The sequence below is a fragment of the Streptomyces sp. NPDC046859 genome (assembly GCF_040645135.1).
Lineage (GTDB): Bacteria > Actinomycetota > Actinomycetes > Streptomycetales > Streptomycetaceae > Streptomyces.
In genome coordinates this window covers 336,482-451,824 of record NZ_JBEYXR010000002.1, presented here as the reverse complement: position 1 = coordinate 451,824, position 115,343 = coordinate 336,482, and the positions used below count along the sequence as shown (strand labels likewise).

Here is a 115,343-nt window from a genome sequence, read left to right as displayed (position 1 = left end):
CCCAGTGCGAGCGTGCGGCGGTGGCGGCGCGTGCGGCGGACAGCGCCGAGGAGGCGCGGAACGCCGCTCAGGCTGTGCTGTCGGGCGAGTAGCCGGCCGCGGTCGGCAGTGTGGCGGGGCGCTCCACCTGCGGGTGGGGCGCCCCTTTCGCGTCAGTGCCGGTGTGCCGGTGGTGCCCCGCCGTCGCCGAGGTCGGGGGGCGCGCAGTAGTCGACGTCGGATTCCGGCGAGATGAGGTCTCCGGATTCCACGTCGGTGCAGTAGGCGTCGAAGACTTCGCTGGCGGTGAGAGGGACGAGGCCGTCGCCCTGGTCGGCGCGCAGGCGCCAGCCGTAGATGCGGTCGGTGGTGCCTGGGGCGCTGGTGCGCATGACGAGCCCGCCGGGGCTGCGGGTGGCGAGACCGAGGGCGAGGACGGTGGTGAACTCCAGCAGTTCGCCCTCGTCCAGGTGATGGGTGCCGTCGGGCTGCCGGTCGGCGTGGAGGACGGCGAGAAGGGTCTCCGGGGTGCCCGTCACGCTGCACACGAGGTGGCCGTCGCCGGGTGGCGCGGTGTCGAGGATGCGGGTGACGAGGTGGGAGGCGCGGGTGAAGGTCGCGCGGCCGATGTCCTCGCCGCAGGTGACGCACGGGCCGAGGCGCGCCAGGAGGGTCGCAGCGTACTCCCAGGTGGCCTGTCGGACGGCCTCGTCGACGAGGACCGGGACCAGCTCCGTGAGGGGGCGGCCGTCGTAGGGGACGGTGGGGCCCGTCGTCGCGAGTTCGGCGGTGAAGCGGGTGCGGCTGGCCGGGGTGTCGGGTTCGAGGCCGGTGCCGGCGCAGAAGGTGGCGTAGTCCTCCGGGTCGAAGAGGGCGATCGTGGTGTGGCTGCCCTGGGCCGCGCGGATCCGGAGGAGGGCCTCGACCTGTTCGAGGTAGGTCGTGTGGTCGTGGAAGGTGAAGCTGCGGTACCGGCGCATGGCCCGGAAGTCGTGTTCGTCGGTGAGCAGGCCGATCGTGCCGGCGATCTCGCGGCGCAGGACGTGGCGCATGGTGCGGCGGTCGGTGTCCGTCATCGTTCCCCCTGTGAGCAGTCGGCGCGGTCGAGCGGCTGGGCCGTCGGTGCGCCGAAGCCGTCGATCAATGCTCACTCACAGTAACCGGCGCCACTGACAACGGGCCCGGGCCGGGCCCCGGACTCCCCCGGTGTGCGGCGAGTCCGGGGTCCCGGGGCTGGTCAGGCGCGCTTGCGGGCCAGGTCCTCGTAGAAGTGGAGGAGGTCGAGGTTGTCGATGGAGCCCGGGTTGACCGCCTTGTCGAGCGGGGTGCCCTGCAGGAGGCGTTTGACCGGGACCTCGATGCGCTTGCCGGTGAGGGTGTGGGGGACGCCGGGGACCTCGATGATCTCGTCCGGGATGTGGCGCGGCGAGAGCTGTTCGCGGATGGTCTGCTTGATGCGGCCGAGCAGGGTGTCGTCGAGGACGGCGCCGGGCGCCAGGTGGACGAACAGGGGCATCCAGTAGCCGCCGTCGGGCTGCTCGATACCGATGACCAGGGATTCCTTGATCTCGGGCAGGCGCTCCACCGCCTCGTAGATGTCGGCGGATCCCATGCGGACGCCTTGGCGGTTGAGGGTCGAGTCGGAGCGGCCGTGGATGACGACGGAGCCGCGTGAGGTGACGGTGATCCAGTCGCCGTGGCGCCATACGCCGGGGTAGGTGTCGAAGTAGCTGTCGTGGTACCGGGTGCCGTCCGGGTCGTTCCAGAAGTGGACCGGCATGGACGGCATGGGGTTGGTGACGACGAGCTCGCCGACCTCGTCGACGAGGGGGTTGCCGCTGGGGTCCCAGGACTGCAGGTCGGTGCCGAGGCCGGGCGCCTGGAGCTCGCCGATGTGGACGGGCAGGGTGGGGACGGCCCCGGCGAAGCAGGAGCACACGTCCGTGCCGCCGCTGACGGAGGCGATCCACAGGTCGTCGCGGACCTCGTCGTGGAGCCAGCGGAAGCCGTCGGGCGGGAGGGGTGAGCCGGTGGTGGCGACGCACTTGACCTTCGAGAGGTCGAAGTCCCGGGCCGGGTGGACGCCGGCCTTGCGGCAGGCCATGACGTAGGCGGCCGAGGTGCCGTAGAGGGTGGCTCCGGTGTGTTCGGCGATCCGCCACTGGGCGCCCGTGTCCGGGTAGCCGGGGCTGCCGTCGTAGAGGACGACCGTGGTGCCGGTGAGGAGGCCGGAGACGAGGAAGTTCCACATCATCCAGCCCGTCGAGGTGTACCAGAAGAACCGGTCGTCGGGGCCGAGGTCGCAGTGCAGGCCGAGTTGCTTGAGGTGCTCGACGAGGATGCCGCCCTGGGACTGGACGATCGCCTTGGGCAGGCCGGTGGTGCCGGAGGAGTAGAGCACCCACAGGGGGTGGTCGAAGGGCACCTGCTCGAAGACGGGTTCCTGGTCGGCGGCGGTGAGGGCCGACCAGTCGAGGGCGCCCTCGGGTGCGTCCGTGCCGAGGAGCGGGATGTGCACCACCGCGCGCAGGGTGGGCAGTTCGCGGCGCAGTTCGGCGACGACGGCGCGGCGGTCGTGCTCCTTGCCGCCGTAGCGGTAGCCGTCGACGGTGAACAGGACGACCGGTTCGATCTGCTGGAAGCGGTCGAGGACGCTGCGGGCGCCGAAGTCGGGGGCGCACGAGGTCCAGACCCCGCCGACGGCGGCCGTGGCCAGGAGGGCGACGACGGCCTGCGGGATGTTCGGGAGGTAGCCGCTGACGCGGTCGCCGGGGCGTACGCCGAGGGCGCGCAGTTCGGCGGCGAGGGAGCCGACCTGGCGGCGGAGCTCGGACCAGGTGACGGGCTGAGGTTCGTGGGTCTCGTCGACGTGCAGGAGGGCGGGTTCGTCGGCCCGGGTCGCGGCGGCGCGCAGGGCGTGTTCCGCGTAGTTCAGGGTCGCGCCGGGGAACCACTGGGCGCCGGGCATCGAGCGATCGCCCAGTACGCGCGTGCCGGGGCTCGTGAAGCGGACGTCGAACCACTCCGTCACGGCTTTCCAGAAGGTCTCCAGCTCCTCGACCGACCAGCGGTGCAGTGCTGCGTAGCCCCCCTCGGCCGGGGCGCCGTGGTGCTCGGCGGCCCAGGTCTGGAACCTGGTGATCTGGGCGTCGGCGATGCGCTGCGGATCTGGCTGCCAGAGCGGCTGGAGGTTCTCGATCGTCATGGGGTGGCTCCCGGACTCTGCGCGTCGTGTGCGTCGGCCGCGCACGGCGGGGGTGTGCGCGTGACGCGGATGACACGGACGATGCCATGTGATCGACTTCGGCACCAGGGTGCGCCCCACATAGTCCGTGTCGTGAAGATGTGGTCCAGGCACGAGTGAACGGCAGTTGAACGACCCCCCGCGCGTGGGGCCCTCAATGGCAGGCTGAGCAGTATGAACGGTCGTGACCTGGTGCGTTCGGTGAAGGCGGTAGGCGCTGCGGGGACCGCCCATGCCGTGCGCACCATGAGGGCCGCGTGGCGTACGCGGCGTGCCGATGCCGCCGGGTTGCCGCCGAGAGGTCCCGAGCGCGCCCGGGTGCCGGGCACCGTGCAGGAGGTGCGGCCCGGCCCGGGGGGCGGGATCATCCGGTTCAGCCGCTCCGAGCTGCGTGTGATCGTCGCGGTGAACGGGGCTGTCTTCTGGGGGTGGGACGGGGCTTCCCCGGAGCCGTCGTACGCGCTCGGGGCGTCTCCTGAGCCGGACGCCCGGGCGGTGCTGGAGCCGGACACGGAGGGCGGCTGGCGGGTGGTGGCCGAGCGCGTGACGGTGGTGATCTCGCGGCACGGTGCCGTGGAGGTGCAGACGCCCGGCGGGGTGCTGGTGCGCCGGGATCAGCCGCCGCGGTGGTGGGAGCCGGTCGGGGGTGGGGTGGCGCGGTGGATGCAGCGGTCGGAGGTCGCCGCGGACGCCCGGTTCTTCGGGCTGGGTGGGCGGGCGTCGGGCCCTCGGTTGAGGGGTGGCACGTACCGGTTGTGGAACACGGACCCGGGCCGTGCGTTCGGGCCCGCCGACGATCCGCTGTACATCACGATGCCGGTGCAGGTGGTGGTGGCGGACGCCGCGACGCATCTGGTGTTCCACGACACGTCGTGGGACGGCACGGTGACGCTGCGCGAGGGCGAGGAGGGCGCCGGCTCCGGGCACGACCGGCCGGGCGCGAGTGAGCTGCGGATGCAGGGCGGGCCGGTGCGGTGCTGGGTGATGGTGGGCACTCCCGCGCGCGTGCTGCTCGTCTGGGCCTCGCTCACCGGTGCGCCCACGGCGCCCCCTTCGTGGGCTCTGGGGCACCATCACGCGCGGTGGGGCTTCGGCGGCGCGCAGGGGGTACGCCGGATCGTGTCGGGCTACGTGGAGCGGGGCCTGCCGCTGGACGCGGTCCATCTGGACATCGACCACTACGACGCGCACCGGGTGTTCTCGGTCGACGGGGAGGCGTTCGGGAAGCTGCCGGAGCTCGCCGAGGAACTGCGCGGGGACGGTGTGCACCTGGTGTCGGTCGTGGACCCGGCGGTCGGTGCGGAGCCCGGCCACGCCGTGTACGACGGCGGGAGCGACGAGGACGTGTTCGTGCGGGACGCCGCGGGCCGTGTGGTGCGCGGGGTCGCCTGGCCGGGCGAGGTGGTGTTCCCGGACTTCACGCACGCGCGTGTGCGTCGGTGGTGGGGCGCGCTGTACGAGGAGCGGCTCGGGCAGGGCTTCGCCGGGTTCTGGCACGACATGAACGAGCCGACCTCGTTCGCGGCGTTCGGGGAGTCGACGCTGCCCCGGTCGGCCCGGCACGCGCTGGAGGGCCGGGGCGGGGACCACCGGGAGGCGCACAACGTGTACGGCCTGAACATGGCCAGGGCCGGCTTCGAGGGGCTGCGGGATCTGTCTCCCGGGCAGCGGCCCTTCGTGTTCTCGCGGTCGGGCTGGGCGGGGATGCAGCGCTACGGAGGAGCGTGGTCCGGGGATGTGGCCACGGGGTGGCCCGGGTTGCGCGCGTCGCTGTCGCTGGTCATGGGGCTCGGTCTGTGCGGGGTGCCCTTCTCGGGGCCGGATGTGGGCGGCTTCGACGGTTCCCCGTCTCCGGAGTTGTATCTGCGCTGGTTCCAGATGGCCGCCTATCTGCCGCTGTTCCGCACCCACGCGAGTCTGCGGGCGGGACGCAGGGAGCCGTGGGAGTTCGGCCCCTTGGTGCTGGAGCACGCGCGCGTGGCGCTCGTCGAGCGTCGCCGGCTGCTGCCGTACTTCGTGACGCTTGCGCATCTGGCCGGGCGCACGGGCGCGCCCTATGTCCGTCCGCTGTGGTGGTCGGCGCCCGACGACCGGCGGCTGCGTGACTGTGAGGACGCATTCCTGCTCGGTGACTGTCTGCTGGTCGCGCCGGTGCTGGAGCGGGGCGTCGAGCGGCGTGCGGTGCGGCTGCCGAGGGGACGCTGGTACGACACGGCGACGGAGCGGGCGTACGAGGGGCCCGGAGAGGTGTTCGTCGACGCGCCGCTGTCACGGATCCCGGTGCTGGCGCGTTCGGGCGCCGTCGTCCCCGTGCGGGGGGACGACGGCGGGCTGGAGCTGGAGGTCTGGGCTCCCGCCCCCGGGCGCACCGGGGGCGGGCTGGTGGTGCCGGATCCGGGCGACGGCTGGGAGGAGCCGGTGTTCGAGCGCTACGTCACCCGCTGGGAGGGCGAGAAGCTGGTCGTCGAGCTGGAGCACGAGGACGGCACGATCGCGTCGCCCCGTCCGGTGCGGGTGCGGGGGCTCGGCACACGCCGGGCTCAGATGTAGCGGCCCTCGAAGAACGCCTGGACGGCCAGCGTGTGCAGGGGGAAGGCGAGCTCCTCCGGCCTGCGCAGGAGCTGCCATCCCTCGGTCTCGTCGGTCGCGGCGGAGGCCGGCAGGCGGTCGGCGGGGCGCTCGGGGAGCAGGCCGAAGAGCAGCAGATGCCCGTCGGGCGAGCTCATCGCGTCGACGAGGCGCACGTCGCGTGCGGCGGCGTCGAGGCCGGTCTCCTCCTTGAGTTCGCGGACGACGGCCTGGCGCCAGTCCTCCCGGTCGTCGATGTAGCCGCCGGGCAGGGCGACGCCTCCGCGCGCGGGGGCGATGCTCCGGGTGATGACGACCAGGGCGGTTCCCTTGGTGTCGTACACGGGCTGGAGCGCGATGGCCACGGGCAGCGGGTTGCGGTAGGCCACGGTGCCGCATGCGGGGCAGGTGCGCGGCCAGCCGGAGACGCCCTCTCCGTAGGGCGCGCCGCAGCTCGAACAGTGGGAGTTCGCTGCGGAGTTGGGGTCGGAGTGCTGAGATTCGGACACGCGCGGACTGTATCCGATCACTTCAAGGGCGTCTTGCGGGGGCTGCTCCGAGACTCCGCGGGCGGGAGATCAGGGGCGCGCGAGGGCCGGAACGGTGCCCTCCGCCGGCGGCCCGGCGCCGAGTCCCCTGCCGTTCGGCGGCTGCCTCTGGCACACTTCTGACGTTCCGTCAGATACGGCTGCCGGGAGGGCTCATGACACGCACGCGCACGCCCGTGGTCGCCGGGTGGTTCACCGGCGACGGGGACGCCTTCCGGCTGCTGGGCACGCGGTGTTCCGCCTGCTCGACGGTCTACTTCCCCCGGGAGGACACGCACTGCCGCAACCCGTACTGCGCCGGCGGCCGGCTGATGGAGGTGCCGCTCTCGTCGCACGGGCGCGTCTGGTCGTACACCGACAGCCGGTACCGACCTCCGTCACCCTATGTGACCGATCCGGAACTTCCCTGGGTGCCGTGCACGTTGATCGCTGTGGAGCTGCCGGCCGAGCGTCTGGTGGTGCTGGGGCAGGCGGCTCCCGGGATCACCGTCGCCGATCTGGCGGTGGGCATGGAGGCCCGGGCCGTCGCCGGTGTGCTGCACGAGGACGCGGAGATGACCTGGACGACCTGGCAGTGGCGGCCGACGGGGGTGGGGGCATGACGCGGGACGTGGCGGTGCTCGGGGCGGGCATGCATCCGTGGGGCAAGTGGGGACGCGGCTTCGTCGAGTACGGCGTGAAGGCGGCTCGCGCGGCGCTCGCGGACGCGGGGCTGGAGTGGCGGGACGTCGGGTCGGTCGTCGGCGCGGACACCGTGCGTGGCGGCTATCCGGGGTACGTGGCCGGGGCGACGTTCGCGAAGGCGCTCGGCTGGCAGGGCGCCCGTGTCACGAGCGTCTACGCCGCCTGTGCCTCGGGGGCGCAGGCCATAGCCACGGCACGGGCGCAGATCCTCGCGGGCCTGGTGGACGTGGTGCTGGTGGTGGGGGCCGACGCGGCTCCCAAGGGGTTCTTCCGGCCGGCCGGCGGGGATCGTCCGGACGACCCGGACTGGCTGCGCTTCCGTGTCCTCGGGGCGACGAATCCGACGTACTTCGGGCTGTACGCACGACGGCGGATGGCGGTGCACGGGGACACGCTCGAGGACTTCGCGCAGGTCAAGGTGAAGAACGCCGCCCTGGGCGCCCGGAACCCCTACGCCCGCTACCGCAAGGCGGTCACCGCCGAGGAGGTCGCCGCGTCGTCCGTGGTCGCCGATCCGCTGCGGCTGCTCGACATCTGCGCGACCTCCGACGGCGCGGCCGCGCTCGTGCTGGCGGGCATGGACTTCGCCCGTCGGCACGGCGCCGGGAACGCCGTGCGGATCCGGGCGGTGTCCACGGTGACGCCGCGCTTTCCGAACACCGTCCTGGACCTGCCCGACATCGCGACGGACTCCGCCGTCGCGGTGCGGCCCGGCCCCGAGACCTTCCGGGAGTCGATCGCGCGGGCGTCGTACGAGGAGGCTGGTGTGGGTCCTGAGGACCTGTCCCTGGCGGAGGTCTACGACTTGTCCACCGCTCTGGAATTGCAGTGGTACGAGGATCTGGGTCTGTGCGGTGCCGGCGAGGCCGTGAAGCTGCTGCGGGAGGGGGCGACCGCACCGGGCGGGCGCATACCGGTGAATACGAGCGGGGGGCTGGCCTCCTTCGGTGAGGCGGTTCCGGCACAAGCGATCGCTCAGGTGTGCGAGCTGACCTGGCAGTTACGCGGAGTGGCCGGCGACCGGCAGGTCCCCGGCGCCCGCGTGGGCATGGCCGCGAACCAGGGGCTGTTCGGGCACGGATCCGCGGTGGTCGCCGTGCGGTGAGGGGCTGAGTCGGCCGGGGCGGCTCCCACCGGCGGCCCGCACAAGAAGTGTGGTGGCGCGAAGGCCAAGGTCAGCGGCGCGGGCGGGCGGTGGCGGAGCCGGGCAGAGGGTGAGACTCTACTGCTACGAGGTCGGCGGAAGCCATCCGTTCGCCCTCATGTGAGCCATGGTCAGTGGCCACTGCCCGGCTCGGCAGAAGCTGGCGTGCCTGTCGGTCCGTGCAGGGCCCCGTCGTCAGTCCCGCATCCGTGCGGGCGTGCCATGGGCCGGGCGGTGACGGTCCGTGAGCCGTCGGCACGTCCCCCCAACCGTCGGCATCCGCGACCTTGACGCCTCTCGGACGCCGGTGAACACTTCCCGGTGTCAGCCGACATCGCCTCATATGCGTCGGCGTATCCACGCAGAGCGCCGCGCGGTTGCGCCCGCATCAAGGCCCCGCTCCTCCGGCGACTCGGTTGCGACCTCACGCTCGTCGGACGCCGGGCGGGGCGCGGGACACGCCCCCTCGGCCGAAGTCGCCAGGGGAACGCACCCCGCACGGAGAGCCGGGGCCGATCGTCCCGGCCAGGCCTAGGAGCCGCCATGAGCAATGGAGACATCTTCGTCGGTGAGGTCATAGGCACCGCGATTCTGATCCTGTTCGGCGCCGGTGTGGTCGCCGCCGTCGTCCTGAACTACTCGAAGGCGAAAGACGGCGGCTGGATCGTCATCGCGTTCGGATGGGGTTTCGCTGTCATGGCGGGCGCCTACACCGCCGCCCCGTTGTCCGGCGGGCATCTCAATCCGGCCGTGACACTGGGGATCGCCATCGACACGGGTGTCTGGGACAAGGTCCCCCTGTACATCGCCGGCCAGATGGTGGGCGCGATGCTGGGGGCGGTCCTGTGCTGGCTGGTCTACTTCGCGCAGTTCCAGGCCAATGCCGACAAGGACATCGCGCAGCCGACGCTGGGAATCTTCTCCACGGTGCCGGCGATCCGGCATCCCGTGGCGAACCTCATGACAGAGATCATCGCGACGATCGGGCTGGTGCTGCCGCTGCTGGCGTTCGGGCTGACGAAGGGACTGATCCTGTCCGGGACCGGGATCCTGATGGTGTCGTTCCTGGTGGTCGGCATCGGTCTGTCCCTCGGCGGTCCCACGGGATACGCGATCAACCCGGCCCGTGACCTGGGCCCTCGCATCGTCCACTCCCTGCTGCCGATCCCCAACAAGGGGACATCGGACTGGGGCTACGCGTGGATCCCGGTGGTCGGACCGCTGATCGGCGGGGCGCTGGCGGGGCTCATCTTCAACGCAGCTTTCTGACGGATACGACGAAGGGGACGTCATGACGGACAAGTTCGTCGCCGCTATCGATCAGGGCACGACCTCCAGCCGCTGCATCGTCTTCAACCAGGACGGCGCCATCGTCGCCGTGGACCAGCGCGAACACCGGCAGATCTTCCCGAAGCCCGGCTGGGTGGAGCATGACGCGACCGAGATCTGGTCCAAGGTGCAGGCGGTCGTCGCCGGTGCGATCGCCAAGGCGGGGCTGAAGGCCGACCAGCTCAGCGCGCTCGGCATCACCAACCAGCGCGAGACGACCGTCCTGTGGGATCGGGCGACGGGCAAGCCGGTGCACAACGCCATCGTGTGGCAGGACACGCGCACGGCCACGCTGTGCGCCCAGCTGGGCGGCACGGAGGGGCAGGACCGCTTCCGTGAGCAGACCGGACTGCCGCTGGCCAGCTACTTCTCCGGGCCCAAGGCGGCCTGGCTGCTGGACAACGTGCCCGGTCTGCGGGACCGGGCCGAGCGCGGGGAGATCGCCTTCGGCACGATCGACTCGTGGTTGATCTGGAACCTCACCGGCGGCACCGACGGCGGGAAGCACGTCACCGACGTGACGAACGCCGGGCGCACCATGCTGATGAACCTGCAGACCCTCGCGTGGGATCCGTCGATCCTGTCGGCCATGAACGTGCCCGAGGCGATGTTGCCGGAGATCAAGTCGTCCGCCGAGGTGTACGGCACCGCTGTCGGGCAGCTCGCCGGGGTGCCGGTCGCCTCGGCGCTCGGCGACCAGCAGGCCGCCGTGTTCGGGCAGGCCTGCTACGACGTGGGCAGCGCGAAGAACACCTACGGCACCGGCAGCTTCCTGCTGCTCAACACCGGCAACCGTCCGGTCCCCTCGAAGAGCGGGCTGCTGACGACGATGGGGTACAAGATCGGCAGCGATGCGCCGGTGTACTGCCTGGAGGGCGCGATCGCCATCACGGGCGCGCTGGTCCAGTGGTTCCGCGACCAGCTCGGCATCATCCGGACCGCCGACGACATCGAGCCGCTGGCGGCGAGCGTCGAGGACAACGGCGGCGCCTACATCGTGCCCGCCTTCTCCGGCCTCTTCGCGCCGTACTGGCGTTCGGACGCGCGCGGTGTCATCACCGGCCTGACCCGGTACGTCACCAAGGCCCATCTCGCCCGTGCCGTCCTGGAGGCGACGAGTTGGCAGACGCGCGAGGTCGTGGACGCCATGCTCCAGGACTCCGGGGTGCACATCACCAGCCTGAAGGTCGACGGCGGCATGACCAAGAACAACCTGCTCATGCAGCACCAGGCCGATGTGCTGGACGTGCCGGTGATCCGGCCGAAGATCTCCGAGACGACCTGCCTGGGTGCCGCGTACGCGGCGGGGCTGGCGACGGGCGTGTGGAACGACCTGGACGAGCTCAAGGCGCACTGGGCGAAGGACACCGAGTGGACGCCGTCCATGCCGGCCGAGGAACGGGACCGCGAGTACCACAACTGGCGCAAGGCGGTGGAGAAGAGCTTCGGCTGGGTGGAGGACGGCGAGAGCTGAGGCAGTCCGCCCCCGGGCCCGGCACCGCCCCGCGGGGGCGCCGGTCCCGGTGTAGGGACTTCGGAACGGGGCACACGCGTGTAGGGGCCACGTGAACCCACAGGCGCGTGAACCCACGGGCCACGGCCCGTACCCCGGTCGGCGGGGGTACGGGCCGTGGCCCGCCGGATCGCGGCGGTGTCAGGTGGTCACGGACGGGCGGCGCTCCGCCTGGAACGCCATGGCGTGCCGGACGACGCCGATCAGGACCTCCTTGACCGACTCGCGCTCTCGGGCGTCGCACAGGAGCAGCGGTACGTCCGGGTCGAGGTCGAGGGCCTGCCGTACGGTGTCCGCCGGGTAACGGGCGGCTCCCTCGAAGCAGTTGACGCCGACGACGAAGGGGAGGCCGCGCCGCTCGAAGTAGTCGACCGCCGCGAAGCAGTCCTGGAGGCGGCGGGTGTCGGCCAGGACGACGGCTCCGAGCGCCCCCTCGGACAACTCGTCCCACATGAACCAGAACCGCTCCTGCCCGGGCGTGCCGAAGAGGTACAGCACCAGGTCCTCGCGCAGCGTGATGCGGCCGAAGTCCATGGCCACGGTGGTGGTGCGCTTGCCCTCGACTCCGCTCGTGTCGTCGACCGGCCGTCCGGCCTCGGTGAGCAGTTCCTCGGTGCGCAGCGGCCGGATCTCGCTGACCGCGCCGACGAGCGTGGTCTTGCCCACGCCGAAGCCGCCGGCCACGAGGATCTTGAGCGTGACGGGCTCGACCGGAGGCTTCCCGCGCTCAGAACGCCCGAAGATCATCGATCTCTTCTCCTGCTCGATGGGGGTCGCGCGGCGGTGGGCCGTAGCCCCCGCCGCCGGGGGTTTCGACGACGAGTACGTCACCGGGGCCGACGTCGGCCGAGTCGCTTCCGGCCAGCGTGGTCACCGTGCCGTCCGCGTGTTCGACGCGGTTGGTGCCCAGGGCGCCGGGTGCGCCGCCCGCCATGCCGTACGGCGGCACCCTTCGGTGCTGGGACAGTGTCGACACGGTCATGGGTTCGAGGAAGCGGATGCGGCGCACCGCGCCGTCACCGCCGCGCCACCGTCCGGAGCCGCCGCTGCCGGGCCGGACCGCGAACTCGTCGAGCCGTACGGGGAGCCGCCACTCCAGCACCTCGGGGTCGGTGAGACGTGAGTTGGTCATGTGGGTCTGGACGACGGGGGCGCCGGGGAAGCCGTCTCCCGCTCCGGAACCGGAGGCGACGGTCTCGTAGTACTGGTGGCGCGCGTTGCCGAAGGTGACGTTGTTCATGGTTCCGGAGCCCTCCGCCTGGACGCCGAGAGCGGCGTAGAGCGCACCGGTGATCGCCTGGGACGTCTCGACGTTGCCCGCGACGACGGCGGCCGGGGGCTCCGGGGCGAGCAGGGAACCGGGGGGCACGATGATGCGCAGGGGGCGCAGGCAGCCGTCGTTGAGAGGGATGTCGTCGGCGACCAGGGTGCGGAAGACGTAGAGGACCGCGGCGTTGACGACCGCGGAGGGGGCGTTGAAGTTGCTGGTCTGCTGGGGGGACGTGCCGGTGAAGTCGACGGTGGCGGTGCGCTGGGCGCGGTCGACGCGCACGCGTACGCGGATGACGGCGCCGGAGTCGGTCTCGTAGGCGTACTCGCCGTCGTCCAGGGCGTCGATGACACGGCGGACGGCTTCCTCGGCGTTGTCCTGGACGTGCCGCATGTATGCCTGGACGACGTCGAGGCCGAAGTCGTCGATCATGCGGGCGACCTCGTCGGCGCCCTTCCGGTTGGCCGCGATCTGGGCCCGGAGGTCGGCGAGGTTGGTCGTGGGGTTGCGGGAGGGGTAAGGCGCCTCGGTGAGCAGGCGGAGGGTCTCCTGTTCGCGGAAGCGGCCGTTCTCGGCGAGGAGCCAGTTGTCGAAGAGGACGCCCTCCTCGTCGATGGTGCGGCTGTTCGCGGGCATGGAGCCCGGCGCGACACCGCCGATCTCCGCGTGGTGGCCTCGTGAGGCGACGTAGAAGAGGATGCTCTGTTCACTCTCCGTGTCCGCCCCGGGGTCGGTGCCGAAGACCGGGGTGATCACGGTGACGTCGGGGAGGTGGGTGCCTCCGTGGTAGGGGTCGTTGACGGCGTAGGTGTCACCCGGGCGCATCCGGGCGCCCCGTCGGCGGATGACCTCTTTGACGCTCGTGCCCATGGATCCCAGGTGGACGGGGATGTGCGGGGCGTTGGCCACCAGGTTCCCGTCCGGGTCGAAGAGCGCGCAGGAGAAGTCGAGGCGCTCCTTGATGTTGACGGACTGGGCCGTGGACTCGAGGCGGGCGCCCATCTGCTCCGCGATGGACATGAAGAGGTTGTTGAAGACCTCCAGCAGAACCGGGTCGGCTTTCGTGTCGAGTTCGGAACTCTCCGTGACCGCCACGCGTTCCATGACCAGATGCCCCTCGTCGGACGTCCCGGCTCGCCAGCCGTCGTCGACGACGGTCGTCGCACCCGACTCGGCGATGATCGCCGGGCCGGTGACGGATACGCCGGGGGCCAGTCGCTCCCGGCGGTGCAGGGGGACGTCGCGCCAGGTGCCGCCCGTGTGGAGGGCGACGGTGCCCGGGGCATCCGGGCTGTCCTCGCGGGCGGTGCCGGGGGACGCGAGAGCGGAGAGATCGGGGGGTTCGGTGATGCCGGTGGCTTCGACGGAGAGGGCTTCGACGACGATCGGGCGGTCGAGCGTGAAGGAGTACGTGGCGCGATGACGTTCTTCGAAGGCTCGCCGCATGGCGTCGGGCTCGGTGAGTTCGACGGTGAGGGTGGTGTCGGTGCCGTCGTAGCGCAGTTGGGCGCGGCGGGTGACCCGGATGCGGTCCGCGGGGACGTCCTCGTCGAGGAGTTCGGTGCGGGCGGCCGCCTCGAGGTCGTCCGCGGTCTTCAGGACACCTCCCATCGACGCGGGCTCCAGAGGTGCCTCGACGGACTGCTCCCGCATCGCCGTGGTGTCGGCGAGGCCGATGCCGAGCGCGGACAGGACGCCGGCCATGGGGGGCACCAGGACGGTACGGATGCCGAGGGAGTCCGCCACCTTGCACGCGTGCTGGCCGCCGGCGCCCCCGAAGGTGGTGAGGGCGTAGCGGGTGACGTCGTGCCCCTTCTGGACGGAGATCCGCTTCACGGCGTTGGCGATGTTGGCGACGGCGATCTGCAGGTACCCCTCCGCGACCTGTTCGGGGGTGCGGTCGTCGCCGGTGCGGTCACGGATCTCGGCCGCGAGCGCGGTGAAGCGTTCGCGGACGAGGCCGGCGTCGAGGGGCTGGTCGCCGCGGGGGCCGAACACCGCGGGGAAGTGGGCGGGCTGGATGCGGCCGAGCATGACGTTGGCGTCGGTGACCGTGAGCGGGCCGCCGCCCCGGTAGCAGGCGGGCCCCGGGTCCGCGCCCGCCGAGTCCGGCCCTACGCGGTAGCGCGACCCGTCGAAGTGCAGCACCGAGCCTCCGCCGGCCGCGACGGTGTGGATGTCCAGCATGGGGGCGCGCAGCCGGACTCCGGCGATCCGCGTGGTGAAGACGCGCTCGTAGTCGCCGGCGAAGTGGGACACGTCGGTGGAGGTGCCGCCCATGTCGAAGCCGATGACCCGGTCGTGGCCGGCGAGCCGCGACATCCGGGCCATGCCGACGATGCCGCCCGCGGGGCCGGAGAGGATGGCGTCCTTGCCGCGGAACTGCCCCGCTTCCGCGAGGCCCCCATTGGACTGCATGAACATCAGCCGCACACCGTCGAGTTCGTCGGCGACGTGCTGGACGTAGCGGCGCAGGACCGGCGACAGGTAGGCGTCGACGACGGCGGTGTCCCCGCGGGGCACGAGCTTCATCAGCGGGCTGACCTCGCTGGACAGCGAGATCTGCGGGAAGCCGATACGGGCGGCGAGCCGGCCGACGGCCTGTTCGTGCCCCGGGTGCAGATGGCTGTGCAGGCAGACCACGGCGACGGCCCGGACGCCGTCGTCGTACGCCTCCTGGAGCGGGCCGGCGAGGGCGCGCAGGTCGGGGGCGCGCAGGACGGTCCCGTCGGCCGCGATGCGTTCGTCGACCTCGACCACCCGTTCGTACAGCAGTTCCGGGAGGTCGATGCGGCGGGCGAAGATGTGCGGGCGGTTCTGGTAGGCGATGCGCAGGGCGTCGCGGAAGCCGCGGGTGATCACCAGGAGCGTCCGCTCGCCCTTGCGTTCGAGGAGGGCGTTCGTGGCGACCGTGGTGCCCATGCGGACGGCTTCGACGCGGTCGGTGGAGTCGCCGAGCAGTTCGCGGACGCCCGCGACGGCCGCGTCCGTGTAGCGGGCGGGGTTCTCCGACAGCAGTTTGTGGGTCAGCAGCCGGCCGTCCGGGCGGCGCGCGACGATGTCCGTGAAGGTGCCACCCCGGTCGACCCAGAACTGCCAGGCTGTCACGTCACTACCCCGCTTCCGCGCCGCTCACAGCGCCCGCAGGCCGTCGATCACGTCGCGCAGAATACTCTCGTCGACCATCTCGGCCGGTGGGACGGGGCGGTTCACATGGACGAATTCCCCGTCCACGAGGTCGCCGACGAGGACCCGAACGACACCGACGGGCAGGTCGAGCTCGGCGGAGAGTTCGGCGACGGACTGCGGGGCCCCACGGCACAGCCCGACGATCTCCACATGTTCCGGGGACAGCGCCGAGTCGGCTTCCGGATCGCCCGCGTGCGGTTCGGTGACGACCACCGCGATCAGGTCGAGGCGGTGCTGGGCCGCACTCGTGGTGCGGCCGCGTGTCATCGCGTAGGGACGGACGACCGGTCCGGCCTCGTCGTCGAACCAGTGGCTTCTTCCCTGACCGTCAGCGCTCATGCTGTCCCACTACCCGCCCGAGGACGGATCGGTGCGCGGTGCGGTCCCCAGATGCACGCCGACCCGCTTCACGAGGAGCGTCATCTCGTAGGCGACCTGGCCGACGTCGGAGTCCGCGTCCGAGAACACCGCGAGACAGCTGCCGTCACCGGCGGCCGTCACGAACAGGAAGGCGTCGTCGAGTTCGACGACGGTCTGGCGGACGCTGCCGGCCTCGAAGTGCCGGCCCACGCCCTTGGCGAGGCTGTGGAACCCGGAGGCGACGGCGGCCAGGTGCTCGCTGTCCTCACGGGTCAGGTCCTTGGACACGCCGGTCGGCAGGCCGTCCCCGGAGAGCACGACGGCCTTGCGGATGCTGGCGACGCGGTCCACCAGATCGTCGAGAAGCCAGTTGAGCTCGCCGTTCTGCGTGGTCGCGGCGTGGTCGGTCGCCTTTGGTGCGGTCATCGACCGTCCCCCTTTGTCGTTCCCTGTGGTGCTGTGCCGCCCGGCGCGGTGTCGTCGCCCGCGGCGTTCTCCTTCCGGCCCCGCTGCCAGCCTCGCTGGAGCGAGGCCATACGGCTGCGTACCTCGTCCGCGTCGCGTTCGCCGGGGTCCGGCCTCGCGGGGCGGGGGGCCGGTGCCTTCTTGAGCTGGGGTGCCAGGCTGGCCTGCCGGACCCGCCGGGGCAGCGGCCCCGTGCCGGGTGCGGGCGGCTGCGGGGCCGTGCTCCGGTCCGGAGCGGTGTCGTCCGGTCCGCCGGCCGCGAGCTCGGAGCGCCGGGCGCGTCCGGTCAGGGCGGCGGGCTCGTGCGGGCCGACGGCGTCGGGGCCGGTGGTGTCCGGTGCTTCGGAGCGGCCGGATCCTGCCGGGTGTCCGGGCCCGGCCGGGTCGCCGGATCCCTGTGGTTCCGCGGCGCCGGCGATGCCGCCTCGGGGGCCCGTGCCGCGGCGCCGGGTGGGCAGCGGGGCCGGACCGTCGGCCGGCGCGCGGCTGGGGCGGTACGAGGGTTCCGCGTCGGTCTTCTCCAGGCGGGGCCGGTGTTCGGTGACGGGGCGCCCGTGGGAGCTGACCAGCTTGGGGGTCCGGCGCCGGGGCAGGGGGACCGGGGCGTTCAGATCGTCGTCCGGGTCGTCGGGGACCTCGGTGACCGGGCCCAGGTCTCCGCGCCGGCTCGCGGGGTCGTCCTCGGCGCGCCCGAAGGCGCGTCGCGGGTGGAAGAGACCGCCGCGTTCGCCGTCCTCCTCGTCGAGGGAGTCCGGGAAGTCGCTCAGGGCGTCGAGGTCGACGGGGGCCTCGAGCTCGACGGGACCGTCGAGGAGCGCGGCCGGCAACCCCGGCGTGCGGGCCGGCACCTTGGAGAGCGCGGCTCGTCGCGACTCCTCCAGTTCGGCCTCCTTCGAGGGGGTGGGGCGGTCCAGGCGGAAGCCGATGCCGTTGGTGTCCGGGACATCGTCGGTGAGGAGGGCGTCCGGGATGAAGACGACGGCGGTGGTGCCCCCGTACGGCGAGGGCTGGAGGGAGACCCTGACGTTCTGCCGCTGGGCGAGCCGGCTGACCACGAAGAGACCGAGCCGGTCGGTGTCGGACAGTTCGAACTCGGGCGTCTCGGCGAGCCGGAGGTTGGCGTCGAGCAGGGCGTCGGCGGCCATGCCCAGTCCGCGGTCGTGGATCTCCAGGGTGAAGCCGTTGGCGACCCGCTCCCCGAGGACCTGGACGGCGGTGTGCGGCGGGGAGAACACCGTGGCGTTCTCGAGGAGTTCGGCGACCAGGTGGGTGAGGTCGGCGACGGCTGGTCCGGTGACGGCCACGCGGGGCAGCCGGCGCACCTCGATGCGCTCGTAGTCCTCGACCTCGGCGACCGCGGCGCGGACGACGTCCATGAGCTGGACGGGTTTGCGCCACTGCCGGGACGGGGCCGCGCCGGAGAGGATCACCAGTCCCTCGGCGTGGCGGCGCATGCGCGTGGTCAGGTGGTCCAGCCGGAACAGGTCGGCGAGTTCGTCGGTGTCGTCGGTCCGGCGTTCCATGGTGTCGAGGAGGGTGAGCTGCTTGTGCAGGAGGACCTGGCTGCGGCGGGCGAGATTGACGAAGACCTCGGAGACGCCGGCGCGCAGTTCGGCCTGTTTGACGGCGGCCTCCACGGCGGCCCGCTGGAGGGTGTTGAGGGCCTGCCCGACCTCGCCGATCTCGCTCTTGTCGTAGGCGAGGCGCGGGACCTCGGTCTCGACGTCGACCTGTTCACCGGCGGAGAGCCGGCGCATCACGCTGGGCAGCCGGACGCCGGAGGCCTCATGGGCGTCGAGGCGGAGCTGGCGCAGGTCACGGACGAGGCCGCGGCCGATCCGTACGGACAGGAAGAGCGAGAACAGCACGGCGAGCAGTCCGAGCACGCCGGCGACGACGGCCTTGACGATGACGCCCATCGCGACGGGGCGGACCCGGTCCTGATAGCGGTCGCCGGCCTCGTCGTTCAGTTTGCCGAGTTCGTCGAGCACACCGCCGGCGGCGGTGTCCCAGTCCTGGGCGTCCACCGTGCTGGGGCGTCCCGGCTGGGAGAAGACGACGGACTGCTCGGCGACCCGGAGGGGGGCCGTGGAGCCGTTCTTCCAGAAGTGCTGGAAGCGTTCGCGTTCGTACGAGGGCAGGTCGGTCAGGCTCAGGTCGTACATCAGGGTGCGCTGGGCGATGAGATCGGAGACGTCGCGGATCTCGTCGCGGGTGAGCCGGCCGACCACGAGGGCGGAGCTGAGCAACGCGTCCTCGCGGGAGAGCAGTTCGCGGGCGCGCGTGATGTTGAGGAGGGCGCGGGCCTCCTTGTCCATGGCGACGTCGTCGATGCCGTCGAGGGAGGCGAGGAGGGCGTAGCAGGGCTCGACGAGGAGGTTGTACTGGTGGAGCGCCTCGGCGCGTTTCACCGTGCCGTCCTCGACGCTGCGGCGCAGGGGCCCGATACCGTCGAAGGCGTCCAGGACGGCGGTGAGGCGTTCGGTGTCGCCCGCGTCCATGCCGTCGCGGACGTCGGGGTCCTTGGCGTTCCCGCGGATCTCGGCGATGGCGGTGTCGGTTGCCTTCCGGCTCTCCCGGAGGGCGGCCAGGGCGTCAGAGGCGCGGCGGTCGGCGAGGTAGACGAGGGCCTGCCGTCGCTCCTGCTGGATCACGCGGACGGCGTCCTCGGTGGAGTAGCCGATCTTCTCGACGAGGGAGGACACCGTGAACAGCTGGGTCACCTCTCGCCCGGTGAGTACCGTGGCGAATCCCCAGATCGCGGTCAGGGACACCAGCGGCACGAGAAGCAGCGCCACCATTTTCCGGCGGATCGACTTCCCGCGAAAGCGCATGGCCTCCCCCAGCTCGGTCCCCCCTGCCGGCCAGGGGCACACCTGTGCGTCAACAATGGGCGCGAGCCTACTACCGACGCACTGGTAACTCGAAGAGACATCCGGAGCCTGAACTTCCGCACTGGTGACGAGACATGGGGAGTTGTCCGGGCATGACGGGAATTACCTCCCGCAAACGTCGTGCACCATGGTGAATCGTTCCGGCCCACCCGCTCGGCCAGTTGGCCGGAAATCTCTGCTCGGCGGGAATCTTCCGGGGGTGCTGATCGTCCTTCTCTACGGGAAACGGGGCGGATGGGACCACGGGAGCCGCGTCCAGCCCCCGGCGGCGTAAAACAGCGCAAGCCGGGCAGTCGCTCAGGGGCTGGGTGTTGGGATGCGGGCGAGCGGTCCGCGGACGGTGGGGAGTGACACGGTGATGGGTACGGCGGAGCAGCGCGAGGGGTCCCGGGGCAGCGCTGCGGTGCGACAGGGACCCGATGTGCTGGATCGCGACATTCCGGTGAGCGGGGGCGAGGGCGCCGGGAGCGACGAGCGGGCGTACTACCGGCCGCTGTGGGTCGAGGACCCGGCGCCGCGGCGGCGTATGCCCGATCCGGTGCGGACGGCGGCCGTTCGGGCGGTGCTCGTCGTCTCGGTGACGCTGATCCAGGCGGTGGTGGCGTTCCTGTGCACACTCGCGGGGTCCTGGCTGGCCTTCCCCATGGTCATCAGCAGTGTGGTCAGCGTCGTCGTGGCGACCTGGGCCGCCCTCGACGTCTGGGTGACCCGCCAGGTCTGGAACCAGCGGCACGGTGTGGTGTCGACCCCCAGCAGCACGGCGCGGTCCCTGCGGCGTGAGCGCCGCACGGCGCGGTCCCTGCGGCGTGAGCGCCGCACGGCGCGACGGCTGGCGCGCTCGGCCGAGCGCGCCCAGGCGCGCGTACGTCGGCGGGCCGGCGCGGGGCAGCTGTCGCACCCCTGACCCCGGCCCGCGCCGCGCGGCAGCTCGTCAGACCGCCTCGGGATCCACGGGCGCGGGGCGCTTGAACATCCGGGTGGCGGTGATCTCGCTGTGCCCGGCCTCGCCCGTCTGCTGCTGCGGCAGTCCGGGACGCAGATGCTCCTCCACGCTGATGTACTTCAGGCCCGCCCTGAGGTCGGCGTCGTTGCGCAGCCGGATGACGAGCGGGAACTCCGCGAGCGCGGTCGTGTCGAACAGGCCGGTGGTGTACAGCAGTTGGACACCGAGCGCGTCGGACACGGCGCGCTGGAGCTCCAGCAGATAGGTGGCGTTGGCCCGCCCGATGGGGTTGTCCAGGAACAGCGTGCCGGCGTGCCGGTGCTTGTCCCTGCCCCGGTCGTTGGACCGCAGCGCGGCCATGGTGCAGTACAGCGCGATGGCCGCCGTGAGCAGCTGCCCCCCGGAGAACACGTCGCCCATCTGGCCGACGGGCACCCGCTCGGCGCGCAGCACGGCGTCCGGCTTGAGGATCTCCACGGCGACGCCCTTCGGCTGGAGCGCCGCGGCGACGCCGCGCAGCAGCAGGGACATGCCGTCCCGCCGGAGGTCGGAGTTCTTCTTCACGGCGGCCCGGGTGGCGTCGTCGATCACCTCGCCCAGCCGTTCGGTGAGGGTGGCCTGGTCGGGCTCCTCGAAGCGGATGCGGAGGAACTCCTGCCCGGACCACTCCCCCAGCCCCTCGGGCAGCCGGGACAGCCGCTGGGCGGACCGCAGGGTCGCCAGAGCCGACTCCACGAGGCCGCGGAGCCTGTCGACGATCGAGTCGCGGTTGCGCTCGAGCTGGGCCAGCTCGTCGGTGAGCACGCGCAGCCGGGGCGCGAAGGCGTCCGCCCACTTCTGGGCGTGCTCGGGCAGCGCGGAGGCGGGCAGCTCGCGGATCTGCTGGCGGGCCGGGGTGCGGACCTGCTCGTAGCGGGTGGAGTTGGCGTGCCGGACGAGGACGTCGGCGGCCTCGCGCACAGCGGCCTCGGCGGCGGAGAGGTCGGCGGCACAGCCGCGCAGGGAGCGGCGGGCCTCGGCCGCGGACCGCCGGGCCTCCTCCATGCTGCCGGGGTAGGGCTCGACGTCCTCCTGCTCCTCGTCCGAGGTGTGCTCGCGCAGCAGGTCGCGCAGCATCGCGGCGACCTCGTCGAACCCGCCGGCCGCGTCCTCGGCGGCACGGTGGGCATCGAGGAGTTCCGTGTGCGCGTCACGGGCCTGTGCCAACGCTTCGGTGAGCGCGGCGAGTTCGCCGGTCGCCATCCGCAGCAGGGACTGGGCGTGCTCGGCGTCGCGCGGCTGCAGCTCCTCCGGCAGGTCGGTGTGCGCCTCGCCCTCCTTCGGAGCGTGGCGCTCGGCCTCGCCGCGCAGCCGGCCCAGCTGCTCGCTGGCGGCGGACATGCGGGTCTCCAGGAGCTGGACCAGTTCCTCGGCGCGCGAGACGGCCGCCTGCCGGGAGGGTCCGTCGGAGCCGTCGGGCGATTCGAGGAGCTGTTCGGCGCGGGTCCGGACCTTGTTGCTCAACCGGTCCAGGTCGGCGCGGGCCGCGCTCTCGTCGCTCTCCGCGCGGGCCTGCTCGGCGCGCAGGTCGGCGCCGACACCGACCTTCTCGTACACCTGGGACGCGGCCCGGTACGCCTCACGGAGCGCCGGCAGGGACGTCTTCGGGGCGTCCGCGTCGGTGTCCGGTACGTCGTCGGGGGCGCCCGCGATCTCCGCACGCTCGGCGCGCAGGGCACGTGCGGTGCGACGCGCGTCGTCGGCGGCGCGCTGGGCGGCACGGCGGTCCTCGTCGGCGGCGCGGGCACGCTCCAGACAGGACTGGGCGCGGGCCTCGGACTCGGCGGCCTCGTCGGCGAGTTCGCGGAGTCTGACCTGCCAGCCGGCCCGCTCGCGCAGCCGGAAGGCGAGTCCGGCGAGGGCGTCGGCGGCGCGCCGCGCCCTCTGCGCGGCCTCCTGGCGTTCGTCGCGGACCGCCGCGGCCTCGGCCGCGGCCTCGTCGGCCTCGGCGCGCACGGTCCGCGCCTCGGCGAGCTCCGCCTCGGACTCCTCGGCGAACACGCGCGCGTCCCGGGCGGCCTGAGCCAGCTCCACCAGTCGTCCGGCCGGGCAGCCGGTGCGCCAGGAGGCCAGGCGTGCCGCCAGCTCCCGGTCCTTGCCGAGGCGGGTGGCGAGGCCACGGATCTCCTCGTCGCGCGCGGCCGCCCGGGCCCGTAGCGCCTGCCGCTCCTCGTCGGCGGCGTGCTCGTCGTGCATCGCCGGGTTCGGCGGTACGAGGAAGACGTCCGTGTCCGACGCGCCGGCGGCCGGGGTGGGGGCGAGCAGGGCGGCCGCCGTGCCGACGGCGACGGTGGAGCGGGGCAGCAGCGCGGCGTCGGCCAGTGCCTCGCGGGCCCGGGCGTGCGTGCCGGGGTCGGTGATGATCACGCCGTCGACGAGTTCGGGACGGGCGGCGAGCACACGCGCGTGGTCGGTCGGGTCGACGGCCTGCGCGAGGTAACGCCAGCCCGGCAGGGCGGGGATGCCCTGCTCGCCGAGGAACTCCACGGTGGCCAGCACGTCGGGGCCGGGCGGGAGCAGCCCGCCGTCACCGAGCGCGCCGAGGATACGGGCGTCGTCGGCGGCGGCCGTCCGCAGGTCGAAGAGCTGGCGCTCGGCGGCGGAGACGGCGTCGTCGAGCAGCTCACGCAGTTCGTCGGCGAACCGGTCGAGGTCCTCCGGGGTGAGCTCGCCCTCCGCGGTCCCGCCCCCCTCGGTCCGCGCCCCCGCACCGCTCTGGTCACCCGTGCGCGGAGCGGGCACCGCGCCGTCCCTGGTGCCCGAGTCACCGGAGAGGCCGAGCAGTTCGACCAGGCGCTCCTCCTGGGCGAGGCTCTCGGCGAGGCGGCGCTCGGCGTCGTGGGCACGCTCCGCCGCCGAGGCGGCGTCGGCGGCGCGGGCCGCCGTCAGCTCGGCACGGGACTCCGCGGAGGCCGCCTCACGCGCGTGCTCCGAGGCCCGCCGGGACGCCTCACGGGCGGTGTCCCAGGCGGCGACGGCGGACTTCTCGGCGTCGCTCGCCGCGAGGGCGGCACGGGCCGGGTCGGCGTCGGGGGCGCTGTCGTCGAGCCAGCCGGCGCGGACGGCCTCGGCGGTCTCCTGCTCGACCTCGGTCAGCCGCTGCCGCAGATGCCCGGCCTCGCTGCGGGCGCGCTGCGCCTCGGTGGCGGCGGCCGTGGAGTCCCGGTAGGCGGACTCGCCGGCCTCCTGGAGCGCGGCGGACCGCTCCTCCCCCTCGTTGGCCTGTGCCTCGGCACGCTCGGCGGCGGCGTGCAGGGCGCGGACGAGATCGACGGCGGCCTTGGCACGGGCGGCCAGCGCGGGGGCCGCGTCGCGCTCGGCCTCCTGGATGGCGGCGGCCACGCGTGCCACCCGGTCGGCGGCGGCACGGTGACGCAGGACGGCTTCGGCGGCCTGCCAGGCGGAGTGCAGGGTGCGGGCGTCGGCGAGCTCGCGCTTCTGCGCGGCGGCGGACTTCTCGGCGGCGGCGAGCGCCAACGAGGCGTGCCGGTAGGCGAGTTCCGCGGCGATCAGCGCACTGCGCCCGCGCGCGCCCTCGGCATGCGTGACGGCGTGGGCGGCCGCGGTGACGCGCTGGGCGAGGTCGGCGGCCCGGACGCGTTCCCGCGTGCCCCGCGCGGTGAGGCGCCGGGCCAGGGCGCGGGTGCGGCGCTCGGCGCCGGCGTGGACGTCCCGCGCGCGTGCGCGGGTCTCCGCGGCCTCGACGATCCGCCCGAGCAGGTCGACGGACCCGGCGGTGAAGTCCCGCTCGGCGATCAGCTCGGCGCGCCGGCCCAGCTTGTTGCCGAACCCGCCGACCAGGTCGGCGAGGCCGTCGGTGTCGCGGGTGTCGGTCACGGCCCGCAGCAGCAGGTCGGTGAAGTCGGAGTCCTTCTTGACCGCGAAGAGGCCGGCCGCCTCACCCTCGTCGGCGTTCATCTCCCGCTGGTAGCGGAACAGTTCGGGGTCGAGGCCCAGGTCGCCGAGGTGTTCGATCCAGCGGTCGTGGATGTCCTCCCAGTGCACCTCCAGATGCGGGTACGCCTTGCCCGCCTCCGTGAGGGCGTCCCGGAAGCCCTTCATGGTGCGCCGGCGGCCCCGCGCGCCGGACTGGCCCTCGACCGGCGGCCGTACGGCGGTGGACTCGGCGACGGGGAGGTTGTCCAGGCTGAGGCCGGGGCCGGGGCGGAAGGAGTACCAGGCCTCCGCGAACTTCCGCGGGTCGTTGGAGACCTGGCGGCCGCGCCACTCGCTGACCTTGCCGACCACCACGCACTCGCCGGTCAGGGTGTGCTGCCACTCCAGGGCGACGTGCCCGCAGTCGTCGGCGAGCAGGAACTTGCGCAGTACACCGGAGCTGGCGCCGCCCAGCGTGTTGCGGTGACCGGGCAGCATCACCGAGAAGATCAGCTTGAGCAGGACCGACTTGCCGCCGCCGTTCTCCAGGAAGAGCACGCCGGCGGGGGCGGGCCGGCGCCGCGGGCCGACCGGCTCCTCCTCGAAGAACTCCGCCTGGGTGGGCGCGGGATCGGGCACGGGCTCGCCGACACCGCGCAGGTCCAGCACGGTGTCGGCGTAGCGCGCACCGGCCGGTCCGATGGAGTAGAGGCGGATCCGGGACAGCTCGTACATGGCGGACTCTCGTAAGTCTTCGGCAGGTGGGGGGAGGTCGGTGGGGCTCAGGCCGAGTGGAACGGCAACCCGGCGTCGGCCACCAGGTCCAGGGCGTCGGTGTCCTCGGCGGGCAGCAGCGTCGGTGTGCCGTCGGTGACCGGGACGACGCCCAGTTCCAGCAGTTCGGTCATGGCGGCGCTGCCCGCCATGTCACGGACCTGGAGCTGGTAGCGGGCCGTGGTGCGGTAGGTGCCTCCGTGGTCGTCGCCGGTCCGCTGGAGGAAGCCGGAGTCGGTGAGGAAGGCGACGGCCTTGCCGACGATGCCGGTGGTGGAACCGGCGAGCCGTCGCGCGTCCTTGGTGGCGCCGGCGGCGCTGCGTCTGCTCCAGATGCGCCAGGCGGCCTCCAGGCCGGGGGCGTCCGTGGCCGGGTCGGTGTTCTCCCCCTGCTCCTCGGCGCGCTCCTCCAGGCGGCGGCAGGCCTGGCGGACGAAGGCGTCGACGCCGTTGACGGTGACGCGCCCGATGTAGCCGTCGTCGGCGAGGTCCTCGGGACGCGGGAACGCCATCGCGGCGACGGCGAGATGGGCCAGCCCGTGCAGGAACCGGTCGCCGCCGTCGGCGGACGTCCGGCGGGCGTAGTCGCTCATGCGCACCGCGAACACCGAGTCCTCGGCGGCGGTGACCGCCATCCCCGCGCGCGGGGACACCTCCAGCACGACCAGCCCGAGTCCCGTGGCCACGGCGTCGGCGAGCCGCGCGAACGCCGGGTCCTCGCGGTAGCGGCGCAGCAGTTCGGTGTACTCCTGGTCGCGGGCGGGCTGGAGCTTGGGCTGCAGCCCGAAGGAGACGAGCCGCGCCGCGTCGGCGGCGTCGGCGGGGGTGACGGCGGACGGCGCCTGCGGTACGGCGGCCTCCGGCTCACTCCGATCGACGTGCTCGGTCACGCTTGTGGCTCCTTGTGGCGGTGGTGCGGGGGCATGCGGTGCGCTTCGCGGTGCTGGCTCCGGGTCGTACGGTGCCCGGCGCGGCTCATGCGGCTTCCGTCCGGTCGGCGGCCATCCCGGCGGCGTCGAGCAGCGCCGTGCCGACGATGAGGTCGGCGCCGCCGAACTCGGGGTCGTCCAGCTCCGTACCGTCGTCCACCGCGAACAGCAGCTTCTCCTCGCCCTGCCGGTAGGCGGTGCCCACCGGAGGGCTGGCGGCGTGCACGGCCAGCAGGGCGACCAGGTAGGGCAGTTCGGGGTCCTGCCGGCGTGCCTCGGCCAGCAGGCCGGACAGCCGGCGGGGGGCGTCGGCGGGCAGGTCGAGCAGCTCCGTCGCGGCGGCGAGCTGCTCCTCGCTGAACCGGCTGTCGTCCGGGGTCGCGATGAGGTCCGGCTCGGGCATCTCGGCGCCCAGGTGCTCCCGCTCCACGGGCGGGGTGAGCAGGATGTCGACGAGGTCGCCGAGCCGCACCGACACCGGTGTGCGCAGGCCGGTGCCGTGCGTGAAGAAGGCGTCCGTGACCCGGACGGCCCGCTCCAGCGGCAGCGGCAGGACGGGTGCGACGAGATGCCCGTACAGGTCCATGCCCGACGTGGTCAGGGGGGTGGCGAAGGCCTGCCGGTCCTGCTCGGCGCGGAACAGCGGTCCGGCCTCCAGCAGCCGGGACTGGAGCTGGGTGTGGCGCCGGATGCAGTCCTTGACGATGTCGACCAGCTCGGCCGCGCGGCGCTTGTGCTCCGGGTCCTCGGTCTCGTCACGGGCCTTGCGGATGTTGGTGAGGATCGCGTTCTCGTGGCGGTACCGGTCGGCGACGTGGTCGAGTGCTTCCGCGATCATGTCCGGGACGGCGTTCAGCCAGTCGACCGCCCGGACGTTGCGACGGGTGGCGTCCAGGGCGCGGCGCAGCGTCTCGGAGTACTGCACGGTGCGGTACCTGGCCTGCTCGGCGGCCAGCTGGGCGTCCGCGAGGCGCCCGCGGCTGATCAGCACCTCCAGCTTGACCTCGGCGGCGATCTGCGCGCTGGTGACGTCCGTGTCCAGGGCGCCGACCAGGACGTTGACGGCCTCGTCGGTCGTGCGGAGGTACACGGTGCCCCCCGGACCCGGGACCTCCTCGATCAGCTTGAAGTCGTAGTCCCGGCGGACATAGCTGCCGTCCGGCGTGAACGTGCCGTACACGGCCCGGAAGCCGCGGTCGACGCTGCCGACGTTGATCAGGTTCTCCAGGACCCAGCGGGCCACCCGCTCGTGCTCGGCGACGGGGCGCCGCGGGGCCTGGGCGGCGATGCGGGGGATGAGGCGGGCGACTATCTGGTCGTGGTCGGCGCCCGTGTCGAAGTCCATGTTGAGCGTGACCAGGTCGATGGCGGCGAGGGCCACCTCGGCCATGCCGTACACCGAGTACTCGCCGGCCAGATTGGCCTTGCGGGCGTCGAGGTCGTGCAGCGGCGCGGTGCAGGCGAGCGCGCGCAGCCGCCGCGCCAGGCCCTCGTCGGCGGCCGGGCCCGGCGCGGGGCGCGGCCCCGCGCTGAGCTGGGGCGGAACGCGGTCCGTCGATGCAGGCGAAGTCACGGTGCACAGACTAGGTCCTAGGTCTGACAACGATCCAAACGGCACGGATCGCCTCGGGCGGGCGCGAGCCCCTCCGCGTGGGCCCCTCGTCCAGCGCCTGCCCGGGAACCCCGCCTCAGGGAACGATCTCCCCCTCCCCGACCCGTCGCCGGTACACCTCGACGACGCGTTCCAGGGAGTCGTCGAGGTAGACGCCGAGGATCCGCTCGGCCCCGGCGGTGTCGCCCGCCTCCAGCGCCCGCAGGAGCTCCTGGTTGCGGGCGAGGTAGGGCTCGTGCAGACGGCGGGGATCGTCCACGACGTGGAAGGCGAGCCGCAGTTCGGCGAAGACGCTGCGCATGAGCTCGTCGGTGCGTTCGCTGCCGGCCAGCGCCACCAGTTCGCGGTGGAAGTGGATGTTGGCGGTCCCCAGCGATTTCCAGTCACCTTCGCGCACGGCACGCTGCCCTTCGGCGACGGCTTCGGCGGGCCCCTCCAAGGGGTACGGCGGCTCGCCGAGCCCGCGGACGACCGCGCACTCGACCAGGCGCCGGGTGCGGTAGATGTCCTCCACGTCCTCCACGGTGAGGACCCGGACGAACACCCCCCGGTTCAACTCGTGCACCAGGAGCCGTTCATGGGTGAGCAGGCGGAACGCCTCGCGGAGTGTGTTGCGGGACACACCGAGCGCCCCGCCGATGCTGTCCTCCGACAGCCGGGTCCCGGGCGGGAAGAAGCCCTCGGAGATACGGCTCCTGAGAATGTCCGAGACCCGCTCCGCCGTGCTCGTCCGCCCCAGAAGGGCCCGGTCGTCGGCCAGTCCGCCCAGCTGCTCTGCCATGCCCGGAATTCAACCGCAGTCAAAGGAACGAAACAACAGGGGTATTGAAGGATCGTTCAACGATCCTCTACCTTGCTGCTCACCGTCCGGTTCAGCACGGCACACCTCCGCTCCCCTCACCGCCGGCTTCCACCACCCCCCACCCCCGGCTCCACCCCCGTCCCCCTCCCTTCACTGCGAGGTGCCCATGAGCACTCCCCCTCCACCGCGGACCTCGAAGACCGCTCCTCCGGACGCTCCCCACCCGGCCACCGCCGCCGAGCCCGCGGGCGATGACGGCACGCTCGGCTGGCTGCGCGCCCTGGGACCGCGTGGGCGCCGCGCGTTCGCGGGTGCTTTCGGCGGGTACGCCCTGGATTCGTACGACTACTTCACCCTGCCGCTCAGCATGGTGGCGCTCGCCGCGTATTTCGGTCTGGACAGCGGCCAGACCGGTCTCTTCACCACTGTCACCCTGGTCGTCTCCGCGATAGGCGGCGCCCTGGCGGGCGTGCTGGCCGACCGGATCGGCCGGGTCAAGGCCCTGATGGTCACGGTCGTCACCTACGCCGTGTTCACCGTGGCCTGCGGTTTCGCCCCCAGCTACGAGTGGCTGCTGGTCTTCCGTGCCCTCCAGGGGCTGGGCTTCGGCGGCGAGTGGGCGGTCGGCGCCATCCTGGTCGCCGAGTACGCGAGCGCGCGGCATCGGGGCCGCACCCTCGGGGCGATCCAGAGCTCCTGGGCCGTCGGCTGGGCCCTCGCGGCGGTCATGTACACCTTGGTGTTCTCGTTCGTCGGCGACGACCTGGCGTGGCGGGTGATGTTCTGGACGGGCGCCCTGCCCGCGCTGCTCGTCATCTGGATGCGCCGCCGGGTGCACGACGCCCCCGAGGCCGTCGCCGTGCGCGAACAGAGCGCGGAGAAGGGCTCGTTCACCGCGATCTTCAAGCCGGGACTGCTGCGCGTCACGCTCTTCGCGGGCCTTCTCTCCACCGGCGTCCAGGGCGGCTACTACACCCTGGCCACCTGGGTGCCGACCTACCTGAAGACCGAGCGGGAGCTGTCGGTCGTCGGCACCGGCGGGTATCTGACCTTCCTCATCTCCGGTGCCTTCGCCGGGTATCTGACCGGCGGCTACCTCACGGACCTGCTGGGCCGCCGCCGCAACATATGGCTGTTCGCGCTCCTGTCCGCCGTCTGCATCCTGGCGTACGCGAACATCCCGGCCGGCGCCAACACCTTGCTGCTGGTGCTCGGTTTCCCGCTCGGCTTCTGCATGTCGGCCATCTTCAGCGGCTTCGGCTCGTATCTGAGCGAGCTGTACCCGACGGCCGTGCGCGGCACGGGACAGGGCTTCACGTACAACACGGGCCGCGCGGTGGGCGCCGTCTTCCCCACCATGGTGGGCTTCCTCGCCGACAGTTGGGGGGTGGGCGGTGCGCTGGTGTTCGGTGCGATCGGCTACGGCATCGCGGCGCTCGCCCTGCTCGGCCTGCCGGAGACGCGCGGGAAGGAGCTGGTGTGAACCGCGGCGCCTCGCCCGTCGCCGGTGTGCCCGACTCGCCGGTCGCCCTCGTCGACGCGCACGCACGCGCGTGGAGCCCCGCGGAGGCCCGCGCCCGCTTCCGCGCCGGGCTGGCGGGCCCCACCGCGGGGGTCGCGGCGGGCCACACCCAGGCCAATCTGATCGCGGTGCCCGCCGACTGGGCCTACGACATGCTGCTGTTCTGCCAGCGCAATCCGAAGCCCTGCCCGGTGCTTGACGCCACGGACACCGGTTCCTGGACGACGGTCCTCGCGGACGGCGCCGATCTGCGCACCGACCTGCCGCGCTACCGGGTCTGGCGGGACGGGGAGCTGGTGGACGAGCCGACGGACGTGCGCGCCCACTGGCGGAGCGATCTCGTGTCGTTCCTGATCGGGTGCAGCTTCACCTTCGAGTCGGCGCTCGGCGAGGCCGGCGTCCCGATCCGCCACGTCGAGCAGGGCCGCAACGTCCCGATGTACGTCACAAGCCGCCCGTGCCGCCCCGCGGGGCGGCTGCGCGGGCCGATGGTGGTGTCGATGCGTCCGGTTCCGCCGCAGCACGTGGCGGCCGCCCTGCGGGAGACCGGACTGCTCCCGGCGGTGCACGGCGGACCCGTGCACTGCGGCGACCCCTCGGCGCTCGGCATCGCGGACCTGGGACGCCCCGACTTCGGCGACCCGGTGGACCTGGAGCCCGACGACATCCCCATGTTCTGGGCCTGCGGGGTGACTCCGCAGGCCGCGGTGATGACCTCGCGCCCGCCGTTCGCCATCACACACGCACCGGGTCAGATGTTCCTGACCGACGCCCGCGACGAGCAGTACCGCATCGTCGCCTGACCACCGGACCGGGGAAACGACGGACTCATGACTTCGATCGATCTCAACGCCGACCTGGGCGAGGGCTTCGGCCGCTGGCAGCTCACCGACGACGAACAGCTGTTGTCGGTCGTCACCAGCGCCAACGTGGCCTGCGGCTTCCACGCCGGGGACGCGGCCACCATGCGGCGCGTGTGCGAGCAGGCGGCCGCGCGCGGGGTGCGGATCGGCGCCCAGGTCTCCTACCGGGACCTCGCGGGGTTCGGGCGGCGGGCGATGGACGTGCCGCCCGCCGAGCTGGCGGCCGAGGTGGCGTACCAGATCGGCGCCCTGGAGGTCTTCGCGCGGGCCGCCGGGGCGCGTGTGGCGTACGTGAAACCGCACGGCGCGCTCTACAACCGCGTCGTGCACGACGAGGAGCAGGCGGGCGCCGTCGTCGACGGCGTGCTCCTCGCCGACGCCACCCTGCCCGTGCTCGGCCTGCCGGGTTCACGGCTGCTGGAGCTGGCGGACAAGGCCGGACTGCCCCCGGTCCCCGAGGCGTTCGCGGACCGGGCGTACACCGAGCAGGGCACGCTCGTCCCGCGCGGCCGGGAGGGTGCCGTGGTCACCGATCCGGAGGCCGTCGTGGAACGGTCGCTGGGGCTGGCCCGCACCGGCGAGGTCACCTCCCACACGGGGACGCGGGTCGCGGTACGCGCGCGGTCGCTGTGCCTGCACGGCGACACCCCCGGGGCCGTCGAACTGGCCCGCCGGGTGCGGCAGCGGCTGGAGGAGTCGGGTGTCCGGGTGGAGGCCTTCGCATGAGGACGCGGCCCGTCGGCGACGACGCGCTGCTGGTGGAGGTGTCCTCGGGCGAGGAGGCCCAGGCCCTGCACGCGGCGTTGCTGCGCCGCCGCGCCGAAGGCTCACTGGCGGTACGCGAGATCGTCCCCGCGGCGCGCACGGTCCTGCTCGACGGCCTCACCGACCCGGACCGCCTCGCCGCCGAACTCGCCCTGTCCGACGTGCCTGCGGCCCCGGCACACGCGCGTGATGTCGTCGAGCTCCCCGTGCGCTACGACGGACCCGACGTGGACGACGTCGCCGCGCACTGGGGGGTGTCGCCGGACGAGGTCGCCCGTATCCACGCGGGCACCGAGTTCAGCGTCGCCTTCTGCGGGTTCGCGCCCGGCTTCGGCTATCTGACCGGGCTGCCGCCGCGGTACCACGTCCCACGCCGGGCGACCCCGCGCACGGCCGTCCCCGCGGGCGCGGTGGCCCTGGCCGGCCCGTACACGGGCGTGTACCCGCGTTCCTCGCCGGGGGGCTGGCAGTTGATCGGCACGACGGACGCGGTGCTGTGGGACCACACGCGGGTGCCGGCGGCACTGCTGGCGCCGGGTACGCGGGTGCGGTTCGTCCCGGTGGACGGCTCATGACCGACCACGCGCTCTCCGTCGTCCGCGCCGGCGCCCTGACCACCGTGCAGGACCTCGGCCGTCCCGGTCACGCGCATCTCGGAGTGCCGCGCTCGGGTGCCCTGGACCCGCCCGCGGCGGCGCTCGCCAACCGGCTGGTCGGCAACCCCGTCGACGCCGCCGTCCTGGAGACGACACTCAGCGGCTGTACGGTGCGGCCCCGTTCGGCGGTCCTGGTGGCCGCGACCGGCGCGCCCTGCCGGGTCACGGTGGACGGCCGTCCGGTCGCGTGGGGCGCTCCGGTGCGGGTGGCGGCGGGCGCGCTGCTGGACGTGGGCCCCGCCACGGCGGGCGTGCGCACCTATGTGGCCGTCTCCGGGGGCGTCGCCGTCGAGCCGGTGCTCGGCAGCCGTTCCACGGACCTGCTGTCGGGCCTGGGCCCGCCGCCCCTCGCGGACGGCGCGGTGCTGCCCCTGGGCCGCCCGGCGCGGCCGCACGCGCGCGTGGACGTCGCTCCCCAGCCGGCGCCTCCGGCGGAACTCGTCCTGCGCGTCACGCTTGGCCCGCGCGCGGACTGGTTCTCCCCGGATGCGGTGCGGGTCCTCACCTCGCGCCCCTACCGCGTCTCCCCCGCGAGCAACCGCATCGGCCTGCGCACCGAGGGCCCGGTCCTGGGCCGGGCGATCACCCGTGAACTGCCCAGTGAGGGCATGGTCCTGGGCGCGGTCCAGGTCCCGCCCGACGGCCGGCCCGTCGTCTTCCTCGCCGACCACCCGACCACGGGCGGCTACCCGGTGATCGCGGTGGTCCGCACCCCCGACCTCCCCGCCGCCGCCCAGGCACCTCCCGGCACCCCGATCCGCTTCGTCGCGGTAGGCCGCCGCTGATCCCTGCCGGGGGCCGCCCAGAACCGCTCCCGGTATGCGTGCGCGCCCCCGGCGGCTTGACACAGGCCCGCCCGGGGTCGGGGTACGGCGCGGGGTCCCCGCCGGCGGCGAGCCCCGGCGGACCGGACCGCCCCCCGGACGCGAATCGCCGCCAAGGCGGGCACCTCGGTACGGGCCGCCCAGAACCGCTCCCGGTATGCGTGCGCGCCCCCGGCGGCTTGACGCAGGCCCGGCCAAGGGTCGGGGTACGGCGCGGGGTCCCGGCGGCGGCGAGCCCCGGCGGACCGGACCGCCCCCGGACGCGTGTCGCCGCCAAGGCGGGCACCTCGGTACGGGCCGCCCAGAACCGCTCCCGGTATCCGCGCGCGCCCCCGGCGCCTTGACACAGGCCCGCCCGGGGTCGGGGTACGGCGCGGGGTCCCCGCCGGCGGCGAGCCCCGGCGGACCGGACCGCCCCGGACGCGAATCGCCGCCAAGGCGGGCACCTCGGTACGGGCCGCCCAGAACCGCTCCCGGTATGCGCGTGCGCCCCCGGCGGCTTGACGCAGGCCCGGCCAGGGGTCGGGGTACGGCGCGGGGTCCCGGCGGCGGCGAGCCTCGGCGGACCCGACCGCCCCGGACGCGAATCGCCGCCAAGGCGGGCACCTCGGTACGGGTCGGCCGGCCGCACCTGCGATCGTGCCGCTCGACCGGTCCTCGACGCCGGGCACGCGCCCCCTGGGCGGGACGGCGTATCCGTAGACACCGTGCCGGCACAGAGCCGACCCCCCTGCCGGCCCCGGCTTCAGCCCGTCGTCGCGTCCGGCCCGATCCGGCTGCGTACAGCCGTCTGCACCTCGTCCTCCTCCGCGGGATCCGCGGCGAGGCGGCGGAGGCGCTCGACGACCCGGGCGTCGCCGGTCTCGGCGTGCCGGGCGGCGATCTCGCGGGTGTTCTCCTCGCAGTCCCAGAGGCATTCGACGGCGAAGCCGGCCGGGAAGGAGGGGTCGGTGGCGGCGAGGGCGCGGGCGGTGCGGCCGCGCAGATGGGAGGAGGCGGTCTCCCGGTAGATATGGCGCAGGACGGGAGCGGCGCAGGCGATGCCGAGGCGTCCGGTGCCGTCGACGAGGGTCCACAGCGTGGGGGCGTCGGGGCCTTCGCCGCGTACGGCCTCCCGCAGCGCCGCGAGGACGAGGTCCTTGTCCTGGGCGCCGCCCCGGCAGGCGAGTACACGTCCGGCTGCGGCGCCCAGCGCGTCGGGCCGCCGGGCCCAGCCGCGCGCACGGTCGACCGCGGCGACGCCGCGCATGCGTTCGAAGGCGTCCACGGCGGCCTCCACGACGGCCGGTGAGCCGGTGACGACGGCGGCCTCCACGAGGTCGAGCACGTCGGGGTCGCCGGCGTCCGCGAGGTAGCGCAGGGCGGTGCAGCGGGCTCCGTCGCCGCCGTCCCGGGCCGCCGCGACGATCTGGGGCCGGTCCTCGGGCCCGGCGACGGCCGACAGGCACCGGGCGGCGGGCACGTGCAGCGCGGCGCCCCGGTCGAGGCCCTCCTGGGCCCAGTCGAAGACCGCCTGCACGCTCCATCCCGGGCGGGGCCCGGCGGGGCGCATCTGCCGCTGCCAGCGGTCGAAGCACCCCGCCTCGTGCGCGGTACGCACCCGCGAGGCGATCGACGGCCGGGGATCGTCGGCCCACAGCCGCCAGGGCCGTGGCTCGAAGGCGTCGCGTACGGCGACGGCCAGCTCGGCGTCGCCCTCCGGGTCGGCCGGGAAGCGCGCCAGGACGGGGGCGGCGAGGGCGCGCAGGCCCGCGTCGTCGTCCCTCAGCGCCAGTTCGTCCAGGGCCCAGGCCCAGTTCGAGCCCGAGGCGGCGTACCTGCGGAGCAGTTCGAGGGCGTCCCGGCGGCCGTAGGACGCGAGATGGCCCAGGACGGCGAGGGCGAGCCCGGTGCGTGACTCGTCGGTGTCGAGGGTGTCCTCGGCGTCGAAGAGGTGGGCCTCGATCGTGTCGAGCTCGCCGTTCAGGTCGAGGTAGAGCCGGGCGTAGTAGAGGGAGCGGTTCTCCACCTGCCAGTCGTGCCGGGGATCGTGCAGCACGCACTGGTCGAGGGCCGCGAGCGCCTCGGAGCGCGGGGCGGTGAGCGCGTGCAGCGTTCCGTCGCCGCGGCCCCGCTGGAGCAGGCCGAGCAGCGTACCGCTGGGCGCTATGACCGGTTCGAACATGGGAAACAGCCTCACATCAAGCGTCGACGCAACCGGGGTTCTTGCTTCACCTGGCCGCGTGACAACACGTCGGGGCGCCCGCCGTTTCCTGCTTGCTGTAGACCATCTTCCTCTGCCTCTCGTCGGTGGCCCATGCGGACCGATCACGGCCCGCGCGGTGCGGCAACACCTGCCCAGCCCCCGCGTCCGTGAATCACGACGTCATGATGACTCGGCACTTCCGTCCGCCGCGACCGAAATTACGGCGGCCCTGTACCGCCTCCCCCGTTTTCCGTGTCCTCGCTGGTCAGAACCGTCGGATCAGTGTGCGCCGAACAGCTCGAGCAGTTCGGTCTTGCCGAACATGCGGGCCGTGTCCACGGCGGACGGCGTGCCCGCGGCCGGGTCGGCGCCTCCGTCGAGGAGGGCCTTGATCACCTCGGTCTCGCCTTTGAAGACCGCCCCGGCGAGTGGTGTCTGGCCTCGGTCGTTGACGCGGTCGCCCTCGGCACCGCGCGCGAGGAGGGCGCGTACCGCGTCGGCGTGCCCGTGGTAGGCGGCGAGCATCACGAGGGAGTCGCCGCGGTCGTTGGTGAGGTTGGCCGGAACGCCCGCGTCGACGTACGCCACGAGCTGCTCGGTCTCCCCCCGCCGGGCCAGATCGAAGATCTTGGTCGCCAGCTCCACGACCTCGGGGTCGGGGGCTTCGCTCATGGCCGGACCGCCTTCCTGCGTGCACGGGGACTGGGTTCTGCGGGGAGCAGGGTACGGGCCGGCGAGCGGAGCGCGGCCGTACGGGTGATTCGCCAGCGTACTGGCTCGCGCGGCACATGACCCGCTGCGTCCGCGGCAAAGATCATCGCAGACACAGTGGGGCTCAGGAGCCCGGCTCATCCGGCCAAGGACACTCCGCCGAGCGGGGGAAATCCTCCGAATTTCACCCACTTGCACCTTTTATCGTATGGATACATCCTGTGAGCCTGGAAGTACTCATGGTGACTGTCCCCACAAACCAGGAGCACTCAGATGATCCTCTCCATCTCAGGCGTCGTACTGCTCGGCATCGTCGTCTTCATCTTCTTCCGCAAGGACGGGCTGAAGGCGTCGCACGCCCTGATCTCGGCCCTGTTCGGCTTCTATCTGGCAAGCACGGCCATCGCCCCGAGCATCAAGGCAGGCGGCGAGAGCCTGGCGAGCCTCCTGGGCGGCATCCAGTTCTGACGCCGCCCCCTCCCGCCCGTACGCACTCGTAGGAGACAGCAGTGGCCCGCCGCCCCCTCCCCCGCATCCTGAGCACCGGCAGCGCACAGTTCGCCCGGAGCCGAGAGCTGGCCCGGACGCAGTTCGCCCGAAGCCGGGAGCTGGCCCGGACGGCGGGCGACAGCGCCTCCGACGTCCTCCACCCGCTGATCACGATCACCCGCGGTCTGCGCCGGCTGGCTGCCGCCGGACGGCGCAGATGGGCCGAGACCCCCAAGGACAGGCGCGGTCCGCTCCTCTTCCTGGTGGCCTCGGTGATCCTGGTCGTCGCGCTGGTTCCGTACGGGCCGCTGCTCGCCGTCATCACCGTGATGGCGGCGGCAGCCTGGCAGGGCAGGGACCGCGAGCCGGCTCCCGAGGGGCCCGACCCGTCCCGGACCGAGCGGCTGAAGGCGCTGTACGAGGCGCTCGTCCCGTACTTCTCCGCTCCCGAGGACCCCGAGCCGCTGTACTTCCACGGCGGCGACTGGGAGAAGGCCCTGCCCGAGTACGAGTTCGACGGCACGGGCCGGGTGGCCCGGCTGCTGATCCGCTATCCGGCCTACTTCACCGACGGGGAGGCGCAGGCCCGCATCCGGATCGAGCATCTGCTGACCTCCAAGGCGGGCCGTGGCCGCGAGTACCACTTCGACTGGGACGAGGAGGGCAACGAGCTGACGGTCTCGGCGCTCGCCCCGCTGCCCACGGACATCGCCGCGCAGCGGTTCGTCACGGCACCCGGCGAGACCGTGCTGGGTTTCACCGACGCCACCCTGGTCCGCCGCACGCTGCCGCTCACCCACGGCGCCCAGCAGCGCGACGTCCCGCCGGTGGTGTGGCGCACCGGTCTGCGGTCCACCGAGCCGCACCTGCTCGCCGTCGGCCAGCCCGGCAGCGGCACCTCCACCCTGCTGCGCTCCATCGCGCTCCAGGCACTCCAGCACGGTGACGTGGTCATCGTGGAGGGCGGCGGCACCGGCGAGTACGCCTGCCTCACCGGCCGGGACGGGGTCCTGGCCGTCGAGTGCGGGCTGGCGGGGGCGGTGGCCAGCATCGAGTGGGTGGCGACCGAGACGGAACGGCGCCTGATCGCCGTCAACCGGGCCCGGCAGGCCGGCAACCCGCCGCCCGAGGACACCAAGCGCCCGCTGTGGGTCCTGCTGGACCGCCCGACCGTCTTCACGCACCTGGCCGCCGCCGACGGCCGCAAGGACCCGCAGTCCCTCCTCCAGGTGCCCCTGCGGCACGGTCGCGCCGCCGGAATCACGGTGGTCGTGGCCGAGCAGTGGGACGCGCTGGACGCCCTCGGCGACGCCGTACGCCAGCACACGCGCGCGCGTGTCGTGCTCGGCCCGGCGACGGCGGAGCAGCTCGAATCCGTCCTCGGCGCTCCCCCGCACACCACGCCGGTCGCCGACACCCCGCCCGGCCGCGGCTACGCCCGCCTGGGCACCGGCCTGGTCCACCGCCTCCAGGTGCCGGCGACCCCGGACCCGTACGACGACGCGACGAGCGAGGCGCACCGGCAGGCCGTACTGGACCTGCTGCCGGAGCGCACCACCCCGATGGAGGCGGAGCCCTCGCCCCGGCTGTCGAAGACCGAACCGGAGCCGGAGCCGGTCCCGGTCGAGGCCGTGGTGGCCGAGACGTCGTGAGGCGGGCCCGGACGGGGCCCGGTCAGGCCACGAACGGCCGCACCGACTCGCCCCCGCCGGTGACCCCGCTCTCCACGAGCCGTGCCGCCGCGGCCAGGCGGCTCGCCGCCTCCTCGGCGACCGCGCCGCCCACGGTGAACGGCAGCCGGACGTAGCCTTCGAAGGCGCCGTCCACCCCGAAACGGGGCCCGGACGGCACCCTGACGCCGACGCGCTCCCCCGCCTCCGCGAGCCGCGACCCCGACAGGCCGCCCGTGCGGACCCACAGGGTGAGGCCGCCGCGCGGCACCTCGAACTCCCAGCCGGGCAGTTCGCGGCGGACGGCGGCCACGAGCGCGTCCCGGTTCTCCCGGGCCTGGCCGCGCCTCGCCTCCACGGCCTGCTCCCAGCCGCCGGTGCCGAACAGCCAGTTCACGGCGAGCTGCTCCAGCACGGGTGTGCCCATGTCGGCGTAGGCGCGTGCCGACACCAGGCTGCGGATCACGTCCGGGGCGGCCCGCACCCAGCCGATCCGCATGCCGGCCCAGAAGGCCTTGCTGGCCGAGCCGACGGTGATGACGGTCGATCCGGCGGGGTCGAACGCGCACACCGGCCGGGGCATCTCCAGCTCCGGGTCGAGCCACAGCTCGCTCATGGTCTCGTCGGCGACCAGGACGGTCCCCGCCGACCGGGCGGCGTCCACCAGCCGACGGCGCTGGTCCTCGTCGGCCAGGGCGCCGGTCGGGTTGTGGAAGTCGGCGACGACGTAGGCGAGCCGTGGCGCCGCGTCCCGCAGGACCTGCCGCCAGCGGTCCATCTCCCAGCCGGACAGCCCCTCCGCCATGGCGACCGGCACGAGCCGGGCGCCGGCCTCCCTCATCAACTGGAGGATGTTGGCGTACGACGGCGACTCCACCGCGATCCGCTCGCCGCGCCCGCCGAACATCTGGCAGATCGCGTCGATCGCGCCCATCGCCCCGGTCGTCACCATGATCTGCTCGGGCATGGTCGGAATGCCGCGCGCCGTGTACCGGTCGGCGATCATCGCCCGCATCGCGGGCAGCCCGGCGGGATAGTCGCCGTGGGTGTGGGCGTACGGCGGCAGTTCCTCCAGGGCCCCCTGGACGGCGCGGGTCAGCCAGGGCTCGGGGGCGGGCAGAGCCGCGCAGCCCAGGTCGATGATGGAGCCCAGCGCCTCGGGCGGCAGCGGCTCCAGCCCGCGCGCGGGCAGCGGGTTGCCGGCGGGCACGGCCGTCCAGCTGCCTGCCCCGCGCCGCGACTCCAGGAAGCCCTCGCCGCGCAGCGCCTCATAGGCGGCGGCCACGGTCGTACGGCTCACGGAGAGCGCGAGGGCGAGTTCCCGCTCGGCGGGCAGACGGGCGGCGACCGGGACACGGCCCTCGAGGACGAGCAGCCGGATGCCGTCGGCCAGCGCCCGGTACGCGGGCGGACGCCGGGTGCCGGGGCCGGCGGGACGGTCCTGCTGCGAGGTGAGGAGTCGGGCGAGCTGCGCGGCACCCACCGCGGAAGTCCACTGCGCCATGATTTCCAGTCCACCTACTTCGAATTGGCCATGGATGGCGATGCATCCCAAGCCACAGGGTGTCATGCGGCAGGCCACTACCACCACCAGGGGGCGCAATTGTCCAGCCAGCGGCATCTCGTGCGACGGCTGTCCCAGCTGTACGCGGGCCTCGCCCTCTACGGGGTGAGCGCGGCACTGCTGGTCGGCGCGGGTCTCGGCCTGGAGCCCTGGGGCGTACTGCACCAGGGTCTCGCCGAGCGCACCGGTCTGACCATCGGGGTCGTCTCGATCATCGTCGGCGCGGCCGTGCTGCTGCTGTGGATCCCGCTGCGCCAGCGTCCCGGTCTCGGCACCGTCTCCAACGTGTTCGCGGTCGGCCTGGCGATGGACGGCACCCTCGCGCTGCTCCCCGAGACGCACGGCCTCGCCGCGCGGATCCCGCTCCTCGTGGCCGGCATCGTGCTGAACGGCATGGCCACCGGCCTCTACATCGCCGCGCGTTTCGGGCCGGGCCCGCGGGACGGCCTGATGACCGGCCTGCACCGGCGGACCGGGCGCTCCATCCGGCTGATGCGCACGGCCGTCGAGGTCGCGGTCGTCACGACCGGCTTCGCGCTGGGCGGGACCGTCGGTGTCGGCACGATCCTGTACGCGCTGTCCATCGGCCCGCTGGCCCAGCTGTTCCTGCGGGTGTTCGCCGTCCCACCGCTGTCCGGCGGAAGCACGGTCGTTGCCGGCGGGCAACCCGAGGGGGCGATACTACGTCCGTGAGCACCACGCGGATACGCCACCCCTACCTCGACCACCCCGGCCCCATCCCCTTCGCACACCGGGGCGGCGCGGCGGACGGCCTGGAGAACACGGCGCTGCAGTTCCGGCGGGCCGTGGAACAGGGCTACCGGTACATCGAGACCGACGTCCACACCACGCGCGACGGCCGGCTCGTCGCCTTCCACGACGCCACGCTGGACCGGGTGACGGACGGCGCGGGCCGGATCGGGGACCTGCCCTGGGCGGAGGTGCGGCAGGCCCGGGTGGCGGGCGAGGAGCCGGTGCCGCTGTTCGAGGAGCTGCTGGAGACGTTCCCGGAGGTGCGCTGGAACGTCGACCTCAAGGCGGAGGCCGCGCTCCACCCCTTCCTGGAGCTGGTCGAGCGCGCGAACGCCTGGGACCGCGTCTGCGTCGGCTCCTTCTCCGAGGCGCGCGTGGTCCGTGCCCGGCGCCTGGCGGGCCCGCGCCTGGCGACGTCGTACGGGAGCCGTGGGGTGCTCAACCTGCGGCTGCGCTCCTGGGGCGTGCCCGCCGCGCTGCGCCGCTCGGCGGTGGCGGCCCAGGTTCCCGAGGCCCAGTCCGGCATCCAGGTGGTCGACCACCGCTTCGTGCGGACGGCCCACGCGCACGGGCTGCAGGTGCACGTGTGGACGATCAACGATCCGGAGCGGATGCACCGGCTCCTGGACCTGGGAGTGGATGGCATCATGACCGATCACATCGACACGTTGCGCAAGGTCATGGAGGACCGGGGCGTCTGGGTCTGACCCCCGTCCTGGCTCCGCCCTCGCGCGGGATCTCCACGGGGAAGCGAGGGCACGGGGTGGGCACCGAGACCGTGCGCACGGAGGTGGCCGACGAAGCCGCCGGACGGCGTAGCGAACAGCGCGGCTGGTACTTCTACGACTGGGCGTGCTCCGTCTACTCGACGAGCGTGCTCACCGTGTTCCTCGGCCCGTATCTGACGTCGGTCGCCGAGGAGGCGGCGGACGCGGACGGCTTCGTCCACCCGCTGGGCATCCCCGTGCGCGCGGGGTCGTTCTTCGCGTACTCGGTCTCCCTGTCGGTCGTCGTGGCCGTGCTGGTGATGCCGCTGGTCGGGGCGGCGGCCGACCGTACGGGGCGCAAGAAGCCGCTTCTGGCGGCCGCCGCCTACACGGGCGCGGCGGCGACCGCGGCGATGTTCCTGCTGGACGGGGACCGCTATCTGCTCGGCGGCCTGCTGCTCGTGGTGGCGAACGCCGCGCAGTCCGTCGCGATGATGCTCTACAACTCCTACCTGCCGCAGATCGCGGCCCCCGAGGAACGCGACGCGGTCTCCTCCCGGGGCTGGGCGTTCGGCTACGCGTCGGGCTCGCTGATGCTGGTCGTGAACCTCGGCCTGTATCTGGGGCACGACTCGTTCGGGGTCTCCGAGGGCATGGCCGTCCGCATCTGCCTCGCCTCGGCCGGTCTGTGGTGGGGCGGGTTCGCACTGGTCCCGCTCCTGCGGCTGCGCGACCGGGGACCGGCCGCCGGGCGGGCCGCCGGGCAGGGCACCACCTCCGGGTTCCGGCAGCTCGCCGCGACCCTGCGCGACATGCGCCGGCACCCGCTCACCCTCGCCTTCCTGCTGGCCTACCTGGTCTACAACGACGGCATCCAGACGGTGATCACCCAGGCGTCGGTCTACGGCTCCGAGGAACTGGGGCTCAGCCAGTCCACCCTCATCGGGGCCGTGCTGCTGGTGCAGGTCCTCGCGGTCGCCGGCGCGCTGACCATGGGACGCCTGGCGCGGATCTACGGCGCGAAACGGACGATCCTGGGGTCGCTGGTCGCCTGGACGGTCACGCTGGCCGCCGGATACTTCCTGCCGGCCGGGGCCCCGGTGTGGTTCTTCGTGCTGGCGGCCGGGATCGGCCTGGTCCTGGGAGGCAGCCAGGCGCTGTCACGGTCCCTGTTCTCCCATCTGGTGCCGCCCGGCAAGGAGGCCGAGTACTTCTCGGCCTACGAGATGAGCGACCGGGGCATGAGCTGGCTGGGCCCGCTGCTGTTCGGCCTGACCTACCAGCTCACCGGGAGCTACCGGGACGCGATCATCTCGCTGGTGGCCTTCTTCGTGATCGGGTTCATCCTGCTCGCGCGGGTACCCGTACGCCGGGCGATCAGCGACGCGGGCAACCGCGTACCGCCCACGATTTAGCGTTCGGAGTGAAAGGGCGGTAGTGTACGCGTTTGGCCTACCAGGCGTACCGTTACTGCGCGTCAAAGATGCCGAAACGCTGGGTCACATCTCCTTGCAGATGTGACAAACCGGGCGCCGGTGGGTACGACATTGGTCAGCAAGGCTGCGGCTACGACGGCGACGCATGACCCGGAACGTGACTCGGAACGGGAATCTTTACCGCCGACCGGACGTTGACCGGATGACGACGACAGCGACACCTGTCCTGTGGGCGACAAGCCCGGGAGGCACGATTCATGAGTGAGCGAGCTCTTCGCGGCACGCGCCTCGTGGTGACCAGCTACGAGACGGACCGCGGCATCGACCTGGCCCCGCGCCAGGCCGTGGAGTACGCATGCGAGAAGGGGCACCGGTTCGAGATGCCCTTCTCGGTCGAGGCGGAGATCCCGCCGGAGTGGGAGTGCAAGGTCTGCGGAGCCCAGGCACTCCTCGTCGACGGCGACGGCCCTGAGGAGAAGAAGGCCAAGCCCGCGCGTACGCATTGGGACATGTTGATGGAGCGGCGTACCCGCGAGGAACTCGAAGAGGTCCTCGAGGAGCGACTCGCCGTTCTCCGGTCAGGGGCGATGAACATCGCGGTTCATCCCCGGGACAGCCGCAAGTCCGCCTAGCGGACACCGGCCGACGAGCGCACACACACCGCAGGTGCCCCACGGCACCTGCGGTTTTGTGCGTTGTCCTGGCAGCGCCGGTGGCCAGGGGATGTCCGCGAAGTCGCCTGCCGTCCGATGTCCGGCACGCTCCTCCGAGCTCTTCGGACAGGGAGACCCCCACTCGCCGCACCGGTCGGCCCGCCCACGGGCGGACGACGCGACTTCACACGGAGACGACCTAGCGCGTCAGCGGCGGGCGGGGCTCCTGGGGCTCGTCACCGGGCCGCTCGCGGATGACCTCGCCCTGCACGATCCTGCCGTCGGGGTGGTGGATGCGCGCCTGCTGGAAGGCGTCGCCGAACGACCCGGCCGCCGCCTCGCGCAGCCTGCGCTCGAAGGTCCGCTCCGCGACACGGCTCACCACCTTCTGCACCGGCGGGACCAGCAGGAGCAGCCCGAGCGCGTCGGAGATCAGACCCGGCAGCATGATCAGCAGGCCGCCCAGCATCATCAGCCCGTTCCCACCGCCGCTCTCCGGGGTGCCGCCGCGCTGAAGTGCCTCGTTGAGCGCCTGGAAGGCACGCCGGCCCGCCCGCTTCACGACCACGGAGCCGAGCAAGAGCCCGGCGACCAGCAGCAGGAAGACCGTGAGCCCGCCGGCCGCGCCGGCCACCACCGTCAGCAGCCAGATCTCCAGCACCAGCCACGCGGCGACGCCCAGCGGCAGGAAGCCGCGCAGACGGGAGCGGCGGGGCCGGGCGGGCGAGGTGGAGGTCGGTGCGCCAGTCGTCATGCGTCCAGTGTGCCTGGGCCCGGTTCAGAGCGGTATAAGCGGACGGCCGGGGCCGCTCGTCCTACGCCCGCTCCCTCTTGGGCGTCGACGGCTTCCCCCGGTTCACGAGCTTGCCCACCCGCTCCTGCGCCCCCCAGGTGGTGACCCGCCACAGCGCCTCGACCAGGATGTCGCGGCTCATCTTGGAGTCGCCGAGCGCGCGCTCCACGAACGTGATCGGGACCTCGACGACGTGGTAGCCGGCCTTGACGGCCCGGCGGGCCAGGTCGACCTGGAAGCAGTAGCCCTGGGACGCGACGTCGTCCAGGCCGAGCCCCTCCAGGGTCTCGCGGCGGAAGGCACGGTAACCGCCGGTGATGTCCCGCAGGGGCAGGTCCAGGGCGAGGCGGGAGTAGAGGCTGCCGCCCCGGGAGATGAACTCGCGGGACTTGGGCCAGTTCACCACCCGGCCGCCCGGCACCCAGCGCGACCCGAGGACCAGATCGGCCCCCTTGAGGGCGGTCAGCAGGCGCGGAAGCTCCTCGGGCTGGTGGGAGCCGTCGGCGTCCATCTCGATCAGCACGCCGTACCCGTGCTCCAGGCCCCAGCGGAAGCCCGCGAGATAGGCCGCGCCGAGGCCCTCCTTGCCCTTGCGGTGCAGAACCTGGACATGATCGTCCTGAACGGCGAGCTCGTCCGCCAGCTTGCCCGTGCCGTCGGGGCTGTTGTCGTCGGCCACGAGCACGTGCGCGTCGGGGACCGCTTCGCGGACCCGGCCGACGATGCTCTTGATGTTCTCCGCCTCGTTGTAGGTCGGGATGATCACCAATGCCGTGCCGAGCGGGCCGAACTGCCTCCCCCGGTCCTGTGCCGCGAGGGTCCCGTCGCCGTCGTTCACTGCTGCCCCTTCATGTCCGTCCGCAGAGGACCACCATAGTGGGCGCGGCCTGCGCCGACGTGACAGCACGGTCGTACGGCGCTGCGGGACGCGCGCGGGGGATCCTCGCGCGGAGGTCGGCGGGGCGCGGCCGTCTGCGGATGGGGGCCCGGCGCCCTTCGGGCCGACCTGGGACCCGCCGGCTGCGGGTCGACCTGAAGCCGTTGTCTACTGAGCGCCCGGGCCCCACCCGGGTCACACCTCCCCGGCAGGCCGGAACGTTCCGTCGTCGCCGCGCCGGCGCTGAGCCTGGCTCCCAGTGGCGGTGCGCCGGTGCGGCACACCGTCCCTGACCCAGCGGCGTTGCGACCGTTTCCCGGAAGTTCCCCGGTGGTCTGCTCGGGCGTCCGGTGGTGGACGCCGCCGAACCTACCGGCCCCGGACCTCCGCCTGTCAACAGGCGTGCGACCTGCGGCTTTTCGGAAGCGTCCCAGGTCAGCGCCCAGGATTCCCAGGTCGTACGACGCACCGGCGCGGGCCGGGCCCGCACACGCCACCCCGGTAGATCACTCGCCCGGCCGTACGAAGACCGTGCGTCCGCCGATCACCGTGCGCAGACAGACCGGCAGGTCACGGCCCGGGGAGAGGTCGGGAAGGCCGGGGGTGCCGGAGCGCGGGTCGGTCGACCAGCGCGCGACCCGGTCGTCGGGCGCCTGGACGACCAGGGCGCCGGTGCGCCACACCGCGTAGTCGGCGGGCGCGCCCGGCACCAGGATTCCCGCGTCGTCCCGGCCGACGGCCCGCCAGCCGCCCCGCGTGTGCGCGGTGAACGCGGCGCGCACCGACACCCGGTGCTCCGGCGTGTGGTGGAAGGCGGCGGCGCGGACCGTGCCCCAGGGGTCCAGCGGCGTGACCGGGCTGTCCGAACCGAACGCGAGGGGCACCCCGGCCCGCAGCAGGGCCGCGAACGGGTTGAGCGCGCGGGCGCGTTCGGCACCCAGACGCTGGGCGTACATACCGTCCTCGCCACCCCACAGGGCGTCGAACGCGGGCTGCACGGACGCGGTCAGACCGAGCTCGGCGAAGGCGGCGACGGTCTCGGGGGTCAGCATCTCGGCATGCTCGACGCGATGGCGGGCGGCGCGGATCCGGGCGAGGCCGACCTGGTCGGCGGCGGCGCGCATCCCGTCGACGACGGCGGTCACGGCGGCGTCCCCGATCGCGTGGAAGCCCGCCTGGAGTCCCGCCTCGGTGCAGGCGACGACGTGGGCGGCGACGGCGGCCGCGTCCAGGTAGGCGGTGCCGGTGTGCCCGGCGTCGCGGTAGGGCTCGTGCAGGAGGGCGGTGTGGGAGCCGAGGGCGCCGTCGACGAACAGGTCGCCGGCCGCGCCGGCGGCGCCGAGTTCACGCGCCTTGTCGACGTCCTGTTCGGCCCAGTAGCCCACGACCCGGGGGCCCGGCTCCCGCGCGGCGAGTCGGAGCAGGCCGGTGAAGTCGTCCTCGGAGGAGATGTCGGGCCCGCCGCACTCGTGGACGGTGCCGATGCCGAGGGACACGGCGTGCGCGAGGGCGGCCCGCTGGGCCTCGGCGCGCTGGGCGTCGGTCAGGGCGGCCAGCGCGGTGGCGCGGACGGCGTGGTGGGCGTCGGCGACGAGCGGGGCGTCCGGCGCGCCGGCGGCGCCCGGCGTCATCTCCAGCAGGGCCGTGGTGACGACCGCCGAGTGGACGTCGATACGGGACAGGTACAGCGGACGGCCGCCGGTGGCCTCGTCGAGCTCCGCACGCGTCGGCGGGCGGCCGCCGGGCCAGCGGGCGGCGTCCCAGCCGTGCCCGAGCAGGACGCGGTCGCCCGGGCGGGCGGCGGCGAAGTGCCGTACCAGGGCGAGCGCGGCCTCCAGGGAGGGGGCGCCGGACAGGTCGAGCCCGGTCAGCGCGAGGCCGGTCGCCGTGGTGTGCACGTGCGCGTCGGTGAACGCGGGGGTGACCAGCGCGCCGTCCAGGTCGACGACCTCGTCCACGCCGTCCGCGAAGGCGTCGGCGGCCCCCTCGGAACCGACCCAGGCGACCTGGCCGCGCTCCACGACCATCGCGGTGGCGAAGGGATCGGCGGGGCTGTGGACCTCCCCACGGCGGAGGAGGACGGTCTGCGGCTGGGCGGTGGACTCACTCATGGGAACAGTCTCGCGCCTCGCCCGGCCGCCTTCGGACCGGGGTCGCCGGGAGGGCGGTCAGATCCTCGGCGGCCGTGCCTCGTACGGCGTGGACAGCACCACGGTCGTCCGGGTCGAGACGCCCGCCAGCGACCGCAGCCGGGCGAGCAGCTCCTCCAGCTCGTGCGGGGTGGCCACCCGGACCTTGAGGATGTAGTTCTCGTCGCCCGCCACGCTGTGGCAGGCCTCGATCTCGGGCACGCCCGCGAGCCGGTCCGCGATGTCGTCGGGGGCGCTGAGATCGAAGGGCTTCACCGAGATGAAGGCGGTCATGGGCAGTCCCACGGCCTCCGGGTCCACGACAGCGGCATAGCCGCGGATGACGCCGCGCTGCTCCAGCCGGCGCACCCGCTGGTGCACGGCCGACGTGGACAGGCCGGTGGCCTTGCCCAGGTCGGTGTAGCTCATCCGCCCGTCCTTGACGAGCAGCTGCACGATCTGTCGGTCCAGCTCCTCCATGGCAAGAACCTACAGGGCTCTTGATCTCCTCGGATACCTCGCCGGCCCAGGTCATGGCCGGTTCGTGATGTCGGCGCCGGCCGCTGTCGGTCCGCCGGGGGACAAACCGGCCGCAGCGGGCACCTGCGAGCGGCATGTGACGAAGGCCACAGTCGTCGAACAGGCTCCGTGATGTCGCCGTGATTAACGCCGTGGACCGGAGGGAAGTGCTTGCTGTGGTCGAGGCCGCAGCGCCTTCACGGCCCAGCCCGAGGGGGAGAATCCCATGCAGAGTCTTAAGCGTCCCGGTCGTACGGCGCCCAAGCGCCGGCAGCTTGTCGTCGAACCCGCTCCGGAGGGCGTCGAACCCGACGCCCTGGAGGACGACGAACTCGACGCGTACGACACCTTCGAGATGTACCGGGTGATCTGCCCGGACTGCGCGCAGCCCATCGCACTGCTGGCGGACGAGGAGGTCCTGCCGGAGCACGCGCTGTGCGCCTCGCCGTGGAACCCGTTCGGTCTCACCGTGTGCGCGGGGACCGGCCGCCTCGCCTCCGAGGCCCGCTCCGCGGACGAGTCGGCGGAGCCCCAGGAGCAGGACACCGCCCTGCTGTTGACGCTCCCTCAGGGGCTCGACTGGCGGACCCAGCCCTTCTCGCACGTCGGCGGCCCTGGCTCGCGGCCGATGCGGGTGCCGGTCATGCGGCGCCACGCCGCCTGAGCGAGCGCACCGCGCCGCATCCGATCCTCGTCGACGCCCGCACCATGGCATCGTGCTGCTCGCCGTGGTGCGGGAGTCGTGCGTGCGGGCCCGTCAACCGCCGTGCCTGCCAGGCGTGTTGAGCTGACGCACCCCGTGCGCGGCGCACGCCCCGGTGTGGGGGTGTCCGCGAACTCACGCCCGAATTGGCGGAGTAGTGACTTGACCGGCGGCCTCCGCGTTGCCCGGGTATGCCCCCCACCTACTCCGCGACCGGGCCCCAGCGACGCGTCTTCGTCCCGCGTCCCGCAGGAACGCTTCAGCCGCCGGCGCCGCCGCAGCAGCAGGACCCGCCGATCTACCGCGACCTGATGCGCATGTGGGCGGACCGCGGCCGGACGCTGCCCGGACATCACGACCCGGAGTGGATCCGGCTCGCGGCGCCGCAGGTCAAGCGCGGTCAGTTCAGCGTGACTCGGGACCCGCTAGGTGACGGGCGATGACCATGCGCTGAATCTGGTTGGTGCCCTCGACGATCTGCAGGACCTTGGCCTCGCGCATGTACCGCTCGGCCGGGAAGTCCGCGGTGTAGCCGTACCCGCCGAGGACCTGGACGGCGTCGGTGGCGACCTTCATCGCGGTGTCGGTGCAGTGCAGTTTCGCCATGGCCGCCTGCTTGGCGAACGGCCGGCCCGCGTCCTTCAGCCGGGCCGCCGCCAGGTACAGCGCGCGGCCGGCCTCGATCTGGGTGGCCATGTCGGCGAGCATGAAGCGCAGGCCCTGGAAGTCGGCGATCGGCTTGCCGAACTGGCGGCGCTCGGTGGCGTAGGTGACGGCCTCGTTCAAGGCCGCCTGGGCCACGCCGATCGCGCAGGCCGCGATGCCGAGCCGTCCCGAGTCGAGCGCGGACAGGGCGATGGCGAAACCCTGGCCCTCCTCGCCGAGGCGGCGCCCATCGGGGACGCGGACGCCGTCGAAGTGCACCTGGGCGGTGGGTGAGCCCTTCATGCCCATCTTCTTCTCCGGCGGGGCCGCGCCGACCCCGTCGGCGTCGCCGGGCACCAGGAACGCGGTGATGCCGCGCGGGCCCTCCTCGCCGGTGCGGGCCATGACGGTGTAGAAGTCGGCGATGCCGCCGTGCGTGATCCACGCCTTGGTGCCGGTGATCACCCACTCGTCGCCGTCCCGGACCGCCCGCGTGCGCAGGGAGGCCGCGTCGGATCCGGAGGCCGGCTCGGACAGGCAGTAGGCGCCGAGCAGCCCGCCGCCGAGCATCGCGGGCAGGTGCTCGACCTGCTGCTCCTTGCTGCCGTAGGTGGCGAGGGCGTAGGAGGCCAGGGTGTGGACGCTGACGCCGAGCCCGACGGTGAGGCGGGCCGCGGCGAGTTCCTCCAGGACCTGGAGGTAGACCTCGTACGGCTGGTCACCGCCGCCGTACTCGCTCTCGTAGGGCAGACCGAGCAGGCCGGACTCGGAGAGCAGCGTGAAGACCTCGCGCGGGAAGCGCCCGGCGTCCTCCTCCTCGGCCGCCTTCGGGGCGATCTCGCGCTGCGCGATGTCGCGGACGAGCGAGATCAGATCCCGGGCCTCGTCCGTGGGCAGTTGACGGTCCACCGTCTGCGGGGCGCGGTCGGGCATGGCGACGATCCTCCCTGTCGGGCACGTCGGCGGACGTGTCGCCTTGGGTTCGGCGGCTCCGCCAGGTCTCTCTGGGCCAGTCCGATGCTCGCGAACCCCGGGTCTCGGAGGCTGCTGACCAGCGGCTGTGCGCTGTGAGTATGCCCGATCGGGCGTATGCCGTCACCAGTTAACGACCGCTCACTCCACAACGTGTCCAGCACGTTACCGCGGTGCGGAATTGGTCCGAACCATTGACGTACTGGTCTAGTCCTCCTACCTTGACGGAGCGGTTCATCAACGCGTTCATGCCAATCGGCCCAGCTCCCCTCTCCCCCACGGAGGACGCACCCCGATGCACAATCCGCACCCCCCACGCCCCCGGCTCCTCGCGTTCGTGTCCGCCGCCTGCGCGGCGGTCCTCGGCGCCGGACTGCTCGCCGGCGCCGCACCGGCCGGCGCCGAGCCCGCCTCCGGCCCGAGACTCTCCGCCGGCTCCAAGGTCGTCGGCTACTTCACCGAATGGGGCACGTACGACCGCAAGTACTACGTCAAGAACATCGAGACGTCCGGTTCGGCGAACAAGCTCACCCACATCAACTACGCCTTCGGCAACGTCACCGGCGGCAAGTGCGCGATGGGCGACTCCTACGCCGCGACCGAGCGCACCTACACCGCGGGCGAGTCGGTGGACGGCGTCGCCGACACCTGGGACCAGCCGCTGCGCGGGACGTTCAACCAGCTGCGCGAGCTCAAGAAGAAGCACCCGGGCCTGAAGGTCCTGTGGTCCTTCGGCGGCTGGACCTGGTCGACCGGCTTCGGCGAGGCCGCCCGCAACCCGGCCGCGTTCGCGCAGTCCTGCTACGACCTGGTCGAGAACTCGAAGTGGGCCGACGTCTTCGACGGCATCGACATCGACTGGGAGTACCCGAACGCCTGCGGTGCCACCTGTGACACCAGCGGCCGCGACGCCTTCAGGAACGTGATGTCGGCCGTGCGGGCGAAGTTCGGCTCCGGCAACCTGGTCACCGCGGCGATCACCGCGGACGCCACCAGCGGCGGCAAGATCGACGCGGCGGACTACGCGGGCGCGGCGCGCTACGTCGACTGGTACAACCCGATGACGTACGACTTCTTCGGCGCCTGGGACGCGACCGGTCCCACGGCTCCGCACTCGGCGCTGACCTCGTACTCCGGCATCCCGAAGGCGCAGTTCCACACCTCGGCGACCATCGCGAAGCTGAAGGGCCTCGGCATCCCGTCGTCCAAGCTGCTGCTCGGCATCGGCTTCTACGGGCGCGGCTGGACCGGCGTCACCCAGTCGCAGCCCGGCGGCACCGCGACGGGCGCGGCGCCCGGCACCTACGAGGCGGGCATCGAGGACTACAAGGTGCTGAGGACGAGGTGCCCGGCGACCGGCACGGTGGGCGGCACGGCGTACGCGAAGTGCGGGGACCAGTGGTGGAGCTACGACACCCCGGCGACCGTCGGGACGAAGATGACCTACAAGGACCAGCAGGGTCTCGGCGGCACCTTCTTCTGGGAGCTGAGCGGCGACACCGCCAACGGTGAGCTGATCAAGGCCATCAGGTAGCCGGTCCCACGGGGGACTCGGGGCGGAGGACCACGAGCCTCCGCCCCTTGCCGTGCGGGTCAGGCCTCACGGCGGGCCGGCTGCGGGGCGCGGTAGGCGGGGGCGAGGTCCTCGATGGCGCGCAGGGCGCCGCCCAGGGTCTTCACCAGCAGTTCGCGCATGGCGTCACGGGGCAGCTCGGGGCGGTCGATCCAGTCGAGGGTGGCGCCCTCCACGCTGCACACCCAGGCCAGCAGGCCCATGCGGGCGAGCGGGGCGATGTCGGTGCGGCCGTACGCGCCCTCCGCGATGGTGGCGATGATCGCCTCGCGCACGCCGTCCCGGACGGAGTGCACCTCGGTGTCGAAGCCGACGCCGCCGCTGACGATGGTGCGGTAGGCGGCCTGGTTGTGCTCGGCGTAGCACAGATAGCTGTCGATGGTGCGGTGCACCCGGTCCACGGGCTCCAGTTCACCCCCGCTCGCCGCGAAGGTCACGAGCTCGGCCACGGATTCCTGGATGATCGCGAGGTAGTAGCCGCGCTTGGACTGGAAGTAGTAGTAGATGAGCCCCTTGGCCACATGGGCCTGCCGGGCGATGTCGTCCATGGAGAGCGCGTCGTACGACGTGTCGGCGAACAGCTTCCGCCCGATGGCGATGAGTTCGGCTCGGCGTGCCATCGAGCGCTCGGTGCCGCGGGCCCTGGGACGGGCCGCGTCGCGCTGCTGACTAATATTCAATTTCGACCCTGTTATCCAACGGGCGGCGGGACATCGGCAGTATGGCAGACGGGCGCCAGCTGCTTGTTCGAGTGTGATCGAGGCTGACGGGTCCGCTCACAGCGGGGTCGGTATATGTCCGGCCCGGGGGCGCGGTGTGGGTCAGCTCACAACAGCCCGAGCTGGGTGACGAGCATCGCGATCACCACGACGAGGGTCCAGCCCATGAGGTGTTCGAGGATCTTGGGGCCGTCTTCCCGGGGTCCGCCGGTGCGGACGCGGCCCGCCGAGGTGGAGTGCGCGGTCATATGCCCCACCTTGCCATCGCCGGCGGCCCGTGCGGCCGAGACGTTGCTCACAGCGGCAGGGCCCCGGTCACCCGGAGCCCTGTCACCGTCGCGCGCCGAGCGGGGTCAGCGCACACCCACCGCGGCGAGCGCGGCGCGCTGGCGGGGCGTCGGCCGCGCCGGGAAGTAGAGGTAGCAGACGCCACCGGTGCCCGAGACGACCTTGCCGCTCGCGTTGTAGCGCTTGGTCCTGAGCCAGATATTTTCCCACTCCCGCCGCTTGTAGACACGGCGTACGGCCTCGTTGGTCGGCGAGTTGGGGTCGTTGGCGATCACGTCGCCGTCGGCGGTGAACCCGACGACGGTCATGAGGTGCCCGGCGGTGCCGTAGCCCGCCCCGGTCAGCTCCTCCTTGAGGAAGGACTGGGACGTGATGGCCGGGATGCCGGCGGCGATCAGCGTCTCCAGGTCGGTCAGTGAGCCGAGCCGGGTGACCACGCCCTGGAGGCCGTCGAAGGTGGCCGCGTAGGCGGCGTTGAACGGCCAGTTCCCGCAGCCCTCGTACTGGTGGTCGTAGGTGAAGCGGGCGGCGTGGCAGACCTGCGGGTCGGTGTACGCCGGATCAACCCAGGACAGTTGCTCCGGGGTGAGCCGGCCGCCCCAGTACTCGATGATCATCTGCGAGGAGGTGGGGCTGCACCAGGCCTCGCCGCCGTTGTCGTATTCCGGGTACTGGCCGACGTGGAGCTCCTGCGAGTAGCGCGGGACGGTCAGCTCGCGGGCGAGGCCGGGCTCCGAGGCGGGGACGGTGAAGCGGTCCGGGACGTCGGAGCCCATCGCACCGGCCCGCCAGACCTTCGGGGTCACCTTGGTGCCGGGCTCGCGGTGGAGGGTCAGCCGCAGCCGGTACGAGGCGAGGCGCAGGCCCGTCGCCGGGTCGTCGATCGCGAAGGTGTCCGTCCAGACGCTGCTGCGGCCGTCGCTCTGGTCGTCGACCGAGGTGCGCCGGATGTCCTGGTCGCCGGCCGCCCAGCGGCCCATCACGTACCAGGGGGTGGCCGTGCCGTCGGAGTAGGTGCCCTCGAGTTCGATCTGCAGCCAGCTCCCGGCCGGCGTGTGCGCGTTCCAGGACGCGATCACCTCGGTCGCCGGGACGGCGAGACGGTGGACGGGGGACGTCCAGGTCGCGTACTCCCAGCGGGCCTTCGTCCCGGTGTGCGGGTCCGTGTACTCGGTCGTGCCCGCCGGCGTGCCGATCACCAGGCCGGGGCGGGAGCCCGCGACGGCGCGGGTGCCCGCGGCGGTGCCGCCGCGCCAGTCCGTGTACGAGGTCCAGGCGCGGTAGTCGACCTGGCGGGCGGCGGCACGGGGGGAGCGGTCGGTGTCGGCCTCGACGGCGGTACCGGCGGCGGCCGCGGGTCCCGCGGTGCCGGTGACGGCTGCGGCCACCGCGGCCGCCAGAACGATTCTGCGGGACGGCTGTTCGGCTGTGCTCATGGGCGGGAGACCCCCAGGTGTCGAGTCGGGTGGGTCCGGTGCACGGGTGTGCGCCAACTATGGCCGCCCCCGGCGGCGTCTGCCAGCACTTCGGCCCCGGGCGTGCCCGCCAATATTGGTCTCGACCACTGGCATGACCTGCGGTTGTCCGCAAAGACACCCTTCACGTCCGCACCCCGGGGCGGGCGCCGACGTCCCGGGGAACACCGGGACGGCGTACCCCGGGACGTGGGACGCGGCCTCAGACGAGGTCCATGGCGGCGATCTGGTCGGGGCGGCCGTAGCCCACCGGGCCGGGGAAGCGGCGCCGCGCCGAGGTGAACCACCACAGCGTGGCCACACCCAGGACGGCGGCGAGGACGACCGGTGCGTAGTTGAACGAGGTCACGGTGACCGGCGCGACGTGCGGCAGCATGAACAGGACGCTGCTGAGCAGGATCCAGGTCACCGCGACCGTCGCGACCGGGCGGCCCCATCGGCCCAGGTGCCAGGGGCCGGGCTCGAAGGCGTCGCCGAGCCGCAGCCGCAGCAGGATCGGGATGCCGTAGGCGAGGAAGAGCCCGACGACGTTCACGCTGACGACGGCGGTGAACGCGGTGGGCGACCACCAGCCGGGCAGGACCAGCACCACCGAGCAGCCGACCGCGAGCCACACCGCGTTGACCGGGGTGCGGGTGCGCGGGGACACCGAGTGCCACCACCGGGACCCCGGCATCGCGCCGTCCCGGGAGAAGGCGAAGATCTGCCGGGCGTTGCTGGTGAGGTTGGCCAGTCCGCAGAACAGCATCGCGCCGATCACGATGACCAGCAGCGCCTTCGCGGCGGCCGGGCCGACCCCGTCGATCAGGACGCGCACGGCGGGCGCGTCGGCGGCGGCCACCTGGTCGTAGTCCCGCACGCTGTAGACGAGGGCGCACATCAGGACGAGACCGGCCGGCGCCGAGAAGGCTATCGAACGAGTGATCCCTTTCGGTGCGTTGACGGTCGCCCGGACCGTCTCCTCCGACATGTGGAAGCTGCCGTCGAAGCCGGTGAAGGTCCAGCTGGTGACCAGCAGTCCGAGCATGCCGCCGTAGAGGCCGCTCGTGAAACCGGTGTTGTTCGCGAAGTGCGCGACGAACGACGCCGGCTGGTGCCGGTCGGGCACGGTGACGAGGGCGGTCACGATGACGGCCAGCCCGCACAGCAGCCACCACACGGAGATCCGGTTCAGCACGGCGACCAGCTGCACGGTGTAGGTGTGGGCGAGCCCCTGCGCCGTGATGATCAGGGCTGTGAGCAGCACCGTCCGGTGGCCGGTCGGCTGGTAGCCGGGCCACTGCAGGGCGATCAGGGCCTGCAGGAAGGTGGCGGCGGCGTACCCGGTGGCGGCCGTACCGCCGACCTGGCCGACGAAGTTGAGCCAGCCCGTGTACCAGGACCAGGCGCCTCTGTGCCGGCGGGCCAGTTTCCCCGCGGAGAAATACAGGGCCCCGCTCGTCGGATAGGCCGAGGCGACTTCCGCCATCGATGCCCCCACGAAGAGCACCATGACGGACACGCCGATCCAGCCGAAGACGAGAATTGCGGGGCCGCCCGCGTCCAGTCCGAATCCGAAACCGGAGAAGATGCCGGCGACCACATTGATGACGGTGAAGGATATGGCGAAATTGTCGAACGCCTGAAAACGACGTGTGAGTTTCCTCGGATAACCCATCGCGCGCAGGGCCGCGTCGTCGTCCAGCGCGATCGGATCCACTGCCCCGCGCGCCCGGGCACGCGAGGCCGGTATCCGTGAGGACACGGTTCTGACCTTCCTCTCGGTGGGGGGTGGAGGCCGTCAGGCACCGGGGACGGGCAGACCGCAGGCGCGGCGCGCCCGGGACAGCTCGTCGGCCGGGTCGCCGAAGACGGCCCAGGGCATGCGCGAGGCGTACGGCCCCATGGCCGTGAACGCCGTACGCGCCTCCTCCGCACGCCGGGCCATGACCAGGGCGTGCGCGAGGTACGCGAGGTCGAGGACCGGAGTGAAGGCGTAGTCGGCCACCGTGGGCAGCCAGTCGCGGTGCAGGGCGACCGCCGTGGCGCGCCACTGCGGCTGCTCCCAGACGCCGTCGGCGAGCAGCCGGGTGGGGTCGTAGCACTCCACGAGGGCGACCAGGGGGAGCAGTCCCAGGGCCGAGCCGGCCGGGGCCCGCTGGCCGAGGAAGGCGGCCACGTCCCAGGCGGCGGTCACGGAGCCGCCGTGGCGGGGGAAGAAGCAGGCGAGGAACCGGTGGTGGGCCTCGCGGTGCCAGGGGTCCAGCGACAGGACGTGGGCGAAGAGACGCCAGGGCCCGGGTGGCGCGGTGAGCAGGCCCCTCGGCGCCGCGTCCCGCAGCCGGTGCAGCCGGGCCATCGCCAGCTTGGCCACCCAGGGCGTGGGGTCGGCGGGATCGGCCCTCGCGGCCCGTTCGCAGGCGGCCAGCGCGATCCGCTCCAGCGCCTCGGCCCGCGGGTCGTGCGCGTCGGCCGCGCGCAGGACCCGCACCACCGCGACCCGCGCCCACAGCAGCATCGCCTCCGGGCCGGGCTCCTCGGCCAGCCAGCGCTCCACGAGGTCGGAGTCGGCGGCCTCCGAGGCGAGCACGAGCGAGCGGTGGGCACGCAGCGCGAAGTCTCCCCGGGTTTGCGCCAAAGCCTCGCGGGCGCCCCGATATCGGCCGGCCCGCACCTCGACGCAAACGCGCGCGAGCACCCGGTCGTCGGCCGCCGGATGCCACACGTACTGCCCTTCGAATAACCCAGCGGCCATCTGTCCCAGCCCATCCCCCGTTGTGGCACCTCACCGTCGCGCACCAGGCACCCTACTCAGCGTCGCCCGCCTCCGGAACATCGATTTCACCGTGGTGGCCGGAGTTTTTCGACGGCAATGGAGAAAGCATGGAGTAGTTCAAAGCGAGACGTTTTCTCATCACGGGCCGGACTCGGTTCCGGCCGCCCACTAGAATGTGCCGACGCGGTGCGCCAGCACTCCCTCCGACTTCGGGAAGAACGATTCACGAGCTCGCCTCCCGGCTCCGCCGGCTGCCCCCGTCCTGCGGTCCGGTCCGCCTGATCGCCGTCGACGGGCACGCCGGTTCCGGAAAGTCCACGTTCGCCCCGGAGTTGGCGCGCTCCCTCGGCGACGCCCCGGTCCTGCATCTCGACGACATCGCCAGCCACGACGAGCTGTTCGACTGGACCGCCCGTCTGACCGCCCAGGTGATCGAGCCCTTCGCCCGTGGCGGGGCCGCCCTCTACACCCCCTACGACTGGCGGGCGCGCCGCTTCGGGCCCTCCGTCGCCCTGCCGCCCGAGCCGGTGGTCGTCCTGGAGGGGGTGGGCGCGGGCCGGCGCGCCCTGCGGCCGTATCTCGCCCGGCTGCTGTGGATGGAGCTGCCGGCCGAGGAGTCCTGGGCCCGCGGGCGGGCCCGCGACGGGGAGGAGCAGCGGGAGTTCTGGGACGGCTGGGTCACGGCGGAACGCGCTCACTTCGCCGCGGACCCGTCCCGGCCCTTCGCCGACCTCCTGGTGCGGCAGAAAAAGCAGGGGACACCGGGATATGAGGTGATGTACGGGCCTGCTGTGACCGCTGGAGCGGACCACTCGGTCACCCACCGTGACGACCCGTCGGCACGGTGCTGAACTGGTGAAGGCTGCTCCCCGGCGACTTCCCGGGGTGCCCCAACTTGGCTTGACCCAAGGGCCGTACAGGTCTTACGTTCTCAATATGCGGTCATGAGAAACCGCTCTCCAGACGCGAAGCCCCCGGTTGTTCCCCCGTGATCGGGGGCTTCGTTCTGCCCGGACGCGGTGTCCCGGGCGCCGAGAGGGGCGATCCGATCACCCTCGGTCACCGCCGCGCGCTCCCCCGATGTGCCCCCACCTCCCCCGACGGCCTGTGCGGCACCCTGGGGCGCGCCACGCCCTCGCAGGTACGATGCCCTCGGTGCGACGTACGGACGGCTGCTCTGCGCACCGTGGCAACTCCGGTCCGCGGTACGGCGGTTCGAATACCGGCGGCCAGGGCGAGCGGTCGGCCAACCGACGGGGGGCACGGTTTGTGGGGGACGTGATGGACTTCGGCACGCAGGGCCCCGAGGCCCCGGCCGACCTCGCCTGGCTGCGAGGTGTGGACGCCTACACGATGGGGGCGTACCCGCAGGCGGAGGAGGAGTTCCGCACCGCGGTGCGGATCGATCCGGGGATGGCCGACGGCTGGCTCGGCCTGCACGCGCTGCGCGTCGACACGACGACCGCGCTGCTGCGGATGTTCCGGCACCGGGACCGCTTCGGGGAACAGCGCGCCCGGCACCGCCGTACGCTCAACTCCTGGTACTGGCTCGGCTGGTGGGTGCAGCCGGTGCTGGAGAGCCCGCGCGATCTTCTGCTGGCCCACGCCTCGCACTGGCTGGACGGACGGCACGTTCCCGAGCTGGACCGCGCGCTCGCCGGGCTGCCGCCCGTGGACAGCGACCACCAGGTCCGCTTCCTGCACGCCTGCCGGGCCTACCTGGTCAAGGACTGGGAGCAGCTCGTGCGGCACACCGACCCCCTGCTCGACGATCCGATGCTCGGCATCGAGGCCGGTCTGTTCGGCGGCATGGCACGGGTGCGCCTGGAGATGTACGGGCAGGCCGAACCCCTGCTGTCGGCCGCGCTGATGCGGTGCCGCAGCGAGCAGCCGCAGCGCAAGGAGCTGCGGTACTGGCTGGCCCGGGCGCACGAGGGCACCGGCCGCTCGGCGGCGGCGCTCCCCCTGTACCGGGCGGTGCACCGCGTCGACCCGGCCTTCATGGACACCTCGGCCCGGCTCGCCGCCATCGCCGAGGGCGACGGGTACGACGACAGCGCCGACCTGGCCGCGATCGCACTGGCCGGGTTCGGGCAGGACGTCGACGGCACCGACGGACTCGACCCGCTGTTCGGCGTCGAGGGACGCGACCTGAAGCTGTCGGACCCCGAGCCGCCGGCCGGCCCCCTGCCGTCGGTGGCGGATCCGGCGGTGCGGGAGAAGGCGGCCGTGCCGTCGCAGCCGCTGCCCGCCGGGCCGACCGACCCCGCGCTGCTCGAGGAGGCGCTCGCCGAACTCGAGCGCATGGTGGGGCTGGAGCCCGTCAAACGCCAGGTCAAGGCGCTGTCCGCACAACTGAACATGGCGCGGCTGCGGGCCGGGCAGGGACTGCCGGTGCAGCCGCCCAAGCGGCACTTCGTCTTCTCCGGCCCTTCCGGCACCGGCAAGACCACGGTCGCCCGGATCCTGGGCCGGGTCTTCTACGCGCTCGGGCTGCTCGGCGGCGACCACCTCGTGGAGGCCCAGCGGGCTGACCTGGTCGGCGAGTACCTGGGCCAGACCGCCGTGAAGGCCAATGAGCTCATCGACTCCGCGCTCGGCGGTGTGCTGTTCGTGGACGAGGCGTACTCGCTGTCCAACACCGGCTACGGCAAGGGCGACGCCTACGGCGACGAGGCCCTCCAGGTGCTGCTGAAGCGGGCCGAGGACAACCGGGACCATCTGGTCGTGATCCTGGCCGGCTATCCCGAGGGCATGGACCGGCTGCTGGCCGCCAACCCCGGGCTGTCCTCCCGGTTCACCACCCGCGTCGACTTCCCCTCGTACCGCCCGCTGGAGCTCACCGCGATCGGCGAGGTGCTCGCCGCCGAGAACGGCGACCTGTGGGACGAGGAGGCGCTGGACGAGCTGCGGTCCATCGCCGGGCACGTGGTCGACCAGGGATGGATCGACGAACTCGGCAACGGGCGGTTCCTGCGGACGCTGTACGAGAAGAGCTGCGCCTACCGGGATCTGCGTCTGTCGGTCTACCCGGGTGCGCTGACCCGGGAGGAGCTGGCGACGCTGCGGCTGCCCGATCTGATGCAGGCGTACGGCGAGGTGCTGTCGGGGCGGGGGCCGCAGGACCCGTCGGCGCGCTGACGGGTCCCGCGGCGTGCGGCCGGCTCAGCCGGCCAGGGCTCCCTCCGGCTCGCCCGTGCTCAGCCTGGGGCCGGTCACCCGTACCTCCGGCAGCTCCCGGTGGGCCGGGTCGCGGACCTCGCCCACCAGCAGCTCCAGCACGTCCTCCAGCGCGACCAGGCCGAGGACCCGGCCGGACGCGTCGGCCACCTGGGCCAGATGGGTGGCGGCCCGCCGCATGACGGTGAGGGCGTCGTCCAGGGGCAGTTCGGAGCGCAGGGTCGTCATCGGGCGCCACACGTGCTGCGGCACCGCCCGTTGGGACTCCTCCAGGTCCAGGACGTCCTTCACGTGCAGGTAGCCCATGAAGGCGCCGTTCTCGGCCGCCACGGGGAACCGGGAGTAGCCGGTACGGGCGGTGAGGGCGACGATCTGGCCGGGGGTGACCGAGGGGCTGACGGTGACCAGCGACTCGCGCCGGAGCAGGACGTCCGTCACCGGACGCGAGCCCAGCTCCAGGGCGTCCTCCAGGCGCTCCTGCTCCTCGGGGTCGAGCAGTCCGGCCTGGCCGGAGTCCTCCACGAGCCGGTTGAGCTGCTCGCTGGTGAACACCGCCTCGACCTCGTCCTTCGGTTCGACGCGGAACAGCCGCAGGACGGCCTGCGCGACCGCGCCGAGGGCGACGGTGATCGGCCGGCAGAAGCGGGCGAAGTACACCAGACCGGGGCTCAGCCACAGCGCGGCCTTCTCCGGTGCCGCCATGGCCAGGTTCTTCGGCACCATCTCGCCGATGACCAGGTGGAAGAAGACGACCGCGGCGAGCGCGATGACATAGGTGAGCGGATGGATCACGCCGTCCGGCATGTGCACCCACTCGAACACCGGCTCCAGCAGATGCGCCACCGTCGGCTCGGCGACCGCGCCGAGCGTCAGGGAGCAGACGGTGATGCCGAACTGGGCGGCGGCCATCATCTGCGGCAGATGCTCCAGCCCGTACAGCACCTGGCGGGCGCGGGCCGTGCCGAGCGGCTCGACCTGGCTGCGGCGGACCGAGACCAGGGCGAACTCGGCGCCCACGAAGAATCCGTTGGCGAGCACGAGCAGCGCGGCGAAGAGAAGCTGGAGCACGCTCATCGGGCTACCTCCACGACGGCCCCGGTGCGCACCAGCCGGACCCGTTCGGCCCGGTAGTGCCCGACCCGGCGCACGGACAGCCGCCAGCCGGGCAGCTCCGCCTTGTCGCCGACGGCCGGGATCCGTCCGAGCAGGTCGGCGACCAGGCCGGCCACGGTCTCGTACGGTCCCTCGGGCACGTCGAGACCTATGCGCTGGAGGATGTCGACCCGGCAGCTGCCGTCGGCGTCCCAGGCCGGCCGGCCGTCCTCGGGCGGGGCCGCGGCGAGTTCGGGCAGGTCCTGCCCGTCGTGCTCGTCCCGCACCTCGCCGACGATCTCCTCGACGATGTCCTCCAGCGTCACCACGCCGGCCGTGCCGCCGTACTCGTCGACGACGACGGCGATGGGCTGCTCGCTGCGCAGCCGGGCGAGGAGCGGCTGGACCGGCAGGGTCTCGGGGACCAGCAGGGCCGGCCGGGCGATCCGGCCGACGGGGGTGCGCAGCCGGTCACTCGAACGGACCGCGAGCGCGTCCTTCAGATGGACCATGCCGACGATCTCGTCGATCCGTTCCCGGTAGACCGGGAAGCGGGACAGGCCGGTGGCGCGGGTGAGGTTCACCACGTCCTCGGCCGTGGCCGACGACTGGAGCGCGCTGACCTTCACCCGCGGGGTCATGACGTGCTGCGCGGTCAGCTCACCGAGGGACAGGGTGCGGACGAAGAGGTCCGCGGTGTCCTGCTCCAGGGCGCCGGCCTGCGCGGAGTGGCGGGCCAGGGAGACCAGTTCGCCGGGGGTGCGGGCGGACGCCAGCCCCTCGGTGGGCTCGACGCCCATGGCCCGGACCAGACGGTTGGCGACGGAGTTCAGCGCTGCGATGACCGGGCGGAACAGCAGGGCGAAGACGTGCTGGGGTCCGGCGACGAAGCGCGCGACCTGCAGGGGCCGCGACACCGCCCAGTTCTTGGGCACGAGCTCGCCGATCACCATCTGCACGGCCGAGGCCAGCAGCATGCCGACGACCACGGCGACACCGGACACCGCCCCCTCGGGGACGCCGATCGCGCTGAACGGACCGCCCAGCAGCTCGGCCAGGGCCGGTTCGGCGAGCATGCCGACGACCAGGGAGGTGATGGTGATGCCGAGCTGGGTGCCGGAGAGCTGGAAGGACAGTTCCCGGAGGGAGGCGACGACCCGGTGGGCCCGTCGATCGCCCTCGGCGGCGGCCTTCTCGGCGTCCGTGGCCTCGACGGTGACCAGGCCGAATTCGGCGGCCACGAAGAAGCCGTTGGCGAGGATGAGGAGGAACGCGGCTGCCAGGAGCAGCAGGGGGGTACTCATGATGCCGCCGCCCCGATATGTCGGGGGCGGGCGGCGCAGGTACTACAGGACGATCCGTCCATCGCTGGAGGGAATCACTCCTCGGGTAGGAGGGGCCTTCGAAGGACCGGTCGGACCCACGAGAGGCGGAGGCGTCGTGGAAACGCCTCCGCCAACAGATTAATCAAGACCGGGGCACTTGCGGCAGGGCGAACGCCCCCGAGTGCGCCCTGACGGGTGGCGGGTCAGCCCTGACGGCCCTCGGGGTCCTGGACGGAACGGGCCTCGGCGAGGGCGCGCAGGGCGCGGGCGTCGGCGATGGCCTTGTCCTTGGCGATACCGGGCTGGATGCCGAGCGCGGGCAGGCTGGTGCCGTCGCTGAGGTCGAGGAAGACCCAGGGGTCGCCGGGCCGCAGGTTCACCCGGACGATCTCGGCCCAGGCCAGCCGGCGCCGGGACGCGATGTTCACCACGGTGACGCCGGCCTCGTCGGCGACCACCCGGACGCGCGCCAGCTGGGCGAGCACGCCGAACATGAGGGCGCCGGTGAGGATGAAGCTGAGCCGCTCCCCCGGGCCGAGCTTGTCCAGCAGCAGCGCGACCGCCGTGATGACAACGAAGATCGCGAGGCCCGCGGCGAGCAGGATGGCGCGGGTGCGGCCCGGCCGGAAGGTGACGGGAAGGGTGGGCAGCTCGGACATGACGGGGCTCTCGGAGGACATCTCGGTGTGTCAGAGGCGGCAGGCGTGGATGGCCGTGGTCAGGATGGCCCGGGCGCCGATGTCGTACAGGTCGTCCATGATCCGCTGGGCCTCGCGGGCCGGGACCATGGCGCGGACGGCGACCCAGCCCTCGTTGTGCAGCGGCGAGACGGTCGGCGACTCCAGGCCGGGCGTGAGGGCGACGGCCTTCTCCAGCTGCTCGACGCGGCAGTCGTAGTCCATCATCACGTACGTCCGGGCGACCAGGACGCCCTGGAGGCGGCGCAGGAACTGCTGCACCTTGGGGTCCTCGGAGTCCGCGCCGGTCCGGCGGATGACGGCGGCCTCGGACTTCATGATCGGGTCGCCGACGACCTCCAGGCCGGCGTTGCGCAGCGAGGTGCCGGTCTCCACGACGTCCGCGATGACCTGGGCGACACCGAGCTGGATGGCGGTCTCGACGGCGCCGTCGAGGTGCACGACGGAGGCGTCGATGCCGTGGTCGGCGAGGTACTTGGCGACGATGCCCTCGTAGGAGGTGGCGATCGTCTTGCCCTTGAGGTCCGCGAGGTCGCCGCCGACGGTGCCCGGCTTGGTGGCGAAGCGGAAGGTGGAGCGGGCGAAGCCGAGCGGCAGGATCTCCTCGGCGCCGGCGCCGGAGTCGATCAGCAGGTCGCGGCCGGTGATGCCGATGTCGAGCTGACCCGAGGCGACGTAGATCGCGATGTCGCGGGGGCGGAGGTAGAAGAACTCGACGTCGTTCTCCGGGTCGACGATCCGCAGTTCCTTGGACTCGCGGCGCTGCTGGTAGCCGGCCTCATGCAGCATGTCCGCCGCAGGGCCGGAGAGTGAACCCTTGTTGGGGACGGCGATGCGCAGCATGAGGTCGGCTTCCTTCGTTCGCTCGGCGGTGTGACGGGGTGGTAGTGCTCAGAGGTGGGCGTAGACGTCGTCCAGGGAGATCCCGCGGGCGACCATCATCACCTGGACGTGGTAGAGCAGCTGCGAGATCTCCTCGGCGGCGGCTTCCTTGCCCTCGTACTCGGCGGCCATCCAGACCTCGGCGGCCTCCTCGACGACCTTCTTGCCGATGGCGTGGACGCCCTTCTCGACGAGTTCGGCGGTGCGGGAGGTGGCGGGATCGCCCTGGGCTGCCTTGTGCTGGAGCTCGGTGAAGAGCTCCTCGAACGTCTTCTTGGACATGGTGACGCTCAGCCTATGCCACATGTGCCGTTCGTCAGCGCCAGGGTTCGGATACCGAGCGCAGGGTCGCCGCCGTCGCCACGGCCGCGGTCACCGCCTCGTGCCCCTTGTCCTCGCTGGAGCCCTCGATGCCGGCCCGGTCCAGGGCCTGCTCCTCGGTGTCGCAGGTCAGCACGCCGAACCCGACGGGGACGCCGCTGTCGACCGAGACCTGGGTGAGGCCCTGGGTCACGCCCTGGCACACGTACTCGAAGTGGGGGGTGCCGCCGCGGATGACGACACCCAGGGCCACGATCGCGTCGTAGCCGCGACCCGCGAGGACCTTGGCGACGACCGGGAGCTCCCAGCTGCCGGGTACCCTGAGCAGGGTCGGCTCGTCGATCCCCAGGTCGTGCAGGGCGCGCAGCGCGCCGTCGACCAGTCCGTCCATCACCTTCTCGTGCCACTGCGCCGCGATGACGGCGACCCGCAGGTCACCCACATTGCGTACGGACAGCTCCGGTGCGCCCTTGCCGCTCACGTTCTCGTGTCTCCTCGGTGTGGTTCTACTGGCTGGTGCAGGTGGACAGGGCGGACGGGGCCGGGACCGCGGGCTCCGGGTCCAGCCAGGGCAGTTCGTGCCCCATCCGGTCGCGCTTGGTGCGCAGGTACCGCAGGTTGTGCTCGCCCGCCTGGACGGGCATCGGCTCGCGCTCACTGACCTGGATGCCGTGGGCGAGCAGCGCGTCGGACTTGTCGGGGTTGTTGGTCAGCAGACGTACGCTGCGCACCCCTAGGTCGGCGAGGATGCGCGCGCCGGCGCCGTAGTCGCGGGCGTCGGCGGGCAGGCCGAGTTCGAGGTTGGCGTCGAGGGTGTCGCGGCCGCGCTCCTGGAGTTCGTAGGCACGCAGCTTGGACATCAGGCCGATGCCCCGACCCTCGTGGCCGCGCAGGTAGACGACGACGCCGCGGCCCTCGTCCTGGATGCGGTGCAGCGCGGCCGCCAACTGGGGGCCGCAGTCGCAGCGCTGGGAGCCGAAGACGTCACCGGTGAGGCATTCGGAGTGGACGCGGACCACGACGTCCTCGCCGTCGCCGATCTCGCCGTGGACGAGGGCGACGTGCTCGACGCCGTCGACGGTGGAGCGGTAGCCGTAGGCCGTGAACGTGCCGTGGGCGGTGGGGAGATGGACCTCGGCCTCGCGCCGGACGGTTGAGTCGGCGGCGAGCCGGTCCTCGTCGGGGGCGGTGGGCTCCACGGGCTTCGGGTGCTCGGCCTCGCGCCGGTAGGCGACGAGGTCGGCGATGGAGACGATCGTCAGGCCGTGCTTGCGGGCGAACGGGATCAGCTCGGGCAGCCGCAGCATCTCGCCGTCCTCCCCGGCGATCTCCACGATGGCGCCGGCCGGGCGCAGTCCGGCGAGCCGGGCGAGGTCGACGGCGGCCTCGGTGTGGCCGTTGCGGACGAGGACGCCGCCGGGCCGGGCGCGCAGCGGGAAGATGTGTCCGGGGCGGACGAGGTCCGTGGGCCGGGCCGTGCCGCTCGCCAGGAGCTGGAGGGTGGTGGACCGGTCGGAGGCCGAGATGCCGGTGGTCACGCCGTGCTCGGCGGAGGCGTCGACGGAGACGGTGAACGCCGTCTTCATCGACTCGGTGTTGTCCGCCACCATCTGCGGCAGTTCGAGCCGGTCGAGCTCCTCGGGCTCCATGGGCGCGCAGATCAGCCCGCGGCACTCGCTCATCATGAAGGCGACGATCTCGGGCGTCGCGTGTTCGGCGGCGACGACGAGGTCGCCCTCGTTCTCCCGGTCCTCGTCGTCGACGACCACGACGGGGCGGCCGGCCGCGATGTCGGCGACGGCCCGCTCGATCGGGTCGAGCCGCAGGTCCTCGGCGCTCTCGGCGCTGTACAGAATCGGTGCCGCGGTCATACCGGCGCTCCTTCCAGGACGGGCCGCGCGCCGTTGCGGGAGCGCAGCCACCAGTCGCGCATGCCCCACAGGACGAGTGCGCCGTAGATGACGTAGACGAAGCCGGAGAAGGCGTAGCCGTTGGCGAAGTTGAGGGGGACGCCGACCAGGTCGACGAGGAGCCAGGCGAACCAGAACTCGACCATGCCGCGCGCCTGGGCGTACATCGCGACGACGGTGCCGACGAAGATGTAGGCGTCGGGCCAGGGGTCCCAGGACAGGGTCGGGTACGCCTTGAACAGCAGCGCGACGCCCACGGTGCCGACGGCGGCCGCGCCCAGCATGGCCGCGCGCTCGCGCCAGGTGGCGAACCGTACGGCGATGTGGCCGTCCTCGCCGCGGCCCTTGCCGCGCTGCCACTGCCACCAGCCGTACAGGGCGACGACCATGACGACGGCCTGCTTGCCGGCACTGCCGGTGAGGTGCCCGAAGAAGGCGCCGAAGAGGATCAGTCCGGCGAGGAACTGCACGGGCCAGGTCCACAGGGAGCGCCGCCAGCCGAGGGCGAGGGCGGCCAGGCCGAAGAGGTTGCCGATCATGTCCGACCAGAGGATGTGCTGGCCGAACAGCGTGAACGCCTCGGAGTTCAGCGAGTTCACCGGGTGGCCGTCCCTTCGGAGGAGAGGCGGCCGCCCAGCATCCGCTCGACGTACTTGGCGATGACGTCGACCTCGAGGTTGACCGGGTCGCCGGGCTGCTTGCGGCCGAGCGTGGTCAGGTCGAGGGTGGTCGGGATGAGGCTGACGGTGAAGAAGTCGGGTCCGGCGTCGACGACGGTGAGGCTGATGCCGTCGACCGTGATGGAGCCCTTCTCCACGACGTAGCGGGAGAGGTCCGCGGGCAGGGAGATCTTCACGATCTCCCAGTGCTCGGAGGGCGTGCGCTCCAGGACCTGGCCGGTGCCGTCGACGTGTCCCTGGACGATGTGCCCGCCGAGGCGGTCGCCCACGGCGGTGGGCCGCTCCAGGTTGACGCGGGAACCGACGGTCAGGGCGCCCAGGCTGGAGCGCTTGAGCGTCTCGGCCATGACGTCGGCGGTGAACTCGTCGCCCTCGTGGTCGACGACCGTGAGGCAGACGCCGTTGACCGCGATGGAGTCGCCGTGCTTGGCGCCGTCGGTGACGACGGGGCCGCGCAGTCGGAAGCGACAGGCGTCGCCGAGGGTCTCGACGGCCGTGACGTGGCCCAGCTCTTCGACGATTCCGGTGAACACTTCCCGGGTCCTCCTGCCTCATAGGGGCACGGACTCCGGGGCTGCCGATGACGACAGAATGTACGAGCGAGGGCACCGGGGCGACGCCGGACGAGGGTTCGCCCCATCGACGAACCGGTACGGCGGCGCGCACACAGGCTCGCCCGCCGCGCACTGCCTCCCATCCGGACTTTAACCGTCGGTCCAGGAATTTCACCTGGTCAACCGGTCGCTGGAAGCGACCGGGTCGCGGACTGTAACCGCCGGTTCGGACTTTCACCGACCCCGGAGTGCGCTGCTTGTGGTACATGCCCAGTGTGCCACGACCGGTGGGTGTCCATACGGGCGAGGGGTGTGGGGTGACTCACAGGACGCGTCGCTGGACTTTCCCGGCGGGCGGCGATGCTCCCAACTCCCCTGTTTCCGTGGAAGTTTCCCGACTGGTCCATACCTATTGACGCTATGGTCTAGTCCTCTCTACTGTCAGCGGTGCGCGGCCGGGACTCGGCGCCCCGCCGCACCCACGAGAGCGCCCGGCGGCGGTGACGACGGCCCTTGCCCGCCGCCGGGTCTCCCCAAGCGCTCCCCTTCCACCCCCCCCGGATGTCACATCTCCCCCCGGGTGCTCCGTCGGAGAAGGCGAGGGATGCTCCGGAACAGGAGCGTCCGCGTCACGAAGGGGTGGAACACGATGACCACGACGCTGGTGACCGGCGGGACAGGGACGCTCGGCCGGCTCGTCACGGAGCGGCTGCGGGCGAGCGGGCACGAGGTGCGGGTGCTCAGCCGGCACGCGCGGCCGTACGCCGTCGACCTCCGCAAGGGCGGGCCCGGACTGGACGCGGCGATGGCCGGCGTGGACACGGTGGTGCACTGCGCGAGCTCGCCCAACGGCGGCGACGAGGAGGCGGCGCGGCACCTGATCGCCGCCGCGCGGAGAGCCGGGGTGCGCCACCTGGTCTACATCTCGATCGTCGGCGTGGACCGGGTGCCGTTCGGCTACTACCGCGGCAAGCTCGCCGTGGAACGCCTGGTCGAGGAGTCGGGGCTGGGCTGGACGGTGCTGCGCGCGACCCAGTTCCACGATCTGCTCGCGCGCGTGTCGGGCGCCCTCGCCAGGCTGCCGGTCGTGCTGCTGCCGGCCCGGGTGGAGGATCAGCCGGTAGAGGTCGCCGAGGTCGCGGACCGGCTGACCGAACTGGCCGAGGGCGAGCCCGCCGGGCGCGTGGCGGACATGGGCGGGCCCGAGGTGCGGACCTTCGACTCGCTGGCCCGCTCCTACCTGAAGGCCACGGGCCGCAGGCGCCTCGTCGTGAGCGTGCCGCTGTGGGGACGGGCCTACCGCGCCTTCCGCTCCGGCGGACACCTCGCACCCGAACAGGCGGTGGGCAAGGGGACGTTCGAGGAGTACCTGGACCGGCGCTTCGGTCCCCGGTCCTAGGGAGCGTCGCCCTCCTCACCGCCCCGGCGGGGCGAACAGGACCTCCTGCGCCCGGTCCCGAGCCGTCAGGAGGGCTCCGCGGAGGACCGCCGTGCCGCCCAGGGTGCTCGGGCGGACCGCGACCGGGAGGGGGGACATGCGCCGTACCCGCTCCTCGACCAGGGCGGCGAGGAGCGGGCCGCCGGCCTGTCCGACCTCGCCGCCGAGGACCACGCAGCCGGGGTCGAGGACGGCGACGACCGAGGCCACGCCCAGCGCGATCCGGTCCGCGAGGGCGTCGAGGAACGGCCGGGCCTCGCCGGCGTGCGCCGCCGCCTCCCCCACCAGGCGTGCGGCGGCCGGTGCGTGGGCGTCCTCGGCGGTCAACCCGTGCTCCGCCGCCAGCCGTGTGATCGCCGCCGAGCCCGCCAGCGAGTGGAAGCCTCCCGCGCAGTCCGTCGCCGACGGCAGTCCCGTGGTGCCCGGCACCGGGAGGAAGCCGATCTCGCCGGTGCCGCCGGACGCCCCGCGGCGCAGTGCCCCGTCGAGGACGACGGCGGCGCCGGTGCCGTGCCCCAGCCACAGCAGGACGAAGGTGGCGCGGTCACGGGCCGCGCCGTCGCGCTGTTCGGCGAGGGCGGCGAGGTTGGTCTCGTTCTCGACGCTGACGCGGGCCTCCGGGAACCGCTCCTGGAGGGTCGCCACGAGGCCGCGGTGCCACTGCGGCAGGCCGGAGGAGTCGCGCAGTTCGCCGCTCGCCGGGTCGATCAGGCCGGGGGCGCCGATGCCCACGGTGTGCAGCCGGTCCGCGCCGGCCTCCTTCACGGCCCGCTCGACCAGGGCGACCGCCCGCTCCACGGCGGGGCCCGTCCCGGTGTCGTCGCCGATGGGCACGGACGCCTCGGCGAGCACCGTGCCGACCAGGTCGGACACCGCCACGGAGACGCCCTCGGTACGGACGTCCAGCGCGGCGAGATGGGCACGGTCGGCGACGATGCCGTACAGCCGGGCGTTCGGGCCGCGCCGCTGCTCGCCCGCCTCGCCGACGACGGTGATCAGCCCGGCGTCCGCCAGGCGCTCGACGAGGTCGGCGACGGTCGGCCGGGACAGCCCGGTCAGCTGCTTCAACTGGCCGGCCGTCAGCGGGCCCTCCTGCTGCAGCAGTCGCAGGGCGAGCCGGTCGTTGATGGCCCGGGCGGTGCTCGGGGATGCGGCGGGCATGCCGGGATCCTTCCAGATCGGCGGGGCCGCGCGCGGCGGCGGGCGGCGTCCCGGCACCCTATCTATCAGGCAGGGTTCCTGATAGTTTACGGCCGGACCGCGCGGAGGCGCGGACCAGGAGGGGGTCACTTCATGGGTGGGACCGGTGGAAGGGTCTACGACCTGCGGGAGGTCAGGCGCGCCCGGTACGCCGTGGCCGCCGTCTTCGCCGCGCACGGCGCCGTCACCGGGTCGTTCGCCACCCGGGTGCCGTGGATCCAGGACCACGCGGGGGTCAGCGCGGGCCAGCTCGGCCTCGCACTGGCGTTCCCCGCGCTCGGCGCCTCCGTCGCCATGCCGGTCGCGGGCCGGGTCACCCACCGCTTCGGCGCCCGCAACGCGCTGCGCGGGCTGATGGCGCTGTGGACGCTCGCCCTGACCCTGCCCTCGCTGGCGCCCAACCTGCCGGCGCTGTGCCTGGCCCTGTTCGCGTTCGGCGCCACGGCGGGCATGGCGGACGTGGCGATGAACGCCCTCGGCGTCGAGGTGGAGAACCGCCTGGGCCGCTCGATCATGTCCGGGCTGCACGGCATGTGGAGCGCCGGCGCCCTGATCGGCTCCGCGGCCGGCACCCTCGCGGCGCACCTGGGCTCGGACGCCCGGCTGCATCACGCGCTCGCGGCGGCGGTGCTGACCGTGCTCGGGGTGGCGGCCTGCCGGTGGGTGCTGGACCTGCAGCCCGATGAGGGCGAGGACCCGCCGCCCCGGTTCGCGTTGCCGCCCCGGTCCGCCCTGCTCATCGGGGCCGTCGGGTTCTGCGCGGTCTTCGCGGAGGGCGCGAGCCTGGACTGGTCGGCGGTGTACCTGCGGGACCAGCTGGACCCCTCGGCGGGGCTGGCCGCCGCGTGCACCACGGGCTTCACGCTCACGATGGCGATCGCCCGGATCGCCGGCGACCGGGTGGTGGACCGCTTCGGCTCGGTGCGCACGGTCCGTGCCAGCGGCGTCCTCGCGACGCTCGGCGGGCTGCTGGTCGTCGTCTCCGACGTCCCGGCCCTGGCGATGACCGGGTTCGCGCTGCTGGGCCTCGGGATCGCGGTGGTCGTGCCGCTGTGCTTCGCGGCGGCGGGCCGCAGCGGCTCGAACCCCTCGCTGGCCATCGCGGGCGTCGCGACCATCACCTACACCTCGGGGCTGGTCGCCCCCGGCGCGATCGGCGGGCTCGCCCAGCTCACCAGCCTGGTGGTGTCGTTCTGCCTGGTCACCCTGCTCGCCTCGGGTCTCGCGGTGTTCGCGGGCGTCCTGCGCACCGCCGACCGCGACCGCCCGAAGGTCAGCCGGCCGGACGCAGCAGTTCCCGGCCCACGGCCCTGAACTCCTCGCTCCACGGCGCCGGGCGCAGCGTCCGGGCGTCGAGCCGGACCAGCACGCGGCTGCCGTGCGCGTAGGTCACCGAGCCGTCGGAGGAGCAGAACCGGAAGCCGTACGTCAGCCCGGTGGTGCCCAGTCGCTCCAGCCACAGGTGGACGGCGTAGGCGCCGGGCCTGGTTACCGGCGCCTCGTAGGTGATGCGCAGTTCCTTGACCGCGTTGCAGGCGTCGCCCGCGGCCACCCAGTCGCCCTCGAAGCGGAAGCCGTGCTCCTGCCACAGTTCGGTCCACGCCCGCTCGACCATCAGCGGGTAGCGGGCGTTGTGCAGCAGCCCGAGCGCGTCGAGGTCGTCGAAGTGCACGGTGACGGGCACGAGCCGGCCGTGGGACGGGGCGGACAGTGGCGGGGCTTCGGCGGTCACGGCGGGACTCCTGGGACGGACGAGAGGACCCCGCCATCCTAAGCGGACGCTCAGAAGTCGAGGTGGCCCCGGGTCGGCGGCCCGGTCGGTGTACCCGACAATGGTCCGGACCCCTCGTTCGCACGACGAAAGCGAAACCGCACCATGGATCTCGGCGTCCGCTGGAAACTGCACGGAGACGGACGCACTCCGGCGCCCGGCGCGGTGGTCCGCCCCGACGAGCGGCTGTCCTGGCCGCGCACGGCCGGGCTCGGCGCCCAGCACGTGGTGGCGATGTTCGGCGCCAGTTTCGTCGCGCCGGTCCTCATGGGGCTCGACCCCAACCTGGCGATCATGATGTCCGGCGTCGCCACGGTGATCTTCCTGCTGGCCACGCGCGGCCGGGTGCCCAGCTACCTCGGCTGTTCGCTGTCCTTCGTGGGCGTCGCGGCCGTCATCCGGGCGGACGGCGGGTCGAGCGCGGTCGTGACCGGCGCGGTCCTCGTGGTCGGTGCGGCGCTGTTCCTGGTCGGGCTCGCGGTGCAGCGGTTCGGGGCCCGCATCATCCACATCGCGATGCCACCGGTCGTGACCGGCGCGGTGGTCATGCTGATCGGCTTCAACCTCGCCCCGGTGACGGCCTCCACCTACTGGCCGCAGGACCAGTGGACGGCCCTGCTGGTGATGCTGTTCACCGGTCTGGCCGTGGTCTGCCTGCGCGGCTTCTGGTCCCGTATCGCGATCTTCCTCGGTCTCGTCCTCGGGTACGGCCTGTCCTGGGTGTTCGACCGCGTCTTCGGCCGTATCCACTCGGTCGACGCGAGTGGCAAGGTCACCGACCACTGGCGGCTCGACCTGTCCGGCGTCGCCCGGGCCGACTGGATCGGCCTGCCCGATCTGCACGGCCCGTCGTTCCAGTGGTCCGCCATCCTCGTCGCGCTGCCGGTGGTCATCGCCCTGGTCGCCGAGAACGCCGGGCACGTCAAAGCCGTCGGCGAGATGACCGGCGACGACCTCGACGACAAGCTGGGCACCGCGATCTCCGCGGACGGCGCCGCCTCGATGCTGTCCACCGCCGTGGGCGGCCCGCCCAACACGACGTACTCCGAGAACATCGGCGTGATGGCCGCGACCCGCGTCTACTCCACCGCCGCCTACTGGGCCGCCGCCGGCTTCGCCCTCCTCTTCGGGCTCTGCCCCAAGTTCGGCGCGGTCGTGGCGGCCGTCCCCGGCGGCGTGCTCGGCGGCATCACCGTGATCCTGTACGGCATGATCGGCCTGCTCGGCGCGCAGATCTGGATCAACGCCGAGGTCGACCTGCGCAATCCGCTGAACCTGGTGCCGGCCGCGGCGGGCATCATCATCGGCGTCGGCAACGTGACGCTGAAGATCACCGACACCTTCGAGCTGAGCGGCATCGCGCTGGGCACACTCGTCGTCATCACCGGCTATCACGCCCTGCGGGCGTTCGCCCCGGCCCACCTCAAGACGCAGCAGCCGCTGCTCGACGAGGGCACGTCGTCGTATGACGAGGGGAACGCCGGCGAGGGCCCTCAGCGCGCCAGCTCGTAGGCGTAGGAGGCGGTGAACGTGCCGGGCTCCCCCTTGCAGCCGTCCGACTCCCCCGGCAGCTTCACCCACAGATAGCCGTCGATCCGGGCCTCGCCGGTGGCGAGGGTGGGGGCCCGGCCCAGCTTGCGGCCCAACGGGTCGCACCACTCGCCGTCCGGCGGTGCACCGGCGCCGTTGCGGCTGGTGTCGATGACGGCGCCCAGGCCCGGGCCGCCGCCGAGGGCGTCGAGGACCCGCCGGTCGTAGGCGATCTCGGCTGCCGTGGTGTGGAAGTTGGAGACGTTGCTGAAGACTCCGTCGGAGGACGCGGCCGAGGCGGCGCCCGCCTGCCGGAGCCATCCCGCCTGCCTGGCCGGGCTGTGCCAGCCGGAGTGCCCGGCGTCGTAGTACACACGCGCCCGGGGGTTGGCGGCCTTGACGACCCGGCCGGCCCGGGCCAGGGACGCGAAACGCGCCGCGCGCTCCCGCTCGGAGAGGCACTCGGACTGGGCGACGGAGTCCGGCTCCAGGACGACGATGACGTCACCGGAGCCCAGCCCGGCCGCGAACCGGTCGATCCACGCGTCGTACGCCGCCAGGTCGGGAGCCCCGCCCTCGGAGTACCCGCCGCAGTCGCGGTCCGGGATCACGTACGGCACCACCACCGGGGTGCGGCCCTGCGCCGCGCCGCCCGAGGTGACCGCGCGGACCCGGGCGGTGATGGTGCCCGGCGTGAAGTCGGCGAACCACACCGCGGCCGGCTGGGCGGCGATCCGGGACTGGATGACGCCGTACCGAGGGTCACCGGGGTGGCCCCGGACCCACTCCTGGACCTGCGAGTCGGGGTGGCGGTAGAGCCGGGTGGAGACCGGGGCCGCGCGCCGCGCCCGCTCCGGCGTCCCCGAGGGTGTCGCGGACGCCGTCCGCCGCGGGCTCGGCGAGGCCGAGGGGGACGGGGACGCGGTGGGCGACGGCGACGCGGACGGCGCGACGGGCAGCGCGTCGAGACGCACGGAACGCGTCTTCTCGGGCGGCCCGGCCTGCTCGGAGTCCGGCCCGCCGTCGAGGGCGGAGATCAGCCCGGTCGTCGTTCCGACGGCCACCACGACCGAGGCCGCCGCGACCAGGGCGCTCCGCCGTGCGGTCCTCCTGCGCTCGGCCCTGCGTGACGCCAGTCGCCGGGCGCGTGAGCCTGGCACCGTCCTGCTCCCCCTCCCCCACGGCGGGCACGTTCCCCCGTTCTGGGGAAGCGCCGGGCCCGCCGTCACCCGGGTCAGCCTAAAGCTGGGAATCTGCCCCCATGGCGCAATGCGAACAATTCACCACACCCGTGGACGCCGTCCTCTCCCGTATGCGCGCCCTCGACGCGAGGCTGCCCGAGCGCGACGGGGTCGCGGTCTTCAACCGCGTCTACCTCACCGTCACCGAGGCGGTCGACCGGCACATCGACGCCGGGCGGTTCCCCGACGCGCGCGCCGCGATCACCCTGGATGTGCGGTTCGCGGAACGCTATCTCACGGCGGTGGAGACGGCGGAGGAGGCCCGGCGTCCGCCCGCCTGCTGGCGGCCCCTGGTCCAGATGCGCCGTCACCCCGGCGTACGGCCGCTGCAGTTCGCTCTCGCGGGCATCAACGCGCACATCGGGCACGATCTGGCGCTCGCCGTGGTGGACGCCTGCCGTAGCCTCGGCTGCGAACCCACCGACCTGGAGGACGAGTTCGAGCGGGTGGGGGATCTGCTCATCTCGCTGGAGGAGCACATCCGCGAGGAGCTGATGCCGGGTCCCGACCTGTTCCAGATCGCGGACCCGCTCACCCATCTGCTGGGCTCGTGGAGCCTGGAGCGGGCACGGGACGCCACCTGGGCGGCGGCGCGTGCCCTGTGGGCGCTGCGCCGGCTCCCCGAGCTGGCAGCGGAGTTCACCGAGCGGCTGGACGCGGCCGTGGGCCTGGCCGGACGCATGCTGCTGACCCCGCTGCGCGACTGAGCGGCGGCCGGATGGCGATTCCCCGGGCCGCCGGTACGTCGGCCGGCGGGGGTCCGCCGATGGGGAAGGAGCTCTGCGCCACGGCCATCGGCCTCGGACTGTCTTCCCCACCTGCGGCAGTACGCGGTCAGTCCTCCGGCAGCTCGACCGGCGCGATCTCGTCGTAGACGTCGCCCGGACCCGGGTTGGTGGCGTCCGTGGTGCCGCCGAGTTGGTGCATGACGCCCCACACCGCGTTCAGCGCGGTCTGGACGGCGCCCTCGGCCCAGCCGGCGGTCCAGGAAATGTCGTCGCCGGCGAGGAAGATGCCCCGCTTGTCCTCGGGCAGCCGGTCCTGCATGAAGTGGGTGAACAGGCGCCGCTGGTAGCGGTAGTGGCCGGGCAGGTTGGCCTTGAACGCGCCCATGAAGTAGGGCTCGTTCTCCCAGGAGACCGTCACCGGGTTGCCGATGATGTGCTTCCTGATGTCGACCTTCGGGTAGATCTCGCCGAGCGACTTCAGCATGACCTCCATCCGCTCCTGCGCGGACAGCGGCAGCCACTTCAGGCTGTCGTCGCACCAGGTGTAGGAGAGGCAGATGACGGCGGGCTTGTCCGGGCCGTCGTCGAGGAGGTAGGTGCCGCGCGTCATCCGGTCGGTGAGCGTCATCGACATGACGTCCCGGCCGGTCGGATTTCCCCTGTCGTCGACGGCCTTGTCCAGCCAGAACGGCCGGTCCACGGGGACGAACAGCTTGGAGGACTCCATGTAGTGGGTGCGCTCGATCGCGGTCCAGTGGTCGATCGGGAAGAGCGAGTCGTCGCAGTCGATCTTGGAGAGCAGCATCCAGGACTGGGCCGTGAAGATCGCCGCACGGTAGGTGCGGATGTCGCCGGTCGCGTCGGTCACGGTGATCCGGTTGCCCGCGGCCCGGTGCAGGCGGGTCACGGCCGGGCGGGGCGCGCCGTCGACGTGCAGGGACTTCAGGGACGTCCCGTAGGGCCAGTGGACGATCTTCTCCGGCTCGCGCTCCCACAGGCGCAGCGGCAGCTGCTGGGAGCCGCCGACGATGCCGCGGTGGTGGTCGTCGGCCTCGGTGTAGACGACGCGCAGGATCTCCAGGATGGAGTTCGGGAAGTCGGTGTCCCAGCCGCCGGTGCCGAAGCCGACCTGACCGAAGATCTCGCGGTGCCGGAAGGACTTGAAGGCCTCGGAGTCGCAGAGGAAGCCGTAGAAGGTCTGGTTGTCGAGCTTCTCGACGAGCTCGGACCAGATCGCGCGGATGCGCGGCACGTCCCGCTCCCGCATGGCCCGGTTCATGTCGGAGAAGTCGGCGCCCTCCTCCAGGCACTTGTTCCAGGCGGCGGCGACGTCGCGGTAGACCTGCGGCAGGTCGTCGATCGTCTCGGCGTAGTGCGACTCGCCCTTGAGGTCGACGACGGTCGACGGGGTCGTCTCCGACAGGGGGTTGGGGAAGGGCCGGGTCTCCAGGCCCACCAGGTCGATGTAGTGCTGCAGGGCCGTGGAGGACGGCGGGAAGCGCATCGCGCCCATCTCGGCGGTCAGGCCTTCGGTGCTGGGGCCGTCGAAGCCGACGGTGCGCAGCCGGCCGCCGATCTGGTCGGCCTCGTAGACGACGGGCTTGAGGCCCATCTTCATCAGCTCGTAGGCGGCGACGATGCCGGACAGACCGCCGCCGATGACGGCGATCTCGGTGCCGTGCTCGGTGGCGGGTATCTGGCCGAGGCCGGCCGGGTGGTTCAGGAAGTCGTCGTACGCGTAGGGGAAGTCCGGACCGAACATGGTGATCGGCGGCTGCTGCTCGTCGGCGTGCTGGACGGCGGTGGGCACCGTGGACGTCATGGGGTACGGACTCCTTGCGACTGCGGGGGAAGAGCGGGGAGGTTCAGACGAGGGACCCGTAGAGGCCGGGGCGGCGGTCCCGCAGATACGGGTTGGCCTCGCGGGAGGCGGCGACGAGGGCGGGGTCGACGTCGGCGAGGACGAGGTCCTCGGCGCGGCCCGCGCGAGTGCGCGCGATGCCGTCGGGGCCGGCGAGCGTGGAGAGGCCGACGAACTCGAACTCCCCTTCGTGGCCGACCCGGTTGACGTACGCGACGTACATCTGGTTCTCGAAGGCCCGCACCGGGATCATCGACTCGGCGACGAACTGGAACGGGTGCATCTGCGCGGTCGGGACGATCAGCAGCTCGGTGCCGGCCAGCGCGTGGGCCCGGACGTTCTCCGGGAACTCGACGTCGTAGCAGATCAGGATGCCGACCCGGACGCCGTCGACCTCGGTCTGGACGACCTGCCGGTCGCCCGGCGTGAAGTGGTCGTGCTCGAAGCCGCCGAAGAGGTGCGTCTTGCGGTAGTCGGCGAGCCGGGTGCCGTCGGCGGAGACCAGTTGCGCGGAGTTGTACACGCTGTCGCCGGCCCGCTCCGGGTAGCCGTAGGCGATCGCGAGCCCGTGCCGTGCGGCGGTCTCGGCGACCGCGTCGGCGTACGCGCCGTCGGCGGGCTCGGCGAGCCGGGCGATGCCGTCGCCGATCGCGTACCCGGTGAGGAACATCTCCGGCGTCACCAGCAGCCCGGCGCCCGCGGCGGCGGCGCGGCCCGCGGCCTCGTCGAGGACCTTGAGGTTCTCGACGGTGGAGCCGGGGCGGCCGGAGCTCTGGAGCAGGGCGGTGCGCATGTGTCCTCACCGGGGCGAAAGGGTGGTTGTGGGAGCCATCTAGAAGGTACGGTCGGCCGGCCGACAGGGACAAGAAGGAGCCGTTGCGCGCCGGTGAGCGGTTCGTTGCGTTCGGGGGCGGGTCGGCGGCGATTCGTTGCGCGGCCCAGGTGCGGGGGCCGCCCCCCGCACCTTCCCCTGTCACGCCGGGGTGGTCCGGGCCCCGGTCAGCGCGGCCGCCGTCACGAGATACGGCACGGCCAGCACCGCGAAGACGGTGCCGTGGGCGAGGTCCGTGCCGAGCAGCGCGTACACGCCGAACGCGGCGATCGTGGCGAGCTCGGTGCCCAGGCTCGCCACCGAGGTGAGCGTGGCCCGGCGGGACTCCTCGATCCGGTGCTGGAGGCGGACGTCGGAGAGCACCTCGGCCAGCTGGAAGCCGGCGAAGGCGAGGCCGACCAGGGCGATCCCGGCCAGGGTGCGGGACGCCGCCCCGACGGCCAGCGCGAGGGCCGCGCCCGCGAGCAGCGCCGCCAGGCCCCTGGTGCCGAGGCGTTCGGCCGGTCCGGCCAGGAGGCTCCCGGCGGTGACGGCCGCCCACACCAGCATGACCAGGTACGGCACGGCCGCTTCGGGGACCCCGATGTCGCGGACCAGCAGTGGGACGTACTCGTCCAGCGCGCCCCACACCGCCGCGACGGCGGGGACCAGCAGCAGCGCGCCGCGTACGGCCCGGTCGCCGCGCACATCGGCGAGCCCGGACCGCAGCGTCCCGGCCCAGCCGCCGTGGCCGGTGGCCGGCCGCTCACGCCGCTCGGGGAACAGGGCGGCCACCGCGGCGGTCACCAGGCACGCCAGGACGCTCGCCCCGCCGACGGCCCGGTAGCCGCCCCAGGCGAGCACGGGTCCCGCGAGGCCGAGGGAGGCCACGGTGCCCAGCAGGCGCGCGGCACGGGCGCGGCCCATGACGCGCGCGTAGCGGCCGGCGGCGTCACGCCGGTCCAGCTCGTCGTAGACGAGGGCCTCCAGCGCGCCGGAGCCGAGCGCGCCGCCCGCGCCCCACAGCACGAAGCCGGTGGCGAAGGCGGCGTACGACGGCACGGTCACCCACAGCGCGAAGCCGGCGGCGGTGAGCAGTGGGCCGATCCACAGCAGCCGGCGGCGGGACACCGTGTCGGCCCAGACGCCCGAGGGCACCTCCAGCAGCACGGCGGTGAGCGACCACAGGGCGAAGAGCGAGGAGATCTGCCAGAGCGGGAGGCCGGTGTCGGCGAAGAGCAGCGCGTACACCGGGTAGAGCAGGACGAAGTCGTCGAGGAACGCGTAGCCGTACAGCGTGGCCGTCAGGCGTCGTACGCCGGTCGTGGGCACACGCGTGGGTGAGAGTGTCATGGGGCCTTCCCGCAGGGACGTCTCGGACACCGGGGGTACGGCGTCCGGGGCGGACCTCGGGAGGCACGGCTGGTGGATCAATGTCGCCAGGTCATGACACCGATGATAGGTGCCGGGGCGGCTCTCAGGTGGGCGAGCCGGAGGAGAACCGGCGCAGGAGCGGGGAGAGCACCAGCACCGACTTGGTGCGCTCCACGAACGGCTCCCCGGCGATCCGCTCCAGGACCCGTTCGAAGTGCCGCATGTCCGAGGCGAAGACCTGCACCACGGCGTCCGCGTCGCCGGTGACGGTGGACGCGGCCACGACCTCCTGGTACGGCTCCAGACCCCGCCGGATCGTCTCCGGCGAGGTGTTGTGCCGGCAGTAGATCTCGACGAACCCCTCGGTCTCCCAGCCGAGGGCCGACGGGTCCACCCGGACCGTGAAGCCGGTGATGGCCCCGGTGGCCCGCAGCCGGTCCACGCGCCGCTTCACGGCGGGCGCGGACAGGCCGACCAGTTGCCCGATGTCGGCGTAGGAGCGGCGGGCGTCCTCGGCGAGGGCGTGCACGATGCGTTCGTCGAGATCGTTCAGCACTGCGGGCGGTTCACTTCACTTCAGGCAGGGCGAGACGGGAACGGCGATACCCGTACAGGAAGTAGAACACGAGTCCGGCGGCCATCCAGCACCCGAAGACGACCCAGGTGACGGTGTCGAGGCTGAGCATGTTGTACACGCAGAACAGGAAGCCGAGCGCCGGCAGCACCGGTCCGAACGGCACCCGGAACGTGCGCTCCAGCTCGGGCCGCTTCCTCCTCAGCACGATCACCGCGATGTTGACCAGCGCGAAGGCGAACAGGGTGCCGATGCTGGTGGCGTCGACCAGCTTGCCCAGCGGGATGAGGGCGGCCAGCGCACCGCAGAACAGCGACACGATCACCGTGTTGAGACGGGGGGCGCCGGTCTTCGGGTGGACCTTGCCGAGGGCCTTGGGGACCAGGCCGTCGCGGGACATGGCGAACAGGACGCGGGTCTGCCCGTAGAGCACGGTGAGGACCACGCTGGCGATGGAGATGACCGCGCCGAGGGCGAGCAGGGTGCCCCAGATGGTCTGGCCGCTGACGTCGTTCGTGATCGCGGAGAGGGACGCCTGGGAGCCCTCGAACTTGGTCCAGTTCCAGGCGCCGACGGCCACCCCGGCGACGAGGACGTAGAGCGCCGTCACGATGATCAGCGAGAGCATGATCGCCCGCGGCAGGTCCTTCTTGGGGTCCTTGGCCTCCTCGCCGGCGGTGGAGGCGGCGTCGAAGCCGATGTAGGAGAAGAACAGCGTGGCGCCGGCGGCGCTCACCCCGGCCATGCCGAGCGGCATGAAGTCGGCGTAGTTGCCGGACTTGAAGCCGGTGAAGCCGACCGCGCAGAACAGCACCAGCGCGGCGATCTTGACCGCGACCATGATCGTGTTGGCGCGGGCGGACTCGCGGACCCCGCCGAGCAGGAAGACCATCGCCAGCAGGACGACGATCAGCGCGGGCAGGTTGATGACCCCGCCCTCGCCGGGGGCGGAGGACAGCACGGACGGGATGGTGACGCCTATGGTCCCGTCGAGCAGCTCGTTGAGGTACTCGCCCCAGCCGACGGCGACGGCGGCCACGGAGACGCCGTACTCCAGGACCAGACACCAGCCGCAGATCCAGGCGACCAGCTCGCCCATCGTTGCGTACGCATACGAGTACGACGAGCCTGCGACGGGGATGCTGCCCGCCAGTTCGGCGTACGACAGGGCCGAGAAGAGGGCCGTGAGACCGGCGATCACGAAGGCCAGGGTGACCGCGGGGCCGGCCTCCGGGACCGCGTCGCCGAGGACGACGAAGATGCCGGTGCCGAGGGTGGCACCGATGCTGATCATGGTGAGTTGCCACAGTCCGAGGGAGCGCCGCAGGGACCCTCCCTCGCCCTGGCCACCCTCCGCGACCAGGTGTTCCACGGGCTTGCGGCGCATCAGGCGCGCGCCGGTCCCACGGGGGGCGGCGGCGGCCGTCCGGTCTCGGTCCTGCGGGGGTGCGCCTTGGTCGAGCACGCGCTGGCTCCTTGTCGCTGCCGGTCAGGGCGGCAGGGACCGGCGGCGTCCCCTGAGGGCGGGGACCCACCGAGCGGGGTCCCTGCCGCGCCACGTACGAGGCGACAGCCTACGAGCATCGACGTTGCGGGTGAAATGCAGCAACCTTGCGCATACCCGCAAGATCATTGCGTTCCGGGGGCCCGGGCGGGTGTTCGTTGCACGAGGGCTTTCGACCGTTGCGCCGGGACGCGGAACGGCCCCTTGCGTCCCGTGCGGCGGGGTGCCGGGGCGAAGGGGCCGTACGCGAAAGGGGTGAGGACCGGTCAGCTCCAGCTGGCGTGCAGCGGCTTGCCCTCGGCGTAGCCGGCGGCGCTCTGGATGCCGACGACGGCCTTCTCGGCGAACTCCTCCAGCGAGGCGGCGCCCGCGTAGGTGCAGGAGGACCGCACGCCCGCGATGATCGAGTCGATCAGGTCCTCCACACCGGGACGGGCCGGGTCGAGGAACATCCGCGAGGTGGAGATGCCCTCCTCGAACAGGGACTTGCGGGCCCGGTCGTACGCCGACTCGTCGGAGGTGCGGTTGGCCACGGCCCGCGCGGACGCCATGCCGAACGACTCCTTGTACAGGCGCCCGCTCGAGTCCTGCTGCAGATCGCCGGGCGACTCGTAGGTGCCGGCGAACCAGGACCCGATCATCACGTTGGACGCGCCGGCGGCGAGCGCCATGGCGACGTCGCGCGGGTGCCGGACACCGCCGTCGGCCCACACGTGCTTGCCGTACTTCCTGGCCTCGGCCGCGCACTCCAGGACGGCGGAGAACTGCGGGCGGCCGACGCCGGTCATCATGCGGGTGGTGCACATGGCGCCGGGGCCGACCCCGACCTTGATGATGTCCGCGCCGGCCTCGATGAGATCGCGCACACCCTCGGCGGCCACGATGTTGCCCGCGACGATCGGCACCTGGGGGTCGAGTGCCCGCACGGTCCCGATGGCGGCGATCATCGACTCCTGGTGGCCGTGGGCGGTGTCGATGACCAGGGTGTCCACACCCGCGTCGAGCAGCTGCTTGGCCTTGCCGCCCACGTCGCCGTTGATACCCACGGCGGCCGCTATGCGCAGCTTGCCGGCGGCGTCGACGGCCGGGGTGTACAGGGTGGCGCGCAGGGCGCCCTTGCGCGTCAGGATGCCCGCGAGACGGCCGTCGGCGTCGACGGCGGGGGCGTAGCGCCGGTTGTGGGCGTCGAGCTTGTTGAAGGCCTCGCGCGGGTCGATGTCCGCGTCCAGGAGCAGCAGGTCGCGGGACATGACGACCTCGAGCTGCGTGAAGCGGTCCACGCCGGACAGGTCGCTGTCGGTGACCACGCCGACCGGCCGCCGGTCCTCGTCGACGACCACACCGGCGTTGTGGGCGCGCTTGGGCAGCAGGGCCAGCGCGTCGGCGACGGTCTGGTGGGGGGCCAGCACGATCGGGGTGTCGAGCACGTGGTGGCGGCTCTTCACCCAGGAGACGACGTCCGTGACGACCTCGATGGGGATGTCCTGCGGGACGACCACCAGGCCGCCGCGCCGGGCCACCGTCTCGGCCATACGGCGCCCGGCGACGGCGGTCATGTTGGCGACGACCAGCGGGATGGTGGTGCCCGTGCCGTCCGGGGCGCCGAGGTCCACGCCCTGCCGCGAGCCGACCGCGCTGTGGCTCGGCACCATGAAGACGTCGTCGTACGTCAGGTCGTACGGGGGCTGGATGTCGTTGAGGAAACGCACGTGCTGCACATCCCAGTCGATCAGAGGTGGCCCCCGGACAGGTCAGCCAGGGGGAAGAGCACGTACTTCATTCTCCCATGCCGGCCGGAACGCCCTGAACGGTCACATCGTCCAAGCAGGTCAGACCCCTACTTGGAGGAACCTCCGAGGTCGAGCAGCACGGTGAGGTCCCGGGTGCCGTCCGCCGCCTCGGCGAACACCTCCCGGGCCAGCCGCCACTCGTCGGGCCGGGCGTCCGCATAGGCCCGCCAGTTGCGTACGACCAGCCACATGCCCCGCTGCCGGCCGGCCTCGGGCCAGACGGTGCGGTCGGACAGGGAGTCCGCCAGCGCGTCCCAGTTGCGCCCGAACCAGTCCGGCAGCCGCAGCGCCCCGGCGCAGCGGTCCATCAGCGCCGCCTTGTCCGTGACCCCGTCGAGGTCGAGCGTGACCACGAGCTCCGTCATACGAGTGCCGCTCCGGTGTTCGTCGATGCGCACAGGGGGCGGCACCCGGCCGCCCCCTCTCCGACGCGTTGTCAGTTCCCGTCCGGGTCCGTCCTGCTGAGCGCCGGCTTCGGCGTCGGGCCGGCCGTCATCAGCACGTCCGCCGCGGAGGTGTCCGTCACCAGGCTGGTGACGAGCCCCGAGCGCAGCACCGCGTCGATCGCGGCCGCCTTGCGCGCCCCGCCCGCGATCGCGACGACCTCGGGGATACGGCGGAGCTGGTCGGCCTTGACGGTGATGCACCGCTCGCCGAGGTCCCGGCCGACCCGGCGCCCCTGGGCGTCGAAGAGGTGCGCGGACATCTCGGCGGCGACACCGAGCGAGGCGTAGTGCGCCCGCTCCTCGTCGCTGAGCATGTCGTGCACCGTCGAGATGCCCGGCTCCCAGGAGCCGATGGAGACGCAGGCGACCGTGACCTTGTCGAAGTACTCGAAGGCCCGGGCGATCCCCGTCTGGTGCCGCAGCGCCGCCGCGGTGGCGGCGTCCGGCAGCAGCATCGGCGCGTAGATGGGGTGCGCGTCGCCGCCGGAGACCTGAGCGGCCCGCCGGACGGCCTCCACCGAGCCGCGCTCGGCGGTCCCGGCGTCATACACGCCCGTCAGCTGGACCACCGTGCACGGTGGCAGCCGGTTGAGGGCGGCGGCCATGTGGATGGTGGACCGGCCCCAGGCCAGGCCCAGCACGGCGCCCTCGTCGACCAGCTCGCCGAGCAGGTCGGCGGCCACCTCTCCCAGGTTCTCCGGGTCGGGCGTCTCCTCGGCGTCGGCCGGGGACTCCACGACCACGGCGTGCCGCAGTCCGTACCGGGCGCGCAGCGCGTCCGAGCGCTCGGCGTCCAGTTCGGCCGGCACGCGGATCTCGATGCGCACCAGATCCCGTTCGAGAGCGGTCTCCAGGACCCGGGCCACCTTGAAGCGGCTGACGCCGAACTCCTCCGCGATCTGGATCTTGGACTTCCCCTCGAGGTAGAAGCGGCGGGCCATGGCCGCCGCCTGCACCAGCTCAGCGGGTCCCATCCGCATGGCTGACCGGCCCGCCGACATACCCGACACGGCGATCTCCTCACTGCTGTTCACACTCTGGATTCGCCGTTCATCCTTGCAGATCCGGCGCACTTGATCCGCCCTGATGGGCGGGCGTTCACGTTCCCTTGGTTCAGTGGCCGCACGCCCAGGCGGCCGTCCTGGTGGCCTCGTCGGCCCGGGCCCGCAGCGCGCGGACCGCTTCCGCCGGGTCGTCGGCCCCGTAGACCGCCGAACCGGCGACGAACACGTCGGCGCCCGCCTCCGCGCATCGCTCGATCGTGGACTCGGACACGCCGCCGTCCACCTGGAGCCAGAGCTGCAGGCCGTGCTTGGCGATCAACTCACGGGTGCGACGGATCTTCGGCAGCATGATGTCGAGGAACGCCTGCCCGCCGAAGCCGGGCTCGACGGTCATGATCAGCAGCATGTCGAGCTCCGGGAGCAGGTCCTCGTAGGGCTCGATGGGCGTCGCCGGCCTGAGCGCCATGGCGGCACGGGCGCCCTTGGCCCTGATCTCCCGGGCCAGCCGGACGGGAGCGGCGGCGGCCTCGACATGGAAGGTGACGGAGGAGGCACCCGCCTCGACGTACTGGGGTGCCCAGCGATCGGGCTCCTCGATCATCAGATGGCAGTCCAGCGGGGTGTCCGTCGCACGGGCCAGTGACTCTACGACCGGCACGCCGAGCGTGAGGTTCGGGACGAAATGGTTGTCCATGACGTCGACGTGGAGGTAGTCGGCTCCCTCGACCGCCTTCGCCTCGTCCGCGAGACGGGCGAAATCGGCGGACAGGATGCTGGGGTTGATCTGCGCGGCCATGACCCAAGCCTGCCATGCCCGGGCGCGATTGTTACCCCCGGTCCAGACCTCAGGCGATCGGCGGACGCCGGGGGCGGGCGGCACGGGCCGTGCCGGGCCGCCGGCCGGGTCGTCCGACGACCGCGGGGGTGGCCGTGACCGGGACGTCAGGCGTGGCGCACCTGGTGTGCGGACGGCGTTCGAAGTGGGTCGCGCTGATCCTCGGCGCCGTGCGTCGGGCTGCGGGCTGCGGGCGCCGGTCGCGCCGCTGCCGCTCGTCGGGACGGTGATCCTGTCGTCTATCTGGTTCCTCATGCGACGGCCACCCTGCTTTGCCTCTCGATCTTGGCCAAGCGGCCCGGCTTCGGGACCAGCCGACGTGAGCAGCGTGCTGTTCGCGCTGCTCCGCGACAATGCCGCGGTCGAGGCGGCTGAGCTACCCGTTTCCGAACCGTGATGATCAGCATTCCCGGCTCCCTCACCTGCGCTGTCGTACCGGTTCGCCCCTGAGCTACACACTCTGCGTATACGCGCCGCGTATACACGGCGTGTAGAGTGCGGGTCATGTCCATCGGTCACACCCTTTTGGGGCTCCTGGAGTCCGGCCCGCGACACGGTTACGACTTGAAGCGGGCCTTCGACGAGACGTTCGGTCACGACCGGCCGCTGCACTACGGCCAGGTCTACTCGACGATGTCCCGGCTGCTGAAGAACGGCCTCGTCGAGGTCGACGGAATCGAGGCCGGCGGCGGCCCGGAGCGCAAGCGCTACGCGATCACCGACGCCGGCATCACCGACGTGGAGCGGTGGCTCGCGACCCCGCAGAAGCCGGAGGAATACCTCCAGTCGGCCCTCTACACGAAAGTCATCCTCGCGCTGCTCACCCACCGGGACGCCGCCGACATCCTGGACACCCAGCGCTCCGAACACCTGCGCAGCATGCGCGTCCTGACCGACCGCAAGCGCAAGGGCGATCTGGCGGACCAGCTGATCTGCGACCACGCCCTCTTCCACCTGGAAGCGGACCTGCGCTGGCTGGAGCTGACCGCCGCCCGACTCGACAAACTCCGTGAGGCTGTGGCCCGATGACGACTTCTCTCCCTGGTTCCCTGCTCACCGCGCAGGACCTGCGCAAGACCTACGGGCACACCCACGCTCTCGACGGCGCCGAGTTCTCCATCCACCCCGGCGAGGTCGTCGCCGTCATGGGCCCCTCCGGCTCCGGCAAGTCCACGCTGCTGCACTGCCTCGCGGGCATCCTGCCGCCCGACTCCGGGTCGATCACCTACAACGGGCGCGAGGTGACGACGATGAGCGACGCCCAGCGCAGCGCGTTACGCCGCTCCGAGTTCGGATTCGTGTTCCAGTTCGGGCAGCTCGTGCCGGAACTGACCTGCGTGGAGAACGTCGCCCTGCCGCTCAGGCTGAACGGCACCTCCCGCAAGGAGGCCGAGCGGGCGGCGCTCGGCTGGATGGAACGCCTGGAGGTCGACGACCTGAAGGGCAAGCGGCCCGGCGAGGTCTCCGGCGGCCAGGGCCAGCGCGTCGCCGTGGCCCGCGCGCTGGTCACCGGCCCCCGGGTGCTGTTCGCCGACGAACCCACCGGCGCGCTCGACTCCCACAACGGCGAGCGCGTGATGGAACTGCTGACCGGCGCGGCCCGCTCCACCGACGCCGCCGTCGTCCTCGTCACCCACGAGGCACGGGTGGCCGCCTACTCCGACCGCGAGGTCGTCGTACGCGACGGCAAGTCCCGGGACATGGAGCGTGCCATATGAGTTCGCGCCAGTGGTCCAGAGACCTGGCCATGGGAGCCCGGTTCGCCGTCACCGGCGGTCGCGAGGGCTGGATCCGGGTGACGCTGACAGCGGTCGGGGTCGGCCTCGGCGTGGCTCTGCTCCTGTTGTGCACCGCGATGCCCAACGTGTTCGCCTCCCGCAGCAAGGTGGAGGACGCCCGCTACGCCAACGTGTACGCCCGCAAGGTCCCGCCCAAGGCCGACAACACCCTCCTGATCGCCGACGCCGACACCACCTGGCGCGACGACGACATCCTGGGCCGGTTCGTCGAACCCGAGGGCAGCCGGGCGCCGCTGCCTCCCGGGGTCGACCGCTTGCCGGGCAAGGGCGAGATGGTGGTCTCCCCCGCGCTCAAGGACCTGCTCGCCTCGGGCGACGCGAAGCTGCTGCGGGAACGCCTGCCGTACAAGATCACCGGCACGATCGGCGAGAGCGGGCTGATCGGCTCGCAGGAACTGGCCTACTACGCGGGCGCCTCGGGGCTGAAGCTCACGGACTCCTCCCTGGTGACACGGCTGACCAAGTTCGGCAAACCGGACGCGACGCCCGAGAAGACCGATCCTGTGCTGCTGCTCATGATCCTGGTCGTGTTCGTGGTGCTGCTGACGCCGGTCGCGGTGTTCATCGCCGCCGCCGTCCGCTTCGGCGGCGAGCGCCGCGACCGGCGCCTCGCCGCGCTGCGCCTGGTCGGCTCCGACAGCCACATGACCCGGCGGATCGCTGCGGGCGAGGCGCTGGCAGGAGCCCTGCTCGGGCTGGCGGTGGGCACCGGCTTCTTCCTGCTCGGCCGCGAGAAGCTGGACGCCGGCGAGTTGCTGGGCGTGAGCGTCTGGCCCAGCTACCTCAACCCCACTCCCGCACTCGCCGCGCTGGTCGCGGTCGCGGTGCCGGTCGCCGCGGTGCTGGTCACACTGCTCGCGATGCGCGGCGTGACCGTCGAACCCCTCGGGGTCGTGCGCGCGGCCAAGCAGCCCCGCCGCCGGCTGTGGTGGCGGCTGCTGCCGCCGCTGGCCGGCGTCGCCATGCTCTACCCGATGATCGGCCAAGGCCACAAGAACGGTGACTTCAACCAGTACCTCGTCATCGGCGGCGTCCTGATGCTGCTGATCGGCATCACCGCCCTGCTGCCCTGGGCCGTGGAAGCAGTCGTCGTCCGGCTCGGCAAGGGCCCGCTGTCCTGGCAGTTGGCCGTGCGACGACTGCAGCTGAGCAGCGGCACCGCCGCCCGCATGGTCAACGGCATCGCCGTGGCGGTGGCAGGGGCCATCGCACTGCAGATGCTCTTCACGGGAACGCAGAGCCAGTACACCAAGAGCACCGGCCAGGACCCCAGCCGAGTCCAGATGGAGGTCGACTTCGGCGGCCCCAAGCCGCTGCCCGGCATCGAGCGCGAATTCACCGGCACCAAAGGGGTCCTGGCCGCGGTGGCCCTGGCCCGCTCCCAGTACGGGGACGCACGTCGCGACCCGGAGAACAGCAACGACCTGACCGTGGGGAGCTGCGCCGCCCTGCGTGAACTCGCCACACTGCCCTCCTGCAAGGACGGTGACGTGTTCGTCACGCGAACGCGGAGCGGTTACTCGGACCCCAGCAACGCATCCGAGATCGCCCTGGTGAAGCCCGGGCGGCAGCTCTACGTCGACCCGTCGTACGGCGACGCCGAACACCGCCTCGAGGTGCCCTGGACCGTTCCGGCAAACATTCGGCAGGTGAACGCCCGCAAGGACTCACTGCAGGCCTACACCAGTCTGCTGGTCACCCCCGCCGCCCTGCCCCGGAAGGCCGCGCCCGCGGTGTTCTCGGACGGTGTCTACCTGCGTCTGGACCCGTCGGTGCCGGACTCACGGGAGTACGTACGCAACGTCGTCGCCCGCATCGACCCCCTGGCACACACCTACAGTTGGTCGGCGACCCAGGAAGACGTCAAGTACACCTCCATCCGCACCGGCCTGTTCGTCGGCTCCGCCTTCGTGCTGGCACTGATCGGCGCGAGTCTGCTGGTCTCCCAACTGGAGCAACTGCGCGAGCGCAGGAAGCTGCTCTCCGCGCTGGTCGCCTTCGGCACCCGGCGCCGCACGCTGACCCTGTCGGTGCTGTGGCAGACGGCCCTCCCGGTCGGACTCGGCCTCGTCCTGGCCACATCGGTGGGTATCACCCTTGGCTCGGCGCTGCTGAAGATGACCCGCACCCCGGTGACCATGGACTGGGCGAGCGTCCTGACCATGACCGGCGTGGGCGCGGCCGTGGTCGGCGTGGTCACGCTGCTCAGCCTGGCGCCGCTGCTGCGGATGATGCGCCCGGAGGGCCTGCGCACGGAATAACGCCTCCCAGGTCCCCCGAAGTGGGCTCCTCCTGCCAGGAGGAGCCCACCCCCGCACGCGGGCAAGCCCGGTCGGCATCGGCACAGTCACCGCCGGGGCGACCTCGGCGCACCGCAGGATCCGCGGTCGAGGCGAGCACGCCAGACAGCGTCGGCGCGGAGCCCGCCGACAGCGACCCGGAGCAGGCGCATCGAGCATCGCGCGTGAGGGGCTGGCCTGGTCGGTGCTGTCGGTGGCTGCCAGCGCATGGCCCAGGCGCTCGCGGACCGGCTTCGGCTCCGTCAAGGGCCGCTGGTCTGCCAGGAGTGCCGGCTGTCGCGCCACATCCCGTCTGTCTCAAGCGGTCGGCCAGGACTCGACTGCAACAGGCAAGTGACCCCCATGGACGCGACAGCGCGGTCCGCGTCAGTCCACGCGCCGCATCAGCGCCAGGTACATCGCGTCCGTACCGTGCACATGGGGCCACAGCTGCACATCGGGCCCCTCCCCCAGATCGGGCACGCCCGGCAGCAGGCCGCGCGCGTCGATCAGCTCGAACCCGGGCCGCTGCTTGAGGACGTCGTCCACGACGGCCCGGGTCTCGGCGAGGTGCGGGGAGCAGGTGGCGTACCCGACGACTCCGCCCACCCGCACGGCGTCCAGCGCGTTGCGCAGCAGCCCCCGCTGCAACGGAGCGAACCCGTCCAGATCCTCCGGCCGCCTGCGCCAGCGCGCCTCGGGCCGGCGCCGCAGCGCGCCCAGCCCCGTGCACGGCACGTCCACCAGCACACGGTCGAAGCTGCCCGGCCGCCACGCGGGCCGCGTCCCGTCGGCGGCGATCACCTGGTACGGCCCCGGGTTGCCGGCCAGCGCCCGGGCCACGAGCCCGGCCCGGTGCGGCTGCTTCTCGGAGGCGACGAGCATCGCGCCCCGCTGGGCGGCCATCGCGCCGAGCAGCGCCGCCTTCCCGCCGGGTCCCGCGCACCCGTCGAGCCAGTGCCGGTCGGGACCCTCCAGCGGCGCGTTGGCCACGGCGAGCGCGACGAGCTGACTGCCCTCGTCCTGCACGCCCGCGCGCCCGTCGCGCACGGCCTCGATCGCGCCGGGCTCCCCGCCCTCGGCGAGCCGCACGGCGTACGGGGACCAGCGCCCCGGCACGGCGGCCTCCTCGGTCAGCAGTTCCTCGGTGGTGGCCCGCCCCGGGCGCGCGACCAGCGTCACCTCGGGCCGCTCGTTGTCGGCCTCGAGCAGGCGCTCGATGTCGGCGCGACCGCCGCCGAGCGAGTCCCACAGCGCCGAGACGACCCAGCGCGGGTGCGAGTGCACGACGGAGAGATGGTCCTCGGGGTCCTCGTCGTAGGGCGGGGCGACCCGCTGGATCCATCCGTCCAGGTCGTCCTGGGCGACCTTGCGCAGCACGGCGTTGACGAACTTGGCCCGCCCGTCGCCGAGCACGACCCGGGCCAGCTCCACCGAGGCGGACACGGCCGCGTGGGTCGGGATGCGCGTCCCGAGGAGCTGGTGGGTGCCGAGGCTGAGCACGTCGAGCACCGGCGGGTCGACCTCACGCAGCGGCCGGTCCACACAGGCGGCGATGACGGCGTCGTACGTGCCCTGCCGGCGCAGTGTCCCGTAGACCAGCTCGGTCGCGAGCGCGGCGTCCCGTCCGTCGAAGTCGCCCTTCTCGCGCGCCTTGCGCAGCAGCGGCGGCAGCACGAGGTTGGCGTACGCGTCCCGCTCGTCCACGGCGCGCAGCGCCTCGAAGGCGAGGATGCGGACGGGGTCCTTCTGGGGCCGACGGTAGGGCTTGCCGGGCCTGCGGGGCCGACGAGAGGTGTCGCTCACGAAAAAGGTGCTCCGGATTGCTGGACGAGAGATACGACCAGCCTACGTCCCGTCGCGGGCCCGGCGTGCCCCGGTCAGGCCCCGACCCGCTCGCCCTGGGCGATGCGCGCGCCGCGCGCCCAGTCCGCCGCCCGCATGGGCTTCTTGCCCTGCGCCTGCACCCACAGCAGCTCGACGGCGTAGGAGCCGGTCCCGACGTACACGTTGTTCTTCCCGGCGGCGAGCTCGCCGGGCGCGAGGTCGTCCCGGCCCGGCACCGGCTGCACCTGGATGAGCTTCAGGCGCTCGCCGCGGAACGTGGTCCAGGCGCCGGGCACGGGCGTGCAGCCGCGCACCACACGGTCGACGCGCAGGGACGGGGCGGTCCAGTCGATGTGCGCGTCCTCGACGTTGACCTTGGGGGCGAGGGTGACGCCGTCGGCGGGCTGCGGCACGGCCTTCAGGGTGCCGTCCTCGATGCCGTCCATGGTGGCGGAGAGCAGCCCCGCGCCGGCGAAGGCCAGCCGGGTCAGCAGGTCGCCGCTGGTGTCGGTGGGCCGGATCTCCTCCGTGACCGTCCCGTAGACCGGCCCGGAGTCCAGGCCCTCCTCGATGAGGAAGGTGGACGCGCCGGTGATCTCGTCACCGGCCATGATGGCGTGCTGCACGGGGGCGGCGCCGCGCCAGGCGGGCAGCAGCGAGAAATGCAGGTTGACCCAGCCGTTGGCGGGCACGTCGAGGGCGACGCGCGGCAGCAGGGCGCCGTAGGCGACGACGGGGCAGCAGTCGGGCGCGATCTCCCGCAGCCGCTCCAGGAACGCGGGGTCCCGCGGCGTGGCGGGCTTGAGCACCTCGATCCCGGCCTCGGCGGCCCGCTCGGCCACGGGGCTCGCGACCATCCGCCGTCCCCGCCCGGCCTGCGCGTCGGGCCGGGTGACGACGGCGGCCACCTCGTGCCGCCCGGAGGCGATCAGAGCGTCCAGAGCGGGAACGGCGACCTCGGGGGTGCCGGCGAAGACGAGCTTCATGGGTGGGCAGGGCCTCTCGGGCGGGGGCGGCTGGGCGACGCACCAGTCTATGGGTGCGGGGGCCGCTGACTCACGCCGGAGCACCGGCCGTTCGGGAAGCCGGTACCGCCTGCGGCCCGCCGTGGCGCGCACCCCTCCGCCGGGCGTAGGCATATGCCCGCACGCCCCCACAGCGTGACCAGCGGCGCCCTGCCGCGTTGGTCAAGAAAGAGTTGACCCCTTCGGGCCGCAGACGCCGACATCGCGGCCCTCTCCTTTTCACGCCGGTTCGAGAGGCTTGTTCATGGCCGACCACGCAACCCACGACGCCCAGGCTCGGGCCAGCCTGCACTTGCTGGTGCGGGACATCGAGCGGGTCCGCCGGCAGGTGGACGCACTGCGCACCCTCACCGCCCAGCTGGGCAACGTCTACCGCCCGCGCCGCTCCGGCCCGTCCACGGGCTTCGTCGTCTACGGGCGCGCCCCCGCCCCGACGGTCCGCCTCGCGCAGGAGCTGAGGGACAGCGTCGAGACCCTGGTCACGGCGGCCGTGGACTTCGACCGCTCGCTGGGCTTCTCCTGGGACGCGGTCGGTTCCGCCCTCGGTGTCACCAAGCAGGCCGTCCACCGTCGCTACGGCGCCCGCCGCGCCGCCGCCCAGGCCGCGGCCGAGGCCGAGCGCACGGCCGAGGCGGCCGGTACCCGCGCGGTCAACGTCTCCACCGCCCTGCCGGCGGTGCCGACGGTCCCGGCCGCCCGCTCCATGCCGACCCAGCCGACGGCCGGCAGCCCCGCCTTGCGCGACGAGGCCCGGCCCACGGCCTTCCCCGGCCCACGCAACGGCTGACACCCCCTCGACTCTGCCCTCCCGGCGCGCACCCGGGAGGGCAGACCTCTTCCTGGCCGGGAGCCGCGGGGCGCGCCGGTTCCCCGCCGCCCCCGCCCGGCCGATGTCCGGCCGGTCGGCCAGCGCCGCCTCCCCTGCCTGCCCGGTGCCCATGGTCGCCTTCCCACCGGGCGCGGACACGCGGGCACGGCGCCCTCGCCCGCAGTCGCTCAGCCGGCACCCCATGGGTCATCACACGAGAGCGGTCTCACCGCCCTGCCGACGGCGCCCATGGCCCCCGCCCAGCCGGGCGCGGACCTCACGGTCCGCAGCGTCCCGCCGCCATCGCTCAGCCGATGTCCAGCCGGTCGATCCACACCAGCACCATCACACCGCCCCGCCCGACAGCACCACGCACCCGGCTGCCGGACTCAGACGCACAAGCCCGGCAGCACACCGCCGCCATCGCTCAGCCGGTCGACCCACACCAGCACCATCACACCGCCCCGCCCGACGGCACCACGCACCCGGCTGCCGGACTCAGGCGCACAAGCCCGGCGCCACAGCCGCCATCGCTCAGCCGGTCGACCCACACCAGCACCATCACACCGCCCCGCCCGACGGCACCACGCACCCGGCTGCCGGACTCAGGCGCTCAAGCCCGGCGCCACAGCCGCCATCGCTCAGCCGGTCGACCCACACCAGCACCATTACACCGCCCCGCCCGACAGCACCACGCACCCCGCGCCGGGCGCGGACTCACGGGCCCGCGGCCTCACGCCGCCATCGCTCAGCCGATGTCCAGCGGATCGATCCGCACCAGCACCGTCTCGCCGCCCCCGCGGGCCATCCGTGCCGCCCGTGCCGACTTCAGCGCCGCCGCCAGGGCGGCCCCGCTGCCGGGGCGCACCCGGATCAGGGCGCGGTCCCACTGCTCGCCGGGCGGCGGGCCGCCGGGGCGCCGCGGACGTCCGGCGGGGGTGACCGGCAGCGGCACGGGGCCCAGCACCTCGGCGTCGCCCGGCAGTTCGACGGCCGCCAGGAACTCCGCGAGCGCCTCCGGCGGCCCGGACACCGCCGCCATCCGCGACACGGGCGGGAAGCCCAGCTCGGCGCGCTCGGCCAGTTCCCGTACGGCGAATCCCACCGGGTCCCAGCGCACCAGCGCCTGCACGGGACGCAGCGTCGCCTCGGCGACGATCACCACGGTGCCGCCCGCCTCCTGCGGCCGGACCAGCGCGGAGGCGGTGATCCAGCGTCGCAGCGCCTCCTCGCCGGACCTCAGGTCCGCCCGGCCGAGCATCGCCCAGCCGTCCAGCAGCAGCGCCGCCGCGTATCCGCCCTCGGCCACCGGCTCCGCGCCCGGTGTGCTCACGACCAGCGCGGGCGCCCCCGGCACGGTGTCGAGCACATGCTCCCGCCCCGAGGTGCGCACTGGGACGGCCGGGAACGCCCGCCCCAGTTCCTCGGCGGTCCGGCGCGCACCGACGACCTGGGCCCGCAGCCGGAACCCCCCGCACTCGGGGCAATGCCAGTCGGGGGTGTCCTGCCCGCACCAGGCGCAGGTCAGGGCACCGCCCCCGCCGCGCGCCTCCAGCGGCCCCGCGCAGTGCCGGCACCGGGCCGGCTCCCGGCACCGGTCGCAGGCGAGCCGGGGGACGTAGCCGCGCCGGGGGACCTGCACGAGGACGGGGCCGTGCCGCAGCCCTTCCCGGGCGGCCTGCCAGGCCAGGGAGGGCAGCCGGGCGGCCCGGGCTGCCTCGTCGCGGGCGAGGTCCCCGTCGCCGACGGTCCGCACCAGCGGGGTGAGCCGCCGGGCGCCCTCGCGGTCCGCGGTGAGCGGGACGGCCCACTCGCTGCGGACGAGCTGCGCCGCCTCCACGGTGCAGCCCCAACTCCCCAGCAGGAACCCGCACTTGCCGCCTGCGGCGCGCAGCTCCAGCACCTCCCGCACATGCGGGAACGGGGCATTGTCGTCGCTGTGGCTGGAGTCGCCGTCGTCCCAGATCACCACGAGGCCGAGGTCCCGCACCGGGGCGAACATCGCGGCGCGGGTGCCGACCACGGCCCGGACGGAGCCGCGGCGCACGGCCAGCCATTCGAGATACCGGCGCTCCTGGCCCGCGTCGGCGGTGAGCAGCGCGTGCTGCCCCTCCCCCAGGGTCTCCGTGAGCGCGGCGTCCACCCGTGCGGCCGAGCGGCCGGACGGCACGACGACCAGCGCGCCGCGCCCGGACGCCAGGGTCGCGCGGACCGCCAGGGCGATCTCCTGGGGCCACTGCGGTCCGGGCAGCGCGGTCCACACCGCACGCGGCGACCGCCCCGCCGCCAGCGCCTCCAGGAAGCGCGGCCCGTGCTCGTAGCGCTGCCAGGGGCCGGGGTCCGGCGCCGGGGGCGGCGGTGGGGGCGGCGGCAGGGTGCGGGCCTCGGCGCGGGCGTGCCGGGGCGGAATGGCCAGCTGCAGCACATCGGCGAGGCTGCCGGCGTACCGGTCGGCGACGGCCCGGGCGAGGGCGAGCAGGTCGGGGTCGAGGACGCGCTCCGGCGAGATCACCTGGGCGAGGGCGGCCAGCGGGCCCTGGTAGTCGCTCTCGGCGAGGCGCTCGACGATGAACCCGTCCCGCAGCCCGCCCCCTTCGCGGCGCCCCTCGCGCACATGGTGGGCCCCGGCGCCGAAGCGCACCCGGACCCGGACCCCGGGCTGCGCCTGTTCGGCCAGTTCCTCGGGCACGGCGTAGTCGAAGTAGCGGTCGAGGTGCAGCACGCCCTTGTCGACCAGCACCCGCGCCACGGGCAGTTCCCTGGCGAGCCGGGCGCCGCGCCAGGTCCGCGGCTTGGCGCGGGGCACCTGGGCCTTGCGGACGCTCTCGCGGATGAGGGCAAGCTGCTCGGGCGGCGCCCCGTCGGCGCCGCCTCCCGGCTGCTCGTCCTCGCTGCTCACGCCTGCATTCCTACCAAACGCCACTGACATCCGGCGGCGCCCCCGTCACCCTCGGGGCCGCGCGCACACGCCGAGGCCCGGTCCCCCAGAGAAGGGCACCGGGCCTCGGCCTGACGAAACCGCGGGCCTGCCTACAGCCCGGCGGCCTTGCGGAGCGCGTCCACGCGGTCCGTGCGCTCCCAGGTGAACTCGGGAAGCTCGCGGCCGAAGTGGCCGTACGCCGCCGTCTTGGCGTAGATCGGGCGGAGCAGGTCCAGGTCGCGGATGATGGCGGCCGGACGGAGGTCGAAGACCTCGTCGATGGCCTTCTCGATCCGCTCGGCCTCGACCTTGGCGGTGCCGAAGGTCTCGACGAACAGACCGACCGGCTCGGCCTTGCCGATCGCGTACGCGACCTGCACCTCGCAGCGGGACGCCAGACCGGCCGCCACGACGTTCTTGGCGACCCAGCGCATCGCGTAGGCGGCCGAGCGGTCCACCTTGGACGGGTCCTTGCCGGAGAACGCGCCGCCGCCGTGGCGGGCCATGCCGCCGTAGGTGTCGATGATGATCTTGCGGCCGGTGAGGCCGGCGTCACCCATCGGGCCGCCGATCTCGAAGCGGCCGGTGGGGTTGACCAGCAGGCGGTAGTTCTCGGTGTCGAGCTTGATGCCGTCGTCGAGGAGGGCCTTCAGCTCGGGCTCGACCACGAACTCCTGGATGTCGGGAGCGAGGAGCGAGTCGAGGTCGATGTCCGAGGCGTGCTGCGAGGACACGACCACGGTGTCGAGGCGGACGGCCTTGTCGCCGTCGTACTCGATGGTGACCTGCGTCTTGCCGTCGGGGCGCAGGTAGGGGATGGTGCCGTTCTTGCGGACCTCGGACAGGCGCTTGGACAGCCGGTGCGCCAGGAAGATCGGCAGCGGCATCAGGGTCGGCGTCTCGTCGGTGGCGTAGCCGAACATCAGGCCCTGGTCACCGGCGCCCTGACGGTCGAGCTCGTCCTCGTCGCCCTCGACCCGCGCCTCGTAGGCCGCGTCCACGCCCTGCGCGATGTCGGGCGACTGCGAGCCGATGGAGACGGAGACACCGCAGGAGGCGCCGTCGAAGCCCTTCTTCGAGGAGTCGTAGCCGATCTCGAGGATCTTGCTGCGGACCAGCGTCGCGATGTCCGCGTACGTCTTGGTCGTGACCTCTCCGGCCACGTGCACCAGGCCGGTCGTGATCAGCGTCTCGACGGCGACGCGGGACGAGGGGTCCTCGCGCAGCAACGCGTCGAGAATGGTGTCGCTGATCTGGTCAGCGATCTTGTCGGGGTGACCCTCGGTCACAGACTCCGAGGTGAACAGGCGACGGGACACAACGCTCCCTGGGGTTGCAGCGGCTGCTGGCTGATCATTGGCGGACGGGACGGGGGCTGCGCCCGGCGTCGTCCGTGGACAGTTTATCTGTCGTGCCCGGTCACGGACCCCCGTGTCTCGCCTCTCGGGAGGGCTGTGACCTGCGGCACGGGCATTCTGCCAATCGCACACGGCGGTGGCCAGAGGCGCCACGCCCGAATCGGGCGGGTGGCGGGCACCCTCCCGGGTGGGTCAGACGGCGCCGTCCAGGCGGCGCGCGACCAGGTCCCAGACGATGTCGGCGAGGGCCTCCTTCGGCCCGTGCGGCACGGGGGTCTCGCTGCCGTCGGCGCCCAGGACGACCGCCTCGTTCTCCTCGGAGCCGAACGTCTTGCGCTCGCCGACCTCATTGACCACGAGGAGGTCGCAGCCCTTGCGCTCCAGCTTGCGTCGCCCGTTGGCGAGGACGTCGTCCGTCTCGGCGGCGAAGCCGACGACCACCTGGCCCTCCCGGGGCCGGTCGCCCGCGATCTCCGCCAGGATGTCCGGGTTGCGCACCAGGACGACGGGCTCGGGCTCCTGGCCGTCCTTCTTCTTGATCTTCCCGGTCGCGTACGTGGCCGGGCGGAAGTCGGCGACGGCCGCGGCCATGACGACCGCGTCCGCGTCGGCGGCGGCCTTGACGACGGCCTCCCGCAGTTGCACGGCCGTGCCGACCCGCACCACGTCGACGCCGGCCGGGTCGGCTATCTGGGTGTTCGCTGCGACCAGGGTCACGCGGGCGCCCCGCGCGGCGGCGGTGCGGGCGAGGGCGTAGCCCTGCTTGCCCGAGGAGCGGTTGCCGAGGAAGCGCACGGGGTCCAGGGGCTCGCGGGTGCCGCCCGCGCTCACCACGACATGCCGGCCCGTGAGGTCGGGCTCGGTGGCGCCCCGGGCCAGCACCCGACGGCAGACCTCGAAGATCTCCGCGGGGTCGGGCAGCCGGCCCTTACCGGTGTCGACGCCGGTGAGACGGCCCACGGCGGGCTCGATGACGACGGCGCCGCGCCGGCGCAGGGTCGCCACGTTCTCCTGGGTGGCGGGGTGCTCCCACATCTCGGTGTGCATGGCGGGGGCGAACACCACCGGGCACCGGGCGGTCAGCAGGGTGTTGGTCAGCAGGTCGTCGGCGAGCCCGTGGGCGGCCTTGGCGAGCATGTCGGCCGTGGCCGGGGCGACGACGACCAGGTCGGCGTGCTGGCCGATGCGGACGTGCGGCACCTGGTGGACGTCGTCCCAGACCTCCGTGGAGACCGGGTTGCCGGACAGGGCGGACCAGGTGGCGGCGCCGACGAAGTGCAGGGCGGAGGCGGTCGGCACGACGCGCACGTCATGGCCGGACTCCGTGAGTCTGCGCAGCAGCTCACAGGCCTTGTAGGCGGCGATGCCGCCGCTGACCCCCAGAACGACCTTCGGCTTGTCCACGTCTCTCCCCGCACTCGGCTGCGTACGACTCCACTACACACCACAGGCCCGGCGGACGCGCCGCCGGGCCTGTGGAAAAGTCAGCTGCAAGCTGAAGATCGTACTTACTGCGCCGGGCCCTCGACGGCCTCGGACGTCAGCAGACCCGCGTTGATCTCACGCAGGGCGATCGAGAGGGGCTTCTCGTGGACGTGCGTGTCCACCAGCGGACCGACGTACTCGAGGAGGCCCTCGCCGAGCTGCGAGTAGTACGCGTTGATCTGGCGGGCCCGCTTGGCCGCGTAGATCACGAGGCTGTACTTCGAGTCGGTGGCCTCGAGGAGCTCGTCGATCGGCGGGTTGATGATGCCCTCGGGCGCGGAGATGGAAGAGGACACGCTCTACCTTCCGATGGATGGGAAAGATTCAGTCACGCGATCGGACACGATCACACAACGTCCATCAAGGCTAGCAGCTCGCGCGCCACGTCCTCGACGGAGGTGTTGACCAAGGTCACATCGAACTCGGGCTCGGCCGCCAGCTCGATCCTCGCCGCGTCCAGCCGGCGCTCGATCACCTCGGGCGGCTCGGTGCCCCGGCCGGTGAGCCTGCGCACCAGCTCCTCCCAGGAGGGAGGGGCCAGGAACACCAGTCGGGCCTCGGCCATGGACTCACGGACCTGCCGGGCGCCCTGGAGGTCGATCTCCAGGAGCACGGACTCGCCCGCCTCGAGCCGTTCCAGCACGGCCGCGCGCGGTGTGCCGTAGCGGTGGCCGGCGAACTCGGCCCACTCCAGCAGCTCGCCGTTGGCGATCAGCTTGTCCATCTCCTCGTCGGTGACGAAGAAGTAGTGGACTCCATGCTGCTCGCCGGGGCGGGGCTTGCGCGTCGTCGCCGACACGGAGAGCCAGACCTCGGGGTGTTCTTTGCGCATATGAGCGACGACCGTGCTCTTGCCGACCCCCGAGGGGCCGGAGAGCACGGTCAGCCGCGGACCTGCGTCCGGGGGCTCGGGGGTCGTCCCCCGGGGTGTTACAGCCATGCAGCGATTATTCCAGCAATCGCGGACCGCCCGGGACCCGAGGTCCCGGGGAACCGGGACTCAGGAGCCGGTGCTGCCGAACTCACGCTCAAGGGAGGCGATCTGGTTCGAGCCGAGGCCCCGCACGCGGCGGCTCTCGGAGATGCCGAGTCGCTCCATGATCTGCTTGGCGCGGACCTTGCCCACGCCCGGCAGGGACTCGAGCAGCGCGGAGACCTTCATCTTGCCGATGACGTCGTTCTCCTGGCCCTGCTTGATGACCTCGTGAAGAGAGGCGCCGGAGTGCTTGAGTCGATTCTTGACCTCGGCCCGCTCCCGGCGAGCCGCGGCGGCCTTTTCGAGCGCGGCTGCGCGCTGTTCAGGGGTAAGGGGCGGAAGAGCCACGCCTACGTCACCTCGGATGTCGAACTGTCGGATACGGACCGGTGAGGAACCTAGTCGCCCCACACCTGGGGAGCCACGAGCAACACGCTTGCCCACTGACTCTCGTCGGAGACTAGCGGGCAAGTCCGCAAGAGTCAGCGAGAACAGCGGAAAAGTCCTGGTCAGCCTCCGTCAGGCCAGACATTTAAGACATACTGCCCCGGATTTGAGGATGTATCCAGACTCAAGTCGGCCGCGGACCGCTCACCGGAGGACTCCGCGGCCGACATCGATGCCGTCACCGGCCCTCAGGCGCCCGCGACCGCCTCGCGCACCTCGTTGGCGAAGCGTGACGCGGCATCACGCAGGGTCACGACGTCGGGGCCGTGCCGCAGCACCCCCCGGCTGACGTTCGGGACGACATTGCGCACCGCGGCGCCGAACACCCTGGGGAGATCCGCGGGCGTGGCCCCCTGGGCGCCGATGCCGGGCGCGAGCAGCGGGCCGTTGATGGCGAGGTCGTAGGACGACAGGTCACCGAGCGTGGCGCCGACGACCGCCCCGAAGGAGCCCAGCGGCTCCTCCCCCGCGTTCTCCGCGGCGAGGTGGGCGAGCATCGTCGCGGCGACGTCCCGGCCGTCCGCCCGGACCGCGTGCTGGACCTCGCCGCCCTCCAGGTTGGAGGTGAGGGCGAGCACGAACAGCCCGGTGCCGCTCTCACGGGCGAGCGCCACCGCCGGGGACAGCGAGCCGTAGCCGAGGTACGGCGAGACCGTCAGCGCGTCGGAGAACAGCGGCGAGTCCTTGCGCAGGAAGGACTCCGCGTACGCGGCCATCGTGGAGCCGATGTCGCCGCGCTTGGCGTCCATGACGACGAGCGCGCCGGCCGCCCTCGCCTCCTCGACCGACTTCTCCAGGACGGCGACGCCGCGGGAGCCGAAGCGCTCGAAGAACGCGCTCTGCGGCTTGAGCACGGCGACCCGGTCGGCCGTCGCCTCCACGACGGTGCGGCTGAACCGCTCCAGGCCGGCCACGTCGTCGTTCAGGCCCCACTCGGAGAGCAGGGAGGCGTGCGGGTCGATGCCCACACACAGGGGGCCGCGCTCGTCCATCGCACGGCGCAGTCGACTTCCGAAGGGCTCGGTCATGCCGTCTTCCTCACGTCGGCGCCGACCGCGTCGGCGAGGGTGGCGTAGGGGCTGGTGCGCAGGCGCGCGGCGAGCCCCTTGTGGATGGCGCGGGCCCAGAAGGGGCCCTCGTAGACGAAGGCGCTGTAGCCCTGGACCAGGGTGGCGCCCGCCAGGATGCGCTGCCAGGCGTCCTCGGCGTTCTCGATGCCGCCGACGCCCACGAGGGTGATCCGGTCGCCCACGCGCGCGTAGAGGCGCCTCAGGACCTGGAGCGAGCGTGCCTTCAGCGGCGCTCCGGAGAGCCCGCCGGTCTCCTTGACCAGCGAGGGCTCGGAGGTCAGGCCCAGGCCCTCGCGGGCGACGGTGGTGTTCGTGGCGATGATGCCGTCCAGGCCCAGCTCCACGGCGAGGTCGGCCACGGCGTCCACGTCCTCGTCGGCGAGGTCCGGCGCGATCTTGACGAGCAGCGGCACACGGCGGCCGGGCACCACACGGTCGGCGGCGTCGCGGACGGCCGTCAGCAGGGGCCGCAGCGACTCGGTGGCCTGCAGGTTGCGCAGGCCGGGGGTGTTGGGTGACGACACGTTGACGACCAGGTAGTCGGCGTACGGCGCCAGCCGCTCGGCCGACGTCACGTAGTCGCCGACGGCCTCGGCCTCGGGCACGACCTTCGTCTTGCCGATGTTGACGCCCACGACGGTCCGGAAGACCGGCGTACGGGACGCCAGACGGGCGGCCACGGCCAGCGAGCCGTCGTTGTTGAACCCCATGCGGTTGATCAGCGCGCGGTCCGGCACGAGCCGGAACAGCCGCTTCTTCGGGTTGCCGGGCTGGGGCTCCCCCGTGACCGTGCCGATCTCGACGTGGTCGAAGCCGGCCATCGCCATGCCGTCGATCGCGACGGCGTTCTTGTCGAAGCCGGCGGCGAGCCCGAACGGCCCGTGCATGCGCAGCCCGAGGGCCTCCGTGCGCAGCTCCTTGTAGCGGGGCGCGAGCGCGGCGGCGACGAACGTGCGCAGCACGGGGACGCGGGCGGCGAGGCGGATCCACCGGAAGGCCAGGTGGTGGGCCTGCTCCGGGTCCATCCGCTGGAAGAAGCAGGTGAAGAAGATCTTGTACATGAGTCCCTCATGAAGAGGGGGACACCGTTTCCGGTGTCCCCCACGTCGGCTGCTAGTCGCGGGCCGCGGTCAGGTGTGCGGCGTGTTCCTGGAGCGACCTGACGCCCACGTCCCCGTGGGTGAGGGCGTCGATGCCCTGGACGGCGGCGGCGAGCGCCTGGACCGTCGTCAGGCACGGCACCGAGCGCGCCACGGCCGCCGTACGGATCTCGTAGCCGTCGAGGCGGCCGCCCGTGCCGTACGGGGTGTTGACGATGAGGTCGACCTCGCCGTCGTGGATGAGCTGGACGATGGTCTTCTCGCCGTTCGGGCCGGTGCCCTCGGACTGCTTGCGCACGACGGTGGCGTTGATGCCGTTGCGCCTGAGGACCTCGGCGGTGCCGGAGGTGGCCATCAGCTCGAAGCCGTGGGCGACCAGCTCGCGCGCCGGGAAGATCATCGAGCGCTTGTCGCGGTTGGCGACCGAGATGAACGCGCGGCCCTTGGTGGGCAGCGGGCCGTACGCGCCCGCCTGCGACTTGGCGTACGCCGTGCCGAAGACGCTGTCGATGCCCATGACCTCGCCGGTGGAGCGCATCTCCGGGCCGAGGACGGTGTCGACGCCGCGCCCGTGGATGTCGCGGAAGCGCGACCACGGCATCACGGCCTCCTTGACGGAGATCGGCGCGTCGAGCGGGAGTTCACCGCCGTCGCCGCTCGCCGGGAGCAGGCCCTCGGCGCGCAGCTCGGCGATGGTGGCGCCCAGCGAGATCCGGGCGGCGGCCTTGGCCAGCGGCACCGCGGTCGCCTTCGAGGTGAAGGGGACCGTACGGGACGCGCGCGGGTTGGCCTCCAGGACGTACAGGATGTCGCCGGCCATCGCGAACTGGATGTTGATCAGGCCGCGCACCCCGACGCCCTTGGCGATGGCCTCGGTGGAGGCGCGCAGGCGCTTGATGTCGAAGCCGCCCAGCGTGATCGGCGGCAGCGCGCACGCCGAGTCGCCGGAGTGGATGCCGGCCTCCTCGATGTGCTCCATGACGCCGCCGAGGTACAGCTCCTCGCCGTCGTACAGGGCGTCGACGTCGATCTCGATGGCGTCGTCGAGGAACCGGTCGACCAGGACCGGCCGGGACGGGCTGATCTCGGTGGACTCGGCGATGTAGGACTCCAGCCGGGTCTCGTCGTAGACGATCTCCATGCCGCGTCCGCCGAGGACGTACGAGGGGCGCACCAGGACCGGGTAGCCGATCTCGTCGGCGATGGCCTTGGCCTCGGCGAAGGTGGTGGCGGTGCCGTGCTTGGGGGCGGGCAGGCCCGCCTCGGCGAGGACGCGGCCGAACGCCCCGCGGTCCTCGGCGGCGTGGATGGCCTCGGGGGACGTGCCGACGATCGGCACGCCGTTGTCCTTCAGCGCCTGCGACAGGCCCAGCGGGGTCTGGCCGCCGAGCTGGACCACGACACCGGCGACCGGACCGGCCTGCCGCTCCGCGTGGACGATCTCCAGCACGTCCTCCAGCGTCAGCGGCTCGAAGTACAGCCGGTCGGAGGTGTCGTAGTCCGTGGAGACGGTCTCCGGGTTGCAGTTGACCATCACGGTCTCGTACCCGGCGTCGCTGAGCGCGAAGGAGGCGTGGACGCAGGAGTAGTCGAACTCGATGCCCTGGCCGATGCGGTTGGGGCCGGAGCCCAGGATGATGACGGCCGGCTTCTCGCGCGGCGCGACCTCGCTCTCCTCGTCGTAGGACGAGTAGAAGTACGGGGTCTTCGCGGCGAACTCGGCGGCGCAGGTGTCGACCGTCTTGTAGACCGGGCGGATGCCCAGCGCGTGCCGCACCTCGCGGACGACGTCCTCGCGCAGGCCGCGGATCTCGGCGATCTGCACGTCGGAGAAGCCGTGCCGCTTGGCCTCGGCCAGCAGGTCCGGGGTCAGCTCGGGGGCCGCGCCGAGCTCGTCGGCGATCTCCTTGATGAGGAAGAGCTGGTCGACGAACCACGGGTCGATCTTCGTGGCGTCGAAGACCTCCTCGGGAGTGGCGCCCGCGCGGATGGCCCCCATGACCGCGTTGATGCGGCCGTCGGTGGGCCGGACCGCCTCGCGCAGCAGCTCGTCCTTGTCGCCGGGCTCGCCGACGAAGGTGAACTGGCTGCCCTTCTTCTCCAGCGAGCGCAGCGCCTTCTGGAAGGCCTCGGTGAAGTTGCGGCCGATGGCCATGGCCTCGCCGACCGACTTCATGGTGGTGGTGAGGGTGGAGTCCGCGCTCGGGAACTTCTCGAAGGCGAACCGGGGCGCCTTCACGACCACGTAGTCGAGCGTCGGCTCGAAGGAGGCCGGGGTCTCCTGCGTGATGTCGTTCGGGATCTCGTCGAGCGTGTAGCCGACGGCCAGCTTGGCGGCGATCTTGGCGATGGGGAAGCCGGTCGCCTTGGACGCGAGCGCCGAGGAGCGGGACACGCGCGGGTTCATCTCGATGACGATGACCCGGCCGTCCTCGGGGTTCACCGCGAACTGGATGTTGCAGCCGCCGGTGTCGACGCCGACCTCGCGGATCACGGCGATGCCGACGTCGCGCAGGATCTGGTACTCGCGGTCGGTGAGCGTCATCGCGGGGGCGACGGTGATGGAGTCGCCGGTGTGCACGCCCATCGGGTCGAAGTTCTCGATGGAGCAGACGACCACGACGTTGTCGTTCCGGTCGCGCATCAGCTCCAGCTCGTACTCCTTCCAGCCGAGGATGGACTCCTCCAGGAGCACCTCGGTGGTCGGGGAGAGCGTGAGTCCCTGGCCGGCGATGCGGCGCAGCTCCTCCTCGTCGTGCGCGAAGCCGGAGCCGGCGCCGCCCATGGTGAAGGAGGGGCGGACGACGACCGGGTAGCCGCCGAGGGTCTCGACGCCGGCCAGGACGTCGTCCATCGAGTGGCAGATCACCGAGCGGGCGGACTCGCCGTGGCCGATCTTGCGGCGGACGGCCTCGACGACACCCTTGAAGAGGTCGCGGTCCTCGCCCTTGTTGATGGCCTCGACGTTGGCGCCGATCAGCTCGACGCCGTACTTCTCCAGGGTGCCGGCCTCGTGCAGCGAGATGGCCGTGTTGAGGGCGGTCTGGCCGCCCAGGGTCGGCAGCAGCGCGTCCGGGCGCTCCTTGGCGATGATCTTCTCGACGTACTCCGGGGTGATCGGCTCGACGTACGTGGCGTCGGCGATCTCCGGGTCGGTCATGATCGTCGCCGGGTTGGAGTTGACCAGGATGACGCGCAGGCCCTCGGCCCTGAGCACGCGGCACGCCTGCGTGCCGGAGTAGTCGAACTCGGCGGCCTGGCCGATGACGATCGGGCCGGAGCCGATGACCAGGACGGACTGGATATCGGTGCGCTTAGGCACGCTGGCCCTCCATCAGGGAAACGAAGCGGTCGAACAGGTAGGCGGCGTCGTGCGGGCCGGCCGCCGCTTCGGGGTGGTACTGGACACTGAAGGCCGGGCGGTCCAGGAGCTGGAGGCCCTCCACCACGTTGTCGTTCAGGCAGACGTGGGAGACCTCGGCGCGGCCGTAGGGGGTGTCGGACGCCTGGTCGAGCGGGGCGTCCACGGCGAACCCGTGGTTGTGCGCGGTGACCTCGACCTTGCCGGTGGTGCGGTCCTGCACGGGCTGGTTGATACCGCGGTGGCCGTACTTCAGCTTGTAGGTGCCGAAGCCGAGGGCGCGGCCGAGGATCTGGTTGCCGAAGCAGATCCCGAACAGCGGGGTCGAGCGCTCCAGCACGCCCCGCATCACGGATACGGCGTGGTCGGCGGTGGCCGGGTCGCCGGGTCCGTTGGAGAAGAACACACCGTCCGGTGCGACGGCGTAGACGTCCTCGACGGTGGCCGTGGCGGGCAGCACGTGCACCTCGATGCCGCGCTCGGCCATCCGGTGCGGGGTCATGCCCTTGATGCCGAGGTCGACGGCGGCGACGGTGAACTTCTTCTCGCCGATCGCGGGGACGACGTACGCCTCCTTGGTGGCGACCTCGGCGGCGAGGTCGGCGCCCTCCATCTCGGGGGCCTGGCGGACCTCGGCGAGCATGGTGCCCTCGTCGGGCAGGGCGTTGCCGGAGAAGATGCCGACGCGCATGGCGCCGCGCTCGCGCAGATGGCGGGTGAGCGCGCGGGTGTCGACACCGGAGATGCCGACGACGCCCTGGCCGCGCAGCTCGTCGTCCAGGGAGCGCCGGGAGCGCCAGTTGGACGGGGTGCGGGCGGGGTCGCGGACGACGTACCCGGCGACCCAGATCCGCTTGCTCTCGGCGTCCTCGTCGTTGACGCCGGTGTTGCCGACGTGCGGGGCGGTCATCACGACCACCTGGCGGTGGTACGACGGGTCGGTCAGAGTCTCCTGGTAGCCGGTCATACCGGTGGAGAACACGGCCTCGCCGAAGGTCACCCCCACGGCCCCATAGGCACGGCCGCGGAAGATCCGGCCGTCCTCCAGGACGAGTACCGCGGGAACCTTGTCGGCTCCCCTTGTGGAGGTGGTCATCGTTCGGCGCCTTCCGTGCTGGTGTCGTTGGTCATGGAGTTGAGGGCGTCGACCCACGCGGTGTGCTCCGCCGCCCGGTCCGAGCGGAACCCGGAGTCGATCAGCCGGTCGCCGTGCGCCCAGGTCACCACGAGCAGGCCGCCCTCGGTGAGGACCTTGCCGGCGATGCCCTTGTCGAGCCGCGCCCCGCGCAGCCGGTCCGCGGGGACGAAGAAGTCGGCCGCGCCGGGGCGTACGACGTCCAGTCCCGCGTCCGTCAGCGTGAGCTCGGCCCGGCTCCGGGTGCCGAGGCCGTGCGCCACGATGCGGTCGAGCCACTGACCGGCGGTGGTGGAACCGTGGTAGCGGCCGCTCATGCCCAGTCTCACCGGGCCCGGGTCGTCCGGCGCGCTGGGCAGCGCGGGCAGGTCGCCCTGGAGCGTGCCGCGCCATTTCCAGCCCTCGCGCATCAGCCAGTAGACGAGCGCCACGAAGAGGCCGAGTCCGACGACCCAGCCCACGCGGGCGGCCCAGTCGGTGACCTCGGCCGACTTCTGGTCGGCGGCGAGTCCGGCTGCGAGGAGTGTTGCAGGTGTCACGTGAGCTTCCCGTCGACGAGCGTGGCCTTGCCCCGGAGCCAGGTGTGGGTGACACGGCCCGGCAGCTCACGCCCCTCGTACGGGGTGTTCCGGCTGCGCGAGGCGAAGCCCGCGGGGTCCACGGACCCACGGTATGCCGTGTCGACGAGCGTGAGGTTCGCGGGCTCACCAGCCGAGACGGGCCGGCCGTGGCCCGTCGCCCGCCCGATCTCTGCGGGCTTGACGGACATGCGCTCGGCGACCCCGGCCCAGGTGAGGAGCCCGGTGTCCACCATGGTCTCCTGCACCACCGACAACGCGGTCTCCAGGCCGACCATGCCCATGGCGGCGGCGGCCCACTCGCAGTCCTTGTCCTCGTGCGGGTGCGGGGCGTGGTCGGTGGCGACGATGTCGATCGTGCCGTCGGCCAGCGCCTCGCGCAGCGCCAGCACGTCCCGCTCGGTGCGCAGCGGCGGGTTCACCTTGTAGACCGGGTCGTAGGTGCGCACCAGCTCGTCGGTGAGGAGCAGGTGGTGCGGGGTGACCTCGGCGGTGACGTCGATGCCCCGGGACTTGGCCCAGCGGACGATCTCGACGGACCCGGCGGTCGACAGGTGGCAGATGTGGACGCGGGAGCCGACGTGCTCGGCGAGCAGGACGTCCCGGGCGATGATCGACTCCTCGGCCACCGCGGGCCAGCCGCCGAGGCCCAGCTCGGCGGAGACGACGCCCTCGTTCATCTGCGCGCCCTCGGTCAGCCGGGGCTCCTGCGCGTGCTGGGCGACGACGCCGCCGAAGGCCTTCACGTACTCCAGCGCCCGACGCATGATCACGGCGTCGTCGACGCACTTGCCGTCGTCGGAGAAGACGGTGACGCCGGCGGCCGACTCGTGCATGGCGCCGAGCTCGGCGAGCTTCCTGCCCTCCAGGCCGACGGTGACGGCGCCGATGGGCTGCACGTCGCAGTAGCCGTGCTCCTGGCCGAGCCGGTACACCTGCTCGACCACGCCGGCGGTGTCGGCGACGGGGAAGGTGTTGGCCATGGCGAAGACGGCCGTGTAGCCGCCGGAGGCAGCCGCTCGGGTGCCGGTCAGCACGGTCTCGGAGTCCTCGCGGCCGGGCTCGCGCAGGTGGGTGTGCAGGTCGACCAGGCCCGGCAGCAGCACCTTGCCGCCGGCCTCGACGACCTCGGCGCCCTCGGCGCTCAGCCCGCTGCCGACCTCGGCGATGATCCCGCCGTCGATCAGCACGTCCTGCGGCTCGCCGCCCAGCACCCTCGCACCACGGATCAGGGTCTTGCTCATGGTCTTCACTTCTCCTCGGCCGTGAACGGGGTGTGCGCGGGACGCTCGTCGGAAGGGTGGAGGGAGACGGGCGGGCGGGTGTGGGGGAAGGCCGGCCCGTTGCCGCCGAGCAGCAGGTAGAGGACGGCCATGCGGATGGAGACTCCGTTCGCGACCTGCTCGACGACGGTGCAGCGGTCGGAGTCGGCGACCTCGGCGGTGATCTCCATGCCGCGGACCATCGGGCCGGGGTGCATCACGATGGCGTGCTCCGGCATCCGGGCCATGCGGTCGCCGTCGAGGCCGTAGCGCCGCGAGTACTCGCGCTCGGTCGGGAAGAAGGCGGCGTTCATGCGCTCGCGCTGCACGCGCAGCATCATCACGGCGTCGGACTTGGGGAGCACGGCGTCGAGGTCGTACGACACCTCGCAGGGCCAGCTCCCGACGCCGACCGGCACCAGGGTGGGCGGCGCGACCAGGGTGACCTCGGCGCCGAGCGTGTGCAGCAGGTCGACGTTGGAACGGGCGACCCGGCTGTGCAGGACGTCCCCGACGATGGTGATGCGCCGCCCGTCGAGGTCGCGGCCGATCCCGGCGTCCCGGCCGACGAGCCGGCGCCGCATCGTGAAGGCGTCCAGCAGGGCCTGGGTGGGGTGCTGGTGGGTGCCGTCGCCGGCGTTGATGACGTGGGCGTCGATCCAGCCGGAGGTGGCCAGGCGGTACGGCGCCCCGGAGGCGCCGTGCCGGATGACGACGGCGTCCACGCCCATGGCCTCCAGGGTCTGGGCGGTGTCCTTCAGGGACTCCCCCTTGGACACGCTGGAGCCCTTGGCGGTGAAGTTGATGACGTCCGCGGACAGGCGCTTCTCGGCGGCCTCGAAGGAGATGCGCGTGCGCGTGGAGTCCTCGAAGAAGAGGTTGACGACGGTGCGGCCGCGCAGGGTCGGAAGCTTCTTGATCGGCCGGTCGGCGACCCGGGCCATCTCCTCGGCGGTGTCGAGGATCAGGACGGCGTCGTCGCGGGTGAGGTCGGCGGCCGAGATGAGATGACGCTGCATCTGTCAGGCTCCGTAAGGCAGTTCATGAAGGATTTCGGGCAGACGGGTGCGCCTGGGCGCACTGAGCGGGCGTACGACGGCGGCGTACGCCGTCCGGCGCTACTGGGGGGTCTGCTTGGCACCGAGCAGGACGGTGTCGCGACCGTCCTCCTCGGCGAGCTGGACCTTGACCGTCTCCCGCAACGACGTGGGGAGGTTCTTGCCGACGTAGTCGGCCCTGATGGGAAGCTCGCGGTGACCGCGGTCGACCAGAACGGCGAGCTGGACCGCGCGCGGGCGGCCGATGTCGTTCAGGGCGTCGAGGGCGGCACGGATGGTACGGCCGGAGAAGAGCACGTCGTCGACGAGGACGACGAGGCGGCCGTCGATGCCGTCACCGGGGATCTCGGTGCGGGCCAGCACCCGCGGCGGGTGCATGCGCAGATCGTCCCGGTACATGGTGATGTCGAGCGAGCCGACCGGGATCTTGCGCTCGGTGATCTCCTCCAGCTTGGCGGCGAGCCGCCGGGCGAGGAAGACCCCGCGGGTGGGAATGCCGAGGAGTACCACGTCGTCTGCGCCCTTGGCGCGTTCGACGATCTCGTGGGCGATGCGGGTCAACACCCGCGCGATGTCAGGGCCTTCGAGCACGGGCCGGGCGTCGGACGCTGAGGTGTCCTGCTGCCTGTCCATACGAAAGGGACCTCCTTCTCCGCCTCACGGGACGGACCTTAAAGGACGTCTGGTTTGCGCCATCCACCGTAGCAGGCCGCCGGTACACCTCCTGTCACCCGCCTGGCCCAATCGGCCGTGCCGGAAGCGGAAGCGTCGGTGTGGACCATTCGGCTTGACGCACGAGTGTAACGCTGCGTAACCTCACAGTGAGTTACCAACTGCGCGGCATGGAAGCCAAGCCAGTCGCGTCGACCCAGTGCCGGGGAGCTATATGTCCAGCGAATACGCCAAACAGCTCGGGGCCAAGCTCCGGGCCATCCGCACCCAGCAGGGCCTTTCCCTCCACGGTGTCGAGGAGAAGTCCCAGGGACGCTGGAAGGCCGTCGTGGTCGGTTCGTACGAGCGCGGCGACCGCGCCGTGACCGTGCAGCGGCTCGCAGAGCTGGCGGATTTCTACGGCGTTCCGGTGCAGGAGCTGCTGCCGGGGACGACGCCGGGCGGGGCCGCCGAGCCGCCGCCGAAGCTGGTCCTGGACCTGGAGCGGCTGGCGCACGTGCCGGCCGAGAAGGCGGGTCCGCTCCAGCGGTACGCGGCGACGATCCAGTCGCAGCGCGGTGACTACAACGGCAAGGTGCTGTCGATCCGCCAGGACGACCTGCGCACACTCGCCGTCATCTACGACCAGTCCCCCTCGGTCCTCACCGAGCAGCTGATCAGCTGGGGTGTGCTCGACGCGGACGCGCGCCGCGCGGTCTCCCACGCCGAGGAGAGCTGAGCACTTCCCTGGGTTGGGTTCTCTCAGCAGAAACGTGCCGCCGGGGTGGCCGGAACCAAGCGGTTCCGGCCACCCCGGCGGCCTTCTGCGGCCCTGGTGGGCCATCTGGGGCCCCTGGGGCTCCGGACATGCCAAGGGCCCGCAGCGTGCCTGCTGCGGGCCCTTCGGCGTGTTCGCCTGATCCGGGACCTACGCGTCCTCGCGGCGCAGCGAGGGCTTCAGATCCTTGAAGCGGCCGAGCAGGCCGTTCACGAACGACGGCGACTCGTCCGTGGAGAACTCCTTCGCCAGCTGGACCATCTCATCCAGCACGACCGCGTCCGGCGTCTCGTCGACCCAGATCAGTTCGTACGCGCCGAGGCGCAGGATGTTGCGGTCCACCACCGGCATGCGGTCGAGCGTCCAGCCGACCGAGTACTGCGCGATCAGCTCGTCGATCCGCCGGGCGCGCTCCGCGTACCCCTCGACGAGCTGCATCGTGTACTCGCTGACCGGCGGCTGCCGGGTGTCCTCCCGGGAGAGCCGGACCCAGTCCGCGAGGACGGTGCGGACGCCGACGCCGCGCTGGTCGCCCTCGAAGAGGATCTGGAAGGCGCGCTTACGGGCCGTGTTGCGGGCAGCCACGGTTAGCTGTTCACCCGGCCGAGGTAGTCGCTCGTGCGGGTGTCGACCTTGATCTTCTCACCGGTGGTGATGAAGAGCGGGACCTGGATCTGGTGGCCGGTCTCCAGGGTGGCGGGCTTGGTGCCACCGGTGGAGCGGTCGCCCTGGACACCCGGCTCGGTCTCCTGGATGGTCAGCTCGACGGCGGCCGGCAGCTCGACGAAGAGCACCTCGCCCTCGTGCTGCGCGACGGTGGCGGTGAAGCCCTCGATCAGGAAGTTGGCGGCGTCGCCGACGGCCTTGCGGTCGACCATGAGCTGGTCGTAGGTCTCCATGTCCATGAAGACGAAGTACTCGCCGTCCATGTAGGAGAACTGCATGTCGCGCTTGTCGACGGTGGCCGTCTCGACCTTCACGCCGGCGTTGAAGGTCTTGTCGACGACCTTCCCGGACAGCACGTTCTTGAGCTTGGTGCGCACGAAGGCCGGGCCCTTGCCGGGCTTGACGTGCTGGAACTCGACGACGGACCAGAGCTGGCCGCCTTCGAGCTTGAGCACCATGCCGTTCTTGAGGTCGTTCGTGGAAGCCACGGTTGCGGAATCTCCTGGACTGACGTGGACGACCCCGGCGCACGCACCTGCCTACAGGGCGAGCAGCTCCTTGGTCGTGATGGTGAGTAGCTCGGGTCCGCCGTCCGCCTCGGGGCGGACGACGAGCGTGTCATCGATCCGGACGCCGCCCCGGCCCGGGAGGTGGACCCCCGGTTCGACGGTGACCGGCACGCAAGCGTCCAGTTTACCCATGGCCGCGGGGGCCAACTGCGGGTCCTCGTCGATTTCGAGTCCGACACCGTGGCCCATGAGGGGCGGCAGGCCCTCATGATGCCCGGCGGATTCCAGGACCTGGCGCGCGGCCCGGTCCACGTCGCGGTAGGCGGCGCCCGGCGTCAGGCTCTCCCGCCCGGCCCGCTGAGCGGCGAAGACGAGGTCGTACAGCTCGATCTGCCAGTCCGCGGGGGACGTGCCGATCACGAAGGTACGGCCGATCTCGCAGCGGTAGCCACGGTACGTCGCGCCCAGGCAGACGGAGAGGAAGTCGCCCTCCTCGACCCTGCGGTCGGTGGGCCGGTGCGCACGTCGGCCGGAGTGCGGGCCGGTGGCGACGGCAGTGGGGAAGGCGGGGCCGTCGGCGCCGTGGTCGACGAGGCGGCGCTCCAGCTCCAGGGCGAGGTGGCGTTCGGTGCGGCCGACGAGGATGGACTCGAGGAGTTCACCGAGGGCCTGGTCGGCGATCTCCGCGCCGATCCTGAGGCAGGAGATCTCCTCCTCGTCCTTGACGACCCGGAGCTGTTCGACGGCGGTGCCCAGGCCGGCGAGGCGCAGCTGCGGCGCGGCCGAGTCGACGGCCCGGTGCCGGGCCACGGTGAGGTGGTGCTCCTCCACGGCGAGCGAGTCGGCGCCCTGGGCCGCGGCGAGGCCGGCGGCGGCGACGGCGGCGTCCCCGCCGGGGCGGGGAAGGGTGTGGATCAGCAGCGCCTCGTCGGGGCGGCCCTCGTAGGGGCGCTCGTCGGGCGGCTCGGCGCACACGAGCAGGTCGTCGGTCTTGCCGAGGAGCAGCGCGGCGCCCCGCGGGGCGGCGCCCGCGAGGTAGCGGACGTTTGCGGGGCGGGAGATCAGCGCGGTGGCGCTGCCGCTGGCGTGGCAGCGGTCCCTCAGGCGGGAGCGGCGGGTGGCGTACACCTCTGACATGACCCGAGCGTAAGAGCTTTGCCGGGTCGGCGCCGGTTGGGAGCGGCTGAGTGGGCGGTTCCCTGCGGGGCTTGGGGGAGCGTCGTGGGTCGGCCTCGGGCCGGTGGGGGCTGGGCGCGCCGTTCCCCGCGCCCCCCGGGGGGTGGCCGCTGTCGATCGTCGGCCTCGGGCCCGTAGGGGCTGGGCGCGCCGTTCCCCGCGCCCCTGGGGGAGGTGGGTGGCCGCTGTCGATCGTCGGCCTCGGGCCGGTGGAGGCTGGGCGCGCCGTTCCCCGCGCCCCTGGGGGGGCTGGTGGTCGCTGTCGATCGTCGGGCTCGGGACCGTGGGGGGCTGGGCGCGCGGTTGCTCGCGTTTCTCGGAGGGGCTACCAGGACGGGGGGCTGGCGATGGAGCGGGAGAGGACCTCGTCGAGGACCTGGGCCGTCTGGGGGACGTCCAGTTGGGAGTTGTCGATGATGGGGAGGCCCGAGCCGTACCAGCCGGCCATGCGGCCGTGGATGCGGGCGACCTCCTCGTCGGTGAGGCGGCGGTTGCCCGAGCGTTCGGCGTTGCGCTCCAGGACGATCTCCAGGCCCGGGAGGAGGACGACCGGCAGGAGCCCGGGACCCACGTGCCGCTTCCAGCCGCCGAGGCCCACGACGGGCCGGTCGGGGAAGACCGCGTCGTCGAGGATGCAGGAGATCCCGTTGGCCAGGAAGTTGCGCGCGGCGAAGCCGCAGGTGCGGCGGGCGAGGCGGTACTGGGCCTCGGAGTGGTCGTTCCAGCCGGACTGGGGGTCGGCGAAGCCCGAGCGGACCCATTCCCGGACGTCGTCGAGGCTGATGTGCGCGGTGGGGACCCTGCGGTGGTCCGCCCAGTACTTGGCGACGCTCGTCTTGCCCGCTCCGGCCGGGCCGATCAGCAGCACCGCGAGGGTGGTGGACGCCGGGTCGGGGGCCGTGACGGCGGGCGGGGCGCTCGGCATGGCGACGGGGCCGCCGGGCGGCAGCGGGACGTGGCCGGTGGTCTCGGGCGCCGGCGGGCCGTAGCCGTGCTGCGGGGCGGGTGCCGCGGGTCCCGGGGGTGCGAAGCCCGGCGCCGCGGGCGGCGGGGGCACCGGTGCGGGCCCCTGCTGCGATGCGGACCCCGGCTGTGCTCCCTGCGCTCCGGGGTGGTGTGCGGCCGGCGACCAGCCGTGCCCCGGCTGGTGGGGCGGCGGCAGCGGAGAACCCACTGCGTGCTGCATCCGGTGCCACTCCGTCTCGTCGTCCATGGCCATTGGCGCTGGCAGCCGGGCCCGGCCCCGCTGCCTACCGAACGGTACCGCCCCCGGCCGTCGTTTGGTGAACGGCCGGGGGCGGTCCGAAGTGCCCGTCGCCGCAGGCGAATCGGACACAAACGCGCGTCCGCGGACTTACTGTCCGACTTCGCCGTAGGCGGCGAGCAGCACGGCCGGGTCCGGTCCCTCCAGGACGGTCGGCTTGGCCAGGCCGTCCAGGACGATGAACCTCAGCAGGTCACCGCGGGACTTCTTGTCGACCTTCATGGTCTCCAGCAGCTTGGGCCACTGGTCGTAGCGGTAGTGCAGCGGCAGCCCGACCGATTCGAGGATCGCGCGGTGCCGGTCGGCGGTCGCGTCGTCCAACCGGCCCGCCAGGCGCCCGAGTTCGGCGGCGAAGTGCATGCCGACGGCGACGGCGGCACCGTGCCGCCACTTGTAGCGCTCGTTCTTCTCGATGGCGTGGCCGAGCGTGTGGCCGTAGTTGAGGATCTCCCGCAGGCCCGATTCCTTCAGATCCGAGGAGACGACCTCCGCCTTGACCCGGATCGAGCGCTCGATCAGCTCGGCGGTGTGCGGGCCCGCCGGGCTGCGCGCGGCCTGCGGGTCCGCCTCGATGAGCTCCAGGATCGCCGGGTCGGCGATGAAGCCGGCCTTGATGATCTCCGCGAGCCCGGAGACGTAGTCGTGGACGGGCAG

Annotated in this window: 98 protein-coding genes and 1 riboswitch (2 of these 99 running past the window's edge); of the genes, 31 read left to right on the top strand and 67 right to left on the bottom strand. The window is 72.6% G+C overall.

Features of this window, described 5'->3' with window-relative positions; all coding sequences use genetic code 11:
- On the top strand, positions 1–92 hold the final stretch of the coding sequence (gene ptsP / locus ABZ899_RS04455) for a phosphoenolpyruvate--protein phosphotransferase (protein ID WP_361340536.1). The gene continues 1,579 nt to the left of window position 1, outside the view; 92 of the gene's 1,671 nt are visible here — the last part of the coding sequence; the start codon falls outside the window, past its left edge; the stop codon is at positions 90–92.
- Positions 93–152: 60 nt separating this feature from the next.
- Here ptsP and ABZ899_RS04450 read toward each other — a convergent pair whose 3' ends face one another.
- Positions 153–1,055 carry a hypothetical protein gene (locus ABZ899_RS04450; RefSeq protein ID WP_361340534.1) on the bottom strand — a complete coding sequence of 301 codons (903 nt, stop codon included), beginning with the start codon at positions 1,053–1,055 and terminating at the stop codon, positions 153–155.
- Positions 1,056–1,216: 161 nt separating this feature from the next.
- A complete protein-coding gene (locus ABZ899_RS04445; protein WP_361340532.1) occupies positions 1,217–3,184 on the bottom strand; it encodes an acetoacetate--CoA ligase in 1,968 nt (655 codons plus the stop codon).
- A gap of 213 nt (positions 3,185–3,397) precedes the next feature.
- On the opposite strand from ABZ899_RS04445, the gene ABZ899_RS04440 reads away from it, so the two are divergent.
- Positions 3,398–5,773: a TIM-barrel domain-containing protein gene (locus tag ABZ899_RS04440; RefSeq protein ID WP_361340530.1), complete on the top strand. Its 2,376-nt coding sequence runs from the start codon at positions 3,398–3,400 to the stop codon at positions 5,771–5,773.
- On the opposite strand, the gene ABZ899_RS04435 is transcribed toward ABZ899_RS04440, so the two are convergent.
- Positions 5,764–6,300, bottom strand: a complete 537-nt coding sequence (locus ABZ899_RS04435; RefSeq protein WP_361340527.1) for an NUDIX domain-containing protein — start codon at positions 6,298–6,300, stop codon at positions 5,764–5,766. The two genes, ABZ899_RS04440 and ABZ899_RS04435, sit on opposite strands and share 10 nt — an antisense overlap.
- Positions 6,301–6,515: 215 nt before the next feature.
- On the opposite strand from ABZ899_RS04435, the gene ABZ899_RS04430 reads away from it, so the two are divergent.
- From ABZ899_RS04430 to glpK, 4 genes are all read left to right on the top strand, one after another.
- A complete protein-coding gene (locus tag ABZ899_RS04430) occupies positions 6,516–6,941 on the top strand; it encodes a zinc ribbon domain-containing protein (RefSeq protein WP_361340581.1) in 426 nt (141 codons plus the stop codon).
- Positions 6,938–8,128: a lipid-transfer protein gene (locus tag ABZ899_RS04425; protein WP_361340524.1), complete on the top strand. Its 1,191-nt coding sequence runs from the start codon at positions 6,938–6,940 to the stop codon at positions 8,126–8,128. The genes ABZ899_RS04430 and ABZ899_RS04425 overlap by 4 nt, the downstream gene beginning before the upstream one ends.
- 582 nt (positions 8,129–8,710) lie before the next feature.
- Positions 8,711–9,436, top strand: coding sequence for an MIP/aquaporin family protein (locus tag ABZ899_RS04420; RefSeq protein WP_361340521.1), 726 nt, complete (start codon positions 8,711–8,713; stop codon positions 9,434–9,436).
- Positions 9,437–9,458: 22 nt separating this feature from the next.
- The gene (gene glpK, locus ABZ899_RS04415) at positions 9,459–10,970 is read left to right on the top strand and encodes a glycerol kinase GlpK (protein ID WP_361340518.1); all 1,512 of its coding nucleotides are present in this window, start codon (positions 9,459–9,461) and stop codon (positions 10,968–10,970) included.
- Between the two features lie 180 nt (positions 10,971–11,150).
- Here glpK and ABZ899_RS04410 read toward each other — a convergent pair whose 3' ends face one another.
- The 5 genes from ABZ899_RS04410 to ABZ899_RS04390 are packed head-to-tail and all read right to left on the bottom strand — an operon-like array spanning position 11,151 to position 19,127.
- Entirely contained in the window at positions 11,151–11,756 is a 606-nt protein-coding gene (locus ABZ899_RS04410) for an ATP/GTP-binding protein (RefSeq protein WP_361340515.1), read from the bottom strand.
- Entirely contained in the window at positions 11,737–15,387 is a 3,651-nt protein-coding gene (locus ABZ899_RS04405; RefSeq protein WP_361340512.1) for a hydantoinase B/oxoprolinase family protein, read from the bottom strand. Before ABZ899_RS04405 ends, ABZ899_RS04410 begins: the two co-directional genes overlap by 20 nt.
- Before the next feature lie 24 nt (positions 15,388–15,411).
- On the bottom strand, positions 15,412–15,807 hold the full coding sequence (locus tag ABZ899_RS04400; RefSeq protein WP_361340509.1) for a DUF742 domain-containing protein: 396 nt from the start codon (positions 15,805–15,807) through the stop codon (positions 15,412–15,414).
- Between the two features lie 9 nt (positions 15,808–15,816).
- Positions 15,817–16,254, bottom strand: a complete 438-nt coding sequence (locus tag ABZ899_RS04395) for a roadblock/LC7 domain-containing protein (RefSeq protein WP_361340507.1) — start codon at positions 16,252–16,254, stop codon at positions 15,817–15,819.
- The gene (locus ABZ899_RS04390) at positions 16,251–19,127 is read right to left on the bottom strand and encodes a nitrate- and nitrite sensing domain-containing protein (protein WP_361340504.1); all 2,877 of its coding nucleotides are present in this window, start codon (positions 19,125–19,127) and stop codon (positions 16,251–16,253) included. The genes ABZ899_RS04395 and ABZ899_RS04390 overlap by 4 nt, the downstream gene beginning before the upstream one ends.
- Positions 19,128–19,545: 418 nt before the next feature.
- Between ABZ899_RS04390 and ABZ899_RS04385 the strand changes: the two genes are divergently transcribed.
- Complete coding sequence (locus ABZ899_RS04385; RefSeq protein ID WP_361340501.1) at positions 19,546–20,091, top strand: hypothetical protein; 546 nt, start codon at positions 19,546–19,548, stop codon at positions 20,089–20,091.
- 27 nt (positions 20,092–20,118) lie between these two features.
- Here the strand turns inward: ABZ899_RS04385 and ABZ899_RS04380 are convergent, their stop codons facing one another.
- The 4 genes from ABZ899_RS04380 to ABZ899_RS04365 form a co-directional block, all read right to left on the bottom strand.
- Complete coding sequence (locus ABZ899_RS04380; RefSeq protein ID WP_361340498.1) at positions 20,119–24,780, bottom strand: hypothetical protein; 4,662 nt, start codon at positions 24,778–24,780, stop codon at positions 20,119–20,121.
- 47 nt (positions 24,781–24,827) lie between these two features.
- Positions 24,828–25,709, bottom strand: coding sequence for a hypothetical protein (locus ABZ899_RS04375; RefSeq protein WP_361340495.1), 882 nt, complete (start codon positions 25,707–25,709; stop codon positions 24,828–24,830).
- An 85-nt stretch (positions 25,710–25,794) separates the two neighbouring features.
- Positions 25,795–27,321, bottom strand: a complete 1,527-nt coding sequence (locus ABZ899_RS04370; RefSeq protein WP_361340493.1) for a hypothetical protein — start codon at positions 27,319–27,321, stop codon at positions 25,795–25,797.
- A gap of 115 nt (positions 27,322–27,436) precedes the next feature.
- On the bottom strand, positions 27,437–28,141 hold the full coding sequence (locus tag ABZ899_RS04365) for a GntR family transcriptional regulator (RefSeq protein ID WP_361340490.1): 705 nt from the start codon (positions 28,139–28,141) through the stop codon (positions 27,437–27,439).
- A 187-nt stretch (positions 28,142–28,328) separates the two neighbouring features.
- Between ABZ899_RS04365 and ABZ899_RS04360 the strand changes: the two genes are divergently transcribed.
- From ABZ899_RS04360 to ABZ899_RS04340, 5 genes are read left to right on the top strand one after another with little or no spacing between them, the layout of a single operon-like run.
- On the top strand, positions 28,329–29,645 hold the full coding sequence (locus tag ABZ899_RS04360) for an MFS transporter (RefSeq protein WP_361340487.1): 1,317 nt from the start codon (positions 28,329–28,331) through the stop codon (positions 29,643–29,645).
- Positions 29,646–29,671: 26 nt separating this feature from the next.
- Complete coding sequence (locus ABZ899_RS04355) at positions 29,672–30,487, top strand: putative hydro-lyase (protein WP_361340578.1); 816 nt, start codon at positions 29,672–29,674, stop codon at positions 30,485–30,487.
- A 27-nt stretch (positions 30,488–30,514) separates the two neighbouring features.
- On the top strand, positions 30,515–31,273 hold the full coding sequence (locus ABZ899_RS04350; RefSeq protein ID WP_361340485.1) for a 5-oxoprolinase subunit PxpA: 759 nt from the start codon (positions 30,515–30,517) through the stop codon (positions 31,271–31,273).
- The gene (locus tag ABZ899_RS04345) at positions 31,270–31,887 is read left to right on the top strand and encodes an allophanate hydrolase subunit 1 (RefSeq protein WP_361340482.1); all 618 of its coding nucleotides are present in this window, start codon (positions 31,270–31,272) and stop codon (positions 31,885–31,887) included. The genes ABZ899_RS04350 and ABZ899_RS04345 overlap by 4 nt, the downstream gene beginning before the upstream one ends.
- Positions 31,884–32,753, top strand: coding sequence for a biotin-dependent carboxyltransferase family protein (locus ABZ899_RS04340; RefSeq protein ID WP_361340480.1), 870 nt, complete (start codon positions 31,884–31,886; stop codon positions 32,751–32,753). Before ABZ899_RS04345 ends, ABZ899_RS04340 begins: the two co-directional genes overlap by 4 nt.
- 784 nt (positions 32,754–33,537) lie before the next feature.
- On the opposite strand, the gene ABZ899_RS04335 is transcribed toward ABZ899_RS04340, so the two are convergent.
- Both ABZ899_RS04335 and ABZ899_RS04330 read right to left on the bottom strand, forming a co-directional pair.
- Positions 33,538–34,956, bottom strand: a complete 1,419-nt coding sequence (locus ABZ899_RS04335; protein ID WP_361340477.1) for a HEAT repeat domain-containing protein — start codon at positions 34,954–34,956, stop codon at positions 33,538–33,540.
- Positions 34,957–35,256: 300 nt separating this feature from the next.
- Positions 35,257–35,649 (bottom strand): ankyrin repeat domain-containing protein, encoded by a 393-nt coding sequence (locus ABZ899_RS04330; protein WP_361340475.1) that lies wholly within the window; start codon positions 35,647–35,649, stop codon positions 35,257–35,259.
- 312 nt (positions 35,650–35,961) lie between these two features.
- Here ABZ899_RS04330 and ABZ899_RS04325 point away from each other — a divergent pair, with 312 nt between their 5' ends.
- Together ABZ899_RS04325 and ABZ899_RS04320 are read left to right on the top strand one after the other, a co-directional pair.
- Positions 35,962–36,156, top strand: coding sequence for a hypothetical protein (locus ABZ899_RS04325; protein ID WP_004002760.1), 195 nt, complete (start codon positions 35,962–35,964; stop codon positions 36,154–36,156).
- A gap of 41 nt (positions 36,157–36,197) precedes the next feature.
- Positions 36,198–37,829, top strand: a complete 1,632-nt coding sequence (locus tag ABZ899_RS04320) for a hypothetical protein (protein WP_361340471.1) — start codon at positions 36,198–36,200, stop codon at positions 37,827–37,829.
- Between the two features lie 22 nt (positions 37,830–37,851).
- On the opposite strand, the gene ABZ899_RS04315 is transcribed toward ABZ899_RS04320, so the two are convergent.
- Complete coding sequence (locus tag ABZ899_RS04315) at positions 37,852–39,351, bottom strand: PLP-dependent aminotransferase family protein (protein WP_361340467.1); 1,500 nt, start codon at positions 39,349–39,351, stop codon at positions 37,852–37,854.
- A 99-nt stretch (positions 39,352–39,450) separates the two neighbouring features.
- Between ABZ899_RS04315 and ABZ899_RS04310 the strand changes: the two genes are divergently transcribed.
- The 4 genes from ABZ899_RS04310 (at position 39,451) to ABZ899_RS04295 (ending at position 42,939) form a co-directional block, all read left to right on the top strand.
- The gene (locus ABZ899_RS04310; RefSeq protein ID WP_361340464.1) at positions 39,451–40,104 is read left to right on the top strand and encodes a hypothetical protein; all 654 of its coding nucleotides are present in this window, start codon (positions 39,451–39,453) and stop codon (positions 40,102–40,104) included.
- Complete coding sequence (locus ABZ899_RS04305; protein WP_361340461.1) at positions 40,101–40,871, top strand: glycerophosphodiester phosphodiesterase; 771 nt, start codon at positions 40,101–40,103, stop codon at positions 40,869–40,871. Before ABZ899_RS04310 ends, ABZ899_RS04305 begins: the two co-directional genes overlap by 4 nt.
- 56 nt (positions 40,872–40,927) lie before the next feature.
- Positions 40,928–42,286, top strand: a complete 1,359-nt coding sequence (locus tag ABZ899_RS04300) for an MFS transporter (protein ID WP_361340459.1) — start codon at positions 40,928–40,930, stop codon at positions 42,284–42,286.
- A 278-nt stretch (positions 42,287–42,564) separates the two neighbouring features.
- Positions 42,565–42,939 carry an RNA polymerase-binding protein RbpA gene (locus ABZ899_RS04295; RefSeq protein WP_003977404.1) on the top strand — a complete coding sequence of 125 codons (375 nt, stop codon included), beginning with the start codon at positions 42,565–42,567 and terminating at the stop codon, positions 42,937–42,939.
- A gap of 220 nt (positions 42,940–43,159) precedes the next feature.
- Here ABZ899_RS04295 and fxsA read toward each other — a convergent pair whose 3' ends face one another.
- The 4 genes from fxsA to ABZ899_RS04275 form a co-directional block, all read right to left on the bottom strand.
- On the bottom strand, positions 43,160–43,714 hold the full coding sequence (gene fxsA / locus ABZ899_RS04290; protein WP_361340457.1) for an FxsA family membrane protein: 555 nt from the start codon (positions 43,712–43,714) through the stop codon (positions 43,160–43,162).
- A gap of 61 nt (positions 43,715–43,775) precedes the next feature.
- Positions 43,776–44,591 (bottom strand): polyprenol monophosphomannose synthase, encoded by an 816-nt coding sequence (locus ABZ899_RS04285; RefSeq protein ID WP_361340455.1) that lies wholly within the window; start codon positions 44,589–44,591, stop codon positions 43,776–43,778.
- 545 nt (positions 44,592–45,136) lie between these two features.
- Positions 45,137–46,741, bottom strand: coding sequence for an amidohydrolase (locus tag ABZ899_RS04280; protein WP_361340453.1), 1,605 nt, complete (start codon positions 46,739–46,741; stop codon positions 45,137–45,139).
- Between the two features lie 57 nt (positions 46,742–46,798).
- Positions 46,799–47,239, bottom strand: a complete 441-nt coding sequence (locus ABZ899_RS04275) for an Lrp/AsnC family transcriptional regulator (RefSeq protein WP_361340451.1) — start codon at positions 47,237–47,239, stop codon at positions 46,799–46,801.
- Between the two features lie 265 nt (positions 47,240–47,504).
- Between ABZ899_RS04275 and ABZ899_RS04270 the strand changes: the two genes are divergently transcribed.
- Complete coding sequence (locus ABZ899_RS04270) at positions 47,505–47,942, top strand: hypothetical protein (RefSeq protein WP_062674396.1); 438 nt, start codon at positions 47,505–47,507, stop codon at positions 47,940–47,942.
- 444 nt (positions 47,943–48,386) lie between these two features.
- Here the strand turns inward: ABZ899_RS04270 and ABZ899_RS04265 are convergent, their stop codons facing one another.
- On the bottom strand, positions 48,387–49,559 hold the full coding sequence (locus ABZ899_RS04265; protein WP_361340449.1) for an acyl-CoA dehydrogenase family protein: 1,173 nt from the start codon (positions 49,557–49,559) through the stop codon (positions 48,387–48,389).
- A gap of 334 nt (positions 49,560–49,893) precedes the next feature.
- On the opposite strand from ABZ899_RS04265, the gene ABZ899_RS04260 reads away from it, so the two are divergent.
- A complete protein-coding gene (locus ABZ899_RS04260) occupies positions 49,894–51,132 on the top strand; it encodes a glycoside hydrolase family 18 protein (RefSeq protein ID WP_361340446.1) in 1,239 nt (412 codons plus the stop codon).
- A 59-nt stretch (positions 51,133–51,191) separates the two neighbouring features.
- Here ABZ899_RS04260 and ABZ899_RS04255 read toward each other — a convergent pair whose 3' ends face one another.
- The 5 genes from ABZ899_RS04255 to ABZ899_RS04235 all read right to left on the bottom strand — a co-directional run bounded on the left by ABZ899_RS04255 (position 51,192) and on the right by ABZ899_RS04235 (position 56,387).
- Positions 51,192–51,851 (bottom strand): TetR/AcrR family transcriptional regulator, encoded by a 660-nt coding sequence (locus ABZ899_RS04255; RefSeq protein ID WP_361340443.1) that lies wholly within the window; start codon positions 51,849–51,851, stop codon positions 51,192–51,194.
- Between the two features lie 146 nt (positions 51,852–51,997).
- Positions 51,998–52,138 carry an SCO1431 family membrane protein gene (locus ABZ899_RS04250; protein ID WP_361340441.1) on the bottom strand — a complete coding sequence of 47 codons (141 nt, stop codon included), beginning with the start codon at positions 52,136–52,138 and terminating at the stop codon, positions 51,998–52,000.
- Between the two features lie 105 nt (positions 52,139–52,243).
- On the bottom strand, positions 52,244–53,614 hold the full coding sequence (locus ABZ899_RS04245; protein ID WP_361340439.1) for a peptidase C39 family protein: 1,371 nt from the start codon (positions 53,612–53,614) through the stop codon (positions 52,244–52,246).
- A gap of 241 nt (positions 53,615–53,855) precedes the next feature.
- Positions 53,856–55,397: an amino acid permease gene (locus tag ABZ899_RS04240; protein ID WP_361340436.1), complete on the bottom strand. Its 1,542-nt coding sequence runs from the start codon at positions 55,395–55,397 to the stop codon at positions 53,856–53,858.
- Between the two features lie 36 nt (positions 55,398–55,433).
- A complete protein-coding gene (locus ABZ899_RS04235; protein ID WP_361340434.1) occupies positions 55,434–56,387 on the bottom strand; it encodes a hypothetical protein in 954 nt (317 codons plus the stop codon).
- A gap of 194 nt (positions 56,388–56,581) precedes the next feature.
- Between ABZ899_RS04235 and ABZ899_RS04230 the strand changes: the two genes are divergently transcribed.
- On the top strand, positions 56,582–57,259 hold the full coding sequence (locus ABZ899_RS04230) for a hypothetical protein (RefSeq protein WP_361340431.1): 678 nt from the start codon (positions 56,582–56,584) through the stop codon (positions 57,257–57,259).
- A 430-nt stretch (positions 57,260–57,689) separates the two neighbouring features.
- Positions 57,690–59,549, top strand: coding sequence for an AAA family ATPase (locus ABZ899_RS04225; RefSeq protein WP_361340428.1), 1,860 nt, complete (start codon positions 57,690–57,692; stop codon positions 59,547–59,549).
- Between the two features lie 24 nt (positions 59,550–59,573).
- Here the strand turns inward: ABZ899_RS04225 and ABZ899_RS04220 are convergent, their stop codons facing one another.
- The 9 genes from ABZ899_RS04220 to ABZ899_RS04180 form a co-directional block, all read right to left on the bottom strand.
- Positions 59,574–60,662: a hemolysin family protein gene (locus ABZ899_RS04220; RefSeq protein ID WP_361340425.1), complete on the bottom strand. Its 1,089-nt coding sequence runs from the start codon at positions 60,660–60,662 to the stop codon at positions 59,574–59,576.
- Positions 60,659–61,984 carry a hemolysin family protein gene (locus ABZ899_RS04215; RefSeq protein WP_361340423.1) on the bottom strand — a complete coding sequence of 442 codons (1,326 nt, stop codon included), beginning with the start codon at positions 61,982–61,984 and terminating at the stop codon, positions 60,659–60,661. Before ABZ899_RS04215 ends, ABZ899_RS04220 begins: the two co-directional genes overlap by 4 nt.
- 224 nt (positions 61,985–62,208) lie before the next feature.
- Positions 62,209–62,664: a PH domain-containing protein gene (locus tag ABZ899_RS04210; RefSeq protein WP_361340420.1), complete on the bottom strand. Its 456-nt coding sequence runs from the start codon at positions 62,662–62,664 to the stop codon at positions 62,209–62,211.
- A 30-nt stretch (positions 62,665–62,694) separates the two neighbouring features.
- Positions 62,695–63,546: an ATP phosphoribosyltransferase gene (gene hisG, locus ABZ899_RS04205; protein WP_361340417.1), complete on the bottom strand. Its 852-nt coding sequence runs from the start codon at positions 63,544–63,546 to the stop codon at positions 62,695–62,697.
- Between the two features lie 48 nt (positions 63,547–63,594).
- Positions 63,595–63,867 (bottom strand): phosphoribosyl-ATP diphosphatase, encoded by a 273-nt coding sequence (locus ABZ899_RS04200; RefSeq protein WP_003988914.1) that lies wholly within the window; start codon positions 63,865–63,867, stop codon positions 63,595–63,597.
- Positions 63,868–63,901: 34 nt separating this feature from the next.
- Positions 63,902–64,387 carry a 6,7-dimethyl-8-ribityllumazine synthase gene (ribH, locus tag ABZ899_RS04195; protein WP_361340414.1) on the bottom strand — a complete coding sequence of 162 codons (486 nt, stop codon included), beginning with the start codon at positions 64,385–64,387 and terminating at the stop codon, positions 63,902–63,904.
- A 25-nt stretch (positions 64,388–64,412) separates the two neighbouring features.
- The gene (locus ABZ899_RS04190; protein WP_361340412.1) at positions 64,413–65,777 is read right to left on the bottom strand and encodes a bifunctional 3,4-dihydroxy-2-butanone-4-phosphate synthase/GTP cyclohydrolase II; all 1,365 of its coding nucleotides are present in this window, start codon (positions 65,775–65,777) and stop codon (positions 64,413–64,415) included.
- Positions 65,774–66,415 (bottom strand): nicotinamide mononucleotide transporter family protein, encoded by a 642-nt coding sequence (locus tag ABZ899_RS04185; protein WP_361340411.1) that lies wholly within the window; start codon positions 66,413–66,415, stop codon positions 65,774–65,776. Before ABZ899_RS04185 ends, ABZ899_RS04190 begins: the two co-directional genes overlap by 4 nt.
- Positions 66,412–67,029, bottom strand: a complete 618-nt coding sequence (locus ABZ899_RS04180; RefSeq protein WP_361340408.1) for a riboflavin synthase — start codon at positions 67,027–67,029, stop codon at positions 66,412–66,414. The genes ABZ899_RS04185 and ABZ899_RS04180 overlap by 4 nt, the downstream gene beginning before the upstream one ends.
- 146 nt (positions 67,030–67,175) lie before the next feature.
- Positions 67,176–67,306: riboswitch (FMN riboswitch) on the bottom strand.
- Between the two features lie 393 nt (positions 67,307–67,699).
- Here ABZ899_RS04180 and ABZ899_RS04175 point away from each other — a divergent pair.
- A complete protein-coding gene (locus ABZ899_RS04175) occupies positions 67,700–68,449 on the top strand; it encodes an NAD(P)H-binding protein (RefSeq protein WP_361340405.1) in 750 nt (249 codons plus the stop codon).
- 15 nt (positions 68,450–68,464) lie between these two features.
- Here the strand turns inward: ABZ899_RS04175 and ABZ899_RS04170 are convergent, their stop codons facing one another.
- Positions 68,465–69,649: an ROK family transcriptional regulator gene (locus ABZ899_RS04170; RefSeq protein WP_361340403.1), complete on the bottom strand. Its 1,185-nt coding sequence runs from the start codon at positions 69,647–69,649 to the stop codon at positions 68,465–68,467.
- A gap of 132 nt (positions 69,650–69,781) precedes the next feature.
- Between ABZ899_RS04170 and ABZ899_RS04165 the strand changes: the two genes are divergently transcribed.
- Positions 69,782–71,002, top strand: coding sequence for an MFS transporter (locus ABZ899_RS04165; RefSeq protein ID WP_361340400.1), 1,221 nt, complete (start codon positions 69,782–69,784; stop codon positions 71,000–71,002).
- On the opposite strand, the gene ABZ899_RS04160 is transcribed toward ABZ899_RS04165, so the two are convergent.
- Positions 70,962–71,420: a thioesterase family protein gene (locus ABZ899_RS04160; protein ID WP_361340398.1), complete on the bottom strand. Its 459-nt coding sequence runs from the start codon at positions 71,418–71,420 to the stop codon at positions 70,962–70,964. The genes ABZ899_RS04165 and ABZ899_RS04160 overlap by 41 nt on opposite strands.
- Before the next feature lie 144 nt (positions 71,421–71,564).
- Here ABZ899_RS04160 and ABZ899_RS04155 point away from each other — a divergent pair, with 144 nt between their 5' ends.
- A complete protein-coding gene (locus ABZ899_RS04155) occupies positions 71,565–72,971 on the top strand; it encodes a solute carrier family 23 protein (protein ID WP_361340396.1) in 1,407 nt (468 codons plus the stop codon).
- Here ABZ899_RS04155 and ABZ899_RS04150 read toward each other — a convergent pair.
- Entirely contained in the window at positions 72,953–74,077 is a 1,125-nt protein-coding gene (locus ABZ899_RS04150; RefSeq protein ID WP_361340576.1) for a glycoside hydrolase family 6 protein, read from the bottom strand. The two genes, ABZ899_RS04155 and ABZ899_RS04150, sit on opposite strands and share 19 nt — an antisense overlap.
- 173 nt (positions 74,078–74,250) lie before the next feature.
- On the opposite strand from ABZ899_RS04150, the gene ABZ899_RS04145 reads away from it, so the two are divergent.
- A complete protein-coding gene (locus ABZ899_RS04145; RefSeq protein ID WP_361340393.1) occupies positions 74,251–74,937 on the top strand; it encodes a DUF5995 family protein in 687 nt (228 codons plus the stop codon).
- Between the two features lie 127 nt (positions 74,938–75,064).
- Here ABZ899_RS04145 and ABZ899_RS04140 read toward each other — a convergent pair whose 3' ends face one another.
- The 9 genes from ABZ899_RS04140 to rpe all read right to left on the bottom strand — a co-directional run bounded on the left by ABZ899_RS04140 (position 75,065) and on the right by rpe (position 85,118).
- Entirely contained in the window at positions 75,065–76,780 is a 1,716-nt protein-coding gene (locus ABZ899_RS04140) for an NAD(P)/FAD-dependent oxidoreductase (RefSeq protein WP_361340390.1), read from the bottom strand.
- 43 nt (positions 76,781–76,823) lie between these two features.
- On the bottom strand, positions 76,824–77,612 hold the full coding sequence (locus ABZ899_RS04135; protein ID WP_361340387.1) for a carbon-nitrogen hydrolase family protein: 789 nt from the start codon (positions 77,610–77,612) through the stop codon (positions 76,824–76,826).
- Positions 77,613–77,792: 180 nt separating this feature from the next.
- Complete coding sequence (locus ABZ899_RS04130; RefSeq protein WP_361340384.1) at positions 77,793–78,983, bottom strand: MFS transporter; 1,191 nt, start codon at positions 78,981–78,983, stop codon at positions 77,793–77,795.
- Positions 78,984–79,107: 124 nt separating this feature from the next.
- On the bottom strand, positions 79,108–79,560 hold the full coding sequence (locus tag ABZ899_RS04125) for an Lrp/AsnC family transcriptional regulator (RefSeq protein WP_055623753.1): 453 nt from the start codon (positions 79,558–79,560) through the stop codon (positions 79,108–79,110).
- Positions 79,561–79,570: 10 nt separating this feature from the next.
- Positions 79,571–81,043, bottom strand: a complete 1,473-nt coding sequence (locus ABZ899_RS04120) for an amino acid permease (protein WP_361340381.1) — start codon at positions 81,041–81,043, stop codon at positions 79,571–79,573.
- A gap of 305 nt (positions 81,044–81,348) precedes the next feature.
- Positions 81,349–82,800 carry a GuaB1 family IMP dehydrogenase-related protein gene (locus ABZ899_RS04115; RefSeq protein WP_361340380.1) on the bottom strand — a complete coding sequence of 484 codons (1,452 nt, stop codon included), beginning with the start codon at positions 82,798–82,800 and terminating at the stop codon, positions 81,349–81,351.
- A gap of 119 nt (positions 82,801–82,919) precedes the next feature.
- A complete protein-coding gene (locus ABZ899_RS04110; RefSeq protein ID WP_361340377.1) occupies positions 82,920–83,237 on the bottom strand; it encodes a barstar family protein in 318 nt (105 codons plus the stop codon).
- A 71-nt stretch (positions 83,238–83,308) separates the two neighbouring features.
- On the bottom strand, positions 83,309–84,352 hold the full coding sequence (locus ABZ899_RS04105; protein ID WP_361340371.1) for a sugar-binding domain-containing protein: 1,044 nt from the start codon (positions 84,350–84,352) through the stop codon (positions 83,309–83,311).
- A 79-nt stretch (positions 84,353–84,431) separates the two neighbouring features.
- Complete coding sequence (rpe, locus tag ABZ899_RS04100) at positions 84,432–85,118, bottom strand: ribulose-phosphate 3-epimerase (RefSeq protein WP_361340368.1); 687 nt, start codon at positions 85,116–85,118, stop codon at positions 84,432–84,434.
- Between the two features lie 543 nt (positions 85,119–85,661).
- Here rpe and ABZ899_RS04095 point away from each other — a divergent pair.
- The 3 genes from ABZ899_RS04095 to ABZ899_RS04085 are packed head-to-tail and all read left to right on the top strand — an operon-like array spanning position 85,662 to position 89,217.
- Positions 85,662–86,186, top strand: coding sequence for a PadR family transcriptional regulator (locus tag ABZ899_RS04095; RefSeq protein ID WP_361340366.1), 525 nt, complete (start codon positions 85,662–85,664; stop codon positions 86,184–86,186).
- The gene (locus ABZ899_RS04090; RefSeq protein ID WP_361340363.1) at positions 86,183–86,875 is read left to right on the top strand and encodes an ABC transporter ATP-binding protein; all 693 of its coding nucleotides are present in this window, start codon (positions 86,183–86,185) and stop codon (positions 86,873–86,875) included. Before ABZ899_RS04095 ends, ABZ899_RS04090 begins: the two co-directional genes overlap by 4 nt.
- On the top strand, positions 86,872–89,217 hold the full coding sequence (locus ABZ899_RS04085; RefSeq protein WP_361340360.1) for an FtsX-like permease family protein: 2,346 nt from the start codon (positions 86,872–86,874) through the stop codon (positions 89,215–89,217). The genes ABZ899_RS04090 and ABZ899_RS04085 overlap by 4 nt, the downstream gene beginning before the upstream one ends.
- A gap of 405 nt (positions 89,218–89,622) precedes the next feature.
- Here ABZ899_RS04085 and ABZ899_RS04080 read toward each other — a convergent pair whose 3' ends face one another.
- Together ABZ899_RS04080 and fmt are read right to left on the bottom strand one after the other, a co-directional pair.
- Positions 89,623–91,041, bottom strand: a complete 1,419-nt coding sequence (locus tag ABZ899_RS04080) for a transcription antitermination factor NusB (protein ID WP_361340357.1) — start codon at positions 91,039–91,041, stop codon at positions 89,623–89,625.
- A gap of 74 nt (positions 91,042–91,115) precedes the next feature.
- Positions 91,116–92,048 (bottom strand): methionyl-tRNA formyltransferase, encoded by a 933-nt coding sequence (gene fmt / locus ABZ899_RS04075; RefSeq protein WP_361340354.1) that lies wholly within the window; start codon positions 92,046–92,048, stop codon positions 91,116–91,118.
- Positions 92,049–92,331: 283 nt separating this feature from the next.
- Here fmt and ABZ899_RS04070 point away from each other — a divergent pair, with 283 nt between their 5' ends.
- A complete protein-coding gene (locus ABZ899_RS04070; protein WP_361340352.1) occupies positions 92,332–92,874 on the top strand; it encodes a hypothetical protein in 543 nt (180 codons plus the stop codon).
- A gap of 769 nt (positions 92,875–93,643) precedes the next feature.
- Here the strand turns inward: ABZ899_RS04070 and ABZ899_RS04065 are convergent.
- The 14 genes from ABZ899_RS04065 to pyrR form a co-directional block, all read right to left on the bottom strand.
- On the bottom strand, positions 93,644–95,794 hold the full coding sequence (locus ABZ899_RS04065; protein ID WP_361340349.1) for a primosomal protein N': 2,151 nt from the start codon (positions 95,792–95,794) through the stop codon (positions 93,644–93,646).
- A 131-nt stretch (positions 95,795–95,925) separates the two neighbouring features.
- Positions 95,926–97,134 (bottom strand): methionine adenosyltransferase, encoded by a 1,209-nt coding sequence (gene metK / locus ABZ899_RS04060; protein WP_361340346.1) that lies wholly within the window; start codon positions 97,132–97,134, stop codon positions 95,926–95,928.
- Positions 97,135–97,365: 231 nt separating this feature from the next.
- Positions 97,366–98,577, bottom strand: coding sequence for a bifunctional phosphopantothenoylcysteine decarboxylase/phosphopantothenate--cysteine ligase CoaBC (gene coaBC / locus ABZ899_RS04055; RefSeq protein ID WP_361340342.1), 1,212 nt, complete (start codon positions 98,575–98,577; stop codon positions 97,366–97,368).
- A 104-nt stretch (positions 98,578–98,681) separates the two neighbouring features.
- The gene (gene rpoZ, locus ABZ899_RS04050) at positions 98,682–98,954 is read right to left on the bottom strand and encodes a DNA-directed RNA polymerase subunit omega (RefSeq protein ID WP_003988945.1); all 273 of its coding nucleotides are present in this window, start codon (positions 98,952–98,954) and stop codon (positions 98,682–98,684) included.
- Between the two features lie 50 nt (positions 98,955–99,004).
- Positions 99,005–99,598 (bottom strand): guanylate kinase, encoded by a 594-nt coding sequence (gene gmk / locus ABZ899_RS04045; protein WP_361340340.1) that lies wholly within the window; start codon positions 99,596–99,598, stop codon positions 99,005–99,007.
- 60 nt (positions 99,599–99,658) lie between these two features.
- Positions 99,659–99,982, bottom strand: coding sequence for an integration host factor (locus ABZ899_RS04040; RefSeq protein ID WP_003977346.1), 324 nt, complete (start codon positions 99,980–99,982; stop codon positions 99,659–99,661).
- Between the two features lie 287 nt (positions 99,983–100,269).
- Positions 100,270–101,109, bottom strand: a complete 840-nt coding sequence (gene pyrF, locus ABZ899_RS04035) for an orotidine-5'-phosphate decarboxylase (RefSeq protein WP_361340337.1) — start codon at positions 101,107–101,109, stop codon at positions 100,270–100,272.
- On the bottom strand, positions 101,106–102,212 hold the full coding sequence (locus tag ABZ899_RS04030) for a quinone-dependent dihydroorotate dehydrogenase (protein ID WP_361340335.1): 1,107 nt from the start codon (positions 102,210–102,212) through the stop codon (positions 101,106–101,108). Before ABZ899_RS04030 ends, pyrF begins: the two co-directional genes overlap by 4 nt.
- Positions 102,213–102,264: 52 nt before the next feature.
- Complete coding sequence (carB, locus tag ABZ899_RS04025; protein ID WP_361340332.1) at positions 102,265–105,573, bottom strand: carbamoyl-phosphate synthase large subunit; 3,309 nt, start codon at positions 105,571–105,573, stop codon at positions 102,265–102,267.
- On the bottom strand, positions 105,566–106,708 hold the full coding sequence (gene carA / locus ABZ899_RS04020; protein ID WP_361340329.1) for a glutamine-hydrolyzing carbamoyl-phosphate synthase small subunit: 1,143 nt from the start codon (positions 106,706–106,708) through the stop codon (positions 105,566–105,568). The genes carB and carA overlap by 8 nt, the downstream gene beginning before the upstream one ends.
- Positions 106,705–107,286, bottom strand: a complete 582-nt coding sequence (locus tag ABZ899_RS04015) for a hypothetical protein (RefSeq protein WP_361340326.1) — start codon at positions 107,284–107,286, stop codon at positions 106,705–106,707. The genes carA and ABZ899_RS04015 overlap by 4 nt, the downstream gene beginning before the upstream one ends.
- Positions 107,283–108,569: a dihydroorotase gene (locus ABZ899_RS04010; protein WP_361340324.1), complete on the bottom strand. Its 1,287-nt coding sequence runs from the start codon at positions 108,567–108,569 to the stop codon at positions 107,283–107,285. Before ABZ899_RS04010 ends, ABZ899_RS04015 begins: the two co-directional genes overlap by 4 nt.
- Before the next feature lie 5 nt (positions 108,570–108,574).
- Positions 108,575–109,606, bottom strand: coding sequence for an aspartate carbamoyltransferase catalytic subunit (locus ABZ899_RS04005; protein WP_361340321.1), 1,032 nt, complete (start codon positions 109,604–109,606; stop codon positions 108,575–108,577).
- A 99-nt stretch (positions 109,607–109,705) separates the two neighbouring features.
- On the bottom strand, positions 109,706–110,278 hold the full coding sequence (pyrR, locus tag ABZ899_RS04000; protein WP_361340319.1) for a bifunctional pyr operon transcriptional regulator/uracil phosphoribosyltransferase PyrR: 573 nt from the start codon (positions 110,276–110,278) through the stop codon (positions 109,706–109,708).
- 253 nt (positions 110,279–110,531) lie between these two features.
- On the opposite strand from pyrR, the gene bldD reads away from it, so the two are divergent.
- Complete coding sequence (gene bldD, locus ABZ899_RS03995) at positions 110,532–111,035, top strand: transcriptional regulator BldD (protein ID WP_004002691.1); 504 nt, start codon at positions 110,532–110,534, stop codon at positions 111,033–111,035.
- A gap of 189 nt (positions 111,036–111,224) precedes the next feature.
- Here bldD and nusB read toward each other — a convergent pair whose 3' ends face one another.
- From nusB to aroB, 5 genes are all read right to left on the bottom strand, one after another.
- Complete coding sequence (gene nusB / locus ABZ899_RS03990) at positions 111,225–111,659, bottom strand: transcription antitermination factor NusB (protein ID WP_361340316.1); 435 nt, start codon at positions 111,657–111,659, stop codon at positions 111,225–111,227.
- Positions 111,660–111,661: 2 nt separating this feature from the next.
- Positions 111,662–112,228 carry an elongation factor P gene (gene efp, locus ABZ899_RS03985; protein ID WP_361340313.1) on the bottom strand — a complete coding sequence of 189 codons (567 nt, stop codon included), beginning with the start codon at positions 112,226–112,228 and terminating at the stop codon, positions 111,662–111,664.
- Positions 112,229–112,279: 51 nt separating this feature from the next.
- Entirely contained in the window at positions 112,280–113,386 is a 1,107-nt protein-coding gene (locus ABZ899_RS03980; protein ID WP_361340311.1) for an aminopeptidase P family protein, read from the bottom strand.
- Between the two features lie 364 nt (positions 113,387–113,750).
- On the bottom strand, positions 113,751–114,611 hold the full coding sequence (locus ABZ899_RS03975) for a Pro-rich N-terminal domain-containing protein (protein ID WP_361340308.1): 861 nt from the start codon (positions 114,609–114,611) through the stop codon (positions 113,751–113,753).
- Positions 114,612–114,779: 168 nt separating this feature from the next.
- Positions 114,780–115,343 carry the 3' portion of a 3-dehydroquinate synthase gene (gene aroB, locus ABZ899_RS03970; protein ID WP_361340306.1) on the bottom strand. Its footprint extends 528 nt past the window's final position, so 564 of the gene's 1,092 nt are visible here — the last part of the coding sequence; the start codon falls outside the window, past its right edge; its stop codon occupies positions 114,780–114,782.

Coding starts and splice junctions, on each gene's coding strand:
- ABZ899_RS04275 (WP_361340451.1), bottom strand. CDS start 47,239: ATGGAGGAGCTGGACCGACAGATCGTGCAGCTGCTCGTCAAGGACGGG.
- ABZ899_RS04260 (WP_361340446.1), top strand. CDS start 49,894: ATGCACAATCCGCACCCCCCACGCCCCCGGCTCCTCGCGTTCGTGTCC.
- ABZ899_RS04220 (WP_361340425.1), bottom strand. CDS start 60,662: ATGAGCGTGCTCCAGCTTCTCTTCGCCGCGCTGCTCGTGCTCGCCAAC.
- ABZ899_RS04235 (WP_361340434.1), bottom strand. CDS start 56,387: ATGGCCGCTGGGTTATTCGAAGGGCAGTACGTGTGGCATCCGGCGGCC.
- bldD (WP_004002691.1), top strand. CDS start 110,532: ATGTCCAGCGAATACGCCAAACAGCTCGGGGCCAAGCTCCGGGCCATC.
- ABZ899_RS04365 (WP_361340490.1), bottom strand. CDS start 28,141: ATGGCAGAGCAGCTGGGCGGACTGGCCGACGACCGGGCCCTTCTGGGG.
- ABZ899_RS04145 (WP_361340393.1), top strand. CDS start 74,251: ATGGCGCAATGCGAACAATTCACCACACCCGTGGACGCCGTCCTCTCC.
- ABZ899_RS04330 (WP_361340475.1), bottom strand. CDS start 35,649: ATGAGCGAAGCCCCCGACCCCGAGGTCGTGGAGCTGGCGACCAAGATC.
- hisG (WP_361340417.1), bottom strand. CDS start 63,546: ATGCTGCGCATCGCCGTCCCCAACAAGGGTTCACTCTCCGGCCCTGCG.
- ABZ899_RS04250 (WP_361340441.1), bottom strand. CDS start 52,138: ATGACCGCGCACTCCACCTCGGCGGGCCGCGTCCGCACCGGCGGACCC.
- fmt (WP_361340354.1), bottom strand. CDS start 92,048: ATGAAGCTCGTCTTCGCCGGCACCCCCGAGGTCGCCGTTCCCGCTCTG.
- ABZ899_RS04130 (WP_361340384.1), bottom strand. CDS start 78,983: ATGACACTCTCACCCACGCGTGTGCCCACGACCGGCGTACGACGCCTG.
- ABZ899_RS04265 (WP_361340449.1), bottom strand. CDS start 49,559: ATGCCCGACCGCGCCCCGCAGACGGTGGACCGTCAACTGCCCACGGAC.
- ABZ899_RS04445 (WP_361340532.1), bottom strand. CDS start 3,184: ATGACGATCGAGAACCTCCAGCCGCTCTGGCAGCCAGATCCGCAGCGC.
- ABZ899_RS04210 (WP_361340420.1), bottom strand. CDS start 62,664: ATGTCCGAGCTGCCCACCCTTCCCGTCACCTTCCGGCCGGGCCGCACC.
- ABZ899_RS04395 (WP_361340507.1), bottom strand. CDS start 16,254: ATGACCGCACCAAAGGCGACCGACCACGCCGCGACCACGCAGAACGGC.
- ABZ899_RS04140 (WP_361340390.1), bottom strand. CDS start 76,780: ATGACGTCCACGGTGCCCACCGCCGTCCAGCACGCCGACGAGCAGCAG.
- ABZ899_RS04245 (WP_361340439.1), bottom strand. CDS start 53,614: ATGAGCACAGCCGAACAGCCGTCCCGCAGAATCGTTCTGGCGGCCGCG.
- ABZ899_RS04030 (WP_361340335.1), bottom strand. CDS start 102,212: ATGTACAAGATCTTCTTCACCTGCTTCTTCCAGCGGATGGACCCGGAG.
- ABZ899_RS04225 (WP_361340428.1), top strand. CDS start 57,690: ATGGACTTCGGCACGCAGGGCCCCGAGGCCCCGGCCGACCTCGCCTGG.
- ABZ899_RS04170 (WP_361340403.1), bottom strand. CDS start 69,649: ATGCCCGCCGCATCCCCGAGCACCGCCCGGGCCATCAACGACCGGCTC.
- ABZ899_RS04410 (WP_361340515.1), bottom strand. CDS start 11,756: ATGATCTTCGGGCGTTCTGAGCGCGGGAAGCCTCCGGTCGAGCCCGTC.
- ABZ899_RS04165 (WP_361340400.1), top strand. CDS start 69,782: ATGGGTGGGACCGGTGGAAGGGTCTACGACCTGCGGGAGGTCAGGCGC.
- glpK (WP_361340518.1), top strand. CDS start 9,459: ATGACGGACAAGTTCGTCGCCGCTATCGATCAGGGCACGACCTCCAGC.
- ABZ899_RS04450 (WP_361340534.1), bottom strand. CDS start 1,055: ATGACGGACACCGACCGCCGCACCATGCGCCACGTCCTGCGCCGCGAG.
- ABZ899_RS04425 (WP_361340524.1), top strand. CDS start 6,938: ATGACGCGGGACGTGGCGGTGCTCGGGGCGGGCATGCATCCGTGGGGC.
- ABZ899_RS04340 (WP_361340480.1), top strand. CDS start 31,884: ATGACCGACCACGCGCTCTCCGTCGTCCGCGCCGGCGCCCTGACCACC.
- ABZ899_RS03980 (WP_361340311.1), bottom strand. CDS start 113,386: ATGTCAGAGGTGTACGCCACCCGCCGCTCCCGCCTGAGGGACCGCTGC.
- ABZ899_RS04325 (WP_004002760.1), top strand. CDS start 35,962: ATGATCCTCTCCATCTCAGGCGTCGTACTGCTCGGCATCGTCGTCTTC.
- ABZ899_RS03975 (WP_361340308.1), bottom strand. CDS start 114,611: ATGCAGCACGCAGTGGGTTCTCCGCTGCCGCCGCCCCACCAGCCGGGG.
- ABZ899_RS04440 (WP_361340530.1), top strand. CDS start 3,398: ATGAACGGTCGTGACCTGGTGCGTTCGGTGAAGGCGGTAGGCGCTGCG.
- rpe (WP_361340368.1), bottom strand. CDS start 85,118: ATGGCCGCGCAGATCAACCCCAGCATCCTGTCCGCCGATTTCGCCCGT.
- ABZ899_RS04380 (WP_361340498.1), bottom strand. CDS start 24,780: ATGTACGAGCTGTCCCGGATCCGCCTCTACTCCATCGGACCGGCCGGT.
- ABZ899_RS04385 (WP_361340501.1), top strand. CDS start 19,546: ATGGGTACGGCGGAGCAGCGCGAGGGGTCCCGGGGCAGCGCTGCGGTG.
- ABZ899_RS04270 (WP_062674396.1), top strand. CDS start 47,505: ATGCAGAGTCTTAAGCGTCCCGGTCGTACGGCGCCCAAGCGCCGGCAG.
- ABZ899_RS04280 (WP_361340453.1), bottom strand. CDS start 46,741: ATGAGTGAGTCCACCGCCCAGCCGCAGACCGTCCTCCTCCGCCGTGGG.
- ABZ899_RS04315 (WP_361340467.1), bottom strand. CDS start 39,351: ATGGCGCAGTGGACTTCCGCGGTGGGTGCCGCGCAGCTCGCCCGACTC.
- ABZ899_RS04010 (WP_361340324.1), bottom strand. CDS start 108,569: ATGAGCAAGACCCTGATCCGTGGTGCGAGGGTGCTGGGCGGCGAGCCG.
- ABZ899_RS04070 (WP_361340352.1), top strand. CDS start 92,332: ATGGCCGACCACGCAACCCACGACGCCCAGGCTCGGGCCAGCCTGCAC.
- ABZ899_RS04420 (WP_361340521.1), top strand. CDS start 8,711: ATGAGCAATGGAGACATCTTCGTCGGTGAGGTCATAGGCACCGCGATT.
- ABZ899_RS04190 (WP_361340412.1), bottom strand. CDS start 65,777: ATGACCGCGGCACCGATTCTGTACAGCGCCGAGAGCGCCGAGGACCTG.
- ABZ899_RS04350 (WP_361340485.1), top strand. CDS start 30,515: ATGACTTCGATCGATCTCAACGCCGACCTGGGCGAGGGCTTCGGCCGC.
- gmk (WP_361340340.1), bottom strand. CDS start 99,598: ATGGCTGTAACACCCCGGGGGACGACCCCCGAGCCCCCGGACGCAGGT.
- ABZ899_RS04005 (WP_361340321.1), bottom strand. CDS start 109,606: ATGCAGCGTCATCTCATCTCGGCCGCCGACCTCACCCGCGACGACGCC.
- ABZ899_RS04345 (WP_361340482.1), top strand. CDS start 31,270: ATGAGGACGCGGCCCGTCGGCGACGACGCGCTGCTGGTGGAGGTGTCC.
- ABZ899_RS04175 (WP_361340405.1), top strand. CDS start 67,700: ATGACCACGACGCTGGTGACCGGCGGGACAGGGACGCTCGGCCGGCTC.
- ABZ899_RS04215 (WP_361340423.1), bottom strand. CDS start 61,984: ATGAGTACCCCCCTGCTGCTCCTGGCAGCCGCGTTCCTCCTCATCCTC.
- ABZ899_RS04135 (WP_361340387.1), bottom strand. CDS start 77,612: ATGCGCACCGCCCTGCTCCAGAGCTCCGGCCGCCCCGGCTCCACCGTC.
- ABZ899_RS04295 (WP_003977404.1), top strand. CDS start 42,565: ATGAGTGAGCGAGCTCTTCGCGGCACGCGCCTCGTGGTGACCAGCTAC.
- fxsA (WP_361340457.1), bottom strand. CDS start 43,714: ATGACGACTGGCGCACCGACCTCCACCTCGCCCGCCCGGCCCCGCCGC.
- ABZ899_RS04095 (WP_361340366.1), top strand. CDS start 85,662: ATGTCCATCGGTCACACCCTTTTGGGGCTCCTGGAGTCCGGCCCGCGA.
- carA (WP_361340329.1), bottom strand. CDS start 106,708: ATGACCACCTCCACAAGGGGAGCCGACAAGGTTCCCGCGGTACTCGTC.
- ABZ899_RS04335 (WP_361340477.1), bottom strand. CDS start 34,956: ATGTTCGAACCGGTCATAGCGCCCAGCGGTACGCTGCTCGGCCTGCTC.
- ABZ899_RS04200 (WP_003988914.1), bottom strand. CDS start 63,867: ATGTCCAAGAAGACGTTCGAGGAGCTCTTCACCGAGCTCCAGCACAAG.
- ABZ899_RS04360 (WP_361340487.1), top strand. CDS start 28,329: ATGAGCACTCCCCCTCCACCGCGGACCTCGAAGACCGCTCCTCCGGAC.
- pyrR (WP_361340319.1), bottom strand. CDS start 110,278: ATGGACAGGCAGCAGGACACCTCAGCGTCCGACGCCCGGCCCGTGCTC.
- ABZ899_RS04155 (WP_361340396.1), top strand. CDS start 71,565: ATGGATCTCGGCGTCCGCTGGAAACTGCACGGAGACGGACGCACTCCG.
- ABZ899_RS04110 (WP_361340377.1), bottom strand. CDS start 83,237: ATGACGGAGCTCGTGGTCACGCTCGACCTCGACGGGGTCACGGACAAG.
- ABZ899_RS04090 (WP_361340363.1), top strand. CDS start 86,183: ATGACGACTTCTCTCCCTGGTTCCCTGCTCACCGCGCAGGACCTGCGC.
- ABZ899_RS04400 (WP_361340509.1), bottom strand. CDS start 15,807: ATGAGCGCTGACGGTCAGGGAAGAAGCCACTGGTTCGACGACGAGGCC.
- ABZ899_RS04230 (WP_361340431.1), top strand. CDS start 56,582: ATGTGCCGACGCGGTGCGCCAGCACTCCCTCCGACTTCGGGAAGAACG.
- pyrF (WP_361340337.1), bottom strand. CDS start 101,109: ATGACCGAGCCCTTCGGAAGTCGACTGCGCCGTGCGATGGACGAGCGC.
- ABZ899_RS04390 (WP_361340504.1), bottom strand. CDS start 19,127: ATGCGCTTTCGCGGGAAGTCGATCCGCCGGAAAATGGTGGCGCTGCTT.
- ABZ899_RS04085 (WP_361340360.1), top strand. CDS start 86,872: ATGAGTTCGCGCCAGTGGTCCAGAGACCTGGCCATGGGAGCCCGGTTC.